112 protein-coding genes and 1 other RNA gene (1 of these 113 running past the window's edge) are annotated in these 115,343 nt (G+C 33.8%); 50 read left to right on the top strand and 63 right to left on the bottom strand.

The annotated features are described in order from the left end of the window. The first annotated feature begins 269 nt into the window (after window positions 1–269). The 3 genes from J8H85_RS07025 to J8H85_RS07035 all read left to right on the top strand — a co-directional run bounded on the left by J8H85_RS07025 (window position 270) and on the right by J8H85_RS07035 (window position 1,520). The gene (locus tag J8H85_RS07025) at window positions 270–704 is read left to right on the top strand and encodes a hypothetical protein (RefSeq protein ID WP_209653947.1); all 435 of its coding nucleotides are present in this window, start codon (window positions 270–272) and stop codon (window positions 702–704) included. Window positions 705–782: 78 nt separating this feature from the next. Then, window positions 783–1,064: a hypothetical protein gene (locus J8H85_RS07030; protein ID WP_209653949.1), complete on the top strand. Its 282-nt coding sequence runs from the start codon at window positions 783–785 to the stop codon at window positions 1,062–1,064. 69 nt (window positions 1,065–1,133) lie between these two features. Beyond that, window positions 1,134–1,520 carry a hypothetical protein gene (locus J8H85_RS07035; protein WP_209653951.1) on the top strand — a complete coding sequence of 129 codons (387 nt, stop codon included), beginning with the start codon at window positions 1,134–1,136 and terminating at the stop codon, window positions 1,518–1,520. Window positions 1,521–1,926: 406 nt separating this feature from the next. Here the strand turns inward: J8H85_RS07035 and glyA are convergent, their stop codons facing one another. After that, complete coding sequence (gene glyA / locus J8H85_RS07040) at window positions 1,927–3,198, bottom strand: serine hydroxymethyltransferase (RefSeq protein WP_209653953.1); 1,272 nt, start codon at window positions 3,196–3,198, stop codon at window positions 1,927–1,929. Between the two features lie 200 nt (window positions 3,199–3,398). Here glyA and fahA point away from each other — a divergent pair, with 200 nt between their 5' ends. Continuing rightward, window positions 3,399–4,682 carry a fumarylacetoacetase gene (gene fahA, locus J8H85_RS07045; protein WP_209653954.1) on the top strand — a complete coding sequence of 428 codons (1,284 nt, stop codon included), beginning with the start codon at window positions 3,399–3,401 and terminating at the stop codon, window positions 4,680–4,682. Between the two features lie 318 nt (window positions 4,683–5,000). Here fahA and J8H85_RS07050 read toward each other — a convergent pair whose 3' ends face one another. After that, a complete protein-coding gene (locus tag J8H85_RS07050; RefSeq protein WP_209653956.1) occupies window positions 5,001–5,219 on the bottom strand; it encodes a hypothetical protein in 219 nt (72 codons plus the stop codon). Between the two features lie 80 nt (window positions 5,220–5,299). Next, complete coding sequence (locus tag J8H85_RS07055) at window positions 5,300–6,457, bottom strand: THUMP domain-containing class I SAM-dependent RNA methyltransferase (protein WP_209653958.1); 1,158 nt, start codon at window positions 6,455–6,457, stop codon at window positions 5,300–5,302. A gap of 312 nt (window positions 6,458–6,769) precedes the next feature. On the opposite strand from J8H85_RS07055, the gene J8H85_RS07060 reads away from it, so the two are divergent. The 3 genes from J8H85_RS07060 to J8H85_RS07070 all read left to right on the top strand — a co-directional run bounded on the left by J8H85_RS07060 (window position 6,770) and on the right by J8H85_RS07070 (window position 8,767). Next, the gene (locus J8H85_RS07060; RefSeq protein WP_209654374.1) at window positions 6,770–7,501 is read left to right on the top strand and encodes a class I SAM-dependent methyltransferase; all 732 of its coding nucleotides are present in this window, start codon (window positions 6,770–6,772) and stop codon (window positions 7,499–7,501) included. 33 nt (window positions 7,502–7,534) lie between these two features. Further along, a complete protein-coding gene (locus J8H85_RS07065) occupies window positions 7,535–8,209 on the top strand; it encodes a ZIP family metal transporter (RefSeq protein WP_209653960.1) in 675 nt (224 codons plus the stop codon). 129 nt (window positions 8,210–8,338) lie between these two features. After that, window positions 8,339–8,767: a DUF4268 domain-containing protein gene (locus tag J8H85_RS07070; protein ID WP_209653962.1), complete on the top strand. Its 429-nt coding sequence runs from the start codon at window positions 8,339–8,341 to the stop codon at window positions 8,765–8,767. Between the two features lie 63 nt (window positions 8,768–8,830). Here the strand turns inward: J8H85_RS07070 and J8H85_RS07075 are convergent, their stop codons facing one another. The 3 genes from J8H85_RS07075 to J8H85_RS07085 are packed head-to-tail and all read right to left on the bottom strand — an operon-like array spanning window position 8,831 to window position 10,701. Further along, complete coding sequence (locus tag J8H85_RS07075; protein WP_209653964.1) at window positions 8,831–9,334, bottom strand: GNAT family N-acetyltransferase; 504 nt, start codon at window positions 9,332–9,334, stop codon at window positions 8,831–8,833. Window positions 9,335–9,386: 52 nt separating this feature from the next. Further along, window positions 9,387–10,019, bottom strand: a complete 633-nt coding sequence (trhA, locus tag J8H85_RS07080) for a PAQR family membrane homeostasis protein TrhA (RefSeq protein ID WP_245243751.1) — start codon at window positions 10,017–10,019, stop codon at window positions 9,387–9,389. Window position 10,020: 1 nt separating this feature from the next. After that, window positions 10,021–10,701, bottom strand: coding sequence for a DUF4294 domain-containing protein (locus J8H85_RS07085; RefSeq protein ID WP_209653966.1), 681 nt, complete (start codon window positions 10,699–10,701; stop codon window positions 10,021–10,023). A 99-nt stretch (window positions 10,702–10,800) separates the two neighbouring features. Between J8H85_RS07085 and J8H85_RS07090 the strand changes: the two genes are divergently transcribed. The 4 genes from J8H85_RS07090 (at window position 10,801) to J8H85_RS07105 (ending at window position 14,459) form a co-directional block, all read left to right on the top strand. Beyond that, window positions 10,801–11,889 (top strand): M42 family metallopeptidase, encoded by a 1,089-nt coding sequence (locus tag J8H85_RS07090; RefSeq protein ID WP_209654379.1) that lies wholly within the window; start codon window positions 10,801–10,803, stop codon window positions 11,887–11,889. Window positions 11,890–12,131: 242 nt separating this feature from the next. Further along, entirely contained in the window at window positions 12,132–12,683 is a 552-nt protein-coding gene (locus J8H85_RS07095) for an NUDIX hydrolase (RefSeq protein WP_209653968.1), read from the top strand. 9 nt (window positions 12,684–12,692) lie between these two features. Then, on the top strand, window positions 12,693–13,367 hold the full coding sequence (locus tag J8H85_RS07100) for a PrsW family intramembrane metalloprotease (protein ID WP_209653970.1): 675 nt from the start codon (window positions 12,693–12,695) through the stop codon (window positions 13,365–13,367). Window positions 13,368–13,415: 48 nt separating this feature from the next. Further along, entirely contained in the window at window positions 13,416–14,459 is a 1,044-nt protein-coding gene (locus tag J8H85_RS07105) for a Gfo/Idh/MocA family oxidoreductase (protein ID WP_209653972.1), read from the top strand. Between the two features lie 141 nt (window positions 14,460–14,600). Here the strand turns inward: J8H85_RS07105 and J8H85_RS07110 are convergent, their stop codons facing one another. The 4 genes from J8H85_RS07110 to J8H85_RS07125 all read right to left on the bottom strand — a co-directional run bounded on the left by J8H85_RS07110 (window position 14,601) and on the right by J8H85_RS07125 (window position 19,187). Then, entirely contained in the window at window positions 14,601–15,248 is a 648-nt protein-coding gene (locus J8H85_RS07110) for an outer membrane beta-barrel protein (protein ID WP_209653974.1), read from the bottom strand. Window positions 15,249–15,437: 189 nt separating this feature from the next. Then, window positions 15,438–16,838 (bottom strand): dihydrolipoyl dehydrogenase, encoded by a 1,401-nt coding sequence (lpdA, locus tag J8H85_RS07115; protein WP_209653976.1) that lies wholly within the window; start codon window positions 16,836–16,838, stop codon window positions 15,438–15,440. A 10-nt stretch (window positions 16,839–16,848) separates the two neighbouring features. Continuing rightward, window positions 16,849–17,445, bottom strand: a complete 597-nt coding sequence (locus tag J8H85_RS07120; RefSeq protein WP_209653977.1) for a porin family protein — start codon at window positions 17,443–17,445, stop codon at window positions 16,849–16,851. Between the two features lie 149 nt (window positions 17,446–17,594). Continuing rightward, window positions 17,595–19,187, bottom strand: coding sequence for a S41 family peptidase (locus J8H85_RS07125; RefSeq protein WP_209653979.1), 1,593 nt, complete (start codon window positions 19,185–19,187; stop codon window positions 17,595–17,597). Between the two features lie 132 nt (window positions 19,188–19,319). Here J8H85_RS07125 and smpB point away from each other — a divergent pair, with 132 nt between their 5' ends. After that, window positions 19,320–19,778 carry an SsrA-binding protein SmpB gene (gene smpB, locus J8H85_RS07130; protein WP_209653981.1) on the top strand — a complete coding sequence of 153 codons (459 nt, stop codon included), beginning with the start codon at window positions 19,320–19,322 and terminating at the stop codon, window positions 19,776–19,778. A 37-nt stretch (window positions 19,779–19,815) separates the two neighbouring features. Then, window positions 19,816–20,361, top strand: a complete 546-nt coding sequence (locus J8H85_RS07135) for a hypothetical protein (protein WP_209653983.1) — start codon at window positions 19,816–19,818, stop codon at window positions 20,359–20,361. A gap of 14 nt (window positions 20,362–20,375) precedes the next feature. Here J8H85_RS07135 and J8H85_RS07140 read toward each other — a convergent pair whose 3' ends face one another. Both J8H85_RS07140 and J8H85_RS07145 read right to left on the bottom strand, forming a co-directional pair. Further along, on the bottom strand, window positions 20,376–20,738 hold the full coding sequence (locus J8H85_RS07140; protein ID WP_209653985.1) for a hypothetical protein: 363 nt from the start codon (window positions 20,736–20,738) through the stop codon (window positions 20,376–20,378). A 15-nt stretch (window positions 20,739–20,753) separates the two neighbouring features. Further along, window positions 20,754–21,395 carry a protein-L-isoaspartate(D-aspartate) O-methyltransferase gene (locus J8H85_RS07145; RefSeq protein WP_209653987.1) on the bottom strand — a complete coding sequence of 214 codons (642 nt, stop codon included), beginning with the start codon at window positions 21,393–21,395 and terminating at the stop codon, window positions 20,754–20,756. Window positions 21,396–21,697: 302 nt separating this feature from the next. Between J8H85_RS07145 and J8H85_RS07150 the strand changes: the two genes are divergently transcribed. From J8H85_RS07150 to miaA, 8 genes are all read left to right on the top strand, one after another. After that, on the top strand, window positions 21,698–22,657 hold the full coding sequence (locus J8H85_RS07150; RefSeq protein ID WP_209654381.1) for a Gfo/Idh/MocA family protein: 960 nt from the start codon (window positions 21,698–21,700) through the stop codon (window positions 22,655–22,657). A 107-nt stretch (window positions 22,658–22,764) separates the two neighbouring features. After that, entirely contained in the window at window positions 22,765–23,655 is an 891-nt protein-coding gene (locus J8H85_RS07155) for a 3-hydroxybutyryl-CoA dehydrogenase (protein ID WP_209653989.1), read from the top strand. A gap of 39 nt (window positions 23,656–23,694) precedes the next feature. After that, window positions 23,695–24,276: an outer membrane beta-barrel protein gene (locus J8H85_RS07160; RefSeq protein ID WP_209653991.1), complete on the top strand. Its 582-nt coding sequence runs from the start codon at window positions 23,695–23,697 to the stop codon at window positions 24,274–24,276. A gap of 19 nt (window positions 24,277–24,295) precedes the next feature. Next, the gene (locus tag J8H85_RS07165) at window positions 24,296–24,958 is read left to right on the top strand and encodes a YggS family pyridoxal phosphate-dependent enzyme (protein ID WP_209653993.1); all 663 of its coding nucleotides are present in this window, start codon (window positions 24,296–24,298) and stop codon (window positions 24,956–24,958) included. A 105-nt stretch (window positions 24,959–25,063) separates the two neighbouring features. Continuing rightward, window positions 25,064–26,428 (top strand): exonuclease domain-containing protein, encoded by a 1,365-nt coding sequence (locus J8H85_RS07170; RefSeq protein ID WP_209654383.1) that lies wholly within the window; start codon window positions 25,064–25,066, stop codon window positions 26,426–26,428. 50 nt (window positions 26,429–26,478) lie between these two features. Continuing rightward, on the top strand, window positions 26,479–28,440 hold the full coding sequence (locus J8H85_RS07175; RefSeq protein WP_209653995.1) for a DUF3857 domain-containing protein: 1,962 nt from the start codon (window positions 26,479–26,481) through the stop codon (window positions 28,438–28,440). 26 nt (window positions 28,441–28,466) lie between these two features. After that, window positions 28,467–29,297 carry an ion transporter gene (locus tag J8H85_RS07180; protein ID WP_209654387.1) on the top strand — a complete coding sequence of 277 codons (831 nt, stop codon included), beginning with the start codon at window positions 28,467–28,469 and terminating at the stop codon, window positions 29,295–29,297. Then, the gene (gene miaA, locus J8H85_RS07185; protein WP_379936934.1) at window positions 29,251–30,201 is read left to right on the top strand and encodes a tRNA (adenosine(37)-N6)-dimethylallyltransferase MiaA; all 951 of its coding nucleotides are present in this window, start codon (window positions 29,251–29,253) and stop codon (window positions 30,199–30,201) included. Before J8H85_RS07180 ends, miaA begins: the two co-directional genes overlap by 47 nt. 1 nt (window position 30,202) lies before the next feature. Here the strand turns inward: miaA and J8H85_RS07190 are convergent, their stop codons facing one another. The 3 genes from J8H85_RS07190 to J8H85_RS07200 are packed head-to-tail and all read right to left on the bottom strand — an operon-like array spanning window position 30,203 to window position 32,797. Continuing rightward, window positions 30,203–31,681 (bottom strand): hypothetical protein, encoded by a 1,479-nt coding sequence (locus tag J8H85_RS07190; protein ID WP_209653997.1) that lies wholly within the window; start codon window positions 31,679–31,681, stop codon window positions 30,203–30,205. A gap of 11 nt (window positions 31,682–31,692) precedes the next feature. Continuing rightward, window positions 31,693–32,262 (bottom strand): hypothetical protein, encoded by a 570-nt coding sequence (locus J8H85_RS07195; RefSeq protein WP_209653998.1) that lies wholly within the window; start codon window positions 32,260–32,262, stop codon window positions 31,693–31,695. Further along, the gene (locus tag J8H85_RS07200) at window positions 32,246–32,797 is read right to left on the bottom strand and encodes an RNA polymerase sigma factor (protein ID WP_209654000.1); all 552 of its coding nucleotides are present in this window, start codon (window positions 32,795–32,797) and stop codon (window positions 32,246–32,248) included. The genes J8H85_RS07195 and J8H85_RS07200 overlap by 17 nt, the downstream gene beginning before the upstream one ends. A 174-nt stretch (window positions 32,798–32,971) precedes the next feature. Here J8H85_RS07200 and J8H85_RS07205 point away from each other — a divergent pair, with 174 nt between their 5' ends. Genes J8H85_RS07205 through J8H85_RS07215 form a run of 3 tightly spaced genes read left to right on the top strand, consistent with a single transcriptional unit; the run spans window position 32,972 to window position 36,438 of the window. After that, window positions 32,972–33,526 (top strand): DUF2911 domain-containing protein, encoded by a 555-nt coding sequence (locus tag J8H85_RS07205; protein WP_209654002.1) that lies wholly within the window; start codon window positions 32,972–32,974, stop codon window positions 33,524–33,526. Between the two features lie 51 nt (window positions 33,527–33,577). After that, on the top strand, window positions 33,578–35,560 hold the full coding sequence (locus J8H85_RS07210) for an LTA synthase family protein (RefSeq protein WP_209654004.1): 1,983 nt from the start codon (window positions 33,578–33,580) through the stop codon (window positions 35,558–35,560). Further along, window positions 35,557–36,438, top strand: coding sequence for a diacylglycerol/lipid kinase family protein (locus J8H85_RS07215; RefSeq protein ID WP_209654006.1), 882 nt, complete (start codon window positions 35,557–35,559; stop codon window positions 36,436–36,438). Before J8H85_RS07210 ends, J8H85_RS07215 begins: the two co-directional genes overlap by 4 nt. Window positions 36,439–36,442: 4 nt before the next feature. Here the strand turns inward: J8H85_RS07215 and J8H85_RS07220 are convergent, their stop codons facing one another. The 9 genes from J8H85_RS07220 to J8H85_RS07260 all read right to left on the bottom strand — a co-directional run bounded on the left by J8H85_RS07220 (window position 36,443) and on the right by J8H85_RS07260 (window position 47,279). After that, the gene (locus tag J8H85_RS07220) at window positions 36,443–37,012 is read right to left on the bottom strand and encodes a phosphatase PAP2 family protein (protein WP_209654008.1); all 570 of its coding nucleotides are present in this window, start codon (window positions 37,010–37,012) and stop codon (window positions 36,443–36,445) included. Between the two features lie 97 nt (window positions 37,013–37,109). Beyond that, entirely contained in the window at window positions 37,110–37,337 is a 228-nt protein-coding gene (locus J8H85_RS07225) for a hypothetical protein (protein WP_209654010.1), read from the bottom strand. An 81-nt stretch (window positions 37,338–37,418) separates the two neighbouring features. Next, the gene (locus J8H85_RS07230) at window positions 37,419–38,795 is read right to left on the bottom strand and encodes an MATE family efflux transporter (protein WP_209654012.1); all 1,377 of its coding nucleotides are present in this window, start codon (window positions 38,793–38,795) and stop codon (window positions 37,419–37,421) included. A gap of 170 nt (window positions 38,796–38,965) precedes the next feature. Beyond that, window positions 38,966–39,910, bottom strand: a complete 945-nt coding sequence (locus J8H85_RS07235) for an NAD(P)H-dependent flavin oxidoreductase (protein WP_209654014.1) — start codon at window positions 39,908–39,910, stop codon at window positions 38,966–38,968. After that, window positions 39,911–41,518, bottom strand: coding sequence for a S8 family serine peptidase (locus tag J8H85_RS07240; protein WP_209654016.1), 1,608 nt, complete (start codon window positions 41,516–41,518; stop codon window positions 39,911–39,913). A 26-nt stretch (window positions 41,519–41,544) separates the two neighbouring features. Then, entirely contained in the window at window positions 41,545–42,732 is a 1,188-nt protein-coding gene (gene mnmA, locus J8H85_RS07245) for a tRNA 2-thiouridine(34) synthase MnmA (RefSeq protein WP_209654018.1), read from the bottom strand. Window positions 42,733–42,808: 76 nt separating this feature from the next. Further along, the gene (locus tag J8H85_RS07250) at window positions 42,809–43,507 is read right to left on the bottom strand and encodes a toxin-antitoxin system YwqK family antitoxin (protein WP_245243752.1); all 699 of its coding nucleotides are present in this window, start codon (window positions 43,505–43,507) and stop codon (window positions 42,809–42,811) included. Window positions 43,508–43,668: 161 nt separating this feature from the next. Then, entirely contained in the window at window positions 43,669–45,561 is a 1,893-nt protein-coding gene (gene yidC, locus J8H85_RS07255; protein ID WP_209654020.1) for a membrane protein insertase YidC, read from the bottom strand. 77 nt (window positions 45,562–45,638) lie between these two features. Further along, window positions 45,639–47,279, bottom strand: a complete 1,641-nt coding sequence (locus J8H85_RS07260; protein WP_209654022.1) for a CTP synthase — start codon at window positions 47,277–47,279, stop codon at window positions 45,639–45,641. Between the two features lie 226 nt (window positions 47,280–47,505). On the opposite strand from J8H85_RS07260, the gene J8H85_RS07265 reads away from it, so the two are divergent. Then, the gene (locus J8H85_RS07265) at window positions 47,506–48,381 is read left to right on the top strand and encodes a trypsin-like peptidase domain-containing protein (protein WP_209654024.1); all 876 of its coding nucleotides are present in this window, start codon (window positions 47,506–47,508) and stop codon (window positions 48,379–48,381) included. A gap of 164 nt (window positions 48,382–48,545) precedes the next feature. Here the strand turns inward: J8H85_RS07265 and J8H85_RS07270 are convergent, their stop codons facing one another. From J8H85_RS07270 to bshC, 5 genes are all read right to left on the bottom strand, one after another. Continuing rightward, complete coding sequence (locus J8H85_RS07270) at window positions 48,546–48,770, bottom strand: DUF3820 family protein (protein WP_209654025.1); 225 nt, start codon at window positions 48,768–48,770, stop codon at window positions 48,546–48,548. Between the two features lie 5 nt (window positions 48,771–48,775). Further along, the gene (locus tag J8H85_RS07275) at window positions 48,776–50,680 is read right to left on the bottom strand and encodes a LysM peptidoglycan-binding domain-containing protein (RefSeq protein WP_209654031.1); all 1,905 of its coding nucleotides are present in this window, start codon (window positions 50,678–50,680) and stop codon (window positions 48,776–48,778) included. A gap of 201 nt (window positions 50,681–50,881) precedes the next feature. After that, window positions 50,882–52,417, bottom strand: a complete 1,536-nt coding sequence (guaA, locus tag J8H85_RS07280) for a glutamine-hydrolyzing GMP synthase (RefSeq protein ID WP_209654038.1) — start codon at window positions 52,415–52,417, stop codon at window positions 50,882–50,884. A gap of 291 nt (window positions 52,418–52,708) precedes the next feature. After that, window positions 52,709–54,079: a pyridoxal phosphate-dependent decarboxylase family protein gene (locus J8H85_RS07285; RefSeq protein WP_209654040.1), complete on the bottom strand. Its 1,371-nt coding sequence runs from the start codon at window positions 54,077–54,079 to the stop codon at window positions 52,709–52,711. A 3-nt stretch (window positions 54,080–54,082) separates the two neighbouring features. Next, window positions 54,083–55,687 carry a bacillithiol biosynthesis cysteine-adding enzyme BshC gene (bshC, locus tag J8H85_RS07290; protein ID WP_209654042.1) on the bottom strand — a complete coding sequence of 535 codons (1,605 nt, stop codon included), beginning with the start codon at window positions 55,685–55,687 and terminating at the stop codon, window positions 54,083–54,085. Between the two features lie 325 nt (window positions 55,688–56,012). Between bshC and J8H85_RS07295 the strand changes: the two genes are divergently transcribed. Further along, window positions 56,013–57,224, top strand: coding sequence for a carboxypeptidase-like regulatory domain-containing protein (locus J8H85_RS07295; RefSeq protein ID WP_245243753.1), 1,212 nt, complete (start codon window positions 56,013–56,015; stop codon window positions 57,222–57,224). Window positions 57,225–57,284: 60 nt separating this feature from the next. Then, window positions 57,285–58,088: a TerC family protein gene (locus J8H85_RS07300; RefSeq protein WP_209654045.1), complete on the top strand. Its 804-nt coding sequence runs from the start codon at window positions 57,285–57,287 to the stop codon at window positions 58,086–58,088. 221 nt (window positions 58,089–58,309) lie between these two features. Here the strand turns inward: J8H85_RS07300 and J8H85_RS07305 are convergent, their stop codons facing one another. The 6 genes from J8H85_RS07305 to ychF all read right to left on the bottom strand — a co-directional run bounded on the left by J8H85_RS07305 (window position 58,310) and on the right by ychF (window position 65,766). Beyond that, complete coding sequence (locus J8H85_RS07305) at window positions 58,310–60,979, bottom strand: DNA gyrase/topoisomerase IV subunit A (RefSeq protein WP_209654047.1); 2,670 nt, start codon at window positions 60,977–60,979, stop codon at window positions 58,310–58,312. 9 nt (window positions 60,980–60,988) lie between these two features. Continuing rightward, window positions 60,989–61,123 carry a hypothetical protein gene (locus J8H85_RS19035; RefSeq protein WP_262897536.1) on the bottom strand — a complete coding sequence of 45 codons (135 nt, stop codon included), beginning with the start codon at window positions 61,121–61,123 and terminating at the stop codon, window positions 60,989–60,991. A gap of 11 nt (window positions 61,124–61,134) precedes the next feature. Next, a complete protein-coding gene (locus J8H85_RS07310) occupies window positions 61,135–62,991 on the bottom strand; it encodes a DNA topoisomerase IV subunit B (RefSeq protein ID WP_209654049.1) in 1,857 nt (618 codons plus the stop codon). 160 nt (window positions 62,992–63,151) lie between these two features. Then, the gene (locus J8H85_RS07315; protein ID WP_209654051.1) at window positions 63,152–64,048 is read right to left on the bottom strand and encodes a DMT family transporter; all 897 of its coding nucleotides are present in this window, start codon (window positions 64,046–64,048) and stop codon (window positions 63,152–63,154) included. Between the two features lie 73 nt (window positions 64,049–64,121). After that, window positions 64,122–64,574 carry an SRPBCC family protein gene (locus J8H85_RS07320; RefSeq protein WP_209654052.1) on the bottom strand — a complete coding sequence of 151 codons (453 nt, stop codon included), beginning with the start codon at window positions 64,572–64,574 and terminating at the stop codon, window positions 64,122–64,124. A gap of 97 nt (window positions 64,575–64,671) precedes the next feature. Continuing rightward, complete coding sequence (ychF, locus tag J8H85_RS07325; protein WP_209654054.1) at window positions 64,672–65,766, bottom strand: redox-regulated ATPase YchF; 1,095 nt, start codon at window positions 65,764–65,766, stop codon at window positions 64,672–64,674. A gap of 227 nt (window positions 65,767–65,993) precedes the next feature. Between ychF and J8H85_RS07330 the strand changes: the two genes are divergently transcribed. Then, window positions 65,994–68,681, top strand: coding sequence for a TonB-dependent receptor (locus J8H85_RS07330; protein WP_209654056.1), 2,688 nt, complete (start codon window positions 65,994–65,996; stop codon window positions 68,679–68,681). 111 nt (window positions 68,682–68,792) lie between these two features. Next, entirely contained in the window at window positions 68,793–70,268 is a 1,476-nt protein-coding gene (locus tag J8H85_RS07335; RefSeq protein WP_209654058.1) for a carboxypeptidase-like regulatory domain-containing protein, read from the top strand. A gap of 44 nt (window positions 70,269–70,312) precedes the next feature. Here the strand turns inward: J8H85_RS07335 and J8H85_RS07340 are convergent, their stop codons facing one another. The 4 genes from J8H85_RS07340 to J8H85_RS07355 form a co-directional block, all read right to left on the bottom strand. After that, window positions 70,313–70,909, bottom strand: coding sequence for a hypothetical protein (locus J8H85_RS07340; RefSeq protein WP_209654060.1), 597 nt, complete (start codon window positions 70,907–70,909; stop codon window positions 70,313–70,315). Between the two features lie 68 nt (window positions 70,910–70,977). Then, window positions 70,978–71,373 (bottom strand): VOC family protein, encoded by a 396-nt coding sequence (locus tag J8H85_RS07345; RefSeq protein WP_209654062.1) that lies wholly within the window; start codon window positions 71,371–71,373, stop codon window positions 70,978–70,980. Window positions 71,374–71,533: 160 nt separating this feature from the next. Beyond that, window positions 71,534–72,028 (bottom strand): hypothetical protein, encoded by a 495-nt coding sequence (locus tag J8H85_RS07350; RefSeq protein ID WP_209654063.1) that lies wholly within the window; start codon window positions 72,026–72,028, stop codon window positions 71,534–71,536. Between the two features lie 859 nt (window positions 72,029–72,887). Continuing rightward, entirely contained in the window at window positions 72,888–74,123 is a 1,236-nt protein-coding gene (locus tag J8H85_RS07355) for an ABC transporter permease (protein ID WP_209654065.1), read from the bottom strand. A gap of 8 nt (window positions 74,124–74,131) precedes the next feature. On the opposite strand from J8H85_RS07355, the gene J8H85_RS07360 reads away from it, so the two are divergent. Both J8H85_RS07360 and J8H85_RS07365 read left to right on the top strand, forming a co-directional pair. Then, window positions 74,132–75,448, top strand: coding sequence for an exo-beta-N-acetylmuramidase NamZ family protein (locus J8H85_RS07360; protein ID WP_209654067.1), 1,317 nt, complete (start codon window positions 74,132–74,134; stop codon window positions 75,446–75,448). A gap of 11 nt (window positions 75,449–75,459) precedes the next feature. Further along, a complete protein-coding gene (locus tag J8H85_RS07365; RefSeq protein ID WP_209654069.1) occupies window positions 75,460–76,539 on the top strand; it encodes a serine hydrolase domain-containing protein in 1,080 nt (359 codons plus the stop codon). A 115-nt stretch (window positions 76,540–76,654) separates the two neighbouring features. Here J8H85_RS07365 and J8H85_RS07370 read toward each other — a convergent pair whose 3' ends face one another. Together J8H85_RS07370 and J8H85_RS07375 are read right to left on the bottom strand one after the other, a co-directional pair. Further along, window positions 76,655–77,485, bottom strand: a complete 831-nt coding sequence (locus J8H85_RS07370; protein WP_209654071.1) for a sterol desaturase family protein — start codon at window positions 77,483–77,485, stop codon at window positions 76,655–76,657. Window positions 77,486–77,675: 190 nt separating this feature from the next. Next, complete coding sequence (locus J8H85_RS07375) at window positions 77,676–78,170, bottom strand: YkgJ family cysteine cluster protein (protein ID WP_209654073.1); 495 nt, start codon at window positions 78,168–78,170, stop codon at window positions 77,676–77,678. A 58-nt stretch (window positions 78,171–78,228) separates the two neighbouring features. Here J8H85_RS07375 and J8H85_RS07380 point away from each other — a divergent pair, with 58 nt between their 5' ends. Next, a complete protein-coding gene (locus J8H85_RS07380) occupies window positions 78,229–78,930 on the top strand; it encodes a class I SAM-dependent methyltransferase (protein WP_209654391.1) in 702 nt (233 codons plus the stop codon). Between the two features lie 171 nt (window positions 78,931–79,101). On the opposite strand, the gene J8H85_RS07385 is transcribed toward J8H85_RS07380, so the two are convergent. Both J8H85_RS07385 and J8H85_RS07390 read right to left on the bottom strand, forming a co-directional pair. Continuing rightward, the gene (locus J8H85_RS07385; RefSeq protein ID WP_209654074.1) at window positions 79,102–80,838 is read right to left on the bottom strand and encodes a TonB-dependent receptor; all 1,737 of its coding nucleotides are present in this window, start codon (window positions 80,836–80,838) and stop codon (window positions 79,102–79,104) included. Window positions 80,839–80,981: 143 nt separating this feature from the next. Continuing rightward, window positions 80,982–84,005, bottom strand: coding sequence for a tetratricopeptide repeat protein (locus J8H85_RS07390; RefSeq protein ID WP_209654075.1), 3,024 nt, complete (start codon window positions 84,003–84,005; stop codon window positions 80,982–80,984). A gap of 269 nt (window positions 84,006–84,274) precedes the next feature. Between J8H85_RS07390 and J8H85_RS07395 the strand changes: the two genes are divergently transcribed. Genes J8H85_RS07395 through J8H85_RS07405 form a run of 3 tightly spaced genes read left to right on the top strand, consistent with a single transcriptional unit; the run spans window position 84,275 to window position 86,803 of the window. Continuing rightward, window positions 84,275–84,958 carry a cell division ATP-binding protein FtsE gene (locus J8H85_RS07395; RefSeq protein ID WP_209654076.1) on the top strand — a complete coding sequence of 228 codons (684 nt, stop codon included), beginning with the start codon at window positions 84,275–84,277 and terminating at the stop codon, window positions 84,956–84,958. Window positions 84,959–84,960: 2 nt separating this feature from the next. Further along, window positions 84,961–85,851 carry a glycosyltransferase family 2 protein gene (locus tag J8H85_RS07400; protein ID WP_209654077.1) on the top strand — a complete coding sequence of 297 codons (891 nt, stop codon included), beginning with the start codon at window positions 84,961–84,963 and terminating at the stop codon, window positions 85,849–85,851. Between the two features lies 1 nt (window position 85,852). Further along, on the top strand, window positions 85,853–86,803 hold the full coding sequence (locus J8H85_RS07405) for a glycosyltransferase family 2 protein (protein WP_209654079.1): 951 nt from the start codon (window positions 85,853–85,855) through the stop codon (window positions 86,801–86,803). On the opposite strand, the gene J8H85_RS07410 is transcribed toward J8H85_RS07405, so the two are convergent. From J8H85_RS07410 to typA, 6 genes are all read right to left on the bottom strand, one after another. Beyond that, window positions 86,804–87,874, bottom strand: coding sequence for a glycosyltransferase (locus tag J8H85_RS07410; protein ID WP_209654081.1), 1,071 nt, complete (start codon window positions 87,872–87,874; stop codon window positions 86,804–86,806). Further along, entirely contained in the window at window positions 87,867–89,414 is a 1,548-nt protein-coding gene (locus J8H85_RS07415; RefSeq protein ID WP_209654083.1) for a sulfatase-like hydrolase/transferase, read from the bottom strand. The genes J8H85_RS07410 and J8H85_RS07415 overlap by 8 nt, the downstream gene beginning before the upstream one ends. Window position 89,415: 1 nt before the next feature. Continuing rightward, entirely contained in the window at window positions 89,416–90,699 is a 1,284-nt protein-coding gene (locus J8H85_RS07420; RefSeq protein ID WP_209654085.1) for an O-antigen translocase, read from the bottom strand. Between the two features lies 1 nt (window position 90,700). After that, the gene (locus J8H85_RS07425; RefSeq protein WP_209654087.1) at window positions 90,701–92,008 is read right to left on the bottom strand and encodes an O-antigen translocase; all 1,308 of its coding nucleotides are present in this window, start codon (window positions 92,006–92,008) and stop codon (window positions 90,701–90,703) included. A 183-nt stretch (window positions 92,009–92,191) separates the two neighbouring features. Further along, complete coding sequence (locus J8H85_RS07430; protein ID WP_209654089.1) at window positions 92,192–92,419, bottom strand: uroporphyrinogen decarboxylase; 228 nt, start codon at window positions 92,417–92,419, stop codon at window positions 92,192–92,194. 1 nt (window position 92,420) lies between these two features. After that, window positions 92,421–94,220, bottom strand: coding sequence for a translational GTPase TypA (typA, locus tag J8H85_RS07435; protein ID WP_209654091.1), 1,800 nt, complete (start codon window positions 94,218–94,220; stop codon window positions 92,421–92,423). Window positions 94,221–94,521: 301 nt separating this feature from the next. On the opposite strand from typA, the gene kdsA reads away from it, so the two are divergent. After that, window positions 94,522–95,340 carry a 3-deoxy-8-phosphooctulonate synthase gene (gene kdsA, locus J8H85_RS07440; RefSeq protein WP_209654092.1) on the top strand — a complete coding sequence of 273 codons (819 nt, stop codon included), beginning with the start codon at window positions 94,522–94,524 and terminating at the stop codon, window positions 95,338–95,340. 1 nt (window position 95,341) lies between these two features. On the opposite strand, the gene J8H85_RS07445 is transcribed toward kdsA, so the two are convergent. Further along, window positions 95,342–95,719 carry a DUF1801 domain-containing protein gene (locus tag J8H85_RS07445; protein WP_209654094.1) on the bottom strand — a complete coding sequence of 126 codons (378 nt, stop codon included), beginning with the start codon at window positions 95,717–95,719 and terminating at the stop codon, window positions 95,342–95,344. A gap of 97 nt (window positions 95,720–95,816) precedes the next feature. Between J8H85_RS07445 and J8H85_RS07450 the strand changes: the two genes are divergently transcribed. The 5 genes from J8H85_RS07450 (at window position 95,817) to J8H85_RS07470 (ending at window position 99,150) form a co-directional block, all read left to right on the top strand. Next, window positions 95,817–96,425, top strand: a complete 609-nt coding sequence (locus J8H85_RS07450; protein WP_209654096.1) for a hypothetical protein — start codon at window positions 95,817–95,819, stop codon at window positions 96,423–96,425. A 130-nt stretch (window positions 96,426–96,555) separates the two neighbouring features. Beyond that, window positions 96,556–96,849 carry a winged helix-turn-helix domain-containing protein gene (locus J8H85_RS07455; RefSeq protein ID WP_209654098.1) on the top strand — a complete coding sequence of 98 codons (294 nt, stop codon included), beginning with the start codon at window positions 96,556–96,558 and terminating at the stop codon, window positions 96,847–96,849. 56 nt (window positions 96,850–96,905) lie between these two features. After that, window positions 96,906–98,282 carry a cell envelope integrity protein CreD gene (creD, locus tag J8H85_RS07460; RefSeq protein WP_209654100.1) on the top strand — a complete coding sequence of 459 codons (1,377 nt, stop codon included), beginning with the start codon at window positions 96,906–96,908 and terminating at the stop codon, window positions 98,280–98,282. Between the two features lie 175 nt (window positions 98,283–98,457). Then, window positions 98,458–98,763: a hypothetical protein gene (locus J8H85_RS07465; protein WP_209654102.1), complete on the top strand. Its 306-nt coding sequence runs from the start codon at window positions 98,458–98,460 to the stop codon at window positions 98,761–98,763. 3 nt (window positions 98,764–98,766) lie between these two features. Then, window positions 98,767–99,150: a ribosomal maturation YjgA family protein gene (locus J8H85_RS07470; RefSeq protein WP_209654104.1), complete on the top strand. Its 384-nt coding sequence runs from the start codon at window positions 98,767–98,769 to the stop codon at window positions 99,148–99,150. Here J8H85_RS07470 and J8H85_RS07475 read toward each other — a convergent pair. Together J8H85_RS07475 and J8H85_RS07480 are read right to left on the bottom strand one after the other, a co-directional pair. Beyond that, window positions 99,147–99,929: an SDR family NAD(P)-dependent oxidoreductase gene (locus tag J8H85_RS07475; RefSeq protein ID WP_209654106.1), complete on the bottom strand. Its 783-nt coding sequence runs from the start codon at window positions 99,927–99,929 to the stop codon at window positions 99,147–99,149. The genes J8H85_RS07470 and J8H85_RS07475 overlap by 4 nt on opposite strands. A 110-nt stretch (window positions 99,930–100,039) precedes the next feature. Beyond that, window positions 100,040–100,459, bottom strand: coding sequence for a DUF1801 domain-containing protein (locus J8H85_RS07480; protein WP_209654108.1), 420 nt, complete (start codon window positions 100,457–100,459; stop codon window positions 100,040–100,042). A gap of 210 nt (window positions 100,460–100,669) precedes the next feature. Here J8H85_RS07480 and ssrA point away from each other — a divergent pair. Beyond that, window positions 100,670–101,065, top strand: a transfer-messenger RNA (tmRNA) gene (gene ssrA / locus J8H85_RS07485). Between the two features lie 88 nt (window positions 101,066–101,153). On the opposite strand, the gene J8H85_RS07490 is transcribed toward ssrA, so the two are convergent. The 4 genes from J8H85_RS07490 to J8H85_RS07505 are packed head-to-tail and all read right to left on the bottom strand — an operon-like array spanning window position 101,154 to window position 102,718. Then, window positions 101,154–101,681 carry a hypothetical protein gene (locus J8H85_RS07490; RefSeq protein ID WP_209654110.1) on the bottom strand — a complete coding sequence of 176 codons (528 nt, stop codon included), beginning with the start codon at window positions 101,679–101,681 and terminating at the stop codon, window positions 101,154–101,156. Between the two features lie 14 nt (window positions 101,682–101,695). Further along, complete coding sequence (locus J8H85_RS07495; protein WP_209654112.1) at window positions 101,696–102,028, bottom strand: hypothetical protein; 333 nt, start codon at window positions 102,026–102,028, stop codon at window positions 101,696–101,698. Further along, window positions 102,015–102,404, bottom strand: coding sequence for a hypothetical protein (locus J8H85_RS07500; protein ID WP_209654114.1), 390 nt, complete (start codon window positions 102,402–102,404; stop codon window positions 102,015–102,017). The genes J8H85_RS07495 and J8H85_RS07500 overlap by 14 nt, the downstream gene beginning before the upstream one ends. An 11-nt stretch (window positions 102,405–102,415) precedes the next feature. Continuing rightward, on the bottom strand, window positions 102,416–102,718 hold the full coding sequence (locus J8H85_RS07505; protein ID WP_209654116.1) for a YtxH domain-containing protein: 303 nt from the start codon (window positions 102,716–102,718) through the stop codon (window positions 102,416–102,418). 264 nt (window positions 102,719–102,982) lie between these two features. Between J8H85_RS07505 and J8H85_RS07510 the strand changes: the two genes are divergently transcribed. Next, window positions 102,983–103,546, top strand: coding sequence for a type 1 glutamine amidotransferase domain-containing protein (locus tag J8H85_RS07510; RefSeq protein ID WP_209654118.1), 564 nt, complete (start codon window positions 102,983–102,985; stop codon window positions 103,544–103,546). 74 nt (window positions 103,547–103,620) lie between these two features. After that, complete coding sequence (locus tag J8H85_RS07515) at window positions 103,621–105,141, top strand: GH3 family domain-containing protein (RefSeq protein WP_209654120.1); 1,521 nt, start codon at window positions 103,621–103,623, stop codon at window positions 105,139–105,141. Window positions 105,142–105,145: 4 nt separating this feature from the next. Here the strand turns inward: J8H85_RS07515 and J8H85_RS07520 are convergent, their stop codons facing one another. Both J8H85_RS07520 and cls read right to left on the bottom strand, forming a co-directional pair. Next, the gene (locus J8H85_RS07520; RefSeq protein WP_317194991.1) at window positions 105,146–105,718 is read right to left on the bottom strand and encodes a hypothetical protein; all 573 of its coding nucleotides are present in this window, start codon (window positions 105,716–105,718) and stop codon (window positions 105,146–105,148) included. A gap of 58 nt (window positions 105,719–105,776) precedes the next feature. Next, the gene (cls, locus tag J8H85_RS07525; protein WP_209654124.1) at window positions 105,777–107,198 is read right to left on the bottom strand and encodes a cardiolipin synthase; all 1,422 of its coding nucleotides are present in this window, start codon (window positions 107,196–107,198) and stop codon (window positions 105,777–105,779) included. A 254-nt stretch (window positions 107,199–107,452) separates the two neighbouring features. On the opposite strand from cls, the gene J8H85_RS07530 reads away from it, so the two are divergent. Genes J8H85_RS07530 through J8H85_RS07540 form a run of 3 tightly spaced genes read left to right on the top strand, consistent with a single transcriptional unit; the run spans window position 107,453 to window position 109,973 of the window. After that, entirely contained in the window at window positions 107,453–107,842 is a 390-nt protein-coding gene (locus tag J8H85_RS07530) for an arsenate reductase family protein (RefSeq protein WP_245243755.1), read from the top strand. Window positions 107,843–107,865: 23 nt separating this feature from the next. Then, a complete protein-coding gene (locus J8H85_RS07535; protein ID WP_209654127.1) occupies window positions 107,866–109,425 on the top strand; it encodes a DUF748 domain-containing protein in 1,560 nt (519 codons plus the stop codon). An 11-nt stretch (window positions 109,426–109,436) separates the two neighbouring features. Beyond that, complete coding sequence (locus J8H85_RS07540) at window positions 109,437–109,973, top strand: hypothetical protein (RefSeq protein WP_209654129.1); 537 nt, start codon at window positions 109,437–109,439, stop codon at window positions 109,971–109,973. A gap of 51 nt (window positions 109,974–110,024) precedes the next feature. On the opposite strand, the gene J8H85_RS07545 is transcribed toward J8H85_RS07540, so the two are convergent. From J8H85_RS07545 to J8H85_RS07565, 5 genes are all read right to left on the bottom strand, one after another. Continuing rightward, window positions 110,025–110,186, bottom strand: a complete 162-nt coding sequence (locus J8H85_RS07545) for a DUF1328 family protein (protein ID WP_209654131.1) — start codon at window positions 110,184–110,186, stop codon at window positions 110,025–110,027. Window positions 110,187–110,401: 215 nt separating this feature from the next. After that, the gene (locus tag J8H85_RS07550) at window positions 110,402–110,854 is read right to left on the bottom strand and encodes a ferritin-like domain-containing protein (protein ID WP_317194992.1); all 453 of its coding nucleotides are present in this window, start codon (window positions 110,852–110,854) and stop codon (window positions 110,402–110,404) included. Window positions 110,855–111,142: 288 nt separating this feature from the next. Next, a complete protein-coding gene (locus tag J8H85_RS07555; protein WP_209654133.1) occupies window positions 111,143–112,351 on the bottom strand; it encodes an NAD(P)/FAD-dependent oxidoreductase in 1,209 nt (402 codons plus the stop codon). Between the two features lie 20 nt (window positions 112,352–112,371). Then, window positions 112,372–113,388 carry a helix-turn-helix domain-containing protein gene (locus J8H85_RS07560; protein WP_209654135.1) on the bottom strand — a complete coding sequence of 339 codons (1,017 nt, stop codon included), beginning with the start codon at window positions 113,386–113,388 and terminating at the stop codon, window positions 112,372–112,374. A 63-nt stretch (window positions 113,389–113,451) separates the two neighbouring features. Then, window positions 113,452–113,595 (bottom strand): hypothetical protein, encoded by a 144-nt coding sequence (locus tag J8H85_RS07565; RefSeq protein ID WP_209654137.1) that lies wholly within the window; start codon window positions 113,593–113,595, stop codon window positions 113,452–113,454. Between the two features lie 275 nt (window positions 113,596–113,870). On the opposite strand from J8H85_RS07565, the gene J8H85_RS07570 reads away from it, so the two are divergent. From J8H85_RS07570 to J8H85_RS07580, 3 genes are all read left to right on the top strand, one after another. Next, window positions 113,871–114,758 carry a YihY/virulence factor BrkB family protein gene (locus tag J8H85_RS07570; RefSeq protein WP_209654139.1) on the top strand — a complete coding sequence of 296 codons (888 nt, stop codon included), beginning with the start codon at window positions 113,871–113,873 and terminating at the stop codon, window positions 114,756–114,758. 171 nt (window positions 114,759–114,929) lie between these two features. Beyond that, window positions 114,930–115,100 (top strand): lmo0937 family membrane protein, encoded by a 171-nt coding sequence (locus J8H85_RS07575; RefSeq protein WP_209654141.1) that lies wholly within the window; start codon window positions 114,930–114,932, stop codon window positions 115,098–115,100. Window positions 115,101–115,135: 35 nt separating this feature from the next. Next, window positions 115,136–115,343 carry the 5' portion of an OsmC family protein gene (locus J8H85_RS07580; RefSeq protein WP_209654143.1) on the top strand. Its footprint extends 215 nt past the window's final position, so 208 of the gene's 423 nt are visible here — the first part of the coding sequence; the start codon lies at window positions 115,136–115,138; its stop codon lies off the right edge, out of view.

The raw sequence follows: 115,343 nt of genomic DNA on the forward strand, positions 1-115,343 counted from the left end.
CTTTCCAGCTTCTCTTGTGTATGTCAATTCCTATGTATAACTTTGGTTGGGCAGTTTGTTCAGGTTTCATATCTTAATTGTTTTGGTGAACTTTAAAGATACTGGACTTTCTGCTTTTTCATGGATGCTATAAAAAATAGCTATTTTGTGCTTAACCAATGTGAGTTGCTTTGTTTGCTTGAATCTGATTTTCCTTCGGAAAATCCTCGCACACAAACACGCAACTTTCCATATACATAAACCTTATAGCTAATTTAAACACCGAGAGGATGAGAGAGAAAGAAGAAAAAAAGAAGTTTTTTGTGGACTTCATAAGATTTATAAACGTGATTGAATTTCCGAATGAAAATGACAATCCAAAAAGAATACATCTTTTATCTTTAGAAGAACAGAAAGCAATGAGTGGTGTTTATTATTTACAGGATTATCAAGGAGAAGGATTTTCTTTGATAATTGAAGATGTGGATGATGATACAGTAAATCTAAAAATACACGAACCTTATACAGATGATTTTTTTGAAAAGGACAATATTGTAGTCAGAAAAGGAATATTGGATAAGTATAAAAAATCAGATAGGTCAAATACTTATTTGAGTATTGGAGTAATGGAATATAATAATGGAGATATTAAAATTCGTCCGAACAAGAATTTGCAAGTTCCTCTAAAATCAATTTCATTTTACGAGAAAGGGGAAAAGGCTTAATTTTTTTGTTTAATTCTATCTGCTCGTTTAATTTTTCGATATTGAATTTTAAATCTGACATAAACAAAAATTAATTATATGTTTCAAACAACCGACAATTTAATTATTATCACCGTAAAGTTGGCTTTACTTATTGGGTTTATTTACTCTTTAAAATATTGGTACAACAAGAAAAAATCAATAATACCTGTTATAATATATTGGTTGTTAGGCTTGGTTTTCGTTTTATTAATTAGTTTTACTCTTTTTGATTGGTTATTAGCTATTACTTTACAAGGCGATGACCTTGGTCCATTTGCTGCAATATGTGGTATTTTATTCTATGTGTTAGTTGGTATTAAAAATTTTAGAAACAAATAACGATATAACTCCCGACTGACCTTACTCAAACGCAACTGTTACGTGCGACTGACAAACAAAACGCTGATAATGAAATTAAAAAGCAAATACCTAAACGGAGTTATTGAGTTTATAGATTGTATCGTTGTTTTTCAATACGGTATAATTCAGCGTATTAAATTTGATTACCCTTCTGGAACCTCACCAAAAGATTATTCAGATTTTGTTGTTCGCAGATACTCAAAATACCAATTAGGTGTTTACCCACAAGGCTATAATTACATATTAACATTTTTAGACAGTAGCGACAAAGAACAAAAGATATTTTTCAAATTAAATCCGTTACAAGCGTTTCGATTGAATTGGATTCTAAATAAATATTGGATTCAAGAAACAAATAATTGGATTAGATTTATAATACCTATAATTACTGGAATAACAGTATATTTAGTTACCAGAAAAATATACGGCTGCTAAAAAACCGATTATTGGAGCAAGAATATTTACAATAACACATTCTACCCCAGGAGGTTTGTAAAACCAATTATACCAAAATCCATGAAAAACATATTTGATAATTGCAGACACGTTATAAACAATTAAAAAACTAGCTACAACATGCGTATATAACTAATAAAAAAAGTGATTTTAACAGATTGCCACTTCACTTTCCCTTTCGGTAATGGCCTTAGCAAATAAGTGCGTTAGGGATTGAGCGGTCTGTTTGAAATCCTTTTTGCTTTTTCGCAAAAAGATTGAGTAGCGATAGCCCGACCCTTGGGTAACGCCCAAAAACAAAAAATCCCGCACAAAGCAGGATTTTTTTATTTATTTCCATTAAAGAGATTGCTTCGTCGTAAAAAACGCCTCGCAACGACGTTAACTACACAAACAATGGACGTCCTGCCATCATTGCGTTTACTCTGTCTTTTACTGATGCTAAAACTTCTTCATTTTCATGATTCATGATAACTTCATCAATCAATTCAACAATAGCAATCATATCAGCATCTTTTAAACCTCTGGTTGTAACAGCAGCAGTACCCACACGAATACCTGATGTTACAAACGGTGAGCGGGTATCAAAAGGAACCATGTTTTTGTTTACGGTAATATCGGCTTTTACTAAAGCATTTTCAGCATCTTTACCAGATATGTTTTTATTGCGTAAATCAATCAACATACAGTGGTTGTCCGTTCCGTCTGAAATAATATTGTATTCTTTTTCAACCAAGGCTTTTGCCATAGTTGCTGCGTTAGATTTTACTTGTAATTGGTAATGCAAGAAATCATCGGTCAACGCTTCTCCAAAAGCAATGGCTTTAGCGGCAATAATATGCTCTAATGGGCCACCTTGGTTTCCTGGGAATACCGCAGAATCCAATAACGACGACATTTTACGTAAACTACCATCTTTTAATGTAATTCCGAATGGGTTATCGAAATCCTGTCCCATCATAATCATACCACCTCTTGGGCCTCTTAAGGTTTTGTGGGTTGTAGTTGTTACAACGTGGCAATGTGGCATAGGGTCGTTCAATATACCTTTAGCAATTAAACCTGCAGGATGTGAAATATCTGCCATTAAAATAGCACCAACGCTATCGGCAATCTCTCTAAAACGTTTAAAATCGATATCGCGAGAATATGCAGATGCACCAGCTATGATTAATTTTGGTTGTTCTTTGGTTGCTATTTCCTGAATTTTATCATAATTTAAAACACCTGTTTCTTGCTCTACACCATAAAATACAGGATTGTATAATTTACCTGAAAAATTTACCGGCGATCCGTGGGTTAAATGGCCACCATGCGACAAATCGAAACCTAAAATTTTATCTCCAGGCGTTAAGCAAGCGTGATAAACTGCTGTGTTTGCTTGACTTCCAGAGTGTGGTTGTACGTTTACATATGCAGCACCAAACAAGGCTTTTGCTCTATCAATAGCTATTTGTTCTACTTCATCAACTACCTCACAGCCACCATAGTAGCGTTTCCCTGGGTAACCTTCAGCATATTTATTGGTTAACACAGAACCTGCAGCCTCCATTACTTGTGGGCTTACAAAATTCTCTGATGCAATAAGTTCTATACCATGTAATTGGCGTTCTTTTTCAGCTTCAATTAGTTCAAAAATTTGTTCGTCGCGTTGCATAAAATTAATTTCTTGTTAAATATTCGGCAAAAGTAACAAATAGATTAGTTAAATACACCAAAAAACATATATTTACTTCTAAGTTTTTAACGGTTTTATTAACGGTTAAAAGAAACCTAATTTTTCTGCATTTTATTCCTTTAAAATGAAAAAAATGTGTAGGTTTGAATATAATTCAATAAACATTAAACTTTAAAGTTATGCCATTATCAGCTAACAATCCAGATAGAAAATCGTGGTTACACGTCGATAAAAATTCCGATTTCCCAATACAAAACATTCCGTTTGGGGTGTTTTTAACGCGTGATGACATCATTACCATTGGAACCCGAATTGGCGATACGGCTATCGATTTGGGAGCATTGCACCAATTAGGGTATTTTGAGGGCATTCCTTTAACCGATGATATTTTTCTTCAAGACACCTTGAATGATTTTATTGCCGATGGCAGAAAAACATGGCGTGCCGTTAGAAACCGTATTGCACAAATTTTTGACAGCAACAATAAAACCCTAAAAGAAAATAAGCGCCATAAAGAAATTGTACTTTTTCGTTTAGATGAAATTGAAATGCAATTGCCTGTACAAATTGGCGATTATACCGATTTTTACTCAAGCATTGAGCACGCCACCAATGTAGGCTCTATGTTTAGAGACCCTGAAAATGCCTTATTACCAAACTGGTTGCATATACCGGTGGCTTACCACGGAAGGAGTTCTTCTATCATTCCTTCGGGAATTCCGGTTCACAGACCGCAGGGACAAATGCTTCCAAATGGTGCGGATACGCCTGTATTCGGCCCCAGTAAATTGGTGGATTTTGAATTGGAAATGGCATTTATTACAACCGTTGCCAACGATTTAGGTGAACCCATTCCTATTGAAGAAGCCGAAGAATACATTTTTGGTTTGGTACTTTTAAACGATTGGAGCGCACGCGATATTCAAAAATGGGAATATGTGCCACTAGGTCCTTTTTTAGCGAAGAACTTTGCATCGTCCATTTCACCATGGATTGTAACATTGGATGCTTTAGAACCCTATCGTGTTGAGAGCCCAAAACCTATTAAGCCACAATTGGAATACCTTCAATATAAAGGCAAAAAAAGTTACGATATTAATTTAGAAGTTGCCATTCGCCCAAGTGGCGCTAAAGAAACCGTTGTTAGTAAATCAAATTTCAAATATTTATATTGGAATATGGCACAACAACTGGCACACCATACCATAAATGGATGCCCTATAAATTCGGGTGATATGATGGGAAGCGGTACCATTTCTGGTCCTACCCCCGACTCTTTCGGTTCGATGTTAGAACTGACGTGGAAAGGTGAAAAACCTATTAAAATGAAAGATGGTAGCGAACGTACTTTTATAAACGATAACGACACCGTTATTATGCGTGGTTACTGTGAAAAAGACGGAACACGTATTGGTTTTGGTGAAGTATCTACCAAATTATTGCCAGTTTTTAAACGTAAGTAGCACTATATTCTATCATTGCGAGGCACAAAATTATCTCGTCAATTTAAATAATTACGTCTTTACGAGGCACGAAGCAATCTCATTCTACAATTTACTATACACAGTCCTGCAAGGTTTCAAAAACCTTGTAGGCTTTATAATTGTTCTAGTTGGATACCTTTCAGGTCAAATAAGAACTTGCAGGAATTAGGTTGTTCTCCTTAGAAGTCATTGCGAGGCACGAAGCAATCTTATAAATCGAAACTAAAAGTTTACATTAAACAGATTGCTTCGTCCTTCGTCTTCGCAATAACGTAAATAATGTGTATTAGCAAAACACTATTCTACCCGCTCAAAATTATCATCAAAGTAAGCTTTGGCTACTAACCATTGGTCTTTGTGGTTCTTTGGGTTTCTTGCAATCATGTTCCCTACTTTTGGGCTTCCAGCTTTTAAATCTGCTTCGCTAATAGACACGTTGCCATCTAACTTTTCTCCCTTAACGTAAGGCCGCATTTCGCTTAAATTCTTCCTTCTATATTGTTTAAATTCGCTCATTTTAAATTATTTATCCTAAAAAAGTTAGCATGAAATTTAATAGTTATAATTAATGAGGTTCCTGCATCCGCAGGAATTCGTTATTTCATATACTTACCCTTTTTACTTCCTTCATACATTACATATTTAACCAAACGTGCTTCTAACTTCGCATTGAACAAATGTATTTTTCGTGAAGGGCGTAAACCAACAAATTTTAAAGCATCTAGGTTACTGGTAATAAACCAAGCATCGGTACCTGGGTAGCTTTGTTTTAGGGTATCGCCCATGTTTTTGTAAAATTCTTCCATATCAATATTTAAACGCTTGCCGTATGGTGGGTTAAACACCATGTGCAGTTTTTCGTCGCCGCCTTTTTGGGTTTTAAAGAAATCTTCGTGTTTTACTTCTATAAAATCATCTAATTGGGCATTTTTTACATTTTCTATGGCTTTGGCTACGGCACTTGGTGCTTTATCGTAACCTGTGATTTTATGATGGAAATCGCGTGTTTTTTTAAGCAACGATTCTTCAATTTTTTCAAAAAGTTCTACATCCCAATCGTTCCAACGCTCAAACGCGAATTCTTTTCGCATTAGGTTTGGTGGTATGTTACAGGCTATCATAGCAGCTTCAATAAGCATGGTGCCCGAACCACACATGGGGTCCATAAAATCGCATTGACCATCCCAACCTGAAAGCATAATCAATCCAGCTGCTAACACTTCGTTTATGGGTGCTATGTTAGTTGCCATTTTATACCCGCGTTTGTGTAGGGAATCGCCCGATGAATCCAATGAAATGGTACATTGGTGCCTATCTACATGTACATTTACTTTTAGGTCGGGGAATTTCAAGTCCACATTAGGGCGTTCGCCCGTGGTATCACGAAATTTATCTACAATGGCATCTTTGGTTTTCTGTGCTATGTAGAGTGAGTTTGTAAACAAATCGGAATGTATGGTAGCATCAACCGCAATGGTTCCCGACGGTTTTACATACTGTTCCCATGGCATTTTATATAAGTTATCATATAAATCCTTTTCGTTATTTACCACAAAAGTTTTTATGGGTTTTAATATTTTTATAGCGGTGCGCAAGCCTAAATTGGCTTTGTACATAAAACCTTTATCACCCGTAAAAGATACGCTTCTTACCCCTGTTTTTACGTCTTGTGCACCTAGTTGTGTGAGTTCGTTTGCTAACAATTCTTCAAAACCAAATAGGGTTTTGGCCAACATATTAAAATTTTCTTCCATTTTTTATCTCGAATAGATTGCAAAAATAACGTAATTTTGCGGTTAATTAACCAGCAATTGCTGATAATGGGTTAAGGATTACTCATTTGTTTATATTTTAAACTAATGAATTCGTGAATGCTTTGCATTTGAAGTGGCATCCTTTTTAAAACTGATTTACAGTGTACTTTGTTGAGCACTATGGTTTGGCACATTGCCACCTCCTTCGTCCTCGCAATGACGTTTTAAAAGGATATAATGGAAAGCCTGACCCCTTTTCGGGGTAACCCCAAAAAAATAAAAAAAGGATTCCTGCCTACGCAGGAAGTTGATATGAATAAAGACACAACTACTTGGTTTACTTCTTGGTTTGATACGCCATTTTACCATATTTTATACAAAGATAGAGATGATACCGAGGCGCAACATTTTATGGATACGCTTACGGGCTATTTGAATATTCCGGAGGGTGGAAAAATTCTGGATTTGGCTTGTGGACGTGGGCGACATGCGGTGTATTTAAACTCGTTGGGATTTGATGTTACGGGTGCCGATTTGAGCGAAAACAGTATTAACTACGCCAAACAATTTGAAAACGATACCTTGCATTTTGAGGTACACGACATGTGCAAACCTTTTAATAAGGAGTTTGATGCCATTTTTAACTTGTTTACCAGTTTTGGGTATTTTGATAAGGATGAAGATAATTTGAATACCATTAAGGCTATAAAAACCGATTTGAACGCTGTTGGTTTTGGGGTAATTGATTTTATGAACAGTGAATTTGTAATTGATAATTTAGTGCCCGAGGAGGTAAAAACGGTTGACGGCATTGATTTTAACTTAAAACGTTATGTTGAAGATGGTTACATTATAAAAGATATTAGCTTTATTGCCGAGGGTAAAGATTATCACTTCCAAGAGCGTGTTAGAGCTTTTACTTTAGCCGATTTTGAAGTGCTTTTTGAAGAAGCCGGTGTTTATTTATTGGATGTTTTTGGTGATTATAAATTGCGTAAGTTTAACAACAAAACATCGGAACGTTTAGTGATGATTTTTAAATAGTATTAATTATATTTTAAGTAGGTTATTTTTTAAATGAACAAATTTCTGTTTCCTATACTGGCTGTTATTCTTGGCTTTTTTTTAGCTACCATTACCAAAAATCAAAAATCGTGGAACACCAAACTACTACTTTCTTTTAGTGGTTCGTTTTTATTAGCATTAACACTTTTTGAATTGCTCCCCGAAGTTTACGAACATTTAGATGCCAAACGTTCCGGATTGTTTATAATGTGCGGTATCATGCTTCAAATTGTGCTGGAGTTATTCTCTAAAGGTGCCGAACATGGGCATGTGCATATACACAAGCATGAAACGGCATTTCCGTGGTCGTTATTTATTAGTTTGTGCATCCATAGTTTTTTAGAAGGGTTTTCTATACACGACCACAACGATATGGTTTACGGGGTTTTGGTACATAAAATTCCTATTGCTACGTTAATTACTATGTTTTTATTCCAATCTAAATACAGTAAAACACAAATTGCTGGATTTTTGTTGGTTTTTGCTTTTATGACGCCTTTAGGAACTTTTATAGGTAATACTTGGGAAGCCCTTGCCGATTATTCGCAAATTATTAATGCCTTTGTTATTGGTATCTTTTTCCATATTTCAACAACCATTTTATTTGAAAGTGGCGACGGACATAAATTCAACTTATCGAAATTTATCTCTATTGTTGTTGGTGTTGGGGTGGCTTATTTGATTTAAGGCAATAGGCAATAGGCAATAGGCAATAGGCAATAGGCAATAGGCAATAGGCAAAATTAAAAACTTTGAAACTTTGAAACTTTGAAGCCTTGTAACTCTGAAGCTTTGAAGCTATGAAACTATAAAAAAATGTTTTCAAAAGAAGAATCTAGATTATTACGACAAGAATTTTGGACGAGTTATGGGAAATCGTTTCCACGGAAATGGATTTTGTACGATACCAAGCTGAAGGGCTTTAGTTTTAAATTTCATTTTGATACCAAGTCGGCTTTAGTAACGCTGGATTTGGAAGACGATTTGGAATACCGCATTAAATACTGGGAAAAACTAACTGCATTGAAATCGATTCTTTTGGATGATTTTTTACCGGATGCTATTTTTGAAGAAGAATACCTACTTGAAAACGAAAAAGAAATATCTAGAATTTACGTGCCTTTAGAACAAAAAGTATCCATTCACAATAAAAACACATGGCGCGATGTGATGGAATTCTTCAATGAAAAGATGAGCTTATTTGAAGCTTTTTTTGAGGAATATAAGGATGTGATTGAGGATTAAGTGAATTACGATTTTTGAGTGACGATTAACGATTTTGAATTGATAATTTTCAATTGTCCATTGTTAATTGTCCATTGTCAATTGTTTTTCCATTTCATAATCGTCCATTATAAAACCATTCCCTATTTCTGTAACAAGGGGTTTTGTTTTTACAAAACCTAACTTTTCATAAGCTAAAATGGAATTGGTATTAAACTTGTTCACATTCAGTTTTACTCTTTTCAACTTGTAAGAACTGGCTAAATCAAAAACATGTTGCATGGCAGCTTTTCCTATTTTCTTCCCTCTATAATCCTTCAGTACATACAGTTTACTTAAAAATAAAAAATTAGTTTCTTTTTTAACTCCAATATACCCAACAGGAATCGTATTATAAGTGATGTAAAAAAACGAATAACCTTGATGCGATAGATCTTGAAATGCTTGTACAGAATTAAACTTATCAAGCATATATTCAATCTGTTCCAAGCTAATAATTGTAATATAATGTTCGTTCCAAATAGTATGGGCTAAGTTAGAAATACATTGAAAATCAATAATTTTAGTTGCTGGAATAATTTTTATCATAAGCCTAGTTTACATTCATGAGATTCCCGTCTTTACAGGATTGACAAAAAGGTTAAATCACATAAAAAAATATCATAAAAAAATGAAAAACAGCACCTGCAAGCACAAATAAATGCCAAATAACATGGTTATAAGGTATCTTATTTATGGCGTAGAAGATAATCCCAACTGTGTACGCCATCCCACCCGCAAACAATAGCAATACACCGTTACTATGCATTAATTTAGATAGGTTTGTAAAATCGAGTACAATAAGCCACCCCATTACTAAATACAAAAGGGTAGAAAATATTTCAAATTTGCCCGTAAAAAACAGCTTTAAAATAACACCAAAAATAGCGATTCCCCAAACCACATAAAAAAGCGTCCAACCTAAACTTTCATGTAAAGTAATTAATAATACAGGTGTATAAGTACCCGCAATAAGAAAGTAAATACTAATGTGATCTACAATGCGTAAGTAATGCTTTTTAACTTCATGGTTTTCCGAATGGTAAAGTGTAGATGCCGTAAACATGGTTACTATGGAAATGCCATAAATAATAACACTTAACAAACTCCAATTGGTTTTGTTGCCATCAAAAATAATTAGAGAAGCCAATCCTATCATACCAAAAAAAACACCAATAAAGTGAGAAATGGCATTTAATCGTTCTTGTAAAGGTGTTTGATTGTAAACTGACAACTTACTTATTTTTCTGTTTATCTATCCAGATATCTGTTAAATCGTAAAAATTATATTCTTCTGCGGCTCTTTGTCGAACCAACAAGCCACTTTTAAAACTGCGTTGCAAAATATCTTCAATAAGATAATCTTCATACACGTTTTTAGGGTCGAAAGGCTTTTTTAATGAAATGTCGAACATATTAGCGGTAGAATTATACCAAAAGGCCCGCCAGCCACTACGGAGTTCTTTTACCAAACCGAAGGTAGTTTTACCAGTTTGCCTGTGTATTAACTTTACTAAAATCTGTCCTTCAGTTCTCGATAATTTTTTCAATTCATCCGAAAACTCACCTTCAATATACTTCTGGATTATTTTGGTATATTTACGCTTATCACTGGCCTTCTTCATAGATTCCAATCGGGCATTTAAGGAATCCAACCTTTCTGAAGCTAACTTAGCATACGGATATACTTTCAGTGTTTTTCGTCGTAAAATCAAATATCGAATCCTATCTTCTTTACTTGCAAACTTCATATTGGCAAGTATGTAAACAGGGTTTAAACTTACGATGGTTTGAGGCACAGAATCGCCTTCTATAAACATATATTCATATTCTGAAGTATCTTCCTCTGCATCTTTAACTTGTGCATAGAAAAAAACAGGGCATACTAAAAATAGATATATAATAAAATTCTTCATAAAATTTTTGGAGCAATAATCATTCAAAATTAAGAAATTACAATGTTTAAAACATTTTTTTTCTATTTATATTATTAATTTAGTGCAAAACTTTAACACATTACAATGAAGAGCATTTTAAACAAAAAGTCTATGGACTTTTTAGAATCTTATTTAAATAATGCAGCGCCAACAGGCTACGAATGGACAGGACAAAAACTGTGGATGGATTATTTAAAACCTTATGTAGATGAATTTATTACCGATACCTACGGAACTGCGGTAGGTATTATAAACCCAAAAGCTAAGTACAAAGTTGTTATTGAAGGACATGCCGATGAAATTTCTTGGTATGTAAATTACATTTCAGATGACGGATTGATTTACGTAATTAGAAATGGCGGAAGCGACCACCAAATAGCACCAAGTAAAGTTGTAAATATCCATACAAAAAACGGCATTGTAAAAGGTGTTTTTGGCTGGCCAGCTATCCATACACGCGATAAAGCTAAAGAAGAAGCACCTAAACCAGACAATATTTTTATTGATTGTGGTTGTAAAACCAAAGCCGATGTTGAAAAATTAGGAGTGCATGTGGGCTGCGTTATCACCTACCCCGATGAATTCCATATTTTAAACGGCGATAAATTTGTATGTCGTGCTCTAGATAACCGCATGGGTGGTTTTATGATTGCTGAAGTGGCGCGTTTACTAAAAGAAAACAAAAAAACCTTGCCTTTTGGATTGTACATTGTAAACGCTGTACAAGAAGAAATTGGTTTACGTGGTGCCGAAATGATTACCCAAACCATAAAACCAAATGTGGCCATTGTTACCGATGTTACGCACGATACCACCACGCCAATGATTGAAAAGAAAACCCAAGGCGATTTAGAATTGGGCAAAGGTCCTGTAATTGCATACGCCCCAGCGGTACAGCAAAAGTTACGCGATTTAATTACCGATACCGCCGAAGCTAAAAAAATACCGTTCCAACGCAACGCCTTATCGCGTGCCACAGGTACCGATACCGATGCCTTTGCATACAGTAATGGCGGTGTAGCATCGGCACTCATTTCCTTGCCACTGCGCTACATGCACACCACCGTGGAAATGGTACATCGAGAAGATGTAGAAAACGTTATAAAACTTATTTACGAAAGTTTACTTAACATAAAAGAAGGCGAAACGTTTAGTTATTTTAAATAAGACTTTGTCATTCCCGCGAAAGCGGGAATCTTTTTCATGACAAAAAAGATATCAAATATTAATCAATTGGGCGTTACCACAAGGGTCGGGCTTTCCGCTATATCTTTTTTGCTTTTAATGGCAAAAAAGGATGCCACTCCAAATGCGTAGCATTCACGAATTCATCAATTCAAAAATGTTAAGCAATGAGTAATCCCTAACGCAAGGCTACTTCAATTAAAATTAACGCTTCACAATAAAATATGGACGAATACATAGACATTGTAGATGAAAAAGGAAACCCAACTGGAACATCGGAATTAAAATCGGTAATCCATCAAAAAGGCTATTACCACCATACCGCCCATGTTTGGTTTTACACTAAAAATGGCGCTGTGTTACTATCGCAACGTTCAGCAAAAAAAAGCATTTGTCCGCTTATGTGGGATGTTTCGGTAGCAGGTCATATCGATGCAGGCGAAACTGCCAAACAAGCAGCCATTAGGGAAACCAAAGAAGAAATTGGGTTAAGCATTTCAGAAATCGATTTAAAACCCATTGGTATTTTTGAATGTTTCCAATCCTATGAAAATGGCATCGTTGATAATGAATTCCACAATACATTTATAGCCGAACTTAAAGTACCGCTTTCTGCATTAAAAGTACAAGAAGAAGAGGTTGAAGCTTTAAAATTGGTATCATTTAAAGAGCTTGCCTACCTAATTGAAAACGTGGGTATAGATAATCATTTTGTGCCTTCAAACAAAGCCTACTACGAGGTGATTTATAAAAATATCCTAAAACATATAGCTTAACTTCAAACAATGAATTTACTCCTATTTGCTATTGCACCCATACTTATTGTCATGCTTTATATTTATTTTAAGGATAAATATGAAAAAGAACCGAAGCGCTTGTTGCTGCTCAACTTTTTTTTGGGTGCGGTAGTCAGCATCCTTATAACTACCATCATGTATTTTGTATTTGATATTGTACTACCACTAACCAATAAAACCAGTATTGCACAACAATTTATAAAAGCTTTTTTTGTTGTTGGTTTTTCCGAAGAATTAAGCAAATACCTTATTGTGCGATACTATTCTCAAAAACATAAAGAATTCAACGAGCCTTTTGATGGCATTGTGTACGCCGTTATGGTATCGATGGGTTTTGCGGCTACCGAAAATATTTTTTACGTACTGGAAGGCGGCGTTGAAACGGCCGTTTTAAGAGCCTTTACCGCGGTACCAGCTCATGCTACCTTTGGTGTTTTAATGGGATACTTTATGGGAAAAGCCAAATTTTCCAACCATAAAATAGTACTGAATTTAGCAGGGTTATTCCTTGCCGTTCTATTTCATGGAGCATACGACTTTTTCTTATTTATAAACTTTATCCCTGGTGTTTGGGTGGGTGCTTTCATTTCACTATTTATTGGGGTTCTTTTATCTAGAAAAGCCATGAAAGTGCATTTGTTAAATTCACATTTTAAAGTTTGATTTAAACAAAAAACAAGTAATTTAATGACATAAATAAAATACAACCCTATGCAGCCAATAAACACAGCTTTATGTTCTTATGGAATGAGCGGACATGTTTTTCATGCACCATTCATTACAGTAAGCCCAAATTTTAATTTATATGGCGTATTTGAAAGAACTAAAAATGAAGCTCAAAAAAATTATCCTAAAGTTAAAACATTTAGAACTTTAGAAAGTATGTTAATAGACGACAGCATTGAGCTAGTGGTTATAAATACACCTAACGTTACCCATTTTGATTTTACAAAAAAAGCCATAAATGCCGGTAAGCATGTTATAGTAGAAAAACCGTTTACAGCAACCATTGCTCAAGCTGAAGAGTTAATTCAATTGGCTAAAGAAAAAAATGTACTGATTTCCGTTTATCAAAATCGTCGCTATGACAGCGATTTTAAAACAGTTCAAAAAGTGCTAAATGAAGGATTATTAGGGAATATTGTAGAAGCAGAAATGCATTACGACCGTTATGATCCTGTACTGAGCTATAAAACCCATAAAGAAACACCTACTGAGGGTGTAGGCAGTATATACGATTTAGGTTCTCATTCCATAGACCAAGCCTTGGTTTTGTTTGGTATGCCTGAAGCTGTTTTTGCAGATTTGAATTCATTTCGACCTCAATCAAAAGTAGGTGATTATTTCGATGTAAAACTATTTTATAAATCGCATAGAGTGATTCTAAAATCAAGTTATTATGTTCGAGAGGCTTTACCGGGATATATTATTCACGGCACAAAAGGTTCATTTATAAAACCGAAAACAGATGTTCAGGAAAAAGATCTTCAATCTGGAAAAATACCAGGAAGTCATAATTGGGGTATGGAATTAGACACAGACAGTGGATTGTTACATACCGAAATTGATGGTGAAGTCATCAAAAAACACATTCCAACTTTAAAAGGTGATTATATGGCATATTATAATGCTATCTATCAAGCCTTAAGAAATAATAAGCAAGTACCCGTTTCTGCTGAAGAAGGTTTAAATGTTATAAAAATTATTGAATCAGCTTTAAAAAGCCATAAGGAAGGAAGAGTCGTTTATTTATGATATTCAGCTTGTATCATTTAAAAAAAATAACACAACAAAAACCTAACAATCAACACTTTAAAACTTAAAAGATTTACAAAATATATGAAAAAAGGGAGTTTAAAAAACTCCCTTTTTAATTTTTTTATAGTAATTTGTAAATTATAATAGCACTAAAACCCCAAAGTATAAATCTGAAGAACTTAAACTAAGATTAAAGTTATTGGACTTCGATACAATTCCTTCATTATTTTCACTTTTATCACTGTAGTAACCTATTGATCCTAAATTAGCATTCAAATAAATTTTATTGGTTAAGCTATAAGTTAGTCCTGGTTTAACGCCTATAAATATTGAATTCCTATCTGATTCACTTGTAAAATTAGTTCCGCTGTTAGCATATATATTTTCATTTTTTTGATATGAATACATGAATTCTCCTTGCACATTAAGAGCAAAATTATTGCTAATAGCAAAATATTTTCTAATGTAAGGAGCTATGCTAAATCCATTACTTTTATACTCATCATTACTTCCATCATGTTTAAAATTTAGAATATTAAAACCTGGCATCAAACCTATTACTAAATTACTATCTATTGCATAACCAATATCTGGCTTTATAAAAAGTGACGTTTGATTAGAATCGGAATTGGAAGATTCGTATTCGCTTTCGCTATTTTGAGAATTAAAATTTATAATGCCTCCAACAATCCATTGGTTTTTTGGTATTTCAAATTTTTCTTCTGAGTTTTGAGCAAAAGTAAATGTACTCACTAATACTAATGCAATAATTAAATGTGTTTTCATAAATATGGTTTTAAGATTAGATTTATGTTTGCCAAATATTGCACCAATAATCAAATATTGACATTAACTTATCTTAAACTAATTGTAAATAAATTATTATATATATAACAGATATTTTTACATAAAAAAAGCGAACCACATGGTTCGCTTTTTTACTTTATTGAGATTCCTGCTTTTGCAGGAATTGAGTTAAATATGCAACGCTCTATCTTCCGTAGCCGCTAAAGCCGCTTCTTTAATAGCTTCGGTAAATGTTGGATGCGCATGAGACATTCTTGAAACATCTTCAGCAGATGCTCTAAATTCCATAGCCACTACGGCTTCCGCAATCATATCGGCAGCACGTGCACCAATCATATGAACCCCTAAAATTTCATCGGTTTTCTTATCTGCTAGAATTTTAACGAAACCATCTAAATCCATACTCGCTCTACTTCTACCTAAAGCACGCATTGGGAAAGACCCTGTTTTATATTCTACACCTGCTTCTTTTAATTGCTCCTCTGTTTTACCAACAGCAGCAACTTCTGGCCATGTGTAAACTACGCCCGGAATTAAGTTATAATCGATGTGTGGTTTTTGTCCAGCCAACGTTTCTGCTACAAATACGCCTTCTTCTTCCGCTTTGTGCGCCAACATCGCGCCTTTTACAACATCGCCAATGGCATAAATGTTTTTGGCACTTGTTTGTAAATGATCGTTCACTTCAATTTGACCTCTATCGGTTAATTTTACACCCGCAGCTTCAGCATTCAATCCATCGGTATACGGACGACGCCCTACAGATACTAAGCAATAATCACCTTTAAACTCGATTTCTTCTCCTTTTTTGTTATCGGCTTTCACAATAACTTCATCACCAACACGCTCTACAGATTTTACTTTGTGAGAGATATTGATGTTGAATTTTTGTTTCTTCAACACTTTATTAAGTTCTTTTGAAAGTCCGCCATCCATGGTTGGAATAATACGATCCATAAACTCAATAACCGAAACCTCAGCACCCAAACGTTTGTAAACCTGACCCAACTCTAAACCAATAACGCCACCACCAATTACGATTAAGTGTTTTGGAATTTCTTTGAGTTTTAAAGCTTCGGTAGACGTAATAACACGTTCTTTATCAATATTTATAAAAGGCAAACTTGAAGGTTTACTTCCTGTGGCAATAATGGTATTTTTAGCTTCAATTACAATCGATTCATCACCTGAAATTGTAATATGAGTTGCATCTTTGAAGCTTCCTAAACCTTGATATACATCAATATTGTTCTTCTTCATTAAAAAATCGATACCCCCTGTAGTTTGATCGACTACCGATTGTTTACGGGCAATCATTTTTTCAAGGTTCACTTTAATGTCACCAGGAATTTCAATACCGTGTTCTTCAAAATGTTTAACAGCATCTTCGTAATGGTGTGAAGAATCTAAAAGTGCTTTACTTGGTATACAACCAACATTTAAACAGGTACCACCAAGTGTGTTGTATTTTTCTATAATGGCAGTTTTCATGCCTAATTGTGCGCAACGAATGGCTGCTACATAACCTCCAGGACCCGAGCCTATAACGGCTACATCGTATGAATTCATAATTTAATTTCTATTTTTTAAAATAATAACCTATTGATAATTGAAAAACCCCATTCTTTAACTTGTTTTCATTTGAATAAAGATTTGTATTAATAATATTTTTTAGACCAAAATTATATCTGGCAGAAAAATTAATCCCACTAACAAATTTATAGCTAATACCCGTAATTAAACCAATATCATTATCGCTAAAAAGGGTTTTTATATCATTATCTGTTGATGATGACGATGACGATTTTTGTTTTGCCGAAATCAAAATCCCCAATTGTGGCCCAATATCAAAACTGAATCTATCAGATGTATAAAACTTCAATAATATGGGCAAATTAAGGTAATACAGCCTGTTATCTGCGGATTGGGAATCTATACTAGCTTTGGAACCCTGTGCAGAAAGTAAAATTTCCGGTTGTAAAGAAATAGATTCTGATAATTTTGTTTCAAGCATGATTCCCAAATTAAAAGATATTATTCTGGAAAAATCAACATCTTCTGCTCCAGTAAAAGTAGCTAGGTTTAAACCTCCCTTAATCCCTATAACTCCTTGATTATCTTGAGCATTTACAAATATTCCTAGCAATAGAAGACTTAATAAAATATAATATTTCATTCAGAATAAAAAATTTGATAACAAAAATACAAATGTTTTATGGGAAGTCAATAAAAAAGAATTCTTTAATAATAGTAATTTTTATTTCTATTATATTGAAAATAAATCCCGTTATAGGTAAGAATCTTTTAAACTAATTCTAATTATTCCTATAATTTTTCATTGGTATTAATAGTGTTTAAAATCCAATCCAGTTCGGGATCTTTATGCAGGTTTCTGTCTTCTATATTAGGAAGGATTTCAATATCGGGTTTTACACCATAACCATCAGGTGTTTGTTTATAAGGTGCTTCAATTTGCATCAAACCCATTCTTATTTTAAGTTTTGAAGTAGGCATTTCATAAATTTTATAAATCCCAGCAACACAACCATTGTAAGCGCCACCGGTTTCTTCACCTACAAAAACCGCACGATTGTTAGCTTTTAAATGTGTGGATAGTAACGATGATGCCGAAAAAGAATTCCCATTAGTAATTACGTATAGTTGTCCTTTATAATTTAAGTTTTTGGGCTTTCTTATTTTGTTGTATTTCATTTTGAAATATATTTTACCGTCTTTTTTCTTTGTTTTTAAGTATTGAAAAGCCAAAGTTGCGGGTTCTATGGTAGACAAAACTCCAAAAACTTTTAAAACAGTTGGATTGCCATTACTTAATAAGTATTTAAGGTACGGGAACCTGCTATTTACTTCAACTGGCGCTAAAAAAACATACTCGTTATCGGTTAAGTACGAATACAAATAGTCAACTTCAGCAATTCTTCCGCCGCCATTATCTCTCAAATCTAAAATGAGATTTTTGGTTTTTAATGAATCCAATACTTTGAAACTCTCTTTGTAAAATTTCTTGTAATTACCGTTGCTAAACGCTCTAATTTTCATGTAAGCTACGGCACTATCGGTTCCTATAAAATCAAAATTTCGGGTATATTCTTTTTTGGATGCTATATAGCCACGCTTTTTATGTTCTTTGCGTTTCTTTTTGGCTTCCAAACGGTTTTGTTGCTTTTCTTCTTTAGTTGATTTTTTGGCAACTATCCGCGCTATAGAATCGTTCTTTTTAACTTTATCATCTTTCAAAATACGCCGAAACGTTTTTGTAAACAACGAATCTTTTTGCTTGAATTCAATTTTTAAACTATCTAAAAAACCTTTGTCTTTATAATAGAAAATGGAGAAACTATTACCTAAAGCTCTATTGTGCAAGGTTTGATTATAACCGTCTGATGCAAATTGGGTTTTGTACTGTTTTGCTAAATCTGTTGCAAGTTCATTGTCAATTTTAAAAACTTCATTTCCAATGACAGTTGAATCTTTTCCTTTAGTTCCAACCACCCAAAGTTTATCATCTAAATACTCAAAATCCAAATCGTAAAACTCAAATTTACGTGTTTTTAGTGCTTTTTTTTCCTTTTTTGTATAACGTTTACTTACGGAACCTAACGAAATATGCCCTTGTTTAATTTGAGCGACTACGGGCGACAATTTTTTATAAAAGTCGCGTGAAGTTATTGGGGCGGTAATGGCTGTTTTTAAACTATCAAACTTAAAATCTAAAACTTCTTTTGTAGTGTATTGGTATAATTTGGGGTGGTTTTGTTGTAATTGTTTGTAAACTTTATCAACATCTCTTCTTAAATCTTCAACCGAATGTAATTGGGTAATGTGCTCGTTATATTTTTTAATACTTCCACAAGACATCAATAACATTAAAACAATAAGCAAAAGGCCTTGTTTTTTCATAGTGCAACTTTCAAATTTTAAGGATTGTAAATTACTCGTATTTTAGTCAATTGAAAAAGGATTTAAATTTATTTAACGTTTCAGGAAAATGACATGTGAGTCTAATAATAAATTTATGTAATTTTGTGGTCGATGCAAAAAAACATAAACATACAAAACAAAAAAGCGCGCTTTCTATTTGAAATTTTAGATAAGTACACCGCTGGTATTGTGCTAACGGGTACGGAGATTAAATCGATTAGAAGTAGCAAAGCCTCTATTGCCGAAAGTTTTTGTGAGTTTAATGAAAAAGGCGAACTTTTTGTAATTAACGCTACCATTGAAGAGTATGCTTTTGGCAATTATTACAACCACCGCCCCAAAGCGGAACGAAAATTGTTGCTGAACAAAAAGGAACTTAAAAAATTACATAAAGAAGTTCAAAGTTCTGGGCTTACCATTGTGCCATTGCGTTTGTTTATTAACGAAAAAGGGTTTGCTAAAATGGACATTGCCCTAGCAAAAGGTAAGAAGCTTTTTGATAAACGTGAAACAATAAAAGACCGCGACAATAAGCGAGATTTAGACCGTATTAAGAAAAACTTTAAATAAATTACTAACATTCTTTTAGGTAAATAATATGTTTAAAATGATGAAAAAATTGTTCCTCTTAATTTTAATTTCTTTAGGAACTTCAGCTACATATTCTCAAGGAAAAAGTAAAGAAAAAGAAGCTCCAAAAGATTATTCTGAGAACGTGTTAACTATTAATAGTACCATCAACACGCTATATGCCACTATTTCCGGTGAAAAAGGAAAAAAAAGAGATTGGGCCCTTTTCAAATATTTATTCCACCCCGATGGCAAACTTATCACTTCTGGAAAGAATGATGAAAGTAAGTTTCAAATACGCTACATGAAACCAGATGATTACATTAAAAGTTCTGGAAAATGGATCGTTGATAATGGTTTTATTGAAAAAGAAGTTCACAGAACGGTGGATGCTTTTGGTAACATTGCCCATGTTTTTAGCACGTTTGAATCGTTTCATAGTAAAACGGATGAAGAACCTTTTATGCGTGGTATTAACAGCATACAATTACTTAACGACGGCACACGCTGGTGGATAGTGAATGTTTTTTGGGATAATGAAAACCGCAGAAACCCAATACCTCGAAATTATTTACCTAAATAAAAAAGTGAGTTGTTTTAATCAATTTTTAACTCTCCCTTAAATTTAGTTAGCCTTTTTTTATCAAGAATCCCTCTGTAAGCAATAAAACTATCTAAACTGTCCTTTTTGTTAACCATTATTACCAATGGCTCGTGATTTTTTAAAATAAATTCAGAATCTGCATAACCAATTAATGGAATTGACAAATCTAATCGATATGCATAAACATAATTGTTAGAAAATTTCTTTTCGAAATTGTTGAAGTTTTTATTTACTTTAATAACTAAACCCTGTGTTTTATAAAAATCGTTTTCGTTATAATTATTTGTAATTTTCTTTTTGCATGAACAAAACATTAGGCTAGTCAAAATTAACTTTATGGCTAATTGATTTTTCATGCTAAATAGTTATCACTAATTCTTATCCTCCAATAAAGGTACAAAACGGAATTCTCCAAACTCGTGCTGCTCAAATTCTTTGGTATCTTTTCTAATGAAAAGGGTCATGATTTGCACATCTTCGCCCACAGGTATTACCAGCCTACCTCCTATTTTTAATTGACTCAATAAGGGTTTAGGCACAAATGGTGCACCCGCTGTAACTATAATACCATCAAAAGGCGCTTCTTCTTTTAAACCTTTATAGCCATCGCCAAAAATGAGTTTTTTGGCACGGTAGCCTAATTTAGGTAAAAAGATGTTGGTTTTTTTAAACAGTTCTTGTTGGCGTTCTATACTGTACACTTTAGCTCCTAACTCGCATAAAACCGCTGTTTGGTAGCCACTGCCCGTACCAATTTCTAGAATTTTGTCTTCTTTTTTTACTTGCAATAATTCCGTTTGAAACGCCACGGTATAAGGTTGCGAAATGGTTTGGTCCGCCGCAATAGGAAATGCCATATCCTTATAGGCATAGTCCAAAAAACCAGAATCCATAAACAAATGTCTAGGTATTTTTCCAATGGCATTTAAAACTGCCTCATTTGTTATTCCTTTGTTTTTTATTGTAGCAACTAACTGTTGGCGTAATCCTTTATGCTTAAAAGTATCTTTCAATGTTGGTTTGGTTTATAGGGTAAAATTAGTTAAACATTTTAAGCTTAAAAAGTTTAAAATACAATAAATTTTATGTTGTTTTTAATGAACTGATTACAAACTTTTATAGATATGCAGAAACTTGGGTTTAAATAAAGGTATTTAGCAAGTATGCCCGCGTTAGGGATTGGAGCAAGCTACCGTGTAGCGCGAAAAGCCCGACCCGTAGGGTAACGCCAAATAATTATTTTAACTAAATTTTCTAAGGTAATTGTCAAATTCGTATAGTAATTATCTTATTTTTGTTGAAAACGTTAAATATGATGCTAAAAGCTGGAGTACTTGGTGCTGGCCACCTGGGAAAAATTCATTTAAGACTTCTTAAACAATCTGATAAATACGAGCTTGTTGGTTTTTATGATGCCGATGAAACCAATGGCAAAAAGGTAGAGGCTGAATTTGGATATAAATTTTTCAATTCTATTGATGCACTTATTGATGCTGTGGATATGGTGGATATTGTAACGCCCACGCTTTCGCACTACGATTGTGCTAAAAAGGCCATTGCCAAAGGCAAACATATTTTTATTGAAAAGCCTATTACGAACACCGTTGAAGAGGCTGAGCATATTAGGGAACTTTTGGCGGAAAACAATTTGAGAGGTCAAGTTGGGCATGTGGAGCGTTTTAACCCTGCGTATTTAGCGGTGAAAAATGATATTAATTCGCCTATGTTTATTGAAACGCACCGTTTGGCGGAGTTTAACCCGCGTGGTACCGATGTGCCTGTGGTATTGGATTTAATGATTCATGATATTGATATTATTTTGAGCGTTGTAAAATCGAAAGTAAAAAGCATTAGCGCGAGTGGTGTTGCGGTTATTAGCAGCTCGCCCGATATTGCCAATGCGCGTATTGAGTTTGAAAATGGCTGTGTTGCCAACCTAACGGCTAGCAGAATTTCGCTTAAAAAAATGCGTAAAGCACGTTTTTTCCAAAAGGATGCCTATATATCGGTTGACTTTTTAGAGAAAAAATGCGAGGTGGTAAAAATGAAAGACGCTCCTGACAGTCCGGGAGATTTTGATATGGTACTTCAAAACGCTGAAGGCGAAAAAAAACAAATCTATTTTGATAATCCGCATGTAAAAAACAACAATTCTATTTTAGATGAGTTGGAATCTTTTGCGAATGCCATAAATACCAATACCGCTCCCGAAGTAACGCTTCATGATGGCACGGAGGCTTTACGTGTTGCTACGCAAATTATTAATTGTTTTTAATAAGAGACGGTAGACGGTAGACGGTAGACGGTAGACGGTAGACGGTAGACAAAATAAACTATGAAGCTTTGAAACTATGAAGCTTTGAAACTTTTTTAAATCATTCCATGAAAAATATAGCTGTAATAGGAGCTGGCACTATGGGAAATGGTATTGCACATACTTTTGCCCAAAGCGGATTTAATGTGAACCTTATTGATATAAGTGAAGCATTTCTAAAAAAAGGTTTAGCAACCATTGCAAAAAACCTTGATAGAATGGTAGCTAAGGAAACCATTACGGAATCTAAAAAAGAGGAAACCCTGCAAAACATTTCTACATTTACAAGTATTATTGAAGGCGTTAAACATGTAGATTTAGTGGTAGAAGCTGCTACCGAAAACGTAGATTTAAAATTGAATATATTTAAACAGTTGGATGAAGCTTGTGCAAAAGAAACTATTTTGGCAACCAACACCTCATCCATTTCCATAACGCAAATTGCTGCGGCAACTTCTAGACCAAAGCAAGTAATTGGAATGCACTTCATGAATCCCGTGCCTATTATGCTATTGGTTGAAATTATTCGTGGCTACAGCACCAGTGATGCTGTTACCAAAACCATCATGCATTTATCTGAAGCTTTAGGCAAAACACCTGTAGAAGTGAACGATTACCCTGGGTTTGTTGCCAACCGTATTTTAATGCCCATGATAAACGAATCTATAGAAACCCTGTATAATGGTGTTGCTGGCGTACAGGAAATTGATACCGTTATGAAATTGGGTATGGCGCACCCCATGGGACCTTTACAACTGGCCGATTTTATTGGATTGGACGTATGCTTATCCATTTTGAACGTGATGTACGATGGATTTAAAAACCCCAAATATGCTCCTTGCCCGTTATTGGTAAACATGGTGAGAGCAGGAAAATTAGGTGTGAAATCTGGTGAAGGTTTTTATGATTATTCTGAAAGCAGAAAAGCAGAACATGTTTCTTCGCAATTCCTTAAATAAGTTTATTCGTTTAGTTGTTTGTAATTTAAAAACAGAACTATGATACAGAAATCATTATTAGTTTTACTATTGTTTTTTTCAATTAAATCATTTTCTCAAAATTCAAAATTTAGTCTCGAATTAAACTATCCAATTCCGATAGATAAAAATTTTGTTGGAGAAAATTATAGTGGAATCATTGATCTTGGAGCTAAATTCAGATTTGCAGAATTAAACATTTTAAAATTAGGAGCTTCATTAAATAGTGGAATTTTAGTCAATGATTCTCGTCCAAACAATGAATTTCAAGACTTTAAAATAACAGCATATTTAATTCAACCAAGAATATTTGCGGAATTAGACATGGAATCTATAAAAAGCTTCCACCCGTTTATTGGACTTGGATATACTTTTATAATTTTTGACGCTAAAGGAACTCAAAATGGATTTGATATTTCTGGTGGTAGTCAAACTCAAAGTGGTTTAAACATAAATCTAGGAATAGCTTATAACATAACCGATAAATTGTTTGCCCAAGTTCAATACGATTATGTAAAAATAAGTCTTGAAAACGAAATTCCTGATATTAAATACAATACAAACGTAAATATTTTAAAAATCGGATTAGGTTACCGACTATAAAAACGACCAACAACAAACAATGCACATACAAGAAAATCTTCAACATATAAAATCCACCCTACCCAACCATGTTACTTTGGTTGCCGTTTCAAAAACCAAACCCGTGAGCGATTTAATGGAAGCCTACAATGCGGGACAACGTATTTTTGGAGAAAATAAAATACAAGAAATGGTTGAGAAATATGAAGCCATGCCAAAAGACATCGAATGGCACATGATAGGGCATGTACAAAGAAATAAAGTAAAATACATGGCAGGTTTTGTGAGTTTGATACATGGCGTTGATAATTTTAAATTACTTTTAGAAATTAACAGACAAGCCAAAAGATACCGTCGGGTTATCAATTGTTTACTTCAAATAAAAATAGCCGCGGAAGATTCTAAATTTGGAATGACGGCATCTGAAGCTTCCGAGATACTAAAATCTGAAGCCTTTTCAGAATTAAAAAACGTTCAAATTGTGGGTGTTATGGGAATGGCAACCTTTACCGAAAACGAAAATCAAATTAAAAAAGAATTCACCTTGTTAAAAACAGTATTTGATGATTTAAAATCAATCAAAACATTTAACTTTAAACCAGAAACCATTAGCATGGGAATGAGTGGTGATTATACCTTAGCCATTGATTGTGGTAGCAACATGATTAGAGTGGGAAGTAGTATATTTGGTGAACGGCTTTAGGCTTTAGACTTTAGGCTTTAGGCTTTAGGCTTTAGGCTTTAGGCTTTAGGCAAAATTAATAACTTTGAAGCTCTGGAGCTTTGAAACTTTAAACTTTAAACTACTATTTACGCAATATTAGACATAGAAACCACTGGGGGTAAGTATAATGAAGAAGGCATCACAGAAATTGCTATCTATAAATTTGATGGCCACAAGGTAGTCGATCAATTTATAAGTCTTGTTAATCCTGAACGCGACATACAACCGTTTGTTGTTAATTTAACAGGCATCAACAATAGCATGTTACGCAATGCACCCAAATTCTATGAGGTAGCAAAACGCATTGTTGAAATTACCGATGATTGCATTTTAGTAGCCCACAATGCCCAATTTGATTACCGAATTTTATGTACCGAATTTAGCCGCTTGGGTTTTGAATACATACGTCCTTCACTGTGTACGGTAGAACTTGCTAAAGATTTAATCCCAGGGCAAGACTCCTATAGTTTGGGCAAATTAGTCCGCTCACTAGGAATCCCCGTAACCGATAGACACCGCGCATCGGGCGACGCCTTGGCAACGGTTAAACTGTTTCAAATGCTTTTAGATAAAGACACTACTAAAAGCATCATCCAACAATCTATAAGACTAAACCCAAAGCTTCAATTAGAGCCCAGGCATTTAGATATTATAAAAGAATTACCAACAGTAACGGGTGTTTACTACATTCATAAATCTGATGGCGAGATTATCTATATTGGAAAAAGTAAAAATATCAAGCAGCGTATCAACCAACATTTTACAAGTACCAATCAAAAATCAAAAAAAATACAAGCACAAGTTACCGCTGTTACATACGAAACTACCGGCAGCGAATTGGTAGCACTTTTAAAAGAAAGCGAAGAAATAAAACGTGTTAAACCCAAATTTAACAGATCGTTACGTCGAACTGTTTTCACACATGCTTTATATAGTTTTATTGATGACCACGGATACATGAACTTAAAAATTGATGTGGTTGATGGCCGTAAAAACCCCATTACTACGTTTAGCAACCGCCAAAGCGGAAAAAGTTTTATAACGAAAGCTGTTGAAGATTATAAACTGTGTCAAAAACTTACAGGCTTGTACAAAACCAAAACCAGTTGTTTTAATTACGACATCAAAACTTGTGACGGTGCCTGTATTCAAAAAGAACCAGCCGAAATCTATAACCAACGTGTTGAAGCATTAATCAACAAAAACAGTTATAAAAACAAAAACATGGTAATTATAGATAGAGGTAGGGAAATTGATGAGCGCAGTGCCATTTTGATAGAAAACGGTGTTTTTAAAGGTTTGGGCTTTTTCAATTTAAACTATCAAATAAACAATATTGAGGTTTTAGAATCTATTGTAACCCCCATGCAAAACAATAGAGATACCCAACATATCATTCAAAGTTATTTAAGGAAAAACAATAAAGCAAAAATAATTTTGTTTACTTAATAAATTTCAAGAGATTTAGTACAAATTTTTTAAGTAAAAACAACTGTTTAATGAAAATAAATCTCACTGTCCTTCTGTTTGCTTTTCTTGGTTTCATAAGTTTTTCACAAGAAAGGTATAATTCTGAAAGCTATAACGTTACGCTTGATGATTTAAAATCTTCAACCTTTGTAAAGGATTCTACAGCCAACGCCTTAGTTATTTACGAAAAAGGCAATAGTTATGTTGATAAAGATGAATTTAATTTAAGGACCGAAGTACAATACAAAATAAAAATATTAAAACGTGAAGGCTTTAATAATGCCAACGTTATTATTCACCTTTATAGTAGTGAACGCAGTGATGAAAAAGCAACAAAAATAAAAGCAACCACCTACAATTTAGAAAACGGAAATGTTATAAAAACAAACCTAAATGACAAAGATATTTTTACTGAAAAGTATGATGAAAACCATACACTTGTAAAATTCGCTTTACCCAATATTAAAGAAGGATCGGTTATAACTTATAGCTACACCCTTATTTCTCGTTTTATGTTCAATTATAAAAGTTGGAGTTTCCAAAGTGAAATCCCAAAATTACATAGCGAGTACACAACAAGTATTCCTGGTAACTGGGATTACAATATTAAGCTGATTGGGGGGCGTCAACTTTTTAAAAACGAATCTAAAGTTGAAAAAAACTGTCTAATCGTTTCTCGTGGAGGTTCAGCCGACTGTAGTAACTCCATATACATTATGAAAGACATTCCCGCTTTTATAGAAGAAGATTACATGACTACAAAAAGCAATTATTTGGCAAGAATAGAATATGAATTAAAAACATTTCAAGATTTTCATGGTTTAAAAAATGATTACACCAAATCTTGGAAAACGGTTGATGATGAATTAAGAAAAGACGCTAATATTGGTAGGCAATTGGCAAAATCGGTTGATACCGAAATGCTTTTAACACCAGAGATACTAAACGAAACTGATGCTCTAAAAAAAGCGCAAAGGGTTTATAATTATGTACAAGACAACTACACTTGGAACGAAGAGTATAAAATATTTAAAGAAGTTTCAGTAAAAGACCTTATCAAAAACAAATCAGGCAATGTTTCATCAATAAACATTTTACTTCATAGCTTATTAGATGGCGCTGGAATAGATGTAAAACCCGTTTTACTTTCTACTAGAAACAATGGTTTTGCTACAAAAATATTTCCTGTAATTTCAGAATTTAATTATCTAATAGTACAGGCCTCTATTGATGGTAAAAAATATTTATTAGATGCAACAGATAAATATTTAAGTTTTGGAGATATTCCTTTTAAATGTTTAAATGGTTATGGACGTCTTTTAGATTTCAAAAATGGTAGTGATTGGATTGACATAGAACTTGAAACACCGTCTGCAATCCAATACAAAGTTCAAGTAAATTTAGATGACAAGGAAAAACTATCGGGCAATGTTTACGTAAAAAACACAGGATATCATGCCTTAAATTCCAGAAAAGCTTATTATCCTAACAAGGAAACATATTTAAATAAAAAACAAGATAAAAATATTAATATTGAAATCTCAAATCATCAGGTTTTAAGTGAAGGCAAATCAAATTCAGACTTTATTGAAACTTATGATATTGAATATGAAAATAGCCTAACAGGAGATAACATTTATTTAAACCCTTTTATCATTAAGTTTTTTAACGAAAACCCTTTTAAACTTCAAGAAAGAACGTATCCCATCGATTTTGGATATAAAGACATGTATTTTTACTCCTTTAATCTTAATTTTGGTGAAGCCTATACTGTTTTAGAAACCCCTAAGGATCTTGCTCTTAACTTGCCAAATGGCAAAGGGCAACTACTTATTTCCAGTAGTTTACTTGGAAATTCATTAAACACTATATTAAGGATTAAATTTAACGAAGCGATTTATGCACCGGAATACTATCCTTATTTAAAAGAATTTATGAATAAAATAGTTGATATTCAAACCAATTCTCTTATCTTATTGAAAAGGAAGTAATAAATCTTTTATTACTTTTGAAAACTATGAATATGCAGCAAAAACCCAACTGGAAAAACAAACTTCACGAAGTTATATATGGTACCCACACACCTGCTGGAAAGGTTTTTGATATTACTTTATTAATTGCTATTATTTACAGTATTATTATTGTAATGCTTGAAAGTGTAGAATCTTTTGACGAGAAGTATCACAGTTTCTTTAATATTTCAGAATGGACAATAACCATCTTATTTTCTATAGAATACATATTAAGAATCATCTGCGTTAATCAACCCAAAAAATACATATTCAGTTTTTACGGCATCGTCGATTTGCTTTCTACCCTACCTAAATATATTTCATTTTTCATATTAGACTCCCAATTTTTATCGGTTTTTAGAGCGTTGCGCCTTTTAAGGGTATTTAGAATATTAAAACTGATTAGGTTTGTAGGCGAGTCCAATAAACTTATAAGAGCTTTAAGAAACAGTCGTTCAAAAATATTCATTTTTATCTTTTTTGTTTTTATTATCTCTATCATTTTAGGTACCGTCATGTACCTTATTGAAGGTCCCGAAAATGGTTTTAAAAGTATTCCTCAAAGCATTTATTGGTGTATAGTAACGCTTACAACAGTAGGTTTTGGAGACATAACACCACAAACGGCTGTTGGGCAAGTTTTGGCCACCATTATCATGATTATTGGTTACGGAATTATTGCTGTGCCAACCGGTATTGTTTCAGCCGAATATACAGCCACTAAAGATAAAACATCAAACACATCAAACAGCTCTTGCCCAAACTGCGGTACCGATATTGTTTTTAGCGATGCTTCATACTGCAGAAGATGCGGCAATAAATTACACAATGCCTAAATATCTTATTTCCATAATTGGACCTACCGCCATTGGCAAAACAGCTTTAAGTATAAAACTGGCCAATTATTTAAATACCGAAATAATTTCGGCAGATTCCAGACAGTTTTTTAAAGAAATGAGTATTGGTACAGCGGCTCCTTCAAAAGAAGAGTTGGCAGCTGCAAAACATCATTTCATTCACAATAAATCCATACAAGACAATTACAACGTTGGGGCTTTTGAAAAAGATGCTTTAAATACACTTAACACTTTGTTTAAAAACCATAATGTGGTTATTATGGTGGGCGGCTCTGGGTTGTATGTAGATGCTGTTACTAAAGGCTTGGACGATTTTCCTGAGATAGATGCCAACATTCGTGAAACTTTAAATTCCGATTTAGAAAATAAAGGGCTCACATATCTACAAAACCAACTTAAAGAGCTGGATATCGCTTCTTACAACAATATGGCTATCGATAATCCGCATCGGGTTATTCGTGCATTAGAAATTTGTATGGGTACCGGAATGCCCTATTCGTCATTTTTGAATAAAAAAGAAGCCAACAGAAATTTTAAAACCATCACTATTGGTTTAACTGCCGAAAGGGAAACCATTTACAACCGCATCAACCAACGGGTAGATATCATGATGCAACAAGGTTTGCTGGATGAAGTTAAAAATCTACTCCCCTATAAAGAATTGAACGCCTTAAATACCGTTGGCTACAAGGAACTTTTCAATTATTTGGAAGGTGAATGGACTTTAGATTTTGCGATTTCTGAAATAAAAAAGAATAGCAGGCGCTTTGCCAAAAGACAACTAACTTGGTTTAAAAAGGATGAAAACACCTTGTGGTTTGATTATTTAACTCCTGTTGAAACTATTATAGAATCGTGTAAGTCGCTCATTAAAACAGCATAGATTATTGCATAGCAACCTTACTGTATTTAGCATGTATTACAATGCTTTTTCCACTATGTGGACTTCCTGTAGAAAATGTTGTGGAAGTATCTTTTGAAGATTTTTTGGGATGACTAAAACGGGTATGACTTCCTTTAAAAAGCAAACTATAGTCGGTTTTTGGAAGTGAAATGGTTGCACTACTATTTTGAAGCGATACATTTAAATTAGTAAAGGCATCGTCTATTTTCAACACTTTTAAATCGCCAATATTCCCTTGAATAACCGCATTTCCCAACAAATTGTTTATAGTAACGTTTGATGAATTTGAATTTAAAACCAACTGTTTTACATGGTTCAACTTTACATTTTCAGCATAATTAATATTTAAATTACCTAAATTCCAATAGGTTACATAAATGGGCGAATAGGAAGCATTAATGGAAGTATAACTCCCATTAATGCTTTGTGCTGTAAACTTGGTATAAGCTAAATCTGCCTTTAAATTATCAATATTTGAAGCAAATTCTATTTCTCCATGCCTTACGTTTACTTTTAATTTGGCGCCTTTTGGCATTTTAATCTTAATGGTTTTCTTAACATGAACATTCGATTTCTCACCTACCATTTTTTCAATTAAGACACGTCTTTCTTTAGCCAATTTTTCTCTTTCTTGAGAATGCTTTTCCCGCATCTCTGCATGTTTTTCACGCTCAACTGCCATACGTTCTTGTTGTTCCATTCTTTCTGCTTGTTGTTCCATACGTTTAGCAAATTGCTCGCCCCAAGCTTCCATTTGTTTGCCGTATTTCTCTTCCCATTTACCATCAAACGTTTTAGCCCATGCCTCCATTTCCTTTCCATACTTTTCGCCCCATTCTTTTCCGAATTGTTCGCCCCAAGCTTCCATTTTTTTGGCATAATCTTTACCGTAAGCCGATTCAAAATTCTTTGAATATTCTTTTAAATACTTCTCGCCTTCCTTTTGGTAAGCATCATAATCGAACTGCATTTTGCTTATGCCTTCTGGTAATTTTGGCAACTCGGGCATTTTGGGCATTTTTGGAGCCTTAGGAATTGGTGGCAATTCTGGTAATTCTGGTATTTCGGCCAATTCAAATTTTAATTCTTTTAAAACGGCATCTACAGCATTGCTATCATGATCGCTGTAACTATGCGACCAAGAAGAAGAACCACTGTCTTTTGTTGAAATGGTAACAGCACTTTTAGAGGCATTTATCGTAATTTGCCATTCTTTTAAGGCTTTTTTTAGAGCATCTCCACTTAATTTTTCGCCTTCTATATAAGCTTCAATTTCTACGGTGTTTTTATTCCAAGTATCAAAAACAATGTTTGTATAACTTGTATTTAAATTGATGGTAACATCTTTATTTACTTCAACAGACTGTGTTGTTTTAGTAAGTTTCTGTTGAGAAAATAGCGTACCTACTACTAAGAAACTTAATACTATAAGCGCTCTATTTATAATTGATTTGTTCATTTTTTGATTTTTTAGATGGATTGCAACCCTTCGCCCACCTTAGTTTCGGAAGCGTTCAATTCTTTTAATTGTGCTCTTAAACGATACAATAGACTTAAACGAAACTTCAAATTATCAATTAATGCATTTACTGTTAATTCACTAGGGCCCGATTGGGTCAATTCAACCGATAAACGTTTGTATTCTTTATCAAGTTCTTCCAATTGCACCACATACCCATCAAAAAGCTCTTTAGTTTCTGGAGTGTATTCTATTTTAGACAATTCAAAATTTATACTTGCCAAATAATAATCTTCAACCTTTTTTAACCCAGGTGATACATCGCCCAGTGTTTTTGTTTCTACACTTTGTGTTACCACATTATTAGGTACAGGCATATCCTGTTTAAAAAAATTGTAGGCTCCAAAACTCATTCCTAAAAGCACCACAATGCTAGCGGCTATTTTTAACCAATTAAATTTTGGTTTCTCTACCGGCAATGCTGCATCTAACTTTTTGAGAAATCGTTTTTGATGATTTTTTGGCATGGTTTCCTGTTCATGTGCCTCATCTTTAAATAACGCTCTAATTTCTTGTGCCATTTTTTTTATGAATTAACAGTTCTTGCAATTTTACTTTACCCCTAGATAGTTGTGTGCGCGAGGCCACTTCAGAAATGTTTAAAATTTCAGCTATTTCTTGATGATCGTAACCCTCAATTAAATAAAGCATCACCACATATTGATACTTTTCAGGTAAATTATTGATTGCTTTTTTCACATCGTTTAATGTAATTGTGTCTTCTACCAACCATTTGTCTTCTTCAAAAGTATCTACAACTTTTAGGTGCGCCTCTTCCAATTCAAAAAGTTGTTGTTTTTTAGACTTTAAAAAATCGATACTTTTATTTATTACAATACGTTTTAACCAAGCACCAAAAGTTACTTCTGCTTTGTACTGATGAAGTTTTGAAAAGGCTTTGATGAAAGCTTCTTGCACGACATCTTCAGCATCATCGGCATCTTTCAAAAACCGTTTGGCAACATTGTACATACCATTGCAGTACTGGTTGTACAACTGCAATTGTGCCTTTCGGTTATTTTGTTTACATTGTTCTATAATGTCAACCTGAAACATGCCAATTCAACTTTTGGTTTTAAGTTAGTTCATTTTAAAGACGATAAAAAAAGTAGAGTGTTGCAAAAAATTATTTTTTTTTTGATCCATTAAAACAAAACTAAAGAATTGTACGTTTGTGTTTTAGTAATTATTACTTTTTAAAGTATCTTTATACCAAATAATTCCCAATTTATGAATACCTTTTTGAAACGCATTTTAATACTATTATCCATCATTGCCATAGGCTTATTTTTATATTCTTGCTTTGTTGAAAATATTTTCGAAAAACGCTTAAGTCCAAAAGATACAGTTGAATTTAAACTTAACGATTTAAAACTTAAAGTGTTCTATAACAGACCTTATAAAAAAGGAAGGGAAATTTTTGGCGCTTTAGTGCCTTACAACCAGGTTTGGAGAACTGGTGCCAACGAAGCCACTACTTTTGAAACAAATCAAAACCTGACCATAAAAGGGATGTCTTTACCTGCTGGAAAATACACATTATGGACCGTGCCAAGAGACAGTACTTGGAGCGTTCTTTTTAATTCCAAACAATACTCATGGGGTGTAAACTCTGAAATGCAACCTATGTGGGATCCTAATTATGATGTTGTAGATGTTGAAGTACCCGTTCATATATTAGATGCTCCTGTAGAGCAATTTACCATTGCTTTTGATAACTCTACCGATAGCTTATCATTAACCATGGCGTGGGACGACGTAAAAGTTGCCGTGCCTCTTAAATAATTTTTAAGGTGGTTTTATTCTTCAGTAAAAAAAAACTAACCTGCATGAACCATGTGGAATAAGATTTTTCCAAAACGTTTTGAATTACTAAAAGTTTACATTTTAATATTCATCTCCCTAGCATTTATATTAAGGTTTTGTTTAACGTTTTGGTATTTTCCTCAAATTGATGCTTCTGTACTTGTTTTAATAAAAACCTTTATAATTGGCTTTTGTTTTGATGTGGGTACCGTATCCTTCTTTGCATTGCCATATGCTATTTACCTTTTAATCATTCCTAAAAAACTATACGGTTCTATATTCGATCGTGTAATTACCTATATAGCTTATAGCATTGGTGTGCTTATTTTTCTTTTTTCTTTTTTTGCCGAAATTACCTTTTGGGAGGAGTTTGAACGTCGTTTTAATTTTGTAGCAGTAGATTATTTAATTTATACCTACGAAGTTGTAAAAAACATTAACGAATCGTACCCAATACCTCTACTTCTAGGTTCTATTTTAATTGTATTGTTGATAGTACTGTTTACCACCAAAAAGGCAAGCGTATTCAAAAAAACATTTAATAACGATACGGTATTTAAAGAAAAAATAATACCGTCTTCATTAATAATAGCCATTGCAGCCATATTTGCTTTTTTTATAAAAAATGAAGATGCCGAACAATTCAAAAACCGATACAACAACGAATTAGCAAAAACAGGCATCTATTCCTTTTTTGCCGCCTTTAGAAGCAACGAATTATCTTATACCGAATTTTACAATACCATTGAAGAAGATAAAGCCTTTGCCAATGTTAAACAAAAATTAACTGCCTCCAATAGCCAATTTTTGCAGCCCACAAAAAAACAAATTTACAGAAGCATAACACATGCCGATAGTTTAAACCCTGCAAAAAGACCTAATGTTATTTTTATCTGTATTGAAAGCTTAAGCGCCTCCTATCTCAATTCCTTTGGAAGTGATTTAAATATAACACCTACCCTGGATTCGCTCTCCAATAAAAGTTTGTTTTTCACCAACCTTTATGCTACGGGTACGCGTACGGTACGAGGTATGGAAGCCATAACTTTGTCCATTCCGCCTACACCTGGTAGAAGCATCGTGAAACGCGATAAAAACCAAGGATTGTTTACCATTGGTGAGGTTTTTAATCAACAAGGCTACGAACGTAATTTCTTTTATGGTGGCGATGGCTATTTTGATAATATGAACACCTATTTTGGCGGTAACGGGTTTAATATTATTGACCGAGGAAGAGGCTTTTTGTTAGATTCCGACATCAAAACAAAACGAACCAATATTGATGATGATGAAGTTACTTTTGAAAACGCCTGGGGTGTATGTGATGAAGATATATACAATAAGGTTTTAAAAGAAGCCGATGCAGCGCATCTTACCGAAACTCCTTTCTTTAATTTTGTAATGACGACTTCCAACCACCGCCCTTTTACCTATCCTGAAGGTAAAATTGACATTCCTTCGGGCACCAGTAGAGAAGGCGCCATAAAATACACCGATTATGCCATAGGCAACTTTTTAAAAACAGCCAAAACAAAACCCTGGTACAACAATACCGTGTTTGTTATTATGGCAGACCATTGTGCAAGTAGTGCAGGGCGTTGGAACTTAAACATAGACAAATACCGCATTCCTGCCATGATTTTCAATCTTGAAAACGTGGCACCACAAAAAATACAGAAGTTAAGTTCGCAAATTGACATGTTCCCTACTCTATTTGGACTTTTAAATTGGGACTACACTTCAAATTTATTTGGTCTTGATATCCTGAAAATGAAAAAAGAAGACGAACGCGCTTTTATTGGTAACTACCGTAATTTAGGCCTTTTAAAAGACCAGCAATTAATGGTTTTAAGCGACCAACATATTGTTAACTATTACGAATGGGAAACCGATAATGACGATTTAATACACAAAGACGTTGATCCTAAATTGTTGGAAGAAACCATTTCATTTTATCAAGTGGCAGATTACCTATACCATAATAATGGTTTAAAACTTAAAAACAGTCAGTGAGGCATATACACTTTATCCTAAACCCCATAGCAGGTAAAGGCAGTAATTTTCTAGATTTAGCACTTCTTGAAAAATATTTCAACAAAAAGGATTTCAGCATAGTTATTAAACCAACAAGTTATAAAAAACATGCCATAAAACTTACCCAAGAATCTATAAACGAAAAAGCCCATATCATTGTTGCTTGCAGTGGTGATGGCACAATTAACGAAGTCGCTTCGTGTTTGGTAAACTCTCCTATTATCTTGGGAATAATTCCAATAGGTTCTGGCAATGGTTTGGCTTCTAACTTAAATATTCCAAAAAACATTCATAAAGCACTTGCATTAATTAAAACCCAAACCGTAAAAAAAATTGACGTTGGCACATTAAACAACCTTCATTTTTTTAGTAATACAGGCATTGGTTTTGATGCCCAAGTGATAAAACACTACGAAGCATCCAACGAAAGAACACTTGTTAGTTATATAAAAGCGACTTTAAAATCCTTAAAAAAATCGAATAAACTTATGGATGTTGAAACAACTTTAGATGATGAAAGCATTCAACATAAACCCTTTTTAATTTTTATTTCTAATTCAAATGAATTGGGTTACAAAGTAAGCTTAACTCCAAAAGCTTCCTTACAAGATGGTAAGTTAGACGTACTTATTGTTAAAGAAATAAGTGCTTTTAAAATCTTTTTATTTACTGTTTTGATGCTTTTTAAAAGCCATCATATGCTAAAAGAAGTCAATTGCTATCAAACAAAGCAATTGAAAATTACTTTAAAAGACAAACTGCTATTTCAAATTCAAATGGATGGCGAATTTAAAATGATAAAAAATCAAACCATCAATATTTCAATCCTCGAAAAAGCCTTAAAAGTAATAGCCTAACATGTTAACTGGTAACATATCGCTTTAAAATATATAAGGCTAATTTATAAAAAGCAAATCCGCCAAGGGCACCAAAAGCTAAACCGCAAACAATATCCAACGGGTAATGTACACCTACATAAATCCTGCTGTAAGCCACAACCGCACTCCAAAAAAGTAAAATAAATATTAAATTTTTATAGTAAGGTCGCAGTAATAAGCCAGCAAAAACAGCAGCAGCCATAGAGTTTGATGAATGTCCAGAGAAGAACCCATATTTACCACACCGTACCGCAATAAAACGCATATGGTCAATGATTTCTAAATTACCACAAGGTCTTGGTCGTTGAAAACCACGCTTAAAAACATTCGTCATTTGGTCCGTAAACGTTATCATAACAGCCACAAGCAAGATAAAAACTATTAAGGCTTTGATTCCATACTTTCTATGTAATAGGAACAATAATATCGCATACATAGGAGCAAATGTAACTTCGTGGGTAATAACCAACCACATGTAATCCCATCTTGCCGACCCTAAATTATTTAAAAACAAAAATAGTTGGGTGTCGTATTCTAAAAGTTGTTCTAACATCTATAATTATTTTGGCGTTACCCTGTCGGGTCAGGTTATCCGTTACAAGTCCTCGCTCGTACCTAGCTGTGGGCTTTCCACTACTACCCTTAACGCACTACTCTTCGTATTTTAAAATTTCTTTATCGTAAAACTCGGTAGCCAATTTAACCATATTTTCAGTTTCGGCTAATAATTCCTGTTCATCTTCGTCGTCAAAATCTTCAAACCATTCAATTTCATCATCTTCAAGGTTGATAATAAATCGCGGAAATTCCGTATGAATCACATAAATAGCGTTTGGATAATCGGTGTTATCACCAAGTATAAATTTTGGAAGGCTCATATTTCTTTCTTTAGTTGTTTGTTGTTTAGTTGCTAAGCTGTGTAGTTGTAAATCAACTAAACGACTCCACGACCAACGACTTTACATTTTTGACAAAATTAACTTTTTTGTTAAATAATTGAATCGAATATACAATAAAATAGCAGCAGTTGTTAAACCTGCAAGTAAACCCAACCAAATACCAAAGCTACCATAAGCGTCTTCTTTTCCTAAAAACCAGCTCACAGGAAACCCAATTAACCAATACGAAATAAAAGTGATAATGGTTGGAATTTTTACGTCTTGCAAACCACGTAATGCTCCTAAAAAAATAACTTGTATACTATCACTTATTTGAAAAATAGCAGCAACTATTAACAGTTTTGAGGCGATTTTTACAACTTCGGTGTTATCCATTAAATTTTTGGCATCATCAAAATCAACATACAATTTTGGCAACTGGTTATGCAACAAAAAGAACATGGCCGCAAAACAGGATGCTAAAATAATACCCAACAAAAATATAGAAAAAGCAATTCGGCGTAAATCGAAATAGTTTTGCAAGCCTTTTTGGTTTCCTACACGTATCATGGCCGCAACACTTAAGCCTGTAGCCACCATAAAAGTCATAGAACTTAAGTTTAAGGCAATTTGATTGGCTGCTTGCGGATTTTTACCCAATAACCCACTCAACCATATGGCGGCAGTAAAAATACCAACTTCAAAAAACATTTGCATGGCACTGGGCGCACCCAAATTGAGGATTCTTTTAAGCATTAATTTATCTAGCACAAACAACTTGATATCAACTAGATATGCTTTCGATTTTTCTTTTAGTTTCAATAAAAACCATAAATACCAAACCATGACAATTCTTGATATTAATGTACCATAAGCAGCACCTACAATGCCCATTTCTGGAAAGCCAAACTTACCAAATATGAGTAAATAGTTCAAAACCACATTTATAACATTTGCTAAAATGGTGGCATACATGGGGTAACGTGTTAAGGATAAACCATCGCTAAACTGCTTAATACCCTGAAAAACTATTAAAGGTATTAATGAAATTGCTACCAGATTTAAGTACGGAATTGCCAATTCCACCACCTCAACAGGTTGTTTCATTAAATACATAAGTGGTTTTGCTAAAAGCACTACCAAAAAAAGCGCAATCCCTAAAATGGTACATAAAAACAACCCATGCTTAAATGTTGATTTGCCTTTTTCAAAATCCTTTTCGGCGTCGGCTTCAGCTATTAAAGGCGTTACAGCCGTTGAAAACCCAATACCTAAAGACATGGCTATAAACATAAAACTATTACCTAAGGATACTGCCGCAAGTTCGGCTGTTCCTAATTGCCCAACCATAACATTGTCTATAAAACCAACAAAGGTGTGCCCCAACATACCCATCATAACGGGAGCTGCTAGTTGCCAGTTGTATTTAAATTCTTTGGTATAGTCTTTTAATTGCATCCTGCAAAAATAGGCTTTCGAAATAGTATTGACCAGTTTTTTATAAGAATCATTTAAGAGAATTTTAAATGCCCGTAAATATCAATTTTTCACTTTAAATCTATTTCATAGGGAGAATAAAAGCGACGTCAAGTAATAAAAGCAGTAAAATAAAATAATAATTAGGGAAGTTATATATCTGAAATTTGCTTTTTAGCTAAGTAAAACTCATCTAGAATGTCATCAACAATTTTTTTAACTGGTTTTATATCATGTATGAGACCTGCTATTTGTCCTATTTCAAGTTCACCTTCATCCAAATCACCTTCAAACATACCTTTTTTGGCACGTGCCCTTCCCAGTAATGTTTTAAGTTCTTCTATGGTTGGCGACTTTTTGTAAAGTTCTTGAACATCTTCATAAAACTTATTTTTCACCAACCGTACCGGAGCTAATTCTTTAAGGGTTAATTGGGTATCTCCTTCTTTTGCATTCACTACAACTTGTTTAAAAGCAGCATGAGCCGAACTTTCCTCACTTGCAACAAACCGACTTCCAACCTGTACGCCATCGGCCCCTAAAACCATGGCCGCTAACATGGCGCGACCCGTTGCTATGCCACCTGCAGCAATTAAAGGGATTTGAATATGCTCTTTAACCATAGGAATCAAGGTAAAAGTGGTGGTTTCATCCCTTCCATTATGGCCACCAGCCTCAAAACCTTCGGCAACAACAGCATCTACACCTGCTTCTTGTGCCTTTAAGGCAAACTTAACGCTACTAACTACATGTACAACGGTAATACCACGTTCCTTTAACCACGATGTCCACGTTTTTGGGTTTCCTGCTGATGTAAATACTATGTTCACACCTTCATCTACTATAATATCCATGATTTCCTGGATATTTGGGTACAACAGGGGTACGTTTACCCCAAAAGGTTTATCGGTGGCTTTTTTACATTTTTGAATATGTTCGCGCAGCACTTCTGGATACATAGAACCCGCACCAATCAATCCTAAAATACCAGAATTACTTGCCGCCGATGCCAAACGCCAACCACTAGTCCAAACCATACCTGCTTGAATTATAGGATGCTTAATATTGAATAATTCAGTAATTCTATTATTGGACATTTATTGTTTGATGAGCTTAATTGTTTTAGACTTATTTGAAGATTGGAATTTTACTAAATAAACACCGTTTGACAGTGAAGAAACATCTACACTTGGCGAAACATTTGTTAGTAATGTATTTATAACAAGCTTGCCTAAAATATCGAAAATATATACCTCAACCAAACTATCGGAACTTAAAGTAAAGAAAACTTCGTTTGATGCTGGATTTGGATACATTTTCAGTTCAACGGCTTCATCCATTAAATATAAACCACTATTTAGTGCTATTTCTAAATTTGGATTACCATAACCTAAAAAATAATCGGGCGTATTGTATTGTGAAGCAGATTCTCGAACCAACTGCATGATTTCATTATTAGTGAGACTAGGCAAAGCCTGCCACAAACACGTAATACCTCCAGCCATAATAGGTGAACTAAAAGATGTTCCGTTAGCATTGGCAATGACATTGTTTTGAGTAATTACCGCACTACCTTGCCCCTGTGCAACAACATCTGGTTTTTGTGTGGATTGCGTGCTATTTCCTCTTGAACTAAACGATGCATACTGTCCATTAGATTGTACAGCGCCAATACTAAACACCCCAGAAGCATCGGCGGGTGCTCCTACAATTTGCCAACTATCATTTCCTGAATTTCCAGCAGAATTAACTACCAATATCCCTTTTTCAAAAGCAATTTGAGCACCTTTTGAAATATATGCCGTATTTCCATTCATGTCAGATGGTGCGTAGCTGTAATTTGGATTATCATAAGTTGTATAACCTAACGATGAATTTATAACATCTACCCCTAAACTATCGGCGCGTTCAGCGGCTTCTACCCAATAACTTTCCTCAACGGGATTTTCACTAAGGGCATCTTCGGTTATAAATAAATAATAGGAAGCATCGGGTGCTGTACCAACAAACTGGTTTTCAATATAACCAGCCATGGTACTTAAAACCAAGGTTCCATGATTACTGGTGGTATTGGTATAAACATCTGAATCCCTACCCACAAAATCATAAGTCCCCAAAATATTATTGGAGCTTCTTAAGCGCTGAAAACCTGCCATATTATTTACATTAGTAAAACCTGCATCAATAACCGCTACCGTCATTCCTGTACCGGTATAATTTGCTAAATGAAGTTGCTCACCTTTTATCATTTCAATTTGATTGGCAGCATTACCATAGTTGAAATTAGTTAAAGTATTTGTGATTTTGGATGGTACTTTTTCTTGAGATTTTTTGGAAGTATTCAAACTTCTGTTGGCAAATTCAATGTGGTCTACAAAAGAAAAAGTAGATGTTAAATTTTTGATATCGGTTTCAGTTCCTCTTACGTGAACTGCATTAAACCATTTGGATTTTGCCATTACGGTAATACCGGTAGCATTTTTAAGTTGAGTTATATACGATTCATTAACAGGCACATCGCGTGCATCAATAACCACATGGTGCCTGTTTTTTCTATCAACAGCTTTTTGCGATAAAATAGTTGTAGGGTTTGCTAAAGAAGTCTCCACATTTTGCTTGTCTTTTAAATACACCCATGCATCTTCCTGTGCTAAAAGCATGAATTGGGTGCATAAAACCACCAAAAGTAATAAACACTTCTTCATTCAAAGTATAATTAAGTTATTGCAATTTAAGAAATAACCCCCGAACCCACTAACTCATCTTCTAAATACCACGCTACAAATTGCCCTTCGGTTATGGCCGATTGAAATGCTTCAAACTCAACATACAAACCACCATCTACTTTGTGCAATGTGGCTTGTTGCAATGGTTGTCTGTATCTAATTCGTGCCATTACCTGCATGGTTTCATCAACTTGTAAAGCTAAATCTTCGCGAATCCAATGTAGTTCTTCGTTACTAACAAACAATGCTTTTTTTAACAACCCTGGGTGCTCTTTTCCTTGGCCTGTGTAAATAACGTTTTCTTCAACATCGGTATCTATTACAAACAAAGGTTCTAAAGTACCACCAACGGCCAATCCTTTGCGCTGTCCTTTTGTAAAATAATGGGCTCCTTGGTGTTTGCCAACAACTTTCCCATAATCGACTTTATAATTGATTTTACGAGATAGGTATTCTAATTTTTCTTTTTCTGAATTAAATTCAGGAGTAACTTCACTGAATATAGTTTGTTCTTTTGGAATTTCAACAATAATACCTTCTTTGGGTTTTAATTGCTGTTGAAGAAAATCGGGCAACTTCACTTTACCTATAAAACAAAGTCCTTGAGAATCTTTCTTTTCTGCGGTAACCAAATCCAATTGCATAGCTATTTCACGAACTTGTGGTTTGGTTAATTCCCCTATGGGAAACAATGATTTTGCTAATTGTGCTTGCGATAGTTGACATAAAAAATACGATTGGTCTTTATTATCATCTTTTCCTGCCAACAACTGGTAAATTTCTTTTCCGTCTTTTTGAATGGTTCCCTTTCTGCAATAATGTCCCGTGGCTACATAATCGGCACCAAGTTCTAGGGCAATATTCATAAACACATCAAACTTTATCTCTCTGTTACAAAGCACATCGGGGTTTGGTGTTCTTCCTTTTTCATATTCATGAAACATATAATCTACAATACGCTCTTTGTACTGCTCACTTAAATCGACAGTTTGGAAAGGAATTCCCAATTTTTCAGCTACCAACATGGCATCGTTACTATCGTCTAACCAAGGGCATTCGTTTGAAATCGTTACCGAATCATCATGCCAATTCTTCATAAACAACCCAATAACCTCATAACCTTGCTGCTTTAACAAATAAGCTGCAACGCTAGAATCTACACCGCCTGAAAGTCCAATTATAACTCGTTTCATTTTGCAAATTTATGAATAAAAAAAGGTAACATAAAGATGCTACCATGATTTATATTTATAGCCTTAATAAGTTTTTCTATGGCTTTTTTATGTATTTTGGTATATAACTAAAATCCTTTTCCTCGGTTAATTTTCCATCTTTATAGTATTTCCAAATTCCATCCTTTTTATCTTTTTTATACAAACCTTCAGCTACCAATTCTCCCTTCGGTGAATAATATTTTGAATAGCCATGCAATTCACCATTCACATATATCACTTCACTTAACACAACATTTTTCTCAGAATACACCACTGAAACACCTTCTAATTTTCCATCTTTATACGTTTGCTTTTCAGCTATTTGTCCGTTAGGATAATATACAATACGTTCTCCATGCAAGATTCCGGAATCGTTATAATGTTCTAAGGTCAATAATTTATTATTTGTTTTTTGATAATATTTCCATTCGCCAATGTACTTTTTTCCATCCATTTGTCCTTCGCTAATCACTTTTCCAGTTGAAGCGTAAAACTTCACATAAGCTTTAGAGTCTTTCTCATTAAACTCTTTGGTAGCTGTTAAAACCGCCTTTTTCTTTATGTTTTTATAAAACTTAAAGGTGCCTATTTCTTTTCCGTGAAGAAATTCACCTTCGTATCTGGGTATGTTGGTGCCCTCAAAATTCTTTTTCCAGATACCATGGTTTTTTCCGTTAGCATCCAATTGATTGATTTCTTGAGCAGAAACCATGGTACTAAGTCCTATAAAAAATAACAATCTAAAAAAATTCATATTCAATATTTTAAAATTAGATTTCTGCTTTTGCAGAAATAACAGATTATAAAACGATACATTCAGTATCAAATTGTATCTAACAAAAAAGCTGCCAAATTGATTTTATTGACAGCTTTTGTTTATTGAGATGCTGAAACAAGTTCAGCATGACAAGTCATTTATTTTTTGCGTTTTTGTTGCATTTGTTTTTGCTGTTCAGCCTGCTCCATCATTTCCTTCATTTTCTTCTGGAAACGACTTTCTTTTTTAGGTTTCTTTTTATTTTCTTGAATTTGAGCATGTATTTTATCTTCATCAAGAATGTAATTTTTAATTACTAAAATGATACCAATACTAATAACATTTGAAATGAAATAGTACAAACTCAATCCTGATGCGTAATTGTTGAAGAAAAACAACATCATAATTGGTGAAAAGTACATCATATACTTCATCATTTTAGCCATATCCGGCATGCCTTCTTGCGTTGGTTGAGACGCCATTTGGTCGCCCGTAGTCAAACGCATGTAGAAGAAAATAGCAATAGATGCCAAAATTGGGAACAAACTTACGTGGTCTCCATAAAACGGGATTTTAAAAGGCAATTCCGCAATGGTATCGTACGATGATAAATCCTCTACCCAAAGGAAACTTTTTTGACGCAAATCAAACGCCGATGGGAAAAATTGGAACAATGCATAAAATACAGGTAACTGTACCAATGCCGGTATACAACCTGCCATGGGGCTAGCACCTGCTTTGGTTTGAAGCGACAAGGTTTCTTGTTGCGCTTTCATTTTATTGTCTTTATACTTTTCGCGAATGGCTTCCAATTCCGGTCTTAGAATTTTCATTTTCGCTTGCGATAAAAACTGCTTGTATTGAACGAACGACAATACTAATTTAATTAATATCGTCATGACAATAATAGCGATTCCGTAAGGTAAAAAGTCTCCTAAAAAGGCGAATAAAGGAATGAATAGATATTTGTTTATCCATCCAAAAATACCCCAACCTAAAGGCACTATTTCATCTAAATTTCTATCGTATTTATTTAGAATTTTGAAATCACTAGGGCCATAATACCAATCCATAGATTTGTTAATCTCTCCACCAGCAAGTTCTAAAGGCAATTTAGTCGAAAAAGCTTTGGTATAAACCGTATCAATATCTTCATTTTGAACAAGATTTCTAGATTCAAAAGCACCAGTTTTAAATGGCGTATCTGCCAATAAAATAGATGAAAAGAAGTGCTGTTTAAAAGCAACATAGGTTACATCTTCAGCAGTATCATCAGATAAATCGCCCTGACCTAAATAATCATCTTTTCCATCTTCATATTCAAAAACAACTTCAGTATATCTGTTTTCATAAGAAATACTTTTGGCATGACGGTAGGTTTTTAAATTCCAATCTAAATTAATAGGTTGTGAGCTATTGAAAACATCACTCAAGCCTTGTGAACGAATGGTGAAATCCATCATATAATCACCTTCTTTCAACTCATAACGGTATTCTAAAAATTTACTTTCAGATACTTTCAGCTTCATGGAAACCACGGTAGTATTGCCATTTTTGGTTACCGTAGGCTGAAAATATAAATCTTTGGTATTTAAAATTCGGCTATCGGTAGTTCCGAAATTAATATTGAAAGATGCGTTGTTATCTTTAATGATATAGATGGGTTTATCATTAAAATCGGTATGTTTTTTAAGTTTTACTTCAGAAAGATATCCACCTTTATTGTTGAATTTTAAAGCCAACAAATCGCTTTCTACAACAGTTTCTTCTTTTGAAGCCGTTGCCGCCGAATATGCAAACGCCCCTAATTTGTTTTTTAAGTTTACTAATTGAAGCGAATCGGTTGTACCAACTTGCATGTCTTCAACAGTGGCAACTTGGGTTTGTGGCGCTTTGGCTTTGTTTTCCTTTTCAACCTGTTCTTGTTTTGCTTTTTCTTGAGCTTCAAGTTCTTCTGGCGTTGGTTGATTTTGCCAAAGCATGTACATTAATATTCCGAAAATAAGTAAAAACCCTATAATCGAATTAACATCTAATTTTTTTTCTTCCATGTATTCTCTATGTATCTAGTAAAAAGATTGGCGTTATAACTAAAACGCACTACCTTATATCAATAAGCTATCCAATATTAATTTTGTGCCATTCTGACACTTGATTTCTTCTTTTTATAATTTAAAGCTGCCTTAACAAACGCCACAAACAATGGGTGCGGGTTGGCAACCGTACTCTTATACTCTGGGTGGTATTGCACACCAACAAACCATGGATGACTTGGTATTTCAACAATTTCAACCAATCCGGTATCTGGATTTAAACCTGTAGCCACCAAACCAGCAGCTTCCATTTGCTGTTTGTATTTGCCATTAAATTCATAACGGTGTCTGTGACGCTCTTTAATACTTTCAGCTTTATAAATATCACGAACGGCACTACCAATTTTCAAATCGCAATCCCAAGATCCTAAACGCATGGTACCACCTTTATCGGTAATGGTTTTTTGGTCTTCCATTAAGCCAATAACAGGGTTTTTGGTTTCTGGGCTCATTTCGGTGGAATCGGCATCTTTTAACCCCAATACGTTTCTTGCAAACTCAATAACCGCCATTTGCATACCCAAACAGATACCAAAAAACGGCACATTGTTTTCGCGTACATATCTAACGGCATCAATTTTACCTTCAATACCACGCTCACCAAAACCTGGTGCTACCAAAACACCATCTAAATGCGCTAATTTAAGTTGGATATTATCTTCATTTAAATACTCAGAATGTACAGACTCAATATTAACTTTCACCTCGTTTTCTGCACCTGCGTGAATAAAAGCTTCCAATATAGATTTATAAGAATCTTGCAACTCCACATACTTTCCTATTAAACCAATAGTAATTTCGGTTTTTGGGTTTTTATGACGGGTTAAAAATTGATTCCATTTGGTGATATCGGGTGTAGAACTTTGCAATCCTAATTTTTTCAAGACTACTTTATCCAAACCTTCTTCCAACATTAAGTTTGGTACATCGTAAATGGTTGAAGCATCGATAGATTGAATAACCGCTTCTTCCCTAACGTTACAGAACAAAGCTAGTTTTCTGCGTAAATCGTACGGTAAATCGTGTTCGGTTCTACAAACCAAAATATCGGCTTGCACTCCACTTTCCATCAAGGTTTTTACACTGTGTTGGGTTGGTTTTGTTTTCAATTCGCCCGCAGCAGCCAAATAAGGCACTAAAGTTAAATGGATAACAATACCGTTATCTTCTCCCAAATCCCAACGTAATTGACGTACTGCCTCAACATAGGGTAAAGACTCAATGTCACCAACCGTTCCACCTATTTCGGTAATGATAATATCGTAATCGCCCGATTTTCCTAAAAGCTGGATACGTTCTTTAATTTCATCGGTAATATGAGGAACTACCTGAACCGTTTTGCCTAAAAACTCACCTCTACGCTCCTTCTGTATCACGCTTTGGTAAATGCGCCCCGTGGTTACGTTGTTTGCTTGACTGGTTGGTACGTTTAAAAAACGCTCGTAGTGACCTAAATCCAAATCGGTTTCTGCACCATCTTCGGTAACATAGCATTCGCCATGTTCGTATGGATTTAATGTACCTGGATCTACGTTTATATACGGATCTAATTTTTGAATAGTTACTCGATATCCTTGGGCCTGAAGTAATTTAGCAAGCGATGCTGCAATAATGCCCTTTCCTAATGATGATGTAACCCCACCGGTTACAAAAATGTATTTTGCTGTAGTTGTCATGTTGCGCTTATAAACGCAGGCAAATTTACAAAATTAAAATAGTTATTCTCGAATAAGTTTTTAGTTATTTCGTGGGAGTTTTTAACAACTGAATTGGTAGGAAAAATAATTTTTATTTGGGTGAAAAAATTGACTTTTCGAAAAAAATTGTCGTACTTAGTTTAACTATCGATATAGATAATTGAAACTATTCATATCTTAAAAGTTACCCAACATTGACAAAACCATGAGAAAATTTCTAATAATTATTACTTTGCTATTAAGCAATGTATCAATTGGACAAGCTATTCCTACGGAAATAAAGAAAGTAATAGGGTTCATTTATGCAAAAAATGACAAAGGTAAAATAGAACCTAATGGAACTGGATTTTTTGTAGGTGTTTCTGATTCAATTGCTAAGAAAACGGCGGTTTATTTTGTAACTGCAAAACATGTTTTGAAAAATCAGAACTCCTTCTTAGATACAATTTATGTAAGATTAAATCGGCGTGATTCATTTTCAGAAACAAGAAGTCTTCCTTTATCAACATCCGGTATTACTAAAAATGTATTTACTCATAATGATGAAACTGTTGATATAGCTGTAATTCCAGTTCTACCAGACCCTACAATATTTGATTATTTAACTCTACCAACGGAAATGCTTTCTAACAAAAAAAGTTTCAAAGAATTAAATATTAGAGAAGGCTCCGATGTCTTTTTTACAGGAATGTTTACCCCATTTCTTGGAGACAAAAAAATTTTCCCAATTGTAAGATTTGGTCGAGTAGCGCTAATCACAGATGAAAAAATACCTTGGGGCAACGATATGACTGATTTATACTTAATCGAATCTTCAAGTTATGGCGGGAACAGTGGTTCACCTGTATTCTTTTATCTTGGAACTGACAGAGGTGATGGCGGAATTGTTATTGGACAGCCTCAATTAAAGTTAGCAGGAATAATGAAAGGTTATTTCGGAGAGAATTCACCGATAAAAATAGTTGAAACGCAAAAAATCCCTGTTTCTGATAGAAACTTAGGAATTGCTGCTGTTGTTCCGTCTTACTTCTTAGAAGAAATATTGTTTAGTGCTGAATTAATAAAAATAAGAGGGTTTTAAAAAAACGTTGGGTAATACCGTGTAAAAAACATTGCTTATTTTAGTTCAACCGTTTGGTCGTTGCTTTGTTTGCTAGCCTCCGATTTTACTTCGGAAAATCCTCGCATGCAAACACGCAACTTTCCTTTTACATAACCGTTAAACGAACCATTTAAAAAATACTCCTATTTAGGATACTGCTTCTTAATATTCCGTATCAACTCTTCCAACCCGTTTAGTTTTAGCTCGTACACTTGTTTCAGCATATCGCCCAATTTTCCTTTTGGGAAGCCTTTTTGGTGGTACCAAACCACGTAGTATTCGGGTAAATCTATTAAATAGCGGTCTTTGTACTTACCAAAGGGCATTTTGGTATGTGCTAAATCTATTAAGAATTGTTTGTCGAACACCTAGGTTATTTTACCTCAACTATTTCTAAATCTTGATACTTTACTATATAAGTGGCATCGTTATAATAACCGCCCATAAGTTTCTTTTTGTAGGCAAATTTATTTTCTACATACTCGGTAAGTGGCGCGCTGTTTACAGACATATATAAATCTTTAGCTGCAGTTAAACGCAATACCACATCCATAGTTAAGTCAAACCCTTTTACGGCACGTTTGCTTGGTGTGGTGTTATAAGTTTGGGTGTAACGTTTTACAAACGAATTACCTCCGTTGTCACTGTATGATTTTGATGTGGTTGCAAAATGCAACTGAAGTTTTGATAAATGGTCGTTTGATACTTGGTCGCCCTCAAAAGCTGCATTAAAATTGCTTGTTACCAAAATAATTTCGGTACTTCCACTATTTAAAGACGCCAAAATACTAACTACGTTTGAAACAAAACCTTCGCTTTGTGTTTCTAAAAACACATAATTTCTACCTGGTTTTAAAGTGCTTCTTATATCTTCCACATAAATAAAATTCAAATCGTTGCCCGTTTTTCCTTTTCTGGAATAAACCGATTTTGCATTACCAAATGCTGTTTTAATACTATTTGCCACCGCTTCATTTTTGGTGTCTGAAACTACAACAATGTTTTTTTCTAACGAATCGGCTTTTACAAAATTCACCATTCTGTCTTTCAATAAGTCGTCTGAAGGACGCGATTGAAACACATTATCATACAATGTTAAATTTGTGCCTATGGGAGATACTACTGGAACATGGTATGCACGTAATTCAGAAGCTACCTTCTCAAACGTTTCTGACGTTAATGGTCCAATAACAGCATCAACATCTTTAAAGTTATTATCTTTCAATATTCTTAATACATCACTTACTTGATAGTTTGTATCATATACATCTACTTTAAGTGAAATACCTAAAGTTTTTAGGGAATCTAAAGCAGTTAAAACACCCGTGTAAAAATCGAGTGAAGCATCTAAATAAGGGTCTTTTTTTATGCTGCTTTTTATATGGGAAATGGAATCGAAATGAACACGGTTGGTTCTAAAAGGCAACATCACTGCTATGTGCTTCGTATCAAAATTGGTTATTTTACTTTCCAAACTTGTTTTTTTTGCAACTGGTTCACCCGCTACATTCAAATTATTTGTGTAAGGAATTTTTAAAACCATGCCTTCCTTTAAACCAGTTTCTTTCAATTCTGGGTTTAAAGCTTCCAATTCATCTTGTTCTAAGCCTAATTTTATTTTTAAACGGTAAAAACCTTCTTTTGGCAACACGTTGTAGTAGCTATATTTTTCATCTACCTCTTTTACCTCTTCACCACCTTTATTGGGCACGTATATTTGTTGTCCATCCTGTAATGTTTCGCCCATACCTGGGTTCAAATCTTCAAGTTCTTGAACCGTAATTCCAAATTTGTAAGCAATACGCCATTTACCCTCTTTCGGCTTCACTATGTAGGCTTTAGTAGCTGCTTTAGGTTCTTCCTTGGTAATTTTAAAAACAGGTATTTGAAGTTTATCGCCCTTATTTAGTGTATTGGCATATAAAAAAGTGTTGTACTTTTTTATATCGTCTTCGGTTACATCGTACTGTTTTGCAATACTATATAAGGTTTCTTTTCTGTTGGTTCTATGTTCTTTATATCCTACCAATTCTTGTGTAGTAACAACTTCTGTTTTTTTCGCTTTGGAAATAGGAATTATTAATATGGTATTAGCTTTCAATTCTTTTTTAGCATCCGGATTTAAGGCATAAATATCAGAAATGGTTACACCGTAATGCGAAGCAATACCATGAATGGTTTCACCTTTTTTTACTTGATGGGTGCTGAAGTTTTGAGCCGTTAAGGCATTCACATTAAAGATGAATGCTAAACATAAAACGGAAAAGAATTTAATCATGTAAATCTATTTTTTAATTGCGTTAAGAACCAAACGTAATTTTCTATATGCATATAACATGCCAAAAAACATTTCGTTCCGACTTAATCATATACGTTCGATTTATTGAAATAAGACAACTTAACGCAATAAATATAACTTATAAATTTTGTTTATCCAACAACTTATTTAATATCAAAAGATTACAGCTTTCACAGGAATTTATTCCCACTCAATGGTTGCTGGTGGTTTTGAACTGATGTCGTAAACTACTCTATTAACGCCTTTAACTTTATTTATGATGTCGTTTGAAGTTTTTTGAAGGAACTCATATGGTAAATTTACCCAATCGGCTGTCATACCATCGGTACTTTCAACGGCTCTAAGTGCTACACATTTTTCGTAGGTACGTTCATCGCCCATAACACCAACACTATTTACCGGTAAAAGCATCGCGCCTGCTTGCCATACTTTATCGTACAGTCCCCATTCTTTCAAGCCATTAATAAAAATAGCATCAACCTCTTGTAGAATACGTACTTTTTCGGCCGTAATATCGCCCAAAATACGAATGCCCAAACCTGGACCTGGAAATGGATGGCGCCCTAAAAGCTCTGGATCGATTCCTAAAGTAGCACCAACTCGTCTTACTTCATCTTTAAAAATAGCGCGTAATGGTTCTACAATTTTAAGTTTCATAAAATCGGGTAAACCACCTACATTATGGTGACTTTTAATGGTTGCCGAAGGACCGCCAGTAGCCGAAACACTTTCTATAACGTCCGGATAAATGGTACCTTGTGCCAACCATTTTACGTCGGTAAGTTGGTGAGCTTCATCATCAAAAACCTCAATAAACGCATTACCAATGGCTTTACGTTTTAATTCTGGGTCTTCAATACCAGCCAAAGCATCAAGGAAACGTTGTGAAGCATCTACGCCTTTTACGTTAAGTCCCATACCTTTGTATTGGTTTAATACATTTTCGAATTCGTTTTTACGAAGCAATCCGTTATTAACGAAAATACAATATAAGTTTTTGCCAATGGCTTTATTCAATAAAACGGCTGCAACGGTAGAATCTACCCCACCCGAAAGTCCTAAAACCACTTTATCATTACCTACTTTTTCTTGTATGGCGGCCACGGTTTCTTCAACAAAAGAATCGGGTGTCCAATCTTGGTTAACGTTTGCAATGTTCACTAAAAAGTTTTCCAATAGTCTTTTCCCATCGGTTGAATGGTACACTTCTGGATGAAATTGAATGGCGTAGGTTTCTTCTCCTTCAATTCTATACGCTGCATTTTCAACATCGTGTGTACTTGCTATTAAAACGCCATGTGTTGGTAAAGATTTAATAGTGTCGCTATGGCTCATCCAAACTTGACTTCCAACGTTTATATCTTTGAAGAAAGCTTCGTTTTCTTTAATGAAAGCCAACTTGGCACGACCGTACTCCCTTGTATTTGATGGCGCTACTTCACCACCTGAAAAATGTGCCAAATACTGCGCACCATAACAAACCGCTAATAAAGGTTTTTCGCCTCTAATGTTTGTTAAATCGGGATGTAAAGCGTTTTCTCCTCTTACAGAATTTGGACTTCCTGAAAGTATAACGGCTTTATACTCTTGAAAATTGGTTGGAATTTTGTTAAATGGATGTATTTCGGAGTAAATGTTGAGTTCTCGAACTCTACGGGCAATAAGTTGTGTGTATTGCGATCCGAAGTCTAAAATTAGTACCTTATCATGTTGCATGCGCAAAAATAGTAATTGATTTTAGAATGACGAATTACGAATTACAATTTTTTTATTTTTTTATAACAACTTTTAAAACCACACTATTACCCCTATTTAACAAGCAATACAAAGCAAAAACTAGTATTTGGGCGTTACCCTAGGGTCGGGCTTTCCGCTATATCTTTTTTTCGTGCCTCAAAAAAGGATGCCGCTGCAATCCCTAACGCAGCCCAGACAACCATGGCCATTACACAAGATTGATTAAAAGCTATAAGCAATTAAACCCCAAGCAATCCAAACGCTACAAGTCTATTTCATCGAATCCAAAATCATTTCAATATCATTTTCTGTAGTATCAGGATTTATAAAACAAAAACGCGATACGGTTTCATAAGTATCACCTTGTTTCCATTTGGTTGGTGTTACTAAAGCAAAGCCTTTTCTGTGGTTTTCATATGTCCAATGCGTATAATCTTCAGGTTTCCAACCTATTCTCCTATATAAAACACAAGATAAACTTGGTTCTCTCACCAACTCTACATGTGGCATACGGTTAATTAACTTACCAGCAATTTGCGCCAATTCCAAACCTCGCTCAATAGCTTCCTTATACCTATCTGTACCATGCATTGCCAACGAAAACCATAAAGGCAAACCGCGAACCCTACGTGTTAATTGTATCTGATAATCGGTTGGATTAAAACCTTGAGAACCTTCGTCCTTAAAAATATCTAAATAAGATCCCTCTTGCGCATGTGCTTTTTTAGCCAGTTCAGGCTTTTTATAAACTACCGCACCACAATCATAAGGTGAAAACAACCATTTATGAGGATCAATGGTAATGCTATCTGCTTTTTCAATGCCCTTAAACAAATGCCTCACCGAATCTGCCGCCAAAGCGCCACCTCCATAAGCAGCATCCACATGAAACCATAAGTGTTCCTTTTCGCAAACAGACGCAATACCAAGTAAATCGTCAATAATACCGGCATTGGTTGTACCACCTGTTGCAACTATGGCAAATAGTCTTTTTCGCTGTTGTACGGTTAAATTATTAATGGTTTTTTGTAGTTCGTTGCCATGTAGTTTATCTTCTGTATCAACCAATAATACATCGACATCAATAACTTTTGCCATGGCTTTTATAGACGAGTGCGCGCCTACAGATGTAATTATCAATCCTTTCTCTTCGTTAAAACATTCATTTTCCCGCCAATGTTCACGCGCTGTAACCATAGCCGATAAATTTGCCGCGGTGCCACCACTTGTAAAAACACCAAAAGCATCTTTGGGCAAACCAGTTAAAGATACAATCCACCGCATAGCTTCATTTTCACAAAAAATACCCCCAGCCCCTTCCATCCAATAAGCACCATGTATACTGGAAACCGAGGTCACTAAATCAAACATAATTGAAGCTCTAGTAGGCGATGCAGGCACAAATGCCAAATGTCTTGGATGGTCTATATGAACATTTGCCTTCATTAAATGCTTTTTCCAAAGGTTAAAAGCGACTTCTCCACCGATGCCTTTTTCGGTAATGGTTTCTCCTACCAAAGCTTTTAATTCTTCTTCTTTTTTTGGCGTTCCTATATCATGTGTTGTTGAAGTAAGCCTTTCGACAGCATATTTCATGACATCCATGGTCATTTCAAAAAGTTCAATATCAGATTTATGCATTTTTTACAATTTTAAAATTAAAAATTCCGATTTTAAAGGCTCTAAATTTTCTATAAGTTCAGCGATAAGCGATTCGCCGTACTCCAAATAAAACTCAGAAAAATTGGTATTGCGCTCTTGCAAACTTTGGTTTGGGAACAATTCGTTTTGTAAATCGGTCATTCTTAAAACCTGGTCTGATAGTTTTCTTTTTTGGGCTTTAAGGAGCCTTTTTTCTAAAGCATCCAAACCTTTTAACTGCTTCACTTCCTGCGCTTTTACAGCACCCAAAAATGATTTATCGGTTTGTTCTGCCAATTCATATAAAGCTTCAAATTGATATTTTAAATGTTGCTTTTGTTCTGTAAAATCAATGTCTATATTAGAAATCTCCCTTACTTTTTTATTGATGAAGGCAGGACGCTTTAGAAAAATATCTTCGTTTGAAATGTTTAACTTTTGAAGTTTTTCAGCTTGATTTTCAGATTGTATCAATACTGAATTTCTTAATAACAACACAGGAAATGGCACGTTTACCTGATTGAAATATGATTTTAATTGAAACCAATATGCCAACTCGCCACCACCGCCTATGTAGCATAAATTAGGTAAAATAACTTCTTGATACAACGGCCGCATGATAACATTAGGCGAAAACCTCTGCGGGTGCTCTAAGAGCACTTTTAGCAGCTCACTCTTGCTCCAAGTTATATTAGTATTGACGGCTTTGTAAACACCTTCTTCAAAAACAATGCGTTCTCTTAAATTTTCGGTTATATAGAACAAATTAATTTCCCGAGGGTTTACTTGAATGCCATAAGGTTGATTTGTTAATTCGTTTATTTGTTTATTTGTTTCTGATACCTTTTTAAAAGAGGTTTGGTTAAGCAATTCATCTTCCATAAAGGGTATGAATTGTTTTTTTAATGCGGCATCATTGGCATCTATAATCACCAAACCGTACGCTTTAAACAATTCATTAGCTAAAAAACGTGTGGCATCGGCTAAATTATCATGGTTTAGATAGGCGTCCTCAAAAAGTGTTTTTAAATAAGTGGCATTTTTAGTAGTGCCCAATTCCAAAGAAAATTGATTGAAAACAGCTTCTAAACCATCAGTAGATAATTCCCCCACGGCGCCACTGGCATTTTTGTTCCAATGCACTTTTTTCCCTTTGAAGTTGAAATAGTTTATCTCTTCAAAATCGTGGTCTTCGGTTGCCATCCAATAAATAGGTACGAAATTATAATTAGGGTATGTGCTTTTTAATTCCCTTGAAAGATTGATAGCCGATACAATTTTATAAAGAAAATAAAGTGGCCCCGTAAATAGGTTTAATTGATGCCCTGTTGTAATGGTAAATGTATTTTCTGAATTTAAACTTTCAATATTATTTAAGGTAGCTTCAGAAGTTTCGATGCTTTGGTATTGCTTTTTTAAAGTTTCAACTAAAACAGTTCTAGACTGCGCTCGAACCGACAAGGCTTTCTCTTCAATCTGCGTTTTAAAATTTTCAAGCTTAGGGAATCGGTTATAAAAAGGCTGTAATTCCGGTTTTTCATCTAAATAATCACAAATAAGTGAAGAAAAATATCCTGTTTTTTTAAATGAAATACAATCGGCTGGCATATAAATAGTGAGATTTAAAGTGTAAATATACAGTTATTCTGTTTTTTGAAATCCAAAAAATACGTTAAGAATTTAGACCCATCCATAATATCAATTATTTGCATTGCCATACAGATGGAGATGTGATACAAGTCCTTCTAAATTTAAAAAATCATCCTTAAGCTTTCATTAACAGTAATTTAACTCAATAATTTATCATTTAAAAAGCACAACCAAAGGTTTTTTTTTGTATTTTAATGCTAACTAAACCTTTAGTTATCAATACATCATGAAAAAGAAATGCTTTATACTGTTTATGCTTAACTGCCTCCTTTTTTTTAATGGCATGCAGTACATTATTGCGCAAACCTCAACAGGATTTATTGAAATTAAGGGGAAAATTGTAGATAATAGTTCAAACGATGCCTTGGTGTTTGCCGATATCATTATTAAAGATTCAAACATTAGTACCATAACCAATTCTGATGGTGAGTTTGCACTAAAAATACCAGATTCTCTTGCATCTAGATTGATAACATTTTCCTATTTGGGATACCAAAAAAAGGAAATGAAAATTTCAGAATTAAATGGGAATTCAAAAATCAAACTGTTTCCTGCTGTTACCGAATTGAGCGAGGTTGAAGTTAAAACCTTTAGAGATGCTGAAACCCTATTACGGGAAACTCTAAAAAACAGAAGCAACGTCTATAACAACGCCAATGCTTTAATGACGGCTTTTTACCGTGAAATCATTAAAAAAAGAAGAAAAAATGCTTCTTTATCGGAAGCTGTAGTGCAAATACACAAGCAACCCTATAGCAATTTTAAAAACGACGCTATTGAGCTTATTAAAGCTAGAAAAAGTACCGATTATAACCGGTTAGATACCTTGGCTGTAAAACTTCAAGGTGGGCCGTTTTCCAATTTATACACCGATATTATAAAATACCCTGAATACATTTTTTCAAATGAAAACATCGACTTATATAATTTTAGCTTTGGCGAATCAACACAAGTAAACAACAAGCCCGTATATGTTGTCAATTTTAAACAAAAACCAGGCATTAAAGAACCTTTTTATTATGGTAAACTTTATATAGATGCTGAAACTTTGGCCTTAACCAATGCCGTTTTTAGATTGAATGTTGAAAATAAGGAACTTTCTAGCCAAATGTACATTCGGAAAAAACCAAGAAGAGTTGATGTATATCCTACCGAAGCTACTTACCGCATAAATTACCGTACCCAAAACGGGAAGTGGCACTATGCCTACAGTAATATTTTACTCACTTTTAAAGTGAATTGGAAGGGTAAATTATTCAATAGCGTGTATACGTTAAATAGTGAAATGGCCATTACCGATTGGCATATTAGCAACCCCAATTTAATTAAAACCAAAGAAAACATGCTAAAACCAACTACTATTTTAGCAGATGAAACCTCAGGGTTTAAAGACCCCGCTTTTTGGGGCGAATACAACATTATAGAACCCGAAAAATCTATTGAAGCAGCTATAGAAAAGATTAAAAAACAATTAAATAAAACTTCAAATATTTAGTAGCAAATCTTAATAGTGCGTATAAATTTTAATTAATTTTACATACTAAATTTTTATATTGTGATAGATTTTTTGCTTTCCAGCGATGCCATAATGGCGCTTTTAACACTTACGTTTTTAGAGATTATTTTGGGGATAGATAACATTGTTTTCATATCCATTGCCGCGAATAAACTGCCCGAACATCAACAATCGAAAGCAACTACCATTGGTTTGGTTTTGGCTATGATACAGCGTATTATTCTGTTGTTTTTCGTTACGTTTTTAATTGGTTTAAAAGAACCGTTTTATTCTATTGAACTGTCGTGGATCCATATGGCTGTAAGTTGGCAGGCCATTATTTTATTTGGTGGTGGCTTGTTTTTAATTTATAAAAGCACTTCAGAAATTCATGAAAAAGTAGAATTACCAAACCATGATGAAAATGCTGTAAAAGGAAAAAAAATAAAAAGTTTATCGCAGGCCATTGTGCAAATTATGTTAATCGATTTTATTTTCTCTATCGATTCTATTTTGACTGCCGTAGGAATGACCAATGGTTTGCACCCTAACCATAATTACAATTTGGTGTTAATGATTATTGCCGTAGTTATTTCCATCATTGTGATGATAGGTTTTGCAAACCCCATACGCCGTTTTATTAACGAGCACCCCAGTATGCAACTGTTAGGTTTAGCCTTTTTAATTTTAATAGGGTTTATGTTAATTACTGAAGCAGCACATTTATCACACACCAAGTTATTTGGCAATGAGGTAGGCGCCATACCAAAAGGCTATTTATATTTTGCTATTGCGTTTTCGCTTTTTGTAGAGTTTTTGAATTTTAGAATTCAGAAGAGGAATAAGAAACGTACTGAATCGTAATATTGTGTCTGGTTGAGTGCAATCGAAACCTCAAGTGGCGAATATCAACATAAAGTTCTCGACTGCGCTCGAACAGACCATGGTGAGTGTTTTTAAAACACCTCCTTTTATGATTTTAAGACCTAATAATTTCTATTGCCTTTGTAAATACGGTATAAATAGTAAGCTATTAAAGCTAACAGGACAATTATGATAAGTCTGAAAATCATAGAATAAGCTTATTAAAATAACTTGGTTTGGCCTTTATCATCTGGCTCATCATCATCACTTTCAGAATCTGAATCCTTATTGTTTTGATTAGCATCATCCTCTGTATTTTCATCAGAATCTGGATTAACATCTTCTTCATCAACAACCTCCAAATCATCGGCATGCACTTCTTCAGGAGCTTCATAAGGCAACGGATCCAATAAACTGATTTGATTTACCTTTTCTTTAGTTAACTGGTTTCCTAAAGCGGTAATTCCTTTTACAGCAATAAACTCTTCTAAGTTTACAACTAAATTATCTTTTCTGTCTTTACCACGTTCCTTAGTAAACTCAACTTCTGCCATTGGAATCCAATCGGTTGAAACAATTTCCAAATGCGATTTATCATGAGACGTTATAAAACATTCTTCCTTATTTTCATTTTCAATTAAGAAGCGTTTTACGAAATATTTCTCTTTTTCACCATCATAATATATAGCAGAAATAGGCTTTTTAGGAATCCATTTTTCCATCACTATCATATCGCTATCAAAATGCGTTGTCACTTCTGGTATAATGGTTTTTGCAATCCCTTTTTGATTGATGATAAGAATGCGGTCTTCACCTCTAAACTCACCCAACAATTCGCCTCTACCATCTACATTTAGCCTTTGAACAGTATCATCAAACCAAATTTTACGAGGTTTTAAGGTTGAAATACCTTTCTCTTTCAGCTCTACTTTTTTAACAGGGTATTTGGTAACCAAGTTTCCTTTGGAGTTTCTGCCTTTTATTAAAATATCGGCAAAATCGATATCCCATTTCAGTTTTTTAATACTTCCTGCTTGACGAAGCAAAATGCTAACAACCTCAGCTTCCCCATTCGGGTTTGCTGAAAAATACAATACCGTAGAACCTTTGTTTCCGTTGGTTAAATCGTATTCTTTATCGCGGGTAATTCCGGTAACCGAAAAGCGTTTTATGTAAGACGGGCCACTTTTACCATCGCGATAAATCATATTATAAATAGTACGGCTGTCCTTTTTATCAAACACTTCTACGTTAATAATATCTTTACCTACAAAGGTTTTGGCATCTACTTTGGTAACCATCATTTTACCATCTTTGGTAAATACAATAATGTCGTCTATATCGCTACAATCGCAAACATATTCGTCTTTGCGTAACGAGGTTCCAACAAAACCTTCTTCCCTATTTACGTAAAGTTTTGTGTTTCGAATAACAACTTTGGTAGCATCTACATCATCAAAGGTGCGGATTTCTGTTTTGCGTTCTCTACCTGCGCCATATTCTTTTTTAAGCCTTGTAAAATAGGCAATGGCATAGTCAATAAGATTTGCTAAATGATGTTTTATTTCGGCTATTTGATCTTCTAAAGCTTCAATTTTCTGTTGCGCTTTATCAATATCAAATTTTGAAATACGCTTGATTCTTATTTCGGTTAATCGTTCAATATCTTCAACCGTGATAGCGCGCTTTAAATGTTTGATATGAGGTTTTAATCCTTTATCGATTGCATTTATAACGCCCTCCCAAGTTTCTTCTTCCTCAATGTCACGATAAATACGGTTTTCTATAAAAATACGTTCCAATGAAGCGAAATGCCATTGTTCTTCCAGCTCATCAAGCTTAATTTCCAAATCACTTTTTAGAAGTTGTACGGTATTATCGGTAGAGCGGCGCAACATTTCTGTAACACCAACAAACAGCGGTTTATTATCTTCAATAACGCAACCTAACGGTGAAATGGACGACTCGCAACTGGTGAATGCATACAACGCATCAATGGTTTTATCAGGCGATAAACCAGACGGAAGGTGAATTAAAATTTCAACCTCAGCGGCCGTATTATCTTCAATTTTTTTAATCTTGATTTTACCTTTATCATTCGCCTTAAGAATGGAATCTATTAGCGACGATGTGGTAGTTCCAAAAGGAATTTCGGTAATAACCAAGGTGTTTTTATCTAACTGCGATATTTTGGCACGTACACGAACACGTCCACCTCTTAAACCATCATTGTAGTTGGAAAAATCGGCAATACCTGCTGTTGGAAAATCGGGTAAAATGGTGAAGCGTTTTCCTTGTAAATGTTTGATGGAAGCATCGATTAACTCAACAAAATTATGCGGTAATATTTTTGTTGAAAGTCCAACCGCAATACCTTCGCCACCTTGCGCCAACAACAACGGAAACATGACCGGTAAATTAACCGGTTCTTTTCTTCTCCCATCGTATGAAGCTTGCCATTCGGTTATTTTAGGGTTGTAAACAACATCCAAAGCGAATTTAGATAAGCGTGCTTCAATATAACGCGATGCGGCGGCGCTATCGCCAGTTAAAATGTTCCCCCAGTTTCCTTGGGTATCAATCAATAAATCTTTCTGACCAATTTGCACCATGGCATCGGCAATACTGGCATCTCCATGTGGATGGTATTGCATGGTATGCCCCACTATATTGGCTACTTTGTTGTAACGCCCATCATCTAAATCTTTCATAGAATGCATGATACGGCGTTGTACGGGTTTAAAACCGTCTTCAATAGCGGGAACAGCACGTTCTAAAATAACGTACGATGCGTAATCCAAAAACCAATCTTTATACATGCCCGTTACACGGGTAATGGTTTCTTTTGGCTCGTCCTGGTCGTTAATTAAATCGCTATCTTCTTCTATCATTCATTGATTTTATTTTCTTGGCTTTCCACTAAGTGTGGTTCTTTTATGTCCAGCAGCTCTTTTAATACTTAAATTTCTATTAAACGAGGTTACGAAATCGTAAATATTTTTTCTTGTTTCTGGTTTTTCTTTATTATATAACATCTTTTTTTAATTTAATTATCTTTTATAATATCTAGTTCTACTTTTAAATTATCTATGATAAACTCTTGTCTGGTTGGTGTATTTTTCCCCATGTAAAAGGATAATAAATCTTCAATGGACATATTATCATCTAGCATCACAGGGTCCAATCTAATATTCTCCCCTATAAAATGCACAAATTCATCGGGTGATATTTCACCAAGTCCCTTAAATCGGGTTATCTCTGGTTTTGGTTTAAGTTTTTCAATGGCATTTAGGCGCTCTTCTTCTGAATAACAATAAATGGTTTCCTTTTTGTTTCTTACACGGAAAAGAGGCGTTTGTAAAATGTACAAATGCCCTTCTTTTATCACTTCTGGGAAGAATTGCAGAAAGAAAGTTATTAATAACAATCGGATATGCATCCCATCCACATCGGCATCGGTTGCAATTACCACATTGTTATAACGTAAGTCCTCTAAAGATTCTTCAATATTTAAAGCCGCTTGCAATAGGTTGAATTCTTCGTTTTCGTAAACGATTTTCTTGCTTAAGCCATAACAATTCAAAGGTTTTCCTTTTAAACTGAAAACGGCCTGGGTATTTACATCGCGAGATTTTGTGATGCTTCCTGAAGCGGAATCTCCCTCGGTTATAAACAAGGTAGATTCTAAATTTCGCTCATTTTTAGTATCGCCAAAATGCACTCTACAATCGCGCAATTTTTTATTATGAAGACTCGCCGATTTTGCACGGTCTTTTGCCAGTTTCCTAATTCCAGAAAGTTCTTTACGCTCGCGTTCAGCCTGCAATATTTTACGTTGAATTTTCTCAGCCGTTTCTGGATTTTTGTGTAAATAGTTATCTAAATAGGTTTTTAGAAAATCGTTTATATAGGTTCTTACGGTTGGCAAATCGCCACCCATATCGGTAGAACCCAACTTCGTTTTGGTTTGACTTTCAAAAACAGGTTCCATTACTTTAATGGCAATGGCACTTACTACCGATTTTCTAACATCGGAAGCATCATAGTTTTTACCGTAAAATTCGCGAATGGTTTTTACCAAAGCCTCACGAAACGCGTTTAAGTGCGTACCACCTTGCGTAGTATTTTGCCCGTTTACAAACGAATGGTACTCCTCGCTGTATTGTGTTTTACTATGCGTAATGGCAACCTCAATATCATCACCTCTAAGATGGATTATTGGATAGGCACGATCACCTTCATTTATGTTTTCAGATAATAAATCTTTAAGTCCATGCTCGCTATAATATTTTTCACCATTAAAAACGATGGTTAAACCTGGGTTTAGGTACACATAGTTTTTAAGCATTTTAACGATGTACTCGTTTCTATATTTATAATTTTTGAAAATAGTATCATCGGGAACAAAAGATACTTTCGTTCCTTTTCGGCGAGACGTATCGTCTAATAAATCTTGATTGATTAAATTACCTTGCTCAAATTCTGCGGAAGCGGATTTATTATCACGATTAGATTCTACTCTAAAAAACGATGACAAGGCATTTACCGCTTTGGTACCAACCCCGTTTAAACCAACCGATTTTTTAAAAGCTTTGGAATCGTACTTTCCACCGGTATTCATTTTAGAAACCACATCTACCACTTTCCCTAAAGGAATACCACGACCATAATCTCGAACCGTTACTTTACTGCCTTGAATTGAAATTTCGATGGTTTTACCAGCTCCCATTACGTACTCGTCAATGGAGTTGTCCAAAACCTCTTTCAGTAGGATATAAATACCGTCATCGGGCGAAGAACCATCACCCAATTTACCAATATACATCCCTGGACGCATACGGATATGCTCTTTCCAGTCTAATGAACGTATATTATCTTCGGTATAATTGGTTAATTCAGCCATAGATTAGGGTAAAATTTAGTGATTGGATGCTAATATAATACAACCATATAAAAAAAGAAACTGCTAGGATACAAAATAATTAACAATGGTCTTTTAATAAGTCAAAATTACGTTTTTTGTTGCAATAAAGAGACCGAATGTATTTTAAAATTATATTAAGTTATTGCTTTTTTAAAGATACCAATAAGATACCAAAAATTACCACCAAAGCACCAAATAATTGCAATAAGGTAAGTACCTCATTTAAAAATATACCCGCTAAAATGATGGTTGAAATGGGTCCGAAACCTGCGATAACCGCAAAATTTGAAGAATTGATACGGTGAATCGATTCAGACACCAAAAAAGATGGTATTACAGTAGCAAAAATAGCAATTAGAAAACCTAACAAATACACTTCCCAGGGCAATCCAAAAATGTCAACTTTAGAAAACACCCCAAAATGAATAAACACACAAACACAGGAAACCAACATGGCATACGCCGTAAATTTAACCACCCCAAATTTTGGGATAAGCCAACCACTACCTACCAAATAAGCTGCATAAGTTATGGCACAAAGCAAAATAAAAAACCCACCCAAATACGTATCAGTACCAGAAATAGCAACTTCACCCCAAAACGTAATTACAATACCTACATAGGTTAAAAATATTGCCAACGCTTGTGTAGAATTTATTGGTTTTTTAAGAAACAGCTTATTAAATATAATGATGATGGTTGGATACAAAAACAAGATGATACGCTCTAAACTTGCCTTAATGTATTGAAGCCCAACAAAATCAAAATAACTGGATAAATAATAGCCTACCAAACCAAAAAATACCACCCAATAATAATCGGTTTTCACAATAACATTCTGGTTATCTTTTCTGCTATAAATAATGGCTGTAACCAAATAGAACGGAAACGAAAACAGCATACGCAATAATAATAAACTTAACGCATCCACTTGATATTGATACGCCAACTTCACCATAACGGCCTTTGACGAAAATAGAACAATGCCTAAAATACCTATTAAAATACCGGAAATAAATTTCTTTTTATTTTGCATTAGGCTAATATAAACGATGAGAAATCTTCAAGGGATTTATGTAGTAAAAAATTACAATGTTCAAGCGAAAAAACTAGATAGATTCAGCTTGTTCTTTTAAATATGTATTTCTAGTTAACAAAAGATTTTTCATATATCTCTTCAAAAACAAAACGTTTGCTATTTTTCCTAAAAAACCCAATGGAGATTCAAAATGGAATCTATCAATCATGATGGTTTTATCTCCTTTCTTTTGAAAGATATGCTCATGCCGAAACGATTTAAAAATACCAAGAACCATTTCATCCACAAAGCAATTAGGAGCATCAAATTCAGTTATTTTCGAGGTTAAATGCTGCACAAAACCAAAATGTTTGGCTTCCCAACTTACCCACTCACCTTTTTCCAATAATCCTGTTGTTTTTCCTGCTATGGGCATTTCACCCGTATGCTTCAACGATTCTTTATGTAAGTCAATATTTCTAGCTAAATCGAAGCATGTTTTTAAGTCGGCGTTTATTTGGGTTTGGATTTCTATTAAAGCCATAAATTATTATCCAATTATATTTACTGTCTCTATTTTTTATATATAGACCGCAAAAACAAAAAAAGTCACTAATAAAATAATTCTTATTTGAAAATATTTAAACGTTGAACAAGAAATGCATCACATCGCCATCCTTAACAATGTAATTCTTTCCTTCAACACGCATTTTGCCTGCTTCTTTTACTTTGGCTTCACTTCCAAAAGACACATAATCATCATAACCAATAACTTCCGCTCTAATAAATCCTTTTTCAAAATCGGTATGGATAACACCTGCTGCTTGTGGCGCCGTAGCACCAATATCTATAGTCCAAGCACGTACTTCTTTCACACCTGCGGTAAAATAGGTTTGTTGTTTTAAAAGTTTGTAAGCTGAACGGATTAATTTAGCAGAACCCGCTTCATCCAACCCTATGTCTTGTAAAAATAGTTGACGCTCTTCATAATCGTCCAACTCGTTAATATCGGCTTCCGTTCCTACAGCTAAAAAAAGGACTTCAGCATTTTCATCTTTAACGGCTTCTTTCACCAATTCAACATATTTATTACCGGAAACAGCAGAGGCTTCATCTACATTACACACATACATTACCGGTTTTTCAGTAATAAACTGCGATGGTTTTACGAAATCTTCATAATCATCTTCCGAAAATTCCAAAGCACGAACTGATACTCCTGCTTCCAAACTAGCTTTTATTTTTAATAAAACAGCCTCTTCTTTTTGAGCCTCTTTATTTCCCGTTTTAGCGGCACGTTTTACTTTTTCAAGTTTTTTATCAACCGTTTCAAGGTCTTTAAGCTGCAATTCCATATCGATGGTTTCCTTATCACGAATGGGGTTTACATTACCATCAACATGAACAATATTATCGTTATCAAAACAACGTAATACGTGTAGAATAGCATCCGTTTCACGAATGTTTGCCAAAAACTGGTTGCCCAAACCTTCTCCTTTACTAGCACCTTTTACCAAGCCTGCAATATCAACAATCTCTACAGTTGCTGGTTGTACACGTAAAGGGTTTACTAACTCCGTTAATTTTTCTAAACGTTTGTCCGGCACATTTACCACACCAATATTAGGCTCGATAGTACAAAACGGAAAGTTTGCACTTTGTGCTTTGGCGTTTGATAAACAATTAAATAAGGTCGATTTTCCTACGTTTGGCAATCCTACTATACCTGCTTTCATTGAAAATTAATTTAATTTACTTCCGTATAAACGGAAATCGTATTTTAAGGCTGCAAAGATATACTATATTAAGAGTAATTGACAATTAAATTGAAAATTTGCTTTGAACCCTTAGTTTTAACGTGTAGTAATCTGTTCTTCAGGATTTAACTTTTAAATAATTCCATTAAAATTAATTAGCGTATTTTAATATATTAGCAATACTAATTCAAAAAAACTAATCAATTATGAAACACATTTACATTATAATGCTCACTTTATTTAGCATTAATTTATCCCTTGCTCAAAATGTTACTGGGGTAATTTCTGATGCTTCAGGCATGCCTTTAGCGGGTGTTAATATTTTGGAAAAAGGCACAACAAACGGAGTTGTGTCAGATTTTGAAGGAAATTTTTCAATAAAAGCAAGCGGTAATGCTACCCTCGTTTTTAGTTACGTTGGATACAACACTAAAGAAGTAGCCGTAAACAACCAGACCAAACTCAAAATTATATTAGAAGAAGGTGTTAGTCTTAGCGAAGTGCTTTTAGTAGGTTCTCGTAGCCCGAAAAGAACTGCTACAGACACAGCCGTACCCGTTGATATATTAGATGTTGCAGGTATAGCTTCTACAACTGGCAAAGTGGAAGTAAATGAAATTTTACAGTATGCAGCCCCATCATTTAATGCCAGTAAGCAGTCGGGGTCCGATGGTGCAGACCACATTGTCCCTGCTTCTTTAAGAGGCTTAGGTCCAGATCAAACCCTTGTTTTAATTAATGGCAAACGTAGACATCAATCTTCTTTAGTAAATATTTTTGGTACAAGAGGACGTGGAAATTCAGGAACCGACCTTAATGCCATTCCTTCAAATGCCATTAAAAGAATTGAAGTTTTAAGAGATGGTGCTTCAGCACAATATGGCTCCGATGCCATTGCTGGGGTAATAAATATTGTTTTAAAAGATAATACAGACGGTTTTACTGGCGGTGTAACTTATGGCGCCTACAGTACAGCCATTGGTGATGGTTGGGAAGATGCCACTGGCGAAACACTTTATAATGTTGAAGGCAAAAATAGACTTGACGGTAAAAACAAAAGATTTGATGGTGAAACGGTAAAAATAGATGCCAATTACGGGGTTGCTTTAACCGACAAAGGTGGCTATATAAATTTTACCACCGAATTTTTAACTAGAGAGAACACTTTAAGACCCGGTTTTTCGTGGAGAAAAGGATATGGTAGCGCAGGTGTTGACGGATTTAATTTTATGATTAACACTTCAGTTCCGGTAACCGACAATACGGAAGTATATGCCTTTGGTGGTAGAAATTATAGAGATACTAATGCAAATGCATTTTCAAGAGATAGTTTTTCAGATGGTGATAATAGATCGGTACCTAGTTTATATCCTAATGGATTTACTCCTAGAATTACATCAAACATAACGGATGTTTCGGTATCTGCAGGTGTTAGACATAAAATGGATGATGGTTGGAATGTAGATTTTAATAATACTTATGGTAAAAACAATTTCCACTACTATATCAAAGGAAGTAACAATGCCTCAATGAAAGATGCTTCACCAACTGATTTTGATGCTGGTGGACATTATCTTTCGCAAAACACTACGGGCTTAGATTTCAATAAATATTTAGACGATGTTGCTGCTGGGTTAAGTTTAGCTTTTGGTTTTGAGTATAGAACTGAAAACTTTGGAATATTTTCCGGTGAAGCGCCTTCTTATGGATTATATGATAATAACTGCGTTTTATTAACAAATCCTGCTACTCAAACCGTTGCTACAGATTCAAATGGTGATGACTTACCTGGTGGTTCACAAGGATTCCCTGGATACAGTCCTGCAAATGAAGTGGATAGAGGCAGAACTAATTATGGAATCTATTTTGATACCGAATTAAATATAAGTGAATCCTTCATGCTTGCTGCAGCTGTACGTTATGAAAACTATAGCGATTTTGGAAGCACAATCAATGGAAAATTAGCAACTAGATTAAAAATTACAGACGATTTAAGTTTAAGAGGTTCTATTTCTTCAGGGTTTAGAGCACCTTCCTTAGCGCAATTGTATTACAACCTTATATTTAATAATATCGTTGCCGGTACTTCGGTTCCTTCTCTTTTATCGGCAAATAACAGTACGGTAACCAAAGCTTTTGGCATTGGGCAATTAAATGAAGAAAAAGCTTTTAACGCTAGTATTGGGTTTACCTATAAAACTGGCGGATTTACTGCCACCATTGATGCCTACTCAATTTCAGTGGATGACCGTATTATATTAACCGACAACTTTACAGACCAAGCTATTTTAGGCCCTTTAAATGTAGATGCCGCACAATTTTTTGCAAACGGTGTGGATACCAGAACTACCGGCGTTGATATTGTTTTAGGATACGACACCAATATTGGAACAGATGGCAAACTAAAAGTTGCTTTAATTGGAAATACAAACAATTTAAAAATTAAAAGAATAAATAATGGAAATTTAAATGAGTTCACTTTTTTCGGACCATTCTCACAAGCTTATTTAAAAGCGGCGGCACCAGATTACAAATTTGGTCTTAACTTAGGCTATTCAATTTCTAAGTTTGATGCCAACATGACCTTAACACAGTTTAGTGATGTGACGCTTCAAGATTTTCAATGGGTAGACACACCTGCTACAACTCAAGCTGAAGCTGATGCATTATTTCCTGTGGCGACCGATGTTTATAAAGCATCTATGGTTGTCGATTTAAGCTTAGGTTACATGATAACCGAAAAAGTAAAATTCAGCTTAGGAGCTAATAACTTATTTAATAAATACCCAACACCACAGTTTGATGGATGGACAGACCAAGGCGGTTTAGCCGATTCTGTTCAAATGGGATCCGATGGAACTTATGTTTTTGGAAGGTTAAACTTTAGTTTATAGTAAATCCAATTGCTAACAAAAAAAAACCGAACTTTACTAAAGTTCGGTTTTTTTGTTTTTTGGTGTAACAATTTTAATCCTAAGTCGTTTAATAAATTGAAATCCATTTTCATGAAACACCCTCTTTTAACCTTAAGTTTTTTTTTAAGTTTTACTTGCAGTTTTTCTCAAAATATCACTGCAAAAATAATGGATGCTAAAACAAAAGCTCCCATACCTTACGCTAATATTAAAACAGGAGCGTATAGCGGTGTTATTTCAAATGATGAAGGTTTTTTTTCATTAAATAGTGAAAATCCAGATACAACCGTTTTAAACATTTCTTGCCTTGGGTATAAAAGCGAAACCTTGACGATTAAAGATTTAAAAGCCAATAACTATGTTATTAAATTACATGAAGCCTTTAATCAACTAGACGAAATTTACATAAGCAATAAAAGACCAAATGCTGATGATATTATTGCTAAAGTTCGAGAAAAAATAAATGATAATTATGATTTCACCCTTAACAAATACAACATATTTTACCGAGCTACTGATTATGCCAATTTTAAAAATCTGGATTTTGAAATTGATAAAGCATCGCACGTTAGCACCAAGAATACAAACAAAGTAAATTATAGCTTAGACTCACTATCCAAAAATATTATTGCCAGTAAAATCATTAGTTTTTCAGATTTTAAAGGTGAATTTAGCCAATTAGATAAAGACAGTAGCAAATTGGCTGTTGCAAAAGCCACTAAACTGTTGGACCATAAAAAGGATTTTTCTGTTGAAAGAATACAAGAAAAAACCCAGGAATTGGTGCTTAAATACCTAGACACTACAAAAACCTACAAACTAAAATCTGGCATTTTTAAAATTGAGGATTCCCTATCTTTAGTAGATAAAAAATTTAAGGAATTCAAAAAAAATGAACATAAAATCTCTGCGTTAAAAACGAACACAAAAGCGTTGATAAAAGGGTCTCAATTTTATGATGGGTCTTTACTATACACTATTTTAAACCCAGATTTATACAATTATACGCTTGAAGACATCACCTATTACAATGACGATTTAACCTATATAATCCATTACCAACCCAGAAAATCGAAAGCAAAATACGCTGGCAAAATTATTATAAACAGTGAAAATTATGCGGTTACAAAATTGGATTACTCCTATTACAAATCGAATCATGGCAGTAAATTCAATATGAAACTTTTGCTTGGTATTAAATATGTAGAAAACCTAAGAACAGGCACCATACTCTACCAAAAAAACAGCGAAAACAAATACCACCCAAAATACATAACACAAACTTTAGGCAGTTATTTTTATGTAAGCAGAAGCCTAAAATTTATTGAAAATAGCAGAGCCAAAAACAAAATAGGCATCAACTTTAAAATTGAAGGCGATAACCGAAACAAACAAGAATTACTGGTTACCACCAATAGCAAACTATCTTTAAACGATTTCAATTTAATTAAAGAAGTAAAAACAGTACCTGTTCAAATACTTAAAAAGTTTGAAAGCAGCACTTGGGGAAATGATGAAATTTTAGAGCCTTTAGAAGAAATGAAAAAATTTAATGGTAGCGAATAATTTTAAATTACATTTTGTGTGTAAGACCACCGGGCACTTTTATATTAAGCCTTATTATCAATATGTTCCTTCAAACAAATAGCCCCTTTATTTACTGCCTTCACCTTCTTTTTGGTTCTACTTTTTGCCTCTAAATCGGCATAGGTACCTTCGGTGGTATCAGGAATTCTAATAACTTCTATTTGCGATGCCGCCAGTTTATTCAAATCTGTTTTTGTAAGCGTAAAAGCAAAAGAATATGCCGTATAGTTGCTAGAACTAGACATCATCATACCTCCGCCAAAACCCGGATAAAACCCGTTAGACGATGTTACCTGCTCTATCCTTGGCAACGAAACCCTAGCTGTACTTAATTCCATTTTTGTTCCGTCTTCAAGTTTCATTAAAATTTTGGTTCCCTCTTTAAACTCATAATTTCTTTCACCCAAATAATTAAAAACTATTTCAAATAAAATGGTATCATTTTTAAACTCAAAATACACTGTTTTTCTTTCATAATCAAAAGACAAAATTTGCTCCCCACTGAACGGATCATTGTTTGTCTCACATTTTTGGGCATATATTTTATTTGAAAAAGCAACAAAAAGAAGTAGCATTAAAGCTTTTTTGGTAATGTCTGTAATTGATAAGCGGCTGTGCATGTTAAAGTTATTTGTTTGATAGGTTTGGTAAGCTAAAATAGTAATTATTTCAATCTATTTATTTTTTATTATTCTGGTCTCATTTGAGTTCCAACGGACCATATGTTTCCAGCAAAATCCTTAAAACTTCCTCTTCGGTCTGGGTCGTCTTCCCTTTCTTTTGGTTTTTCGATAGGTTCACAGCCCAAATCAATCGCTTTTTGGAATACCTTATCAACATTCGGAACATAAATATGGGTCAACATTTTATTAGGCGGATATTTGTCTGATGAATTTCCAAACATAAGCACCGAGTCGTCAATTTTAATTTCCGCGTGCATTATTGTTCCATCTGGCATGGTATATGTCCTCAATTCCTCTGCGCCGAAGATTTCAATTAAAAGGTCAATCAGTTTTTTTGCGCCGTCTACCACAAAATATGGTGAAACGGAATTATATCCATTGGGTTTAAATTTTTGTTCCATAATTCCTTCATTTTTGTTTTTTTGAGAGTTTCTTTAATGCCGCGGCTTTTACTAATCTATCTTTAAATTTCAATAATTTGGGGGCAGTTCAAAATCCGCGAGGATTTTCAGAAGTAGGCGAGAACAAGCAATTACTTATAGCCATTGTTGTGTGTAGTTTTTATTCGATTATTAAATTAACTCTTATTTGTCCATCGTCACTTTTAAACTCCTGATTATAGACTTTTTTTCCTATTATTTCTTGACTGTTCTTCAAGTCATCCAATTCTCCAGCTAATTCAAGTTTAAAGTTATTAGGGTCAGAATTATTTTCAGATTCTAAAAAGTCAGATACGTGTAAATAATATTTGTCCAAAATGTCTTCTAATGGATATTGATTATTTGTGTCATTTTCAGGCTCAAGGTCATATGAAATAGTCATTCGGTATTTAGTGTTATCATTGTCATTTAAATCTTGATAAATTCCGTTTTCAATCAGTTTGAATTGTTCTGAATTTTCATATTTCTGGCATTTCTCCAAGGAAATATTTTTCATAACATTGAATTCCAATTGCAGTTCTTGTTTTACAGAAGGTTCAGAATTCTTTTTTTCCGTTTGACCAAACAGTTTACTAAATAATCCCATAATCAATATTAAGGTTAAAGTTCTTGTCATTTTATGAGTTCGCTCAAATTACACACAACTTGTTTATATACTGAACTTTTATCCTTTTACACAACTATTTTGGTTGGCTATGCGGAAGGTTTTATGGTTTTCACCTTGTTTGGCTTCCGTTCTAAAAGTCGTAATTATTGTATATGCCAATTTAGAAATGTTTTACAATATATCAAAACATAATTTTTACAAAGGCATAAAGTTTTGTTTCCATGCACCTTGCTTCCCACCTTGTTCAGCCAAACCCCTATTTAAAAAAAATACACCCGAACCGTAGACGAACAAAACCCGAACAAAACTCGAACAAAACCCCTACTTTTTTGGGGTGGTGTCTCAATGTGTGTCAAATTGTGTCAAATCGTCTCAAATTGTCTCAAATTGTGTCAATGTGTTTCATGGGTTTGGTGGTTGGTAAGCTGCTTTTTATGTTTGTGGGTTATTATGAGCGCCTAATAGTAACATGGTACAATTGCTTTACCTCGTCTACCCTCGGCACAGGCTCTTCTCACCATAACGTTAACATAAAACTTCACGTCTTTGCGAAGAGGCACGACGAAGCACTCTCATTATTAGGTGTTCCATATTATCTACTAAATGATAAGCAGATTGATTCTTTCCCAGCAATGACGGTAGTGAAAGACAGAGGTCTTCATAAGCAAAAATGACATTTTAAATAAACTGTGTACTTTGCTGGTGGGTGCGTTAGGAATTACTCATGCATTTTATTTTAAAATCAAAGAAATCATGAATGCTACGCATCTAAAACGGCATCCTTTTGGTTTTTATGTGGTAGGCTAACTACATAAAATAAACCCCGACTCTAAAATAGATTCCTGCCTTCGCAGGAATGACAAAAAAACTATTCGAAACGGATGGCTTTTACGGGTGAAATTCTGGTAATAATGTACGAGGGTACCAAAAGCATGAGCAAACACAGTATGAGGGTGCCTAAATTTAAAGCTAAAATGTAACTAAAACTGATGTAAACGGGGGCTTCGGTCACATAATACACACTGGGATCGAGCGGGAATAGTTTAAGGTATTTTTGTGCAAAAAGCAGACTTAAACCTATAAGATTGCCCCAAAAAAGACCTAGTATAATAAGGTAACTGGCGTTGTATAAAAATAGTTTTCGGATGCTCCAGTTGTTGCTTCCCAAGGCTTTTAAAATGCCTATCATTTGGGTGCGTTCCAGTATTAATACCAAAAGTGCGGTTATCATGTTGATGCCTGCCACCAAAATCATGATGCCAATGATGCCGTAAATATTTTTATCGAATATGTTTATCCACTCGAAAACGGAGGCATATTTTTCGGTAATGGTTTGGGTGTTTAAGGTTGGGGGCGTGTTGTGGTATATTTCGATGCTTTTTGTGGGTAGTTCGTTGTAATCGTCTATAAATACTTCAAAATTGCCAATTTGGTCGTCGTCCCAATGGTTGATGCGCTGTATGTGGCGGATATCGCCTAATAAATATTGGGCATCCAAATCTTGAAACCCCGAATTGTAAATACCTGCAATTTTATAGGGAATAATATTTGGTATTTTTTCGGCATCTTCTTTTGGGAATACCATTTGGAAGGTGTCGTTTGTTTTAAACCCTAACCTATTGGCTAAATATTGGGAGATTAAAACATCTTCGTTTCTTTCATTGGTGAAATCTGGCAATTTACCATCTACAAGAAATTCTTTAAAGTATTCCCAATCGTAATCGGCTCCCACCCCTTTTAGGTAAGCAGCTTCAAAATCGGTTTCGGTTCTAATAACGCCAAAACGGGAAGCCACCGCTTGCACATGTTTAACACCTTCAACCGACTTAAACTCGGGGTAAAAACTTTGCTTTTTTGATAGGGGCACTAAACTTTCTTGAGAGTTGTTGCTATCAAAATTCGTAATGGTTACGTGCCCGTTAAACGCTACTACCTTATCTCTAATTTTTTGCTGCAGGCCAATACCTGTTGCAATGGCAACCATCATCACCACAATACCAATAGCAATTGCTGCAATACCAATTTTTATTATTGGTGCCGAAACACTACTTTTATACGCTTTACTACCAATAATACGTTTAGCTAAAAAAAACTCGTAATTCAAAATATACTATGCGGTTTAATATTGTCAAAAATACAGTTTTATTATTTGTTTTGGGAATGATTTCTTGCGGAAACTTTTCGAAGAAAAAAGCGGATGGATTTGTGAACGATGACGGAAGGCCGAAGACCGAACAGCAAACACCCAAAACCCAAAACCCAAAACCTAATATTCAAAACCCAAAACCTAACACCCAAAACCCCGAACTAACAGTTGGTGCCAACCAAACCCTTGATTATTTACCGCTATTGAAAGGAAAACGTGTTGGTGTGGTGGCAAATCAAACAAGTGTAGTTTTTAAGAAAAGCCCAAAGCCTAAAACCCAAAACCCAAACTACACGCATTTAGTTGATTCGTTGATTGCTTTAAGTATAAACATAAAAAGCGTATTCGCTCCCGAACATGGTTTTAGAGGAACTGCCGATGCTGGTGAACATATTAAAGACGGTATTGACACCAAAACGGGCGTTCCAATAGTATCGCTTTACGGCGATAATAAAAAACCAAAACCTGAACAGCTAAAAAATATTGATATCATGATTTTTGATATTCAAGATGTGGGGGCTCGCTTTTACACTTACATTTCTTCGCTGCATTATGTGATGGAAGCCTGCGCCGAAGCTAACATACCTTTATTGATTTTAGACCGCCCCAACCCTAACGGACATTATTTAGATGGACCCATTTTAGAAATGGAACATAAAAGTTTTGTGGGCATGCACCCTATTCCTGTAGTTCATGGCATGACTATTGGTGAATATGCTAACATGATAAACGGTGAAACATGGTTGAAAAATGGTGTTCAATGTGAATTGAAGGTCATTCCTATTAAAAATTATACGCACCAAACAGCTTATAGTTTACCTATAAAACCGAGTCCGAATTTACCAAACGATACATCCATCAACTTATATCCTAGCCTTTGTTTTTTTGAAGGTACCAATGTAAGTGTTGGTAGAGGTACAAACAAACAGTTTCAGGTATTTGGGAGTCCGTTTTTAGATAAAACAAGTTTTACCTACACCTTTACACCAAAACCAAATGAAGGTGCCAAATCACCTGTATATCAAGATAAAATTTGTTATGGCACTAATTTAACAACCACTAAAAATTTGAATGCTTTAAATTTAGAGTGGCTAATTTCTGCTTATAAAAACACCAAAAGTAAAGCCGATTTTTTCAATAGCTTTTTTACTAAATTGGCCGGCACAAAAAAATTGCAACAACAAATTGAAGTAGGATTAAGCGAAACCGAAATAAAAGCCTCTTGGCAACAAGGCTTGAATAAATTTAAAATAACAAGAAACAAATACTTAATTTACAAGTAAAGTAAATAATAATGAAAAGAATTATTGCTTCTATAATGCTATTATTAGGCGCTGTAGGATTTACACAAACCATTGAAAGCCCTAACCAGGTAAAAACAAGAGAAGCCAAAAAACTGGCAAAAAAATTTTTAAAAAAGCACGGTATTACGGGCATGTCCATTTCGGTATCAAAACACGGGGATCTTATTTGGTCTCAAGGTTTTGGTTATTCCAATAGAAAAGAAAAAATACGCGTAAAACCGGATACCACTATTTTTAGAATTGCAAGCATTTCAAAATCCATCACTGCTGTGGCTTTAGCTAGACTCGCAAATGATAAATTAATTGACTTAGATTCAAGTATTTACAAATACGTGCCAGAATATCCCAAACATAATTACGACTTTACCGTTAGACAACTTGGTGGTAATTTGGCAGGCATTAGGCATTATAAAGACAATGTTGAATATGCCTTAAACAAAAAAATGAGTATTACGGAAGGCTTGGATTTGTTTAAAAACGACGACCTTTTATGCGAACCTGGAACGCACTATAACTACAGTTCTTTTGGCTATGTTTTATTGAGTGAAATAATACAAAAAGCAACGCATACCCCATTTGAAACTCTTGTGCAGGATTCTATTTTTAAGCCATTGAATATGACACATTCTATGGTAGATGTATCGGATGCCGAGGTACCCAATTTAACACAGTTTTATAGAAGCTCTGCATTTAAAAAACGTATTATAGCAAAACCCGTAGCAAATGAATACAAAGTTGCAGGGGGTGGTTTTTTATCAACTTCAGAAGATATTGTTAAGTTTGGTAACGAACTTATTTTTCCTAAAATTTTATCGGAAAAAGCCATTGCTGAAATAACAACCTCGCAATGTTTGGTTACGGGCGAACGTACAGGTTATGGGATTGGTTTCTCTTGTGAAAAATCTATAAACGATACACCTAAATTCTATCATACAGGTGGCGGTGTTGGGGCTTCTAGTATTTTAATGGTGTTCCCTAAAGAAGAAGTTGTTATTGCCGTTTTAACCAATTTAACAGGAGTTTCCATGACAGATTTTGGACAAGAACTTGAAAAGGTGTTTGTTAATTAGGTGTTGGTTGTTAGGCGTTAGGCGTTAGGTGTTAGGTGTTAGGTGTTAGGTGTTAGGTGTTAGGTGTTAGGTGTTAGCAAAATTAACTTTTTACTTTTAACTTTTAACTTTTCACTCAATCAATAATAGTAGGCCTTTTATACTTTTGAAATGGTTGCTTCAGTAAATCTTTAATGTTGCTATTTTCTTCTTCATCCGGAAATACATCAACACCGTAAATTAATTGGTCTCTATCTAAAACCATAAAGGTTCCGAAGAGTCTATCCCAAACCGAAAAAATATTTCCGTAGTTAGAATCGGTATAAGGCAATTTGTAATGATGGTGCACTTTATGCATATCGGGTGACACTAAAACATAACTTAATACAGCATCAACTTTTTTGGGCAATTTTATATTGGCGTGCGTAAATTGTGTTGCCACTATAGACGCTGATTGGTACAGCAATACAATACCTATAGGCGCACCAATAACCAATACGCCAGCAAGCGTAAATACAAAGCGAATAACGCTTTCTAAAGGATGGTGTCTGTTTGCGGTTGTGGTGTCCACTTTATGGTCGGAATGATGCACTAAATGCACCATCCAAAGTACTGGAATTTTATGTTCTACAAAATGTGGCAAATAGGCCCCAAAAAAATCCATTAAAAAAACGCCCAAAATAATATATAACCAAAGTGGTATTTCGGGTAGCCAATTCAAGATCCCAAAATTGTTTGCCATCACCCAATCGGCAGATTTAAGCAACAAAAACGCTAAAGCAAAATTGACAATAATGGTTGTTAAAGTAAAAAACAGATTAGGTATAGCGTGTTGCCATTTTTTATAATTGAATTTGAACAAAGGTACAGCCCCTTCCAAAAGCCAAAAAATAGTAAGCCCACCCACTAAAATGAGACTTCGGTGAGACGACGGAATGGTTTCAAAATAGTTTAGAAGAGTTTCCACGTTTTGCATTTTGATTTAAATATAGTTAAAAAGCTGCAAAGAAACATAGCCTCAAAGTTGCAAAGCACCATTCACTGAATACTGAGACTGAGACTGTGACTGTGACTGCGACTGCGACTGCGACTGAAACTGAGACTGCAAACTATAAAAACACCACATATTGGAATTTGGAATTTATTCTTTTAGAATTTTAAAGTTTAATCCGCTTCTTCATTGCTTCAACAATATTAAAAGCTGCAGGACACATCTCAACATTTTTTAAAGTTAGGTTGGATATTTGCTGAAACTTTTTTCTATCGGTATGCGGAAACTCACGGCAGGCTTTTGGGCGTACTTCATAAATTGAACAATAATTATCAGCTCCTAAAAAAGTACAAGGTACACGTTGCAATACATAATCGTTATCTTCATCCATACGTAAATATTGAGTAATGAATTGCTGCGTTTTCATTCTAAAATGCTTTGCAATACGCTCAATATCCTTGTCGGTAAACAGTGGTCCTGTAGTTTTACAGCAATTGGCACACTCCAAACAATCCGTTTTTTTAAACTCGGTATCATGTAAATCTTGCATCACATAATCCAAATTTTTAGGCGGTTTACTTTTTAGCTTTGCAAAGAATTTTTTATTCTCGTTATGCTTATCTTTGGCGAGCTTTGGAAGGTTTTTTATGAAGTCTTGCATGGTGTAAAAATAATACTTTTAAATGAGATGCTGAAACAAGTTCAGCATGACGAAAAAAATGAAAGACCTATTCGGAAAAGCTTTATTAGATTACCAAAACGGACTTTACACTGAAGATATAATCACATCAACCAACATATCTGAAGAAGACGACTTACCACTACCCTACTTATTCCGTGGTTTTAAAGAGATGCCAAAACTAGAACAAAAAGCACTGAAATTAGCAAAAGGAAGTGTTTTAGATGTTGGTTGTGGTGCAGGTAGCCACAGTTTATATTTGCAGGAAAAAGGATTTCAAGTGAAAGCCATCGATGTTTCAAAAGGAGCCATAGAAGTTGCTAAACTGCGCGGTGTTTTAAATGCTGAAGTAAAGGATGTTTTAGATGAAACCGAAACCTTTGATACTGTTTTATTATTGATGAATGGTACGGGTATTTTTCAAGAATTAGCGCAAGTTTCAAAATACTTAATGCATTTAAAAAGTCTGTTAAATGCAAACGGACAAATTTTGATTGATTCGTCGGATATTCAATATATGTATGAAGATGAAGACGGTGGCGTTTGGATGGATATGAATTCCACCTACCACGGCGAACTCGATTATTTTTTAAGTTATAAAGGCGATCAAGAAGACCCCATGAAATGGCTGTACTTGGATTTTGAAAAGCTACAATTAGCTTGCGAAACCGTTGGTTTGAAATGTGAGTTAATTGCTGAAGGTGAGCATTTTGATTATTTGGCTCGGTTAATTCCTGCGTAGGCAGGAATCTTTTTCATTGAAACTACTCTTTTCTAAATCCCTTGCCATTCGTTACTGCAAGAAACGAAGCAAATTTATACAGCTATTAGTTTATTCTAACATACAGATTGCTTCGTGCCTCGCAATGACTTCTCAAATTTACGTCATGAGATTCCTGCTTTCGCTGGAATTTTAGAAATCAAACTTATAAGTAGCGCCCGCTAAAAACTGCGCCGCTTGCACAGGGAAGTTTTGCCATTTTTGATACGCTTTATTGCCTACATTATTACCTTTTGCAAATATGGAAAGTTGATTGTTTACATGATATCCTACGTGTAAATTGGCATCAAAATAACTATCTAGGTTTACTATTGTTGATGTAACCGTTATACCATCATCAATACTCATTACATCTTTTCGTTCACCTACATAAAACAAATTGGCACCAGTAAACCACTTTTCACTTATCTGATAATCTAAAAACAAGGAGCCTTTAAAATTTGGCAAATTCCACGCTTCTGCTTGGTTTTCCGGTTTATACTTAAATGTTTCGCCTTTTAAAGATAATTTAAAGTTTCTGTTTACATCTACATTTATTTCACCGGAAACCGCTAAGGATCTTACATCATCATAAACAACACCAAAAGAGTTTCCGTATTGATAATCTTCACCATTTAACATATCAATGGATGTTACATTGTTTATAAACATCGCTTTATTTCTATCGGCTAACAATCGTGCATTTAAATTATAACTCACATTACCGGTTACTTTTCCTTTTAACCCTACATAAGTGTTAAAAATTTGATTGGTAGGAACTATAGATAAGGTTGGAGATACAAACGGATTTTCGCTAGCAAAACCATGATATGAATTTTGTATTAAATCGCCTTGAAGCCCTCCATAAGCAATCAACACATCGTCTACCAATCTATAGGTTGCTGTTACATTGGGGTATATAAAAATTTTATTCGCATTAGCTTCATTATCTCTCATATAAAACAACGATGCTCCTAAATTTAAGGTTAAATCGTCTTCAATTATTTGATACGTTGGAGAAATCCCTACTTGAAAATTCCCATAATTTAATTCTTCCGTTGTGTTATAACCTTTATCAAAACCACCACCTAAAAAATCAATAATCACGTCCGTTGAAATTTCATAGTCGTTAATAGGCACATCTACTTTACCTTTAAATACGAATCTGTTTTCTGCCGACCCCATATTATCAGCAAAATGTCTAAAGAGCACACTTCCAGAATTAATATAGGTATCCTCAAAAGTGATATCGGCGCCTAAATGGGCATTTAAAAAGGAATGCCCAACATCTAAAGTATTTATAAAACCTTCATTGTTTGCATAATTTTCTGGAAGCCCATACCAATTATAGGTTTGATATTGAAAACCACCTTCTACATTCCACGATAAATCCCGTAAACGCGATGCGTAATTTGCATTTATTTTTGAATCTAAAAAATTATCATCTGGAAGAATTCCTTCTATACCTCCACCAGAAGAATGATGACTGAAATAACCACCAACACTTTCGTTACGGCTAATGGCCTGGTTCAAATAAACTTCACCTAAAATTGTGGTATAACTACCAACACCTAAGGTTGCATAATTATCGAATAATTTTATAGGTTTGGCTTTCTCAACGGTTGCCGCTTTTCCTTTTGCGGGTGTAAACGTTGAAGCTACCGGAAACGAAAAAATATTGTATTTAATATCCTTTTTAGTCTGCGTAGTTTCATCATTTAAAGATGGCACTTCTTTCACTTTAAAAGCATCTGATATAGTTGGTGTATATGGTTTTACAACATCTATAACACCTGTATTGATGGTGTCGTTGGTTTTCTTTTGTGAAAACACAAGGGTTACACTTAATGTAAAAACGGCTAATAATATATTTTTTATGTGCTTACGCATACTTTTATATTTACGAATTTTGAATTACGATTGACGATTTATTATGGAGGTCTCGACTGCGCTCGACCAGACAAACTAACGATTTACGATTTACGAATTTTGAATTTTTGATACTTTCAACTTCTAATATTCAACCTTTAATTTTAATTCCCTGCTTGTACAGACGAATTGGTTTTGGCCTCTTGTGCTTTTATTTTACTCAACTCTGCTTTGGCTTCGGTAACAACATCATTAAATTCAGTGAAATTTTGAATCACACTTTCTAAAATATATGTGGCTTGAAACGCATCTTTTAAAGCATAAAAGTTTTTTGCCATAAGCACTAAACCTTTAGCACTGTAATACTTATACCCTGAAAAATCTTTTGCTAATTTTTGAATGGTTGTATTTGAAGCTTCGTATTTAGCATCTTTATTTTTAAAATAGGCGTTATAATACAATGCTTCAGCAGCAGTCTCACCGGTGGCAACACCTTCAACTTTGGCATAAGCTTCTTTTGCTTTGGTTTCATTACCCGTTTTTATGGCAGAACGTGCAATAATAACATTGGCATCTGCTTTAATTTTATTATCAATAGTTGAACTTGCCAATACTTTTTCAGCATACGCTACCGCTTTGGTATAACTTTCTAATTGGTAATTCGCTTTCATTAAGTTTGATTGTGCAAACACCACATTTTGAGGAAAATTGGCCTCTTCTTCCAAACGTTCCAATAACGGAATAGCTTTGTTCCAGCTCTTGCTTTCTAAATAAAATTGTGATAATCTGGACAAGGCTTCTTCCGTAAATTCACTTCTTGAAGCATCTACAACATATTTGTAATGAGGTGCAGCATTCTCCTTCAATCCTTTTTTATAATACATTTGAGCCACATAAAAATGTGATTGTAAAGCATGCAAACCATTAGGAAATTGGTTTAAATATCCATTAAATTGGGTAATGGCTTTATCGGTATTATTGTCTAAATACTGTTTTTCGGCAGCTTCATAGGTAGCATTGTCTAAATCGGCATCGGTAACTTCTACATATTTTAAGGTTTTTACCCAAGAAGCGTATTCGTTAACACGACCTAAATCGATATAAATTAAACGTGCAGTAGCCACCGCTTGCACCGCTTCAGGTGTTTCTGGATAATCGCTTGCCACTTGTTTAAACTTGGCTAGAGCTTGTTCGTTTTTACTAGCATTGTAATATACCAAACCTTGTCTTAAATGCGATTTTGGTACAAACGAACTCATTTTATATTCTGAATTCAAGCGATTGTACATTTGCATCGCCTTATCGGTATCACCATTTTTTACATAGGTGTTTCCTAATTCATACATAGCATCATCACGAAGTTTCGATTTTTGATACTCTGAAATAAATTGTTCCAATTCTTTTATCTTTTTTGAATCTTGACCAATATAACCCGCACTTATCGCTTTTTGGAAAAAGGCATAATCAGCATCGGCAGCACCTAACTTAATGGCACTTTCATAAGCATTTATGGCATTTTTATATTCACTTGAAACAAAGTTCGCATCGCCCAAACGCAAGTAAGCATCATGCAATCTTACATTATCGGTTTTTTTATTGGATGCTATATATTGATTGAAATACTGTGCCGTTTGCGGATAATTTTTCAGCTTAAAATAAGTATAAGCTAAGTTATAATCGATGTTTTTATATTCTGGTGTTGATGCAGCAGCCGATTGTTGCTGAAACTGTTTGAAGCTTATTAATGCATCATTATAATTGGCTAAATTATAATCGGTCTCTGCTTTCCAAAAAGTGGCTCTTGCTGTAAAAGTAGCATCACGAGGTTCTTTTATTGACGAATCAAAAAGTGTTTTAGCTTCTGCAAAATTACCTTCATTATATAATTCCAAACCTCTATAAAACGCCACTTTTTGATAGGCCGCTTTGTTTTCAAAACTTTTTTTACCTTCTAGAAGTTTCAATGCTTCTTTGTAATTTTTAGAGGTGATATAGGAATCTATCAACAAGGTTTCAATTTCTTCTCTATAAGTTGTTTTTGGGTATTTATCTAAGTAACCTGACAAAACTTGTGGTGCCGATTGGTATGGATTTCCAATATCATAACTAATTTTAGCATAGTTTAAATAGGCATCTTCCTGAATTTTTAAATCGAAATCCATTTCCGATGCATTTTTAAACGCATTTAAAGCTTCCTGTTTTTTACCTAATTTAATATAACTTTCACCCAAATGATAATAGGCATTTTGGGCTATGGAATTGGTACCACCTATAATTTTATTGAACTCTGAAATGGCTTTTTCATAATGCCCTTGTTTGTAATGCGCGTAACCAAGTTGGTAAAAATCGGTATTGCTCCACTTCCCTTTTACGCCTTTGTAAGCTTGTAAATACGGAATGGCTTCATCGTATTTTTTTAAATTAAAATAACTTTCACCTATAATTTTTGAAAGTTCGGATACTTCATTCGCATCGCTTGTTTTCAATTTTGATTTTGCTAATTGAATGGCTTTTTCAAAATTTCCAAGTTTAAAGTTCAAGTCGGCTTGATAATAAGACAACTTTTCTTTGTATTGTTCCTGGTTACTTACTTGATCGAAATATTTATTGGCATTATCATAATCATCACCTTCATAAGCCATAAAACCAATGTAATATTTAGCTTGCGAACCATATTCTTTCGAATTTTCAACACGTGTTAAATACTGCTTCGCTTCTTTATATTGTTTACTTGAAAATGCCGAATAACCGTTGTTGAAATAAAACTTTTGTTTTTCAGCTCTTCCCAATCCGCTTTCATCTACTTTATCGTACCATTTTCTGGCATGAGCATATTTTCCGTTTACAAAATAATAATCGGCCACATCCATAAATGCGGTATTACGTTTTGTACTTGTTGGGTAATCTTCAACAAAATTTTCAACCAATTGGTCGGCATTTTGCTGGTTTAAACGCACGGCGCAATTGGCAATATAATAAGCGCAATCGGACAACAAAACGGTTTCTTTGGTGTTTTTCTTCACACTACCAAATAAGGATTGTGCTGCAAGATATTGCTGGTTATTATAAAGTGTCAAGGCTTTTTGATATTCTGCTAAATTACTTGTGTAAGTGGCAGATTGTTGTGCCCATATTTGAAAACTAAAACTTATGGCAACCAAAAGGGAAATGCTCTTTTTTATAGTCATTAACAATTTATTTTTAATTTGGAATCAAAGATAATTTAATATAAATCCTATAACGCAACAATCGTGCTATAATTATAAACCAAGTTATTAAAAGTTTAAAAAAAGGAAAAAAGTCGCAGTCTCCGTTTTCAGTTACAGCAAATAAAAAAATTTGAAACTCTGCTACTTTGAAACTCTGCCACTTTGAAACTTTGAAACTTTTTACCTTTTAACTTTCAACTTTCAACTTTTATATAATACTTTTACAGCACAAAAATTAATTCCAAATTATGTCTACTCCTATTTTAAAATTAAAAGATGTTTCTATATATCAAGGTGATAGCTTAGTACTTTCTAAAGTGAATGTTGAAATTAACAAAGGCGATTTTGTTTATTTAATTGGAAAAACGGGCTCCGGGAAAAGTAGTTTTATGAAAACACTTTACGGCGATTTATCTTTAACCGAAGGCGAAGGACATATTGTAGATTTCAATTTAAAAACATTAAAAGAAAAGGACATCCCTTATTTAAGAAGAAAATTGGGAGTTGTTTTTCAAGATTTTAAATTACTGCCGGACAGCACTATAAACGATAATTTACTATTTGTTTTAAGGGCAACTGGATGGAAAGACAAGGCCGAAATGAATACCCGTGTTGAAGAAGTTTTGAACAAAGTAGATATGAAAACCAAAGGGTTTAAATATCCGCACGAACTTTCGGGAGGTGAACAACAACGTGTTGCCATAGCCAGAGCACTACTTAACAACCCAGAACTTATACTTGCTGATGAGCCTACTGGTAACCTAGACCCACAAACCAGCATTGAAGTTATGGAGGTTTTACAGGAAATAAACAAAAACGGCAACACCATTTTAATGGCTACCCACGATTATGCATTGCTTTTAAAATACCCAAGCAAAACCTTGAAGTGCGATGATAGTCAAGTTTTTGAGGTGGTGCAGAGGAAAGGGTAATTATGCTTTCAATTTTAATTCCAACATATAACTATGATATTACAAGCCTCCTGCTTGAAATTCATAAACAGGTTACTGGAACTAATATTAAATTTGAAATTATTTGCTTAGATGATAAATCTGAGATACATGTAGTTGAAAACAAAAAAACCGTTGACACACTTCTTCATACTAAAATCATAATTTCTGATGAAAATTTGGGTAGAATAAAAGCAAGGCAAGTATTATCGGATGAAGCAATTTACGAGTGGCTTTTGTTTTTAGATGCTGATGTAATGCCCAAATCTGAGAAATTTATTGAAAAGTATGTTAAGACACTAGATTCTAACTACGAAGCCATATTTGGTGGTTTTGCTTATTCATCTACAAAACCCGACAACAAGTCTGTTTTACGTTGGAAGTATGGTAAAACATTTGAAGAAGTTGATGCTAAAAAAAGAAACACAAAACCACATCAGCTAATTATTTCTGCTAACTTTTTAATTAAAAAACCTATTTTTAACAAAATCAACAGAAAAATTGACAGAAAAAGTTATGGGTTGGACAATTATTTTGCGGCATTATTAAAACAACAAAATGTAAATGTTTTACATTTAAATAACGAAGTTTATCATTATGGCCTTGAAAGTAGCGCTACGTATTTAAACAAATTGGAGGAAGCTATAGTTACTTTATTATGGATGTATAACAAGGAAAGAATATTTGATCACCATAATAAGTTACTAACCATGTTCGTTTTTTTTAAAAAATTTAAATTAAATTACCCCATGGCACTTTTCCATAGAATTTTCAACTTAATAATGAAGAAAAACTTAGTGAGCAACCATCCAAATATGTTTTTGTTACAGGTATATAAACTTTCATATATATGCCATAAAGATTTGCACCCGTAGTATGGACAAAAAACCTTTTTTTTCTGTAGTTATACCTCTATATAATAAAGAAGATTATATTGAAGATACTTTAAAAAGTGTCTTTGCCCAAACATTTAGTGATTTTGAGGTAATTATTATAAACGATGGTTGCACAGATAAAACCATGGACATTGTTCATCATTTTAAAGATCCAAGACTAAAAATATTCAACCAATTAAATGCAGGGCTCTCCATAGCTAGGAATAATGGTATAAAAAAAGCTACCACAGACTATATTGCTTTTATAGATGGAGATGATTTATGGGGCAGCAACCATCTGCAACAGCTTTATGATTTAATTAAACTCTATCCAAATAAAGGCTTATACTCTACAGGATATACCATACAAAAATCAAAAAAAACAAGTCACAGGGCTCAATTCAATGATTTACCAAAAAATTTTAAAGGAGTGGTTCCTAATTTTTTTAAACATTCTTTACAGCATTGTGTAGCTTGGGTTGGCAGTATTTGTATACCTACAAAAGTACTGGAGGAAATGGATTATTTTGACCCTGAAATTTTTTCTGAACAAGACACAGATTTATATATCAAAATGGCCCTTAATAATTATGAATTTGTTTTAGATGATACATCTGCAAGTGCTGTACATAATAAAACAATGTCCAACAATCTTTCAAATTATAAATTCAAGACCAAAATACCCAAACTATTATTTTCGTATAAAGCTTCAGAATTGGAAAACCATCACTTAAAAAAATATATGGACTCCAACAGGTTTTCAACTATTGTGTTTTTTAAATTATCTTCCAACAAGGAATTAGAGCGCCAATTGAAGAAAGATATAGAGGTAAAAAACCTGACTCCATTACAAAGATTGGTTATTAACTCTCCAGATTTTTTAGTGAAAATTTTATTTTATTTAAAGGATAAACTAAAATTAAATCCATTTGTTCTATTTAAACAAAAATAATCAAGCTATATGTGCATCCAAAAGTTCAACCCACTGGTTTAAAATTTTTTCTTCTGTAAAAAGTAAGTTATTGTTTTCCAAATGAGCCTTGAGGCTTTTATAAAATTCATTATCCAAAAGCTTGTTCAATGCATTTGTCATTGCTAAAGCATCCTGATTTTTAACCAAAATCCCATTTACTTCATTTTGAATAATTTCGTTTGGACCACTTTTACAATCAAAAGAAACAACAGGTGTTTTAAGGCTTAAGGCTTCAATTAAAACCATAGGAAAACCTTCGCTTTCACTTGTCATAACCAATGCTTTAGCTTGTTTTATAAACGGGTTCACATTACTATGAAATCCTTTTAAAATTATACTAGATTCTAAATTCTTTTCTTTGATTAAACTTTCCAAATGATACCTTTGACTGCCTTCTCCAAATATGAGTAGTTTTATGTTAGCTTTTGATAGTTTTGATGCACTATAGCTATTTATTAATACATCAAACTGTTTAATTTTTTCCAATCTACCAACAGCAATTATGTAGTCAAAACCTAGATTGTTTATTTTAACTTCTTCATTCTTAAAAATGGGATAGTTATAAATAATTTGGCTATCAAAGTTTAATTTTTTCTTAACCTGATCTCTAACCTCTTTACTTACAGACACAAAGACCCTGTTTTTAACTAGAGTTCGTTTAGACAAAAAAGGAATAGAAGAGCAAGGAAAATATAAAGACAACTTAAAATGATGAACGCAATAAACAACTAAATTATTCTTAAAAACAAAATTTGAAAACATAAACTCTTTAAACCAATGCATGCGCACTCGGTGGTCTAGTATGACATCAAAATTTTGAGTTTCAAAATAATTCTTAAATTTTATCAATGATTTAAGTCTTGAATTTTTTGCTTTTACTTCACCAAAATTATACAGATTACCCTTATAGTCGTATTTTATATCATCTCTCATGGATACAATGGTAACATCATAGTTTTTTTTGGCGAGAGAAATAGATAGGTTACCAACCATTTTTTCGGCACCTCCAGAACTGAGTCTATCTGTAAGTAAACATATTTTTTTACTCATGTTTTGTTGTGAAATATGTGTCGTAATCTTTACCTGTTACAACAATTCGTTTTCGTTCTTTAAATGTATTGCTAAAAATACTTTTTGAAAAATCCATGTTTTTATACTTTACACCAAAAAGATGCCCCAAACTTTCATATAAATGATCTGCCATAAATTTACGGTTGGGCACATATTCAAAATCGGTTGGTAATTCAAAATCTTTGGATGTCCAAACTATAAATGGAATATCGAACATGTTCTTTTTTAAATTTGATTCATTGCGTCCAATAAAATCGCCATCATCATACACATTTTCACCATGATCGGATATATAAACCAATGCGTTTTTACCTTGTTCCTTTTTTAAACTTTTTAAAATTGAATAAACAATGAAATCATTATAAAGTACCGCATTATCATACTGATTTTTAACTTTTTTCTTTTCTGAATCAGTCTTAATGTCGTATTTATTAAAAGTTGATGGATAGCGCTTAAAATAATCAAAATGAGTACCAATTAATCTAATAAAAATAACTTTTTTTCCTGGTTCTTTTAAGATTTCATCATATTTTGGTAATAAAATTTCATCTAAAACACTGGTATTTTTATCTATTTTATGATTGTAAAATTTAAAAAAATCTGCTGTTGCTGCAATTTTACTTATCGCATTATCATGATAACTAATGGGCCTTTGGTTTGACAACCAATAAGTTTTATAACCTGCTAGGCTAAAGATGCTTATTATGTTTGTTTTATCGTGAATATTGGAATCATTAGACAACGATGTTAGCATTTTTGGCACTGCTTTAAGCGTAAAGACATCTGAAGAAATAACATTGTTGTAAACGAACAAACTATCTTTAAACGCAGTTAAATTGGGTGTGTTTTGCCTATAATAACCATATAATCCCATATGATGACTTGTGGTAGATTCGCCTAAAACCACCACCAAAACATCATTGTGGTTTTTTAGTTCAATATCTTCTTTTTTAATACTGGCATTTAATTTAAAATCACGTTGCAAATCATAATATCCGTAAGCACCTCTTACTATATTGTGGTATGCGTTGCTTTCTATAAGGCCTGTAAATTTTAATAGAATAGTTAATGCTAAAATGATAGTTAAACCAATTAAAAAAACCTTTGCTGATTTTCTTTCTTCTTGATTCCTTTTTAAAAGGAAAAAAGATACTACCATTAAAGCAATGAAGACAACAATACCCATATTATTGTACGAGTGCACAAACTCCTTGAGTTCTCCTTTTGAGGACTCGATAAGCACATACATAAAAGATGAAGTGAAATTAGAGGAAACCGCCATATAGGATGCGCCTTCTAAAGCGAAATAAAACACATAAAGTGCTAAAATGCAATTTTTGTAAAACTGCTTTTTAAAAACATTCGTGTTTAATGCAATATAAACAATGATACAGAAAATTAAATCTTCAAATACATCCTCATAATTTAATAGTTTATACCCAACAGTAATAAACAGGAAAATGTACTTTAAAAATAAAGGTAAGAGGAAAACTAAAAATGGTTTAATTTTTTTTAACATATTAATGTGGCAAATATTTATACCTCATTCTGTAAACAAAAAGCAATACCAAAATAAAGTATAAAAATGTACTAAATAAATAAGCATAAAATACACCTTTTAAACTAAAATCAGTTATCAAAAATACACTTAATAAATAGAACACCCCATAAAGAAATGCATCTGTAACCATATAAGCAGTTACCATTTTTTTAGCATGAAACTGATAGGCTAACGAAAAACCAATAACTTTAAAAAAATCGCCTAAAAGTTGCAAGTAAAAATAATCTGAAATTTCCAAAAATTCATTCGTCAAAAACACTTTTACTATAAAAACCCTTAAGAAAAACACTATTAAAAAGCTTAAAACCAGCACTGGAATAAGTGTTTTGAAATATGCTTTCATTATATGATAATAACCACCAACTGTTTTGTTTTGAGATAGTTTAGGCAATAAATAGAGCGTCATTAAAGATGAGAAAAAAATCATATAAAATGTTGCTATTTTATTCATGGCTTCCCACAAACCTGCTGTTTCGATATCAATCGCTTTTATAATTGAATTTCGAATGAATAAATAGCTCAAACTAATTAGTATGGCTGAATAGATGGCCATAAAAAGATACACCGATATGGCTTTAAAGAACTTAAACGAAATACTTTTAAATCCAGAAAATGCTTGAAAAAGTAGACTTCTAATATCCCTAAACACAAAAGCGAACACAAAACTTAAAACAGGTATTAAAAAACCAGCAAATAAAGCGCCTTCAAGATTAAAAAAATAGACTAATACAAATGTTAAAATGGCATTTAAAACATTAGAAATACTAGTTAATAACGCATAAAGTTTAAATTTCTGGAATCCTTTTACTATATAAACAATTAGAAAACTAAAAGAAACTAACGGAAAAAAAATTGACAAATACTTAAAAACGAATGCTAATCTACTTTCCTTTAAAATGTATAACGCTAACTGCTCTGAAAACAGAAAAATAAAAGGACAAACACATAAACAAATAAGCAAGTTTAATGCAAAAACATTCACAATAACTTTTTTTTGCTCAGAGGTATCTGCTTTGTTTTCTGATATATATTTTATAACACCACTTTCAAAACCAGTTGATGTAACACCTAGTAGGCCTTGTAAAACATTTCTAAAATTACCTACCAGGGCATAACCGGAAGGTCCAAGATAAACGGCGCTTACTTTTGATACAATGAAAGAGGAAATTATCTTTAAAAAAACTACAGCTCCATTATAGGAAATAACTTTGTGAAACTGATTATTTAATAATTTTTTAATCAATTTATGTAATTGTTTTATCACTATCAATTCCAAAAAGAGAACTGCCAAATATGAGTAAAATGATACCGTAATACATAATATAACTCACAAAATGGGCCATAACGGCACCCTGTACATTGTCATACAGATCAATAAAATATACACTGGTTGTATACAAAATGATAACCAAAAAGGCTTCAGTTAAAATATAATGCCAAAACATTTTTTTTGCTAAAAACTGGTAGGCAATTACCATAGATAGCACTTTTATAAAATCACCTAACAATTGCCATAAAAACAAATCTTCTACAGGTTTAAAATCATCTGAGAAAACAGCCGTTACTATATATGGCTTCAATATAAAAATAGCTACCAAAACAATAGCCAGAGTTGGAATCACGGTTTTATAAAAGCCAAAAACTTCTTTCCTAAATTCTTTAATATCATCTATTTCAGAAAATCTAGGTAAAATATACAACGCCATTAACGAGCTTACAAGCATTAAATAATACTTCGATATTCTTGTCATAGCTTCCCAAAAACCGGCATCTTTATACCCTATATTTTCAATAATATAAGAGCGAATGGCTATAGCAACTAGCGGCATTATAACAGCCGAAAAAAGAGCCATTAAAGAATAGTTTCCCATTTTTTTGGCAAAACTAAAACTAATACTGTTAACCTTAATTAAAGGTATTAAAGAACGTCTATTAATAATCCCTACCAAGGTTATTAAAAATATTAACGACTCTGCTATAACCACAGATATTAATGCACCATTAATTTTGCTTTGATAGATTAAAAGTAAAGCGATGGAAACACTTAGTATCTGCCCAATTATATTTATTACAATAAGTGTTTTATACTTTGAAAAACCATTCATTATGGAAAAAGCAAACATGTTTAAAGCATAGAATGGCAATACCATCGCAAAAATTTTAATTACAAATGCGTAATTATTGTAATCGGGAAATATGATATCATTGATTAATTGAGCATTAAAATAGCAGAAAAACGAAACTAAAATAGTAGACGTAAAGCCAAAATAATATATAGTAGAAATCGTTCTACTTAACTCAACAACATCATCCTTAAAATCTGAAATGTATTTTACGGCACCATTATAAAAACCAAGAATGGCAATGGTTTGAAACGAACTAACAAAATTGCGTAAATTTCCAATTAACGCTAAACCAGTAGGTCCAATAAAAACAGCTATAGCCTTTGAAGTTAATATTCCGGCTATTATTTTGGTTAGTACTGAGGCTGCTTGTAACGAAGTAACTTTAACTAAAACGTTATCATTTATATATTCAATTAATTTTTTCAATTAATATGAGAGTTTACTTACTATTGATGCAAAACAATTGAACCAAACAAATTATACGAAAATATATAACTTAAATCCGAATAGTTTATCACTTTACATTTCTAAAGAATCCAAATATACAAAATCATTTTACCTATCAATACAAATTCAATTTTGAATTATAAAATACACATCAATCGGTTACTATTTTCTAGACAAGTGGTAAACATTGATGAAAAAAATAGCCGTATTAGTAATGATGATGGGGTTCGATATAGGCTCTAATAAAACGCCATAAAACACAAATAGTAAACACCCAAGGGAGTTTACTATTCGTAATTTATGAACAGATTTCATTAAGAATGAAACTAAAACGGTTGCCATAGCGGCATATCCCATCCATTCTACATATGAAATCCCTAGGAATTCCATGTTATATCGATTTGTTTCGTTTTCGTTCTACTTCTGTTAAATAGATTTTACGTATGCGCAAGTGGTTTGGTGTCACCTCAACATACTCATCTTTTTGAATATACTCCAACGCCTCTTCTAGCGAAAACTTAATAGCTGGAATAATTCTAGCTTTATCATCGGCACCAGATGAACGCACGTTACTCAACTTTTTAGTTTTAGTTACGTTTACCGTCATATCATCACCACGAGAGTTTTCGCCAATTACCTGACCTTCGTAAATATCTTCACCCGGATCCACAAAAAACTTACCTCTATCTTGTAATTTATCAATAGAATAAGGAATGGCTTGACCTTTTTCCATAGATACTAAAGATCCATTTTGACGCTCTGGAATACCACCTTTCAACGGTTGATATTCTTTAAAACGGTGTGCCATAATAGCTTCACCAGCAGTAGCTGTAAGCAATTGGTTTCTTAAACCTATAATACCTCTAGATGGAATCATAAACTGACAAACCATACGGTCGCCTTTAGCTTCCATACTCAACATTTCACCTTTACGAAGGGTTACCATTTCAATTGCTTTACCAGAAACATTCTCAGGTAAATCTATCGTCATTTCTTCAACTGGCTCACATTTAACACCATCAATTTCTTTGATGATTACTTGTGGTTGCCCAATTTGCAACTCATAACCTTCACGACGCATGGTTTCAATTAAAACCGATAAGTGTAATACACCACGACCAAAAACCAAAAATTTATCAGCACTATCGGTTTCATTAACACGTAATGCTAAGTTTTTTTCAAGCTCTTTAGTTAAACGGTCTTTAATATGGCGAGAGGTTACAAACTTTCCGTCTTTTCCAAAGAAAGGCGAATCGTTAATGGTAAATAACATACTCATGGTTGGTTCATCAATAGCAATGGTTTTTAACCCTTGTGGGTTTTCAAAATCGGCAACGGTATCACCAATTTCAAAACCTTCCAAACCAACAATAGCACAAATATCACCTGTTTGTACTTCATCTACTTTTATACGTCCAAGACCTTCAAAAATATGAAGTTCCTTAATTTTATTTTTAACAACCTTACCATCTCTTTTTACTAAAGAAATGTTTTGTCCTACTTTTAATTCACCTCTCGTTAAACGACCAATAGCAATTCGTCCTGTAAACGACGAGAAATCCAACGATGTAATTAACATTTGGGTATTACCTTCAGGAATTTTTGGTGCAGGAATATGCTCAATCACCATATCCAATAAAGGTTCTATGTTTTCCGTTTGGTTTTTCCAATCGTCACTCATCCAGTTGTTTTTTGCAGAACCGTAAACGGTTGGAAAATCCAACTGCCACTCTTCTGCTCCCAATTCAAACATCAAATCGAACACTTTTTCGTGCACTTCCTCTGGGGTACAGTTTTCTTTATCAACTTTATTTATAACCACGCAAGGTTTCAAACCTAAATCTATCGCTTTTTGCAATACAAAACGCGTTTGTGGCATCGGCCCCTCAAAAGCATCTACCAATAACAACACACCATCGGCCATATTAAGTACACGCTCAACCTCTCCTCCAAAATCGGCGTGACCAGGAGTATCAATAATGTTTATTTTGGTGTCTTTGTAAATAACAGAAACGTTTTTTGAAGTAATTGTAATACCTCTTTCACGCTCCAAATCATTGTTATCAAGAATCAAATCACCCGTATTTTCGTTCTCACGGAATAACTGACAGTGATACATAATTTTATCAACCAACGTCGTTTTACCGTGGTCAACGTGTGCAATAATTGCAATGTTTTTAATATTAGCCATAATAGTGCCTTATTTTAAGCGTGCAAAGGTAACTATAAATAATGGAATATATTATACAATATTTTTTTTTTAGGCATTACCCTTTGTGGCTATCAAAAATACAAATAAAATTTAAGCTAACTCATTAAGCCACAAAGGGTCGCGCTATCCATTATAGCTTTTTTGTGCTTAAGCGCGCACAAAAAAGGCTGCCATTTCTATCGCTAATGCACTTATCAACTTGGTGCAGTCAATTCAATTAAAAAAGTGGGTATTTATTTAGGGCATTAATCTTATCTTTGCAGCATTAAATTTTAAGCTCATGAATCTTCAAGATATTCCAAAAATAAAACACACCAATTCCAACAACTTTTTCCTATTGTGTGGCCCATGTGCCATTGAAGGTGAAGAAATGGCATTGCGTATTGCTGAAAAAGTAGTTTCTATAACCAACAAATTAGAAATTCCTTATGTATTTAAAGGAAGCTTTAAAAAAGCAAACCGTAGCCGTGTGGATAGTTTTACAGGAATTGGAGACGAAAAAGCTTTAAAAATACTTAAAAAAGTTTCTGAAACTTTTGATATCCCTACGGTAACGGACATTCACGAAATCTCCGATGCACATCTAGCGGCACAATATGTTGATGTGTTACAGATTCCCGCATTTTTAGTTCGCCAAACCGATTTGGTAGTGGCTGCTGCCGAAACCGGAAAAGTGGTAAACTTAAAAAAAGGACAATTCATGAGTCCAGAAGCCATGAAACACGCCGTGCAAAAAGTGTACGATTCTGGTAATAAAAATGCTTGGATAACCGATAGAGGTACCATGTTTGGCTACCAAGATATGATTGTAGATTTTAGAGGCATCCCAACCATGCGCCAATATGCGCCAACGGTTTTAGATGTTACACACTCGTTACAACAACCTAACCAAAGTACTGGTGTAACTGGTGGCAGACCCGATATGATTGAAACCATAGCCCGTGCAGGTATTGTAAATAATGTGGATGGTTTGTTTATTGAAACCCATTTTGATCCGGCAAATGCGAAAAGCGATGGTGCCAATATGCTACATTTAGATAATTTGGAAAAACTGCTAACAAATCTTGTTGCTATTAGAAAGGTTGTAAACACACTATAATTTAAATAAACCAAGCTTTTTTACTTTTACCAAGCACATTGGAAGCTTCATGAAGCAAGGCAACAAAATTATCGTGGTCTAAATCTTCAAGTGTTTTTAGTTGAACGGAGCGCACCTGTTTTCTATTATTGTCGTTTTTCAATATAGGAAACTGCTTTTCCAAAAGAATACCTTGTACAAAAGCCACATCAACATAGTTGGTGCCTTTTAATACATTCAAATAAATCATGGGCTTTTTGTGACAATTATAAAAGGGAAGTTTATAGCTAAACCGCTCCTCCACTTCTGGTAATGTATTTAAAATCACACTTCGCACATAAAGCATGATGGATTGGTAAGGTTCTTTTTGGTTATAAAAATAGTCGTCTACAGGTCTCACTTTTTATGGGAGTTTTTGTTCATATTCAAAATTAACAAAAATTTACATCGTATTATTCAAATTAATTTATTTACTTTGTAATTCAAAGTACTTTTATATGGAATCAAAAGATTATTTAAAAGACCTCAGCGAGATTAAAGATTTAATGAATAAATCGTCGCGGTTTATTTCGCTTAGCGGTTTGTCTGGGATATTGGCAGGTGTTTATGCTATAATTGGGGCGACTATCGCTTATTGGTTAGTTACAACCTCACAAAGAGGTTATCTTATACTAGACGGTAAAATCTTTAGAATATGTGTATTTATCTTATTAATGGTTGCGCTTTTTAGTATTGTTACCGCTATCATTTTAACCACAAGAAAAGCCAAAAAAAACGGTGTTAAAATTTGGGACGCCACTTCTAAGCGCTTAGTTGTTAATTTTTTAATTCCTTTAGTGGTTGGTGGTTTGTATATCTTAATAATTCTAGGACAGGAAAAATATGGGCAGACGGGTGGTTTAATGCTCATTTTTTATGGATTGGCCTTAGTTAATGCTTCAAAGTATAGCATAGGCGATATTAGATATTTAGGGTATATTGAAATAGTGTTAGGGTTATTGGGGGCTTTATATCCTGGTTATGGCTTTTGGATTTGGGTTTTAGGCTTTGGCGTTATGCACATTGTGTACGGCACTTGGATGCATTTTAAGTATGATAGGCATTAGGCATTAGGCATTAGGCATTAGGCATTAGGCATTAGGCATTAGGCATTAGGCATTAGGCAAAATTAATAACTTTGAAGCTCTGGAGCTTTGAAACTTTGTAACTTTTAAACTTTTAACTTTTAACTTCGGTTTGAGCATCATAAACAACATAAACAAAGTATTCGATCACAGAATTAGATTGGGCATCATGTCCATACTAATGGTGAATGAGTATGCCGATTTTAATATGCTTAAAGAGCTCCTAGGCGCCACCGATGGCAATTTAGCAAGCCACACCAAAGCCTTGGAAACCGCTGAATATATTAGTGTTGAAAAACAGTTTATTGGCAGAAAACCAAATACCCGATACAGCACCACCAAACTAGGCGAATTGGAATTCAAAAAGCATATTGACGCCCTCGAAAAATTAATTAACAATCAATAATACATTTTTTTTATCATTCTACTTTGAAATACAAAGTACTTTAAAACAAAGAAATCATGGAAAACACAAACCCTCAACAAGGAAACAAATTTGGCAATTGGTTAAAAACATCTATCACGGCACGTATGCTCATGGTAGGCTTTTTAGTCATCATTTTATTGATACCGCTATCTTTTATTGAAAGTCTAATTCGCGAACGCTCGTTCAGGCAACAAGATGTCGTAAACGAAATAAATGATAAATGGGGAAACCATGTATTGGTTTATGGCCCTATTTTAAAACTTCCGTACCATACCTACTCCGAAACAAAAATCTACGATGAAAAAACAAAAACCTATTTAAAGGAAACCCAGACGCACGTTAATTTCGCTTACATATTTCCTGAAAAATTATCAACCGAGGTTCATGTGAATTCAAAAACATTGAATCGTGGCAACTTCGAATCGGCTGTATTCACCACCGATATGACCTTATCAGGATTCTACATTCCAACAGACTTAACTGATAAAGACATCAAACCCGAAGACATTGTTTGGGAAAAAGCAAGCATCATCTTGGAAACCTCAAATTTAAAAGGTATTAGAAATGAAGTGGTTTTAAAACTCAACAATAGCAACTACACGTTTCAAACCAACTATAATAATGACGATAAAAGCATGAATACCCGTTTAGATGTTTTAGAAACCGGTTTCTTAAACCAAACCCACATTAACGGTACCGAAAATGCAAACTTCCAAATAAAAATTTCCTTCAACGGAAGTAAACAAATCGAATTAATCCCCATTGGGAAAACAACCGATATGTTCATGAAATCCAATTGGGCCGACCCCAGTTTTATTGGCAACTATTTACCAAACGATGAAACCAAGGAAATCTCAAAAAACGGATTTAAAGCCGATTGGAAAGTCCTACACATAAACCGAGCCTTTTCGCAACAGCACCTAAACAAAATACCCAACCTTAGTGAATTTGCTTTCGGAACCAAGTTCATGGTTATGGTTGATGAATACAAAAAAAGCGAACGCTCAGCCAAATATGGCTTTTTGGTTATAGCCCTAACCTTTCTCATTTTCTTTTTAATTCAAACCCTTAGCAAAATAAACATCCATCCGTTTCAGTATTTAATGATTGGATTGGCACTCACCATGTTCTACACCTTGTTGGTATCCATTTCAGAACACAGCAATTTCTTAAAAGCCTATTTAATAGCAGGAACATCGGTCATCTTACTCATCACCTTATATTCAAAATCCATTTTAAAAACACTTAAATTCCCTCTATTTATCGGGCTTTCTCTCACGGCACTTTACACGTTTATCTACGTCATCATTCAGTTAGAAAACTATGCGCTTTTAGTAGGCAGTATTGGTCTATTCCTAATATTGGCCATCGTTATGTACGTATCCAGAAAAATAGATTGGAATAACGGATAAATTTATTAGTTAATTATTTGGGCGTTACCCCCGAAGAAAAATCGGGGGTCGCGCTTTCCGTTACAAGTCCTCGCTCCTTCGTCGCTGTGGGCTTTCCACTTCAAATGCGCAGCATTCACGATTTCATTAATTTAAAATAGAATGCATGAGTAACCGCTAACGCAAAAACCAGCCCATGAACATTTTTATAACAGCAAGCAAAACCATAGCAGCAAGTAGTTTCATTATTGGAACCATCTTATTTGCCCTCCAATTATTTTTTCGTCATTCTTATATGCTAGTGTATCCTGGAATCATATTTATAATAGTAGCAGTCATTTTAAATACAATAGCACTTTTAGGATTATTATTTTATTTAGTAGCAAAGCCAAAAGAAAAACTTGAAATAATAAAAACATGTGGTATGGTGCTTTTAAACATTCCTATCGCCATTGCCTATTTTATCATCCTTATCCATATAGAATTTCCATCAGAATTTTAATTTATGAAACTTCAATTCAACAAAACATATCTTGTCCTAGCCTTATTACTTTTCGCCACCGAAGCATGTATAGCCACATTCTTAAAAACGGGATTTATACGGCATACCTTTGGTGATTATTTGGTGGTCATTTTAATGTATTGCTTTTTAAAAAGCTTCATTAAAGGCTATCATTTTAAAATAGCCATGAGTGTATTAGCCTTTTCTTATGCTATAGAAGTTTTACAATTGGTTAATATTCTAAAACCGCTAAACCTAGAAAATAGTCATGTAGCAAAACTAATATTGGGTAGCACGTTTCATATTTCAGACTTAGTGGCTTACACCTTAGGAATTGTAAGTGTTTTAATTGTAGAAATGAGACTTAGTAAAATACTAAATGTTTAAACATCCCTGTTTTTCTCTTGTATGTTTCTAACTATTTGTGCTGCCATCCTTCTAGACACAAAACGATGAACAGTTGAAAGGCATTTATTTATCACTCCTGGTATGGCAACTATCTGCCCTTTTTGCATGGCATTATAGCCATATTGAGCTACTTTAGATGGGCATGCCATATTAAAACTAATTTTATTTTCCGACGTATTATTTGAAACCACTTTTTGAAACGATGTTTTTGTAGGCCCTGGGCATAGTGCTGTAACCGTTACACCCGTTCCTTTTAGTTCGTTAGCAATAGCTTCAGAAAAGGACAATAAATAAGATTTGGAAGCATAATAAATAGACATAAGCGGTCCTGGTTGAAAAGCCGCTAACGAAGACATATTCAGGATCTTTCCAGAGCCACGTTTTACCATGCCATCCAATATTAATTTAGTTAAGTGGGTTGTAGTTAAAACATGTACATATAACATGGCAGATTCACGCTCCCACTCGGTATTTGCAAAAGTGCCGAATAAACCAAATCCAGCATTATTAACCAAAACATCTACTGGAACATGATTGATTTCTTCCATGATTTCGGAAGCTACGTTAGACTTGCTTAAATCTTTTAATACGGTTGACACTTGGCACGAAAACTTTTTTTCAATTTCACTTTTTGCAGTTTGCAAACTTAAATTATCAATATCTATTAAGATTAAATTGTAATTATCTTTGGCCAACAACAGTGCTAATTCATAGCCTAATCCTGAAGCACCTCCAGTTATCAATGCGGTTCTCGTCATAAATTTAAGTTCCAATTAGAGGGAGAAATGAGGCGCAAATTTATTAATTTTCATTTATAAAATCTGGAAAATATCAAAAACGTTCATTAAACCTTCCGTTTTTGGTTGGTTCATGCTCCCAAAAGCGGTAAATGTTTTACCTTATGGTAGGTTAAAGCCAATAAAAAACAGTGTTTTAATTCCGTTTTAGGGATTTTATCGTCTAATTGAAACACGATGGCCCTATTGCCCTCAAATTGAAAAGTATCTTTATAAACGGTTTTAAATGTGGGTACAAGTTTTGAAGTACACTTAAAATATATGGCGTATTGATTGGGGTTTTTCTCTTTCCAATCCATTCTTATGGTGCTTCCATGCTTGGTTAAATAGCTTGGTTCTCCCCATTTAAGGGTTTCTTCAAGATCATCCAATCCATTAATTTTTTTAGCGGTTTCCAAAACCAAAGTCCTAAGCTCCAACATGTGTTTTTTAATCGTTTTTGGATAGTTGTTAAATACATCTTCAACCTTAGGATTACTGACAAATTGCATGTTATTTGTTTATTGGAATAATTATTGTTCTAATTTAACTGTATTTATATTGAATTGCAAAGTTTTTGATACCTTTGCAGCCCGCGTTAAGGGTTGAAGCGGCATCCTTTTGCTTTTTTGCAAAAGATATAGCGGAAAACCTGACGCACTTTTGCCATGAAAAGCAAAAGTGGGTAACGCCCAAATAAAAATTTACTATTTCATTAATATGGGGTCGACTGGTTTTGACAGCGAGATTAATTGAACGGTAAGCACGTGGTGCAATGATTTTGAAACACCTTAAAGACTAAATCGAACTTTAAACGGCGAGAATAACTACGCTTTAGCTGCTTAATCTGAATTTATAGTAAGATTAGCCTAGGTACACAAGGTGTACAAGCTTTATGTCTCCGGAAAGCCCTGATTGACGGCGTTCCTTTTTGAGGCATCGTAAATGTCAATATAGAAAGTAAAGTGCTTTGATTTGCTTTTGAAACTAAAGAAGCTAAGTTGTAACTAGGTTGTCTTTAACCAGGTTGCAGTCGAAAACCCAAGAAAAGAATAAACGTGTAGAAAGCCCTTTGGTTACTTGTTTGGACCCGAGTTCGAATCTCGGCGACTCCACAATTTGAGTTTTGCAACTCATAAATAAACCCTGTAAATATTTGATTTACAGGGTTTTTGTTTTTATAGTAATTTTTTTATTGAACATACTTTACAAACTAAATCCATAAGCTAACCGAACCATCAATTGTGCTAATCCGTTATCTACAACACCATCTTTCATGATAGGAAAGTTTTTTAGGAATTCGTACCTTAAACTAATATCTACATATTTGGTTGCGTAACCAACACTTGGGCAGAAAATCATGGAGTTTTCGTTATAATCTTTGGTTGTTGAAAAAGCACCACCTATTTCTCCCATGACATAAAATTCGTTTTTAAACAGAAAGGTTTTATAACCTACTTTAACGGGAACGTAGCTAAAATCTGCTTCATCTTTTAAAAATAGATTATTATAGCCAGCTGTTAAGCATAAGGAATAAGCACTAGAAATATTATATTGAAGTCGTACATCGGCACCTGCATTAAAATCGTAAGGCTCGTTTAAAGGCAAGCCTCCATTAAGACCTACACCAAATTTAAAATTTCGATTATAACCATCATCACTTTGTTGTGACATTGCAACATTACTATAAACAAATACGAATAATGCAATTAAAATTTTGGTAGTGTTTTTCATTATAAATTTGGAAGTTAGGATTTTACTTTTTTTGAAATTAAACTGGTTACACCGTATTGCAGTGCATAACCCAAAAGTTTTTTGAAAATTGATTTCGATTTTCCAAATAATATTTTTTTGGATAAAAATCCTCCTGTAAGGCTTAAAGCTGTTTTAATGAAATTGGATTTTAAATCGGGTTCATCTTGAAAATCATTAAACGTATCTTTAATGATGTTGATAGGTTTCATGCTGTTTGTAGTAAGTTCCAGCTGCCATTTCAATGCCTCATATTTTTCCTTTTTTTCAATTTCCAAGCGTGAAATTGCAATATCCAATGCTGTATTTTGATCTTTATAGTACCCCATCTTCTTCGGTTTTTATATTATTAGATCTCTTTTTTTCTTCTAACAGTTTCGAAATAATCATATTGGTTATAGGCACTTTAATTATTTTATTTCTAGAAACGCTAAGAATAACTGTTATTAATAGATAGATACCGGAAACAACAAGAAAACCTAGATAATCTTTACCTAACAGATCTCCTATATATAGGCCTAAGCTTATGTTTACAAATAGAAGAAACATTGCAACACCCAAAAAAATTATTAACCTAACAACTAAGGATGAAACTACATCGGCAGTTTTATCAATGGTTCGCAGTTTAACCAATTCAACATTAATTTCTGCATAATCTTTAGCTTTTTCATAAAGCGATTCTATGTTTGTTGCAATGTTGTTCATAATCTCTATTCTTATTTGTTCATTTGCTCTCTCACGGTTCTAATATCTTCTTTGATATGTTCTTTTCCTTCATTGGCCAGTTGTTCGCCTTTGTTAATGATAGACTCCCCTTTGCTAACAACAGAATTGTATTTTTCTGAAACTGTTTCAATCACCTCATTCAGAGTGTCTTTAGCTTTATTTTTAATATCAGTACTCTTTTTAGCGATTTTATTTCTTGTGTTTGCACCTTTATCTGGGGCAAATAAAACTCCTAACGCTGCACCTACCGCAACGCCTCCCAATAAACTAACAATTGCTTTACTTGTTTTCATTTTCTTATTTTTTTAATTAATATTTTGTGTTAAAAATTTTGTATTACAAAGATGCGACACAATACCACTAAACTTATTACATCATATTTTATATCTGTTACAAAATTTCCATTTTCATAAAAAAAAACCAACTTCAAAATATGTAAAAAACTTGTTTAGGTTAATCAAAATATCGTTAAAGCACATCTATAACATATTCTGTAAATACCTTTATAACATCTTAATAGCATAAGATTAAAAATTATTAATTAAAAAAATTTGAACATGAAGTTGAGAAACAAAACAGTAGCCATATTAGCTACAGACGGATTTGAAAAATCCGAATTATTTGAACCTTTGAATGCCCTTAAAAATGAAGGCGCTGAAGTACATATTATTTCATTAAAAAATGGAAACATCACCAGTTGGGACGACAAAGACTGGGGAGCATCCATAGAAGTTGATAAACTAATAACAAATGCCAATGCTTCCGATTATAATGGATTGGTACTTCCCGGAGGTGTTATTAATCCTGACTTATTACGTGTTAATAAACAAGCCTTAGACTTTATTAGAAACTTCTTTAAAGAAAAGAAACCAGTGGCAGCCATTTGTCATGCACCGTGGCTTTTAATTAGTGCCGGGGTTATTGAAAACAGAACAGTTACCTCATATAAAAGTATTAAAGACGATGTTGTAAATGCTGGCGCCAACTGGCAAGATAAAGAGGTTGTAGTAGATGCTGGATTGATAACCAGCAGAAATCCTAAAGATTTACCTGCTTTCATCAAAAAAGTTATTGAAGAAATAGCTGAAGGCAAACACGAAGATCAAGTTATAAATGCTTAATGCAATTATGAAATATCATTGAAATACAAAGAGGAGTTACACACTCCTCTTTATTATGCTTAAGTCTTAAAATTATGAATATAATAGGAAACATTATTAAAGGTGTTATAGATATCACTGAAAAGTTAACACCAGAATCCAGTCCGTCGGACAATCAAAAAGAGGTTTTAAATAAATTATTAAGTAAAGCCAAAGATACTGCCTTTGGTAAATTTTATAGTTTTGAAGACATACTAGAATCTGATGATATCCAAAAAAGTTTTTCCAATAAAATTCCATACTTCGATTATAATAAAATAAATGAGGAATGGTGGAGCAAACTTCATGAGGGCGACACCAATGTTACATGGCCAGACAATCCTGATTATTATGCCTTAAGTTCGGGAACTACTGGTAAAACCAGTAAGCGAATTCCTGTTACCGAGGATATGATTGAGAGCATTAAATCTGCAGGCATTTCCCAAATTATCGCTTTAAGTCATTTTGATTTGCCAGCAACTTTTTTTGATAAAGGCATTTTGATGTTAGGGAGTTCTACCGATTTAATTGAAAAAGACGATCATTTAGAAGGCGAAATTAGTGGCATAAGTGCCCATAATATTCCGTCATGGTTTAGAGGTTACTACAAACCTGGAGAGAAAATTGCCAAAATTGATGATTGGGACAAACGTGTTAAGAAAATTGCCAAAAAAGCCAAAGAATGGGATATTGGGGCCATAAGTGGCATCCCTTCATGGATTGAACTGATGTTACAAGAAGTGATTGATTACAACAAAATAAATAATATTCATGACATTTGGCCAAACCTAGAAGTCTACACTTCGGGCGGTGTTGCTTTTGGACCTTACGAAAAAAGTTTTAATGCACTTTTGGGGCGTCCTATAACCATTATTGACACCTATTTAGCTTCTGAAGGTTTTATAGCCTTTCAAGCAAGGCCAGAAACCGATGCCATGCAATTGGTTACCGATGGCGGTATTTATTTTGAGTTTGTTCCTTTTAAACCAGAATATATCAATCAAGATGGTTCTTTGGTTGCGCATGCTCCTGCCCTTACATTAAACGAAGTAGCATTAAATACAGACTATGTACTCATTATCAGTACGGTATCTGGCACATGGCGTTACATTATTGGCGATACGATTGAGTTTACGGATATTGAACGCGCTGAAATAAAAATAACGGGGCGTACTAAATTCTTCTTGAATACGGTGGGGTCTCAACTTTCTGTTAATAAATTAGATGATGCCGTTAAACATTTAGAAGAACACTATAACATCAAAATTAAGGAATACACCATTTGTGCAAAACGCTATGATGGTGAGTTTTACCACAGTTGGTATTTTGGTACCGAAGACCTTATTGAAGCAGACCAACTTGCCCAAACCATTGACGAATACTTGAAAAACGCAAACAAAAATTACCGCGTAGCGCGTTCTAAGGCTTTAAAAGGCGTAAAAGTTAAAACAGTTCCTCCTTCAACCTTTCACGATTGGAGTGCTGCCAATAAAAAGAAAGGCGGACAGGTTAAAATGGAACGTGTTATGAATGAAGATAAATTTGAGGAATGGGAAACATTTGCAACTAATAATTAACTATTTAAGGCAATTCTGAAAGTTTTGCCTTTTCATCCCGTTCTTCAACAAGAATCATTATTTCTTCTGGAGATAGGTAAAACCGTTTTATTCTATTGGTATAAATTTCAGGGAAACCAGCTTCGTTCAAAATGAAATTTTTAGTAGCAAGAATGTAATCTTCCATACCATGAATTACAGCAAAAGTATCTGCACTCCGTTCTGCCCTTTTCATTGCTTTTTCTGAAAATAAATAAGCTAAACCGAAGCCTATAAGGTTTAAACCACTTCTAAATTGGTAATCCATTATATGCCCCAATTCGTGCCCTAGCCAACCAATAAGTACTTTTGATGGAATGTTTTTAGTATAATAAATAGTATCAGCAATTATAAAACTTTCACTAATTAATACTTTGTACTTGCGTTTTGACTTAGAACAAAAAATACTCCAAAAATTAGGCTGTGCCTGCATGGTCGATTTTTTAATTTTATTCTTGAATTTAAATTCTATGGGTATTTCGGCTAACTCGGGGTAGTGAGATAATGCGATTTCAACTTCATTTGCAATAGATTCAGGATACGTATGTTGAGCGTTCAAAAAATAAAAATTTATAAAGATTAATAATAAAATGAAATGAATTTTCATTGTGCTTTTTTTATAATAAAGGACTAAAAAATTTGGCTAACCCCTCAATGAATTTTTGGATTTTAGATCTGTTTTTAAATTCTTCATAGGACAATTTATCGGCATTGGAACATTCTTTATTAAATTCATCTAAAATTTGAGCAGTAATAGTACTATCATAAATAAGCGCATTGGTTTCAAAATTATGCTCAAAACTTCTTTGGTCAAAATTTCCAGAACCAACGGATGCTATTTCATTATCTATAATAATTACTTTACTGTGCGAAAAACAATCGCGTACGTACACATTGATGCCCACAGATAAGAATTCTTCAAAATTAGAAAACATGGAATAGGTTGCCAGTATAGAATCTCCCTTTTTAGGTACCAATAGATTTACTTCAACACCACTTTGTGCTGCAATAACCAATGCTTGCAAAACAGCACTACCAGGAATAAAATAAGGGTTTGCTATAAAAATATTAGTTTCAGCAAGACTTATCATGGCAATGTATTGCTGCATGATAGCTGGTTGATTGGAATCTGGACCACTTGTTACAATCTGCACCGATGAATTCCCTATTTTTTTAGGTTCTGGGAGATATTTAGAATCTAATAGCAATCTTTTCTTACTGGAAAAATGGTAGTCTTTTATAAAAACTCGGTGTAAACTATTAACAACCGGTCCTTCCAATTGTACATGCAAGTCTTTCCAAACACCAAGATCTGATATAGGTTTAATATATTTATCTGAAACATTAACGCCTCCTGTGAAGCCAATTTTTCCATCTATAATAATTATTTTTCGATGGTTTCTATAGTTTAAAGTAAACAGGAGATTACCAAACCTAATGGGCATCATTGGGTATGCCTTTACGCCAATATCACGAAAACGTTTTTTCAATTTCCCACTAAATGAAAAGCTGCCAAAGGAATCATAAATCATGCGTATTTCAACACCTTCTTTTATTTTGGCTTTAAACAATTCATAAAATTTATCTTGTAATTCACCCTTTTCAAAAATGTAATATTGTACATGTATAAATTTTTCGGCTTTTTCTATAGCTTTAAAAATAGCCTCAAAAGCCTCTTTTCCCGTGTTAAGAATTTCGACTTTGTTTCCTTGTAAGGCATATAAATAGGTAGCATTGAGAATTAGTTTGGAGAGCTTCTTTGATTTTTGAGATGCAAAATCACTTTCAAATTTATCCCTTAATTCTTTTTCATTTTCAATATTATAGAGATTTTCCTTTTGAGACCTCTTTAGTCTGAAAAACTTAAATTTTCTCCTATTAACACCAAATAAATAGTACAATAACGGGCCTGCAAACGGGAACATGATAATAGTAAATACCCAACTTAAAGATTTGGTAGCCCTAGAACCATACATAATTACGCTATAAATAGCCCACAAGCTTACGATAAGGTATAAAATGAGGAATAATTTATTCATATCAGTAAATATGCTATAAAGGGTTTTTTCTTGTTTTGAGTTATTGAAACAACTTCATTATCAAATTAATAACTAAATTTATAAAGTTATAAACTTTATTGATTTTAAAATTAACACAATAAAGTTCTGAACACAAAATTACACCACCAGTTGACTCTATTTTTTGGGTTAGTATCATTTGCGATTGGGTTAATTTGTTTAAGAATTATATATTTTATTTGTAATATACCTTAAATGAATATAAACAAATGGGCATGATAGCTACTAATAATAACGAGATTAAACTTTACTACAGCTCTGAAACTTCTATTGGAAAACAGACGTATGCTTATGTTGTTTCATCTGAAAAAAAAGTATTAGGAGTTGATATTTCCAAAACAAAAGTACCAGGTAGCCATTGGGTAGAAATTGCTGATGGTTTGAATATAGAAATACAGAAATTAATAAATATGGAGCACCCCGATTTTATTAAACAATACGGAGATAAGTGTATTGATTTAGACCAACACGATTGGCTTCGTATTTTAGAAAAACATCCTGAAACCTTGGCGTTTCCTGTGGTTATAATGGAAGGGAAATTTATTGCAATACACTCTCCATCTGACTTTGCAAAATACTTAAACCCAGATACCACAAAGCAATAAACACACGACCTAATGATAATTGTATGACCAACAAGCGCCATAAAAATATTAAGCTATTCCTGTTTTTAATACTTTTATTTACGTTTGTTTATTTCATATTGCAATGGTGGTCAAAAAATTATGTACAAGATTTATTAAGTGAAAAACTCCCTTCTCATTTTGTACTAATGTATACCGATTTAGATGTTAATATATTGAGTGGCTCTGTGGTATTACTCAATCCATCTCTTAAAATCTCCAACAAGGATACACTTCAAAATCACACCGATTTAAAATTAGAATCACTACAATTAAAAGGAATTGGTTATTGGGACATCCTGTTTAATGAAACGCTTTCGATAAAAAACATCTTATTAAAAAATCCGAAGCTTCATCATTATCCTTACAAGAAGATGTCTTCAAAAAAAACGAATAACAATGCCAACAATAAAGGCATCAAAACCATAAAATTTGATGAATTAAATATTACCAATGGCAACATCCATATTATGAAACAAAGTGTGGATAGCATTAAAATTTCCGTATCATCTTTCGATTTAAAAATTTCAGAAAGCCACATAAATTTACTTGCTGATAATAAGAAGTCTATAAATTATAACCGCTATAATTTAATAGCAAAAAATATAATTCTGGGTAAAAGTGATTATGAAACATTTAAGGTAGATCATTTAAACGCCGATGAAAAAAAGTGGGAAATAGAAAATCTACAAATCATTCCTAAATACACAAAACGTGAACTTTCAAGACATGTAAGTAAAGAACGTGATTATATAAATTTGAATATTCCGAAAGTTATATTAAATAATTTAGATTTTAATTTTGATGAAGAACGCTTTGGAGTAACAATAAATTCGGCTGAAATAGAAAAGCCCAACCTAGAAATCTACAGAGATAAATTATTGCCAGACGATTTAACAACGAAGCCGCTTTACAGCAAATCTTTGAGAAAGTTGAATTTTGATTTGGCAGTAAACAAAACAGAAATAAAAAACGGGTATATATCCTATGCTGAATTGGTTGAACCAGATAAAAAAGCTGGTAAATTGTTTTTCAATAAGGTGGATGCCACTATAAACCATTTAACCAACGATAAAAACGCCCAAGAAACAGCAATTAAAATACACTCATCACTTATGGGAAAAGCTCCTTTAGAATTAAATTGGAATTTTGACGTTAATAATGCCTCTGACGCTTTTAACATCTCTGGAGCAGTAAGTGATTTACCTGCCGAAGATCTCAACCCATTCTTTAAACCAAACTTGAATGCGCTTGCTGAAGGCACACTCCAACAAATGTATTTTACTTTTTATGGAAACACCACCAAATCTAAAGGTGAAATAAAAATGAAGTATGAAGATTTCAAATTTGAAATACTCCAAAAAAACGGTTTCAAAATAAATAAAGTTTTAACCGCTATAGGGAATATTTTCATTAATGATGGGTCTGCAACCGATGCTGAAGGATTTCGCCACGGAGCTATAGAAGCACAACGAAATGTAACCAAATCATTTTTTAATTATTTGTGGATTAATGTAAAAAGCGGTTTGGTTAGTACCCTTACGGGCAATGGAAAAAAGAAATAAAATTTACATAAATGAAAATTAATAGATATATAAGAAGAGCTATTATAGGTGGAATTATTTCCCTACTTTTCATCCTTTTAGGAACTTTCCTTTTAGGAAAATTAAGTGGTTATGAAGCTAAAGTGCTTATCAAAAATTCGCTTTCCGGCATTAATACACTTTGTAATACTATTGCATTAGCATCAGCTACTATTTTAGCTTTATTATTAACTGTGTTAAGTATTAGTTCAGATTCCAAATCTAAACTTAAAAAAGACCATTATAAGCAAGTTCTTCAAATAGCTAAATTAGACACGGTGGTATTTATAGCCTCCATCATGTCTTTTATATTGTTAAACCTTCCTATTACGGAGTCGGACACTGTGCCTAACAATTGGTTTAATTATATCTATTATATTTCTTTAGCTATTTCCAGCATTCTAACGGCAGGCCTTATTGTAGTGGTTTTAATGCTGTACGGAACTATTGTAAATATTATTAAAATAATAGGGCTTGGAATGAGCGATCATCCGTTAGCTGATATAGAGGAAGACGATGACTTAAAATGAGATTATATGCAAAAATACATTGCCTATAGCTTCTTGGAAAACAGCAAGATTTTACAGCTTTTTACGCCCTGTTATTAGTGAAATGATAAACAGAAAAATAAATATAAAGAATAAAGCTTTTGCTATGCTCGCAGCTCCAGCAGCAATACCACCAAAACCTAATATACCTGCAACAATAGCTAAAATAATGAATGTGATTGTCCAACGTAACATAATTTTAATTTTAAGATTAATAAATAAAAGTGAATTGATACTTACATATAAATCACTTAGTTACAACTCAAAGTTATAATATATTTAAAAGCTGAATTAACACTAATGATTCAGATATTAACACAATAACATATTTTCAATTTTGATTTCATTATCAATAAAAAAAGAGAAGTATGTTACTTCTCTTTTCCTGCCTTATTAAATGAAATTAAAAACTAATGTAAATCTTCTAGATTTTTAATGGTTCTTAAATCACTTTCAATAGCATCTTGCTGTTTAAGCAAAATGGTATGGGTACTAATGGGCAAAGACGTTTCATTAAGTACATCTTTATATTCTTGTACGGCTGCTCTCTCGCCTCTTATAGATTCTTCAAGCATAGATTCATCATTATCAAGAGAAAACAATGCTTTTATATCCATCCAGGTACGATGTGCTACTCCTGTGATGCTACCGCTATTATCGGCACGCTCTCCAAAAGATCTTATTTCATTATTCAATTCATATCCAAAATGATATCGTTCTTTCGATTTTCTTTCAAAATATTGTTTCAAATAGGTATTGTTTGTGTTTTCCGCGGCTGTTTTAAAACCCTTTTCAGCATCTTTTGTTTTTTCTAAAAGCGCATTTAATTTTTTACTTATGGTTTCTGTATATGTACTCATCATTTCTAATATTAAGTTTAACAATGTCTTAGCACAATTTATCCTTTACAACTGGCTTAACTCGTCGTCATCATTCCTTTTGATTTCACCTAGAATCTTTTTAGCTGTTTTATAAACCAGGAAACCCAGAGAAACTCCTATTAATATGTTGCTAATCATTCTTATTAAATAAATTGATTATCAAATTTATGATGATTAACTAACTTGTTTTAATTCATTTCAACTAAAAAATGACGTAATCAATTTATATTTAATAATAATTATTATGATATTTTTTAGTGGCAGATATAATTACTCACGCCCAAATCGATAATACTTCTGTAGTGGATGTTCTTTATTGTCCAGCAACTCTTTTATAACTTCCATACCAATAACAGAAAAAGTGATTCCGTTTCCACCAAAACCTAAAACAAAATAACTATGGGGGAAATCTGGATGTGCACCCATATATGGCAAACCGTCTTGGGTTTCACCAAATGTGCCTGCCCAAACAAAATCGGTTCTAAACTGATAATTTGGTAATAAGTCTTTTAATTTTATGGTTAGTTTTTTGTTTTTGGCATTTAATAAGCCATCCCTCTTTTTATCATCTACAAAATCTTCATCTTCCCCACCTATTAAAATTCTATTATCGTCGGTGGTTCTCATGTATAAATAAGGGTCTGCGGTATTCCAAAAAAGGGTATCGTTTAAGTGTGATTGATCATCATCATTTCGTTCACCAATAATAGCGTAGGTTGAAAGCAATTTTACAAATGGTTCTTTTATAAGTTCGGTACTTTCAAAACCGTTGCAATAGATAACTTTCTTTGCTTTAACGGTGTTTCCAAATTCTGTTTTAATGTGCACACCATTTTTGGTATGTTTAAATGAAGTAATTTCAGTTTTATCAAAAATTTGCAATCCTTTTTTATGGTTGTAGGTCAACAAATCGTGGGTCAATTTAAAAGCATCTACACTTCCGCCTTGTTTTGATAGGATACCACCATGCGTTTTTTTTAATTGATATTTATTTTCAATGTCTTTAGAAGAAAGCCATGAAACCGGCAAACCACAACTACGTCTAGCTTCAAACTCTTTTTTTAAGCCAACCACATCTTTTTTGTAGGCCGCGAAATAAAGGGACTCTTTCTTTTTAAAGCCGCAATCGGACTTTATTTTTCTTACTACCTTCTGTAATGCATCAATAGAATTGTAGCATGCCCAATAATTAGCTTCTGCCGCAGGTTTTCCTATCATTTCCGATAGTTTATATAAGGGAACATCAATTTCATATTGAAGCATACTGGTGGTTGCCGAGGTGCTTCCATTAGCCACTTCCCTTCTATCTATTAATGTCGTTTTATAACCCTCTGCAATACATTGGTGCGCTATTAAACTACCTGTAATGCCGCCTCCTATAATCAAAATATCAGTTTCAACATCTTCCTTTAATGAAGGATAAGATGCCAGTAAGCCATTTTTAATTAACCAAAAAGGTTCATTTGAAGTAAGGTCCATACAGGTTTCAGCTAATTATATTAAGCTGTAATTGCCAATCTGTTTTGTTGATTTTGATAATGCTTAGGGCTACAATTATATTTTGCCTTAAAAATTTTAGAAAAATAACTTCTACTTGTAAGACCGATGGTATAAACAATTTCAGAAATATTCAATTCTGAAGTTCTAATTAAATTTTCTGCAGCTTCTACCCTAACATTTCTAATAAAATCGGTAACCGTTCTATTGTGCATTATCTTGAAACCTTCTTGAAGTTTAATAGGAGACAAGCCAGATTTTCTACTTAAATACTTTAAACTGTACTGAATTTCTGGATAATTTCTAATAAACTCCGATATATCTCTGATAGCTTCCATATCGGATTGTGAAAGGGAGTAACAATTGCTTTCTGCATTTATTGAGTCGTATTTGTGCTGCTCGATCTCTAAAGCTAAAATTAAATAAACAGTACTATTTATCAATAAGTTTCTAATCAAACCTTGTTGACTGATGGTACTAAGATGGTCTATTTTCTCAACAATTTTTAAATTGAAAGACCCGATATATGAAAATTCATTGTTTTCTTGATGAAGTAAAAATGTTTCTTGCAAATGGTTTTTTAGTTCTTTATCTGAAACAGACAGGGTATCTACAGTAATCATAGAAACTTTAACATCTTCATCTTTTTTAAAATCCAAGAATGTTCTCTTTTTAGATGAATTTGAAAAAATACCTGTTTGAAATTGAGCTAGTTTGTTTTTCTGGCCATTTTTACCAAAACTTTGAGTAAGGTTTCCTTTGGAACAGTATCCGAAATGGATAGAACTCGGATTGTCATGTCTGTATGTAAGCGTCACATCTTCCTTAAAAACAACATCATATTCTATGTAAGATATGGCGGGTTCTACAGAAATTCCAGAAACAAAACCTTTAGCTGTTTCATTATTAATTTCCAATCTATATTCTTTAGATTTTATTTCTAGGTTTCCACCCAATTGGTTTTGTATTTGTTCAAAAATAGTAGAGAGGTTATTTGAAGTTATTGATATCGTTTTCATGTTTTTTTGTTTTTTTTAATCAGGTTGTTCTGGTTTTCAAGTGGGGCAATAACTCAACTACCTTTATTTAGCTGCAATGGTAATTGGTTTTAAATCGCTATCATTTGTACTGCCAACTGGAACTAAATAATTTTTTACAAACTCTTCAAGATTCAATGTGCGTTTTACAATAGCATTTTGCTGTGTTTTTAGGCTTATATTTTTCATTGTATATGTTTTTAATTATATATGAATTGTTGTGTTTCACAAAGTTGCAACAAGAGTGTAAGTGTTTTGTTATACAATTTTTTCATTATTTTATATAATTATAATAACAGGCTGTTTTCTTAAGAAAACATTAAGAGTATCCGCCTAAAAAACAACTTCTTACGGGATAGATTTCTTTAAAAATTATATATCCTTTTTATCAATTACGCTAATACTTTAATTGATTCGATTAAATCTATTTGCAGAAACCAACTTACTTTGCATAAACATTTTTAATGAATAATATAGATAAGGACATAAAAAGCACGACTACTTTCAGACTAAACCATTTGCCAAAACTTTTGGTTAAAACCTATAAGTCTTGGATGGAGAAAGAACCTTTTAAGTTAGGAGCTGTTGTGGCTTATTATGCTATTTTATCGCTCCCGGCGTTACTCATTCTCATTTTAAATTTGGTAGGGGCTATTTGGGGAAGGGAATTGGTGAGAGGCGAATTACAAGCTGAAATGTCGTCTGCATTAGGATCGGACACTGCTGAAGCCATTTTAAAAATGATTGCTGAAAAGGGTGATGAACCTACCTCTATATTTGCAACCATTTTGGGTATTGGTGTATTATTGTATGGTGCCACAGGCGTTTTTTACCAACTACAAAACGTTTTAGATGATATTTGGGAAGTTAAGCAAACCTATTCAAATGAAATTATTGCTACTTTAATTGGGCGCCTGAAAAGTTTCGGGTTTATATTGATATTTGGATTTTTACTCTTAATAAGTTTTGTACTTACGGCATTATTAACGGCTTTTGCCAATAGAATTTCCCGGCTTTTTTCAACGGAAATTGTGGGTATAGCTTATATTATTGATATAGTGTTTTCCTTAATATTTATATATATGCTCTTTGCCGCTATGTTTAAATATTTACCAAGCAAACCCATAAGGTGGAAAGCAGTACGCGTAGGTGCTGCCCTTACAGCCCTCTTATTTATTTTAGGGAAATACATCCTTTCTTTTTACTTTGGAAAAACGGAACCTGGCTCTACATACGGTGCAGCTGGTTCCATAATTATTGTGATGCTTTGGACCTCCTACTCCAGTTTAATCCTGTTTTTTGGAGCACAGTTTACCAAAATTTATTCCGATAGGTATTTAATTGTAAACTAAACCATTTCAAGCTTTTAAAAACCTAAATATTACAAAAGCATACCTATTTCAGCATTTTTAATGCATATAATTTGATAACGCTAAAATAGTTTTTAATTGAGTTAAACCCATTTACTCTTTAATTATACTTTTATCATACTTAATTAAATACTAACATTAAATTTTAATATTATGAGAAGTATTCTTTGGCTAATAGCCGTAATCTGTATAGTTATTTGGATTTTAGGCTTTTTCGGATTTGTAGCAGGCATTGCTACCGGTGGTTTAATACACATTCTTTTAGTATTAGCAGTAATTGCTATTTTATATAATATTATTTCTGGAAGAAGACCTTTAGATTAAAAAGAGATTATAATACAATTAAAAAAAACAAAAAAATGAAAAGACACAGCACTGCCGTTTGGAGCGGCACAGTAAAGGAAGGAAAAGGATATTTAGTATCAGAAAGTAAAGCGCTTGATAGTATGCAATATTCATATAACAGTCGGTTTGAAAACGGTACGGGTACCAATCCTGAAGAATTAATGGCTGCAGCACATGCAGGTTGTTTTACCATGCAATTAAGCGCCGATTTAACAAAAGCAG

Origin of the sequence: Mariniflexile gromovii (assembly GCF_017814435.1) — a bacterium.
Lineage (GTDB): Bacteria > Bacteroidota > Bacteroidia > Flavobacteriales > Flavobacteriaceae > Mariniflexile > Mariniflexile gromovii.

Excerpts from the sequence above, each read along its gene's own strand:
- J8H85_RS07025 (WP_209653947.1), top strand. The coding sequence starts at position 270 with ATGAGAGAGAAAGAAGAAAAAAAGAAGTTTTTTGTGGACTTCATAAGA.
- J8H85_RS07030 (WP_209653949.1), top strand. The coding sequence starts at position 783 with ATGTTTCAAACAACCGACAATTTAATTATTATCACCGTAAAGTTGGCT.
- J8H85_RS07035 (WP_209653951.1), top strand. The coding sequence starts at position 1,134 with ATGAAATTAAAAAGCAAATACCTAAACGGAGTTATTGAGTTTATAGAT.
- glyA (WP_209653953.1), bottom strand. The coding sequence starts at position 3,198 with ATGCAACGCGACGAACAAATTTTTGAACTAATTGAAGCTGAAAAAGAA.
- fahA (WP_209653954.1), top strand. The coding sequence starts at position 3,399 with ATGCCATTATCAGCTAACAATCCAGATAGAAAATCGTGGTTACACGTC.
- J8H85_RS07050 (WP_209653956.1), bottom strand. The coding sequence starts at position 5,219 with ATGAGCGAATTTAAACAATATAGAAGGAAGAATTTAAGCGAAATGCGG.
- J8H85_RS07055 (WP_209653958.1), bottom strand. The coding sequence starts at position 6,457 with ATGGAAGAAAATTTTAATATGTTGGCCAAAACCCTATTTGGTTTTGAA.
- J8H85_RS07060 (WP_209654374.1), top strand. The coding sequence starts at position 6,770 with ATGAATAAAGACACAACTACTTGGTTTACTTCTTGGTTTGATACGCCA.
- J8H85_RS07065 (WP_209653960.1), top strand. The coding sequence starts at position 7,535 with ATGAACAAATTTCTGTTTCCTATACTGGCTGTTATTCTTGGCTTTTTT.
- J8H85_RS07070 (WP_209653962.1), top strand. The coding sequence starts at position 8,339 with ATGTTTTCAAAAGAAGAATCTAGATTATTACGACAAGAATTTTGGACG.
- J8H85_RS07075 (WP_209653964.1), bottom strand. The coding sequence starts at position 9,334 with ATGATAAAAATTATTCCAGCAACTAAAATTATTGATTTTCAATGTATT.
- J8H85_RS07085 (WP_209653966.1), bottom strand. The coding sequence starts at position 10,701 with ATGAAGAATTTTATTATATATCTATTTTTAGTATGCCCTGTTTTTTTC.
- J8H85_RS07095 (WP_209653968.1), top strand. The coding sequence starts at position 12,132 with ATGGACGAATACATAGACATTGTAGATGAAAAAGGAAACCCAACTGGA.
- J8H85_RS07100 (WP_209653970.1), top strand. The coding sequence starts at position 12,693 with ATGAATTTACTCCTATTTGCTATTGCACCCATACTTATTGTCATGCTT.
- J8H85_RS07105 (WP_209653972.1), top strand. The coding sequence starts at position 13,416 with ATGCAGCCAATAAACACAGCTTTATGTTCTTATGGAATGAGCGGACAT.
- J8H85_RS07110 (WP_209653974.1), bottom strand. The coding sequence starts at position 15,248 with ATGAAAACACATTTAATTATTGCATTAGTATTAGTGAGTACATTTACT.
- lpdA (WP_209653976.1), bottom strand. The coding sequence starts at position 16,838 with ATGAATTCATACGATGTAGCCGTTATAGGCTCGGGTCCTGGAGGTTAT.
- J8H85_RS07120 (WP_209653977.1), bottom strand. The coding sequence starts at position 17,445 with ATGAAATATTATATTTTATTAAGTCTTCTATTGCTAGGAATATTTGTA.
- J8H85_RS07125 (WP_209653979.1), bottom strand. The coding sequence starts at position 19,187 with ATGAAAAAACAAGGCCTTTTGCTTATTGTTTTAATGTTATTGATGTCT.
- smpB (WP_209653981.1), top strand. The coding sequence starts at position 19,320 with ATGCAAAAAAACATAAACATACAAAACAAAAAAGCGCGCTTTCTATTT.
- J8H85_RS07135 (WP_209653983.1), top strand. The coding sequence starts at position 19,816 with ATGATGAAAAAATTGTTCCTCTTAATTTTAATTTCTTTAGGAACTTCA.
- J8H85_RS07140 (WP_209653985.1), bottom strand. The coding sequence starts at position 20,738 with ATGAAAAATCAATTAGCCATAAAGTTAATTTTGACTAGCCTAATGTTT.
- J8H85_RS07150 (WP_209654381.1), top strand. The coding sequence starts at position 21,698 with ATGCTAAAAGCTGGAGTACTTGGTGCTGGCCACCTGGGAAAAATTCAT.
- J8H85_RS07155 (WP_209653989.1), top strand. The coding sequence starts at position 22,765 with ATGAAAAATATAGCTGTAATAGGAGCTGGCACTATGGGAAATGGTATT.
- J8H85_RS07160 (WP_209653991.1), top strand. The coding sequence starts at position 23,695 with ATGATACAGAAATCATTATTAGTTTTACTATTGTTTTTTTCAATTAAA.
- J8H85_RS07165 (WP_209653993.1), top strand. The coding sequence starts at position 24,296 with ATGCACATACAAGAAAATCTTCAACATATAAAATCCACCCTACCCAAC.
- J8H85_RS07175 (WP_209653995.1), top strand. The coding sequence starts at position 26,479 with ATGAAAATAAATCTCACTGTCCTTCTGTTTGCTTTTCTTGGTTTCATA.
- J8H85_RS07180 (WP_209654387.1), top strand. The coding sequence starts at position 28,467 with ATGAATATGCAGCAAAAACCCAACTGGAAAAACAAACTTCACGAAGTT.
- miaA (WP_379936934.1), top strand. The coding sequence starts at position 29,251 with ATGCTTCATACTGCAGAAGATGCGGCAATAAATTACACAATGCCTAAA.
- J8H85_RS07190 (WP_209653997.1), bottom strand. The coding sequence starts at position 31,681 with ATGAACAAATCAATTATAAATAGAGCGCTTATAGTATTAAGTTTCTTA.
- J8H85_RS07195 (WP_209653998.1), bottom strand. The coding sequence starts at position 32,262 with ATGGCACAAGAAATTAGAGCGTTATTTAAAGATGAGGCACATGAACAG.
- J8H85_RS07200 (WP_209654000.1), bottom strand. The coding sequence starts at position 32,797 with ATGTTTCAGGTTGACATTATAGAACAATGTAAACAAAATAACCGAAAG.
- J8H85_RS07205 (WP_209654002.1), top strand. The coding sequence starts at position 32,972 with ATGAATACCTTTTTGAAACGCATTTTAATACTATTATCCATCATTGCC.
- J8H85_RS07210 (WP_209654004.1), top strand. The coding sequence starts at position 33,578 with ATGTGGAATAAGATTTTTCCAAAACGTTTTGAATTACTAAAAGTTTAC.
- J8H85_RS07220 (WP_209654008.1), bottom strand. The coding sequence starts at position 37,012 with ATGTTAGAACAACTTTTAGAATACGACACCCAACTATTTTTGTTTTTA.
- J8H85_RS07225 (WP_209654010.1), bottom strand. The coding sequence starts at position 37,337 with ATGAGCCTTCCAAAATTTATACTTGGTGATAACACCGATTATCCAAAC.
- J8H85_RS07230 (WP_209654012.1), bottom strand. The coding sequence starts at position 38,795 with ATGCAATTAAAAGACTATACCAAAGAATTTAAATACAACTGGCAACTA.
- J8H85_RS07235 (WP_209654014.1), bottom strand. The coding sequence starts at position 39,910 with ATGTCCAATAATAGAATTACTGAATTATTCAATATTAAGCATCCTATA.
- J8H85_RS07240 (WP_209654016.1), bottom strand. The coding sequence starts at position 41,518 with ATGAAGAAGTGTTTATTACTTTTGGTGGTTTTATGCACCCAATTCATG.
- mnmA (WP_209654018.1), bottom strand. The coding sequence starts at position 42,732 with ATGAAACGAGTTATAATTGGACTTTCAGGCGGTGTAGATTCTAGCGTT.
- J8H85_RS07250 (WP_245243752.1), bottom strand. The coding sequence starts at position 43,507 with ATGAATTTTTTTAGATTGTTATTTTTTATAGGACTTAGTACCATGGTT.
- yidC (WP_209654020.1), bottom strand. The coding sequence starts at position 45,561 with ATGGAAGAAAAAAAATTAGATGTTAATTCGATTATAGGGTTTTTACTT.
- J8H85_RS07260 (WP_209654022.1), bottom strand. The coding sequence starts at position 47,279 with ATGACAACTACAGCAAAATACATTTTTGTAACCGGTGGGGTTACATCA.
- J8H85_RS07265 (WP_209654024.1), top strand. The coding sequence starts at position 47,506 with ATGAGAAAATTTCTAATAATTATTACTTTGCTATTAAGCAATGTATCA.
- J8H85_RS07275 (WP_209654031.1), bottom strand. The coding sequence starts at position 50,680 with ATGATTAAATTCTTTTCCGTTTTATGTTTAGCATTCATCTTTAATGTG.
- guaA (WP_209654038.1), bottom strand. The coding sequence starts at position 52,417 with ATGCAACATGATAAGGTACTAATTTTAGACTTCGGATCGCAATACACA.
- J8H85_RS07285 (WP_209654040.1), bottom strand. The coding sequence starts at position 54,079 with ATGCATAAATCTGATATTGAACTTTTTGAAATGACCATGGATGTCATG.
- bshC (WP_209654042.1), bottom strand. The coding sequence starts at position 55,687 with ATGCCAGCCGATTGTATTTCATTTAAAAAAACAGGATATTTTTCTTCA.
- J8H85_RS07295 (WP_245243753.1), top strand. The coding sequence starts at position 56,013 with ATGCAGTACATTATTGCGCAAACCTCAACAGGATTTATTGAAATTAAG.
- J8H85_RS07305 (WP_209654047.1), bottom strand. The coding sequence starts at position 60,979 with ATGATAGAAGAAGATAGCGATTTAATTAACGACCAGGACGAGCCAAAA.
- J8H85_RS19035 (WP_262897536.1), bottom strand. The coding sequence starts at position 61,123 with ATGTTATATAATAAAGAAAAACCAGAAACAAGAAAAAATATTTACGAT.
- J8H85_RS07310 (WP_209654049.1), bottom strand. The coding sequence starts at position 62,991 with ATGGCTGAATTAACCAATTATACCGAAGATAATATACGTTCATTAGAC.
- J8H85_RS07315 (WP_209654051.1), bottom strand. The coding sequence starts at position 64,048 with ATGCAAAATAAAAAGAAATTTATTTCCGGTATTTTAATAGGTATTTTA.
- J8H85_RS07320 (WP_209654052.1), bottom strand. The coding sequence starts at position 64,574 with ATGGCTTTAATAGAAATCCAAACCCAAATAAACGCCGACTTAAAAACA.
- ychF (WP_209654054.1), bottom strand. The coding sequence starts at position 65,766 with ATGAAAGCAGGTATAGTAGGATTGCCAAACGTAGGAAAATCGACCTTA.
- J8H85_RS07330 (WP_209654056.1), top strand. The coding sequence starts at position 65,994 with ATGAAACACATTTACATTATAATGCTCACTTTATTTAGCATTAATTTA.
- J8H85_RS07335 (WP_209654058.1), top strand. The coding sequence starts at position 68,793 with ATGAAACACCCTCTTTTAACCTTAAGTTTTTTTTTAAGTTTTACTTGC.
- J8H85_RS07340 (WP_209654060.1), bottom strand. The coding sequence starts at position 70,909 with ATGCACAGCCGCTTATCAATTACAGACATTACCAAAAAAGCTTTAATG.
- J8H85_RS07345 (WP_209654062.1), bottom strand. The coding sequence starts at position 71,373 with ATGGAACAAAAATTTAAACCCAATGGATATAATTCCGTTTCACCATAT.
- J8H85_RS07350 (WP_209654063.1), bottom strand. The coding sequence starts at position 72,028 with ATGACAAGAACTTTAACCTTAATATTGATTATGGGATTATTTAGTAAA.
- J8H85_RS07360 (WP_209654067.1), top strand. The coding sequence starts at position 74,132 with ATGCGGTTTAATATTGTCAAAAATACAGTTTTATTATTTGTTTTGGGA.
- J8H85_RS07365 (WP_209654069.1), top strand. The coding sequence starts at position 75,460 with ATGAAAAGAATTATTGCTTCTATAATGCTATTATTAGGCGCTGTAGGA.
- J8H85_RS07375 (WP_209654073.1), bottom strand. The coding sequence starts at position 78,170 with ATGCAAGACTTCATAAAAAACCTTCCAAAGCTCGCCAAAGATAAGCAT.
- J8H85_RS07380 (WP_209654391.1), top strand. The coding sequence starts at position 78,229 with ATGAAAGACCTATTCGGAAAAGCTTTATTAGATTACCAAAACGGACTT.
- J8H85_RS07385 (WP_209654074.1), bottom strand. The coding sequence starts at position 80,838 with ATGCGTAAGCACATAAAAAATATATTATTAGCCGTTTTTACATTAAGT.
- J8H85_RS07390 (WP_209654075.1), bottom strand. The coding sequence starts at position 84,005 with ATGACTATAAAAAAGAGCATTTCCCTTTTGGTTGCCATAAGTTTTAGT.
- J8H85_RS07395 (WP_209654076.1), top strand. The coding sequence starts at position 84,275 with ATGTCTACTCCTATTTTAAAATTAAAAGATGTTTCTATATATCAAGGT.
- J8H85_RS07400 (WP_209654077.1), top strand. The coding sequence starts at position 84,961 with ATGCTTTCAATTTTAATTCCAACATATAACTATGATATTACAAGCCTC.
- J8H85_RS07405 (WP_209654079.1), top strand. The coding sequence starts at position 85,853 with ATGGACAAAAAACCTTTTTTTTCTGTAGTTATACCTCTATATAATAAA.
- J8H85_RS07410 (WP_209654081.1), bottom strand. The coding sequence starts at position 87,874 with ATGAGTAAAAAAATATGTTTACTTACAGATAGACTCAGTTCTGGAGGT.
- J8H85_RS07415 (WP_209654083.1), bottom strand. The coding sequence starts at position 89,414 with ATGTTAAAAAAAATTAAACCATTTTTAGTTTTCCTCTTACCTTTATTT.
- J8H85_RS07430 (WP_209654089.1), bottom strand. The coding sequence starts at position 92,419 with ATGGAATTCCTAGGGATTTCATATGTAGAATGGATGGGATATGCCGCT.
- typA (WP_209654091.1), bottom strand. The coding sequence starts at position 94,220 with ATGGCTAATATTAAAAACATTGCAATTATTGCACACGTTGACCACGGT.
- kdsA (WP_209654092.1), top strand. The coding sequence starts at position 94,522 with ATGAATCTTCAAGATATTCCAAAAATAAAACACACCAATTCCAACAAC.
- J8H85_RS07450 (WP_209654096.1), top strand. The coding sequence starts at position 95,817 with ATGGAATCAAAAGATTATTTAAAAGACCTCAGCGAGATTAAAGATTTA.
- creD (WP_209654100.1), top strand. The coding sequence starts at position 96,906 with ATGGAAAACACAAACCCTCAACAAGGAAACAAATTTGGCAATTGGTTA.
- J8H85_RS07465 (WP_209654102.1), top strand. The coding sequence starts at position 98,458 with ATGAACATTTTTATAACAGCAAGCAAAACCATAGCAGCAAGTAGTTTC.
- J8H85_RS07470 (WP_209654104.1), top strand. The coding sequence starts at position 98,767 with ATGAAACTTCAATTCAACAAAACATATCTTGTCCTAGCCTTATTACTT.
- J8H85_RS07475 (WP_209654106.1), bottom strand. The coding sequence starts at position 99,929 with ATGACGAGAACCGCATTGATAACTGGAGGTGCTTCAGGATTAGGCTAT.
- J8H85_RS07480 (WP_209654108.1), bottom strand. The coding sequence starts at position 100,459 with ATGCAATTTGTCAGTAATCCTAAGGTTGAAGATGTATTTAACAACTAT.
- J8H85_RS07490 (WP_209654110.1), bottom strand. The coding sequence starts at position 101,681 with ATGAAAAACACTACCAAAATTTTAATTGCATTATTCGTATTTGTTTAT.
- J8H85_RS07495 (WP_209654112.1), bottom strand. The coding sequence starts at position 102,028 with ATGGGGTACTATAAAGATCAAAATACAGCATTGGATATTGCAATTTCA.
- J8H85_RS07500 (WP_209654114.1), bottom strand. The coding sequence starts at position 102,404 with ATGAACAACATTGCAACAAACATAGAATCGCTTTATGAAAAAGCTAAA.
- J8H85_RS07505 (WP_209654116.1), bottom strand. The coding sequence starts at position 102,718 with ATGAAAACAAGTAAAGCAATTGTTAGTTTATTGGGAGGCGTTGCGGTA.
- J8H85_RS07510 (WP_209654118.1), top strand. The coding sequence starts at position 102,983 with ATGAAGTTGAGAAACAAAACAGTAGCCATATTAGCTACAGACGGATTT.
- J8H85_RS07515 (WP_209654120.1), top strand. The coding sequence starts at position 103,621 with ATGAATATAATAGGAAACATTATTAAAGGTGTTATAGATATCACTGAA.
- cls (WP_209654124.1), bottom strand. The coding sequence starts at position 107,198 with ATGAATAAATTATTCCTCATTTTATACCTTATCGTAAGCTTGTGGGCT.
- J8H85_RS07530 (WP_245243755.1), top strand. The coding sequence starts at position 107,453 with ATGATAGCTACTAATAATAACGAGATTAAACTTTACTACAGCTCTGAA.
- J8H85_RS07535 (WP_209654127.1), top strand. The coding sequence starts at position 107,866 with ATGACCAACAAGCGCCATAAAAATATTAAGCTATTCCTGTTTTTAATA.
- J8H85_RS07540 (WP_209654129.1), top strand. The coding sequence starts at position 109,437 with ATGAAAATTAATAGATATATAAGAAGAGCTATTATAGGTGGAATTATT.
- J8H85_RS07545 (WP_209654131.1), bottom strand. The coding sequence starts at position 110,186 with ATGTTACGTTGGACAATCACATTCATTATTTTAGCTATTGTTGCAGGT.
- J8H85_RS07550 (WP_317194992.1), bottom strand. The coding sequence starts at position 110,854 with ATGATGAGTACATATACAGAAACCATAAGTAAAAAATTAAATGCGCTT.
- J8H85_RS07555 (WP_209654133.1), bottom strand. The coding sequence starts at position 112,351 with ATGGACCTTACTTCAAATGAACCTTTTTGGTTAATTAAAAATGGCTTA.
- J8H85_RS07560 (WP_209654135.1), bottom strand. The coding sequence starts at position 113,388 with ATGAAAACGATATCAATAACTTCAAATAACCTCTCTACTATTTTTGAA.
- J8H85_RS07565 (WP_209654137.1), bottom strand. The coding sequence starts at position 113,595 with ATGAAAAATATAAGCCTAAAAACACAGCAAAATGCTATTGTAAAACGC.
- J8H85_RS07570 (WP_209654139.1), top strand. The coding sequence starts at position 113,871 with ATGAATAATATAGATAAGGACATAAAAAGCACGACTACTTTCAGACTA.
- J8H85_RS07575 (WP_209654141.1), top strand. The coding sequence starts at position 114,930 with ATGAGAAGTATTCTTTGGCTAATAGCCGTAATCTGTATAGTTATTTGG.